At 63.0% G+C, this 107,714-nt stretch carries 106 protein-coding genes (1 of these 106 only partly in view); 52 read left to right on the forward strand and 54 right to left on the reverse strand.

Annotation, left to right across the window (positions count from 1 at the left end; translation table 11 throughout):
- Nucleotides 1-1,151: the 3' portion of a succinic semialdehyde dehydrogenase gene (locus QM609_RS04945; RefSeq protein ID WP_042920647.1), read on the forward strand. 403 nt of this gene lie to the left of the window's left edge; only the last 1,151 of its 1,554 coding nucleotides appear in the window; the start codon falls outside the window, past its left edge; it ends in the stop codon at nt 1,149-1,151.
- Nucleotides 1,152-1,154: 3 nt separating this feature from the next.
- Nucleotides 1,155-1,598: an SRPBCC family protein gene (locus QM609_RS04950; protein WP_030536658.1), complete on the forward strand. Its 444-nt coding sequence runs from the start codon at nt 1,155-1,157 to the stop codon at nt 1,596-1,598.
- A 61-nt stretch (nt 1,599-1,659) separates the two neighbouring features.
- Here QM609_RS04950 and QM609_RS04955 read toward each other — a convergent pair whose 3' ends face one another.
- The gene (locus QM609_RS04955) at nt 1,660-2,616 is read right to left on the reverse strand and encodes a proline dehydrogenase family protein (RefSeq protein WP_050656384.1); all 957 of its coding nucleotides are present in this window, start codon (nt 2,614-2,616) and stop codon (nt 1,660-1,662) included.
- Nucleotides 2,617-2,731: 115 nt separating this feature from the next.
- On the opposite strand from QM609_RS04955, the gene QM609_RS04960 reads away from it, so the two are divergent.
- Nucleotides 2,732-3,136, forward strand: coding sequence for a hypothetical protein (locus tag QM609_RS04960; protein ID WP_228232358.1), 405 nt, complete (start codon nt 2,732-2,734; stop codon nt 3,134-3,136).
- A gap of 9 nt (nt 3,137-3,145) precedes the next feature.
- Here the strand turns inward: QM609_RS04960 and QM609_RS04965 are convergent, their stop codons facing one another.
- From QM609_RS04965 to QM609_RS04980, 4 genes are all read right to left on the reverse strand, one after another.
- Nucleotides 3,146-3,961, reverse strand: coding sequence for a siderophore-interacting protein (locus QM609_RS04965; RefSeq protein WP_007735878.1), 816 nt, complete (start codon nt 3,959-3,961; stop codon nt 3,146-3,148).
- 144 nt (nt 3,962-4,105) lie between these two features.
- Entirely contained in the window at nt 4,106-5,344 is a 1,239-nt protein-coding gene (locus QM609_RS04970; protein WP_076948834.1) for an HNH endonuclease signature motif containing protein, read from the reverse strand.
- A 92-nt stretch (nt 5,345-5,436) separates the two neighbouring features.
- Entirely contained in the window at nt 5,437-6,054 is a 618-nt protein-coding gene (locus QM609_RS04975; protein WP_003943536.1) for a response regulator, read from the reverse strand.
- On the reverse strand, nt 6,051-7,253 hold the full coding sequence (locus QM609_RS04980; protein WP_003943587.1) for a sensor histidine kinase: 1,203 nt from the start codon (nt 7,251-7,253) through the stop codon (nt 6,051-6,053). Before QM609_RS04980 ends, QM609_RS04975 begins: the two co-directional genes overlap by 4 nt.
- A gap of 114 nt (nt 7,254-7,367) precedes the next feature.
- Here QM609_RS04980 and QM609_RS04985 point away from each other — a divergent pair, with 114 nt between their 5' ends.
- From QM609_RS04985 to QM609_RS04995, 3 genes are all read left to right on the forward strand, one after another.
- Nucleotides 7,368-8,414 (forward strand): ABC transporter permease, encoded by a 1,047-nt coding sequence (locus QM609_RS04985; RefSeq protein WP_039973533.1) that lies wholly within the window; start codon nt 7,368-7,370, stop codon nt 8,412-8,414.
- Nucleotides 8,411-9,151, forward strand: coding sequence for an ABC transporter ATP-binding protein (locus QM609_RS04990; protein ID WP_003943539.1), 741 nt, complete (start codon nt 8,411-8,413; stop codon nt 9,149-9,151). The genes QM609_RS04985 and QM609_RS04990 overlap by 4 nt, the downstream gene beginning before the upstream one ends.
- A gap of 111 nt (nt 9,152-9,262) precedes the next feature.
- On the forward strand, nt 9,263-9,703 hold the full coding sequence (locus tag QM609_RS04995; RefSeq protein WP_003943598.1) for a PAS domain S-box protein: 441 nt from the start codon (nt 9,263-9,265) through the stop codon (nt 9,701-9,703).
- A 6-nt stretch (nt 9,704-9,709) separates the two neighbouring features.
- Here the strand turns inward: QM609_RS04995 and QM609_RS05000 are convergent, their stop codons facing one another.
- A complete protein-coding gene (locus tag QM609_RS05000) occupies nt 9,710-10,336 on the reverse strand; it encodes a TetR/AcrR family transcriptional regulator (RefSeq protein ID WP_003943606.1) in 627 nt (208 codons plus the stop codon).
- A 51-nt stretch (nt 10,337-10,387) separates the two neighbouring features.
- Here QM609_RS05000 and QM609_RS05005 point away from each other — a divergent pair, with 51 nt between their 5' ends.
- A complete protein-coding gene (locus QM609_RS05005) occupies nt 10,388-11,359 on the forward strand; it encodes a saccharopine dehydrogenase family protein (protein WP_037130941.1) in 972 nt (323 codons plus the stop codon).
- Here the strand turns inward: QM609_RS05005 and QM609_RS05010 are convergent.
- The 5 genes from QM609_RS05010 to QM609_RS05030 form a co-directional block, all read right to left on the reverse strand.
- Complete coding sequence (locus tag QM609_RS05010) at nt 11,306-12,598, reverse strand: YcaO-like family protein (RefSeq protein WP_030535883.1); 1,293 nt, start codon at nt 12,596-12,598, stop codon at nt 11,306-11,308. The two genes, QM609_RS05005 and QM609_RS05010, sit on opposite strands and share 54 nt — an antisense overlap.
- Nucleotides 12,595-13,935 (reverse strand): YcaO-like family protein, encoded by a 1,341-nt coding sequence (locus QM609_RS05015; protein ID WP_050657050.1) that lies wholly within the window; start codon nt 13,933-13,935, stop codon nt 12,595-12,597. Before QM609_RS05015 ends, QM609_RS05010 begins: the two co-directional genes overlap by 4 nt.
- Nucleotides 13,928-15,358: a CocE/NonD family hydrolase gene (locus QM609_RS05020; RefSeq protein ID WP_050657051.1), complete on the reverse strand. Its 1,431-nt coding sequence runs from the start codon at nt 15,356-15,358 to the stop codon at nt 13,928-13,930. The genes QM609_RS05015 and QM609_RS05020 overlap by 8 nt, the downstream gene beginning before the upstream one ends.
- Nucleotides 15,355-16,167: a hypothetical protein gene (locus QM609_RS05025; protein ID WP_047272718.1), complete on the reverse strand. Its 813-nt coding sequence runs from the start codon at nt 16,165-16,167 to the stop codon at nt 15,355-15,357. The genes QM609_RS05020 and QM609_RS05025 overlap by 4 nt, the downstream gene beginning before the upstream one ends.
- Nucleotides 16,168-16,261: 94 nt before the next feature.
- Nucleotides 16,262-16,450 (reverse strand): streptamidine-related RiPP repeat protein, encoded by a 189-nt coding sequence (locus tag QM609_RS05030; protein WP_047272767.1) that lies wholly within the window; start codon nt 16,448-16,450, stop codon nt 16,262-16,264.
- 92 nt (nt 16,451-16,542) lie between these two features.
- On the opposite strand from QM609_RS05030, the gene QM609_RS05035 reads away from it, so the two are divergent.
- The 5 genes from QM609_RS05035 to QM609_RS05055 all read left to right on the forward strand — a co-directional run bounded on the left by QM609_RS05035 (nt 16,543) and on the right by QM609_RS05055 (nt 21,402).
- Nucleotides 16,543-17,802: an MFS transporter gene (locus tag QM609_RS05035; RefSeq protein ID WP_042920631.1), complete on the forward strand. Its 1,260-nt coding sequence runs from the start codon at nt 16,543-16,545 to the stop codon at nt 17,800-17,802.
- A gap of 84 nt (nt 17,803-17,886) precedes the next feature.
- Entirely contained in the window at nt 17,887-18,954 is a 1,068-nt protein-coding gene (locus tag QM609_RS05040) for a FecCD family ABC transporter permease (RefSeq protein WP_042920630.1), read from the forward strand.
- On the forward strand, nt 18,951-19,745 hold the full coding sequence (locus QM609_RS05045) for an ABC transporter ATP-binding protein (RefSeq protein ID WP_042920629.1): 795 nt from the start codon (nt 18,951-18,953) through the stop codon (nt 19,743-19,745). Before QM609_RS05040 ends, QM609_RS05045 begins: the two co-directional genes overlap by 4 nt.
- Nucleotides 19,742-20,722, forward strand: coding sequence for an ABC transporter substrate-binding protein (locus QM609_RS05050; RefSeq protein WP_050657052.1), 981 nt, complete (start codon nt 19,742-19,744; stop codon nt 20,720-20,722). The genes QM609_RS05045 and QM609_RS05050 overlap by 4 nt, the downstream gene beginning before the upstream one ends.
- The gene (locus QM609_RS05055) at nt 20,719-21,402 is read left to right on the forward strand and encodes a SagB family peptide dehydrogenase (protein ID WP_042920627.1); all 684 of its coding nucleotides are present in this window, start codon (nt 20,719-20,721) and stop codon (nt 21,400-21,402) included. Before QM609_RS05050 ends, QM609_RS05055 begins: the two co-directional genes overlap by 4 nt.
- Nucleotide 21,403: 1 nt before the next feature.
- Here the strand turns inward: QM609_RS05055 and QM609_RS05060 are convergent, their stop codons facing one another.
- The 4 genes from QM609_RS05060 to QM609_RS05075 all read right to left on the reverse strand — a co-directional run bounded on the left by QM609_RS05060 (nt 21,404) and on the right by QM609_RS05075 (nt 25,103).
- On the reverse strand, nt 21,404-21,688 hold the full coding sequence (locus QM609_RS05060; protein WP_007735909.1) for an SHOCT domain-containing protein: 285 nt from the start codon (nt 21,686-21,688) through the stop codon (nt 21,404-21,406).
- Nucleotides 21,685-22,137 carry a DUF6325 family protein gene (locus QM609_RS05065; protein ID WP_007735911.1) on the reverse strand — a complete coding sequence of 151 codons (453 nt, stop codon included), beginning with the start codon at nt 22,135-22,137 and terminating at the stop codon, nt 21,685-21,687. Before QM609_RS05065 ends, QM609_RS05060 begins: the two co-directional genes overlap by 4 nt.
- Nucleotides 22,138-22,140: 3 nt before the next feature.
- Nucleotides 22,141-23,787 carry an MFS transporter gene (locus QM609_RS05070; protein WP_050657053.1) on the reverse strand — a complete coding sequence of 549 codons (1,647 nt, stop codon included), beginning with the start codon at nt 23,785-23,787 and terminating at the stop codon, nt 22,141-22,143.
- 68 nt (nt 23,788-23,855) lie between these two features.
- The gene (locus QM609_RS05075) at nt 23,856-25,103 is read right to left on the reverse strand and encodes a hypothetical protein (protein ID WP_042453265.1); all 1,248 of its coding nucleotides are present in this window, start codon (nt 25,101-25,103) and stop codon (nt 23,856-23,858) included.
- A gap of 18 nt (nt 25,104-25,121) precedes the next feature.
- Between QM609_RS05075 and QM609_RS05080 the strand changes: the two genes are divergently transcribed.
- Entirely contained in the window at nt 25,122-25,709 is a 588-nt protein-coding gene (locus QM609_RS05080; protein WP_003944177.1) for a DinB family protein, read from the forward strand.
- A gap of 1 nt (nt 25,710) precedes the next feature.
- Here QM609_RS05080 and QM609_RS05085 read toward each other — a convergent pair whose 3' ends face one another.
- Complete coding sequence (locus QM609_RS05085) at nt 25,711-27,273, reverse strand: YfcC family protein (RefSeq protein ID WP_050657054.1); 1,563 nt, start codon at nt 27,271-27,273, stop codon at nt 25,711-25,713.
- Nucleotides 27,270-28,646: a M20/M25/M40 family metallo-hydrolase gene (locus tag QM609_RS05090; protein WP_076948835.1), complete on the reverse strand. Its 1,377-nt coding sequence runs from the start codon at nt 28,644-28,646 to the stop codon at nt 27,270-27,272. Before QM609_RS05090 ends, QM609_RS05085 begins: the two co-directional genes overlap by 4 nt.
- A 150-nt stretch (nt 28,647-28,796) precedes the next feature.
- Between QM609_RS05090 and QM609_RS05095 the strand changes: the two genes are divergently transcribed.
- From QM609_RS05095 to QM609_RS05110, 4 genes are read left to right on the forward strand one after another with little or no spacing between them, the layout of a single operon-like run.
- Entirely contained in the window at nt 28,797-29,426 is a 630-nt protein-coding gene (locus tag QM609_RS05095) for a TetR/AcrR family transcriptional regulator (RefSeq protein WP_050657055.1), read from the forward strand.
- A 25-nt stretch (nt 29,427-29,451) separates the two neighbouring features.
- Nucleotides 29,452-31,149, forward strand: a complete 1,698-nt coding sequence (locus QM609_RS05100; RefSeq protein ID WP_050657056.1) for an AMP-binding protein — start codon at nt 29,452-29,454, stop codon at nt 31,147-31,149.
- Nucleotides 31,146-34,343 carry a carboxyl transferase domain-containing protein gene (locus tag QM609_RS05105; RefSeq protein ID WP_076948836.1) on the forward strand — a complete coding sequence of 1,066 codons (3,198 nt, stop codon included), beginning with the start codon at nt 31,146-31,148 and terminating at the stop codon, nt 34,341-34,343. Before QM609_RS05100 ends, QM609_RS05105 begins: the two co-directional genes overlap by 4 nt.
- 56 nt (nt 34,344-34,399) lie before the next feature.
- Nucleotides 34,400-35,770 carry a sulfatase family protein gene (locus tag QM609_RS05110; RefSeq protein ID WP_003944134.1) on the forward strand — a complete coding sequence of 457 codons (1,371 nt, stop codon included), beginning with the start codon at nt 34,400-34,402 and terminating at the stop codon, nt 35,768-35,770.
- Here the strand turns inward: QM609_RS05110 and cysC are convergent.
- From cysC to QM609_RS05150, 8 genes are all read right to left on the reverse strand, one after another.
- On the reverse strand, nt 35,767-37,647 hold the full coding sequence (cysC, locus tag QM609_RS05115) for an adenylyl-sulfate kinase (protein WP_283337090.1): 1,881 nt from the start codon (nt 37,645-37,647) through the stop codon (nt 35,767-35,769). The genes QM609_RS05110 and cysC overlap by 4 nt on opposite strands.
- On the reverse strand, nt 37,647-38,561 hold the full coding sequence (gene cysD / locus QM609_RS05120) for a sulfate adenylyltransferase subunit CysD (RefSeq protein WP_042920624.1): 915 nt from the start codon (nt 38,559-38,561) through the stop codon (nt 37,647-37,649). Before cysD ends, cysC begins: the two co-directional genes overlap by 1 nt.
- Nucleotides 38,558-39,367 carry a trehalose 2-sulfotransferase gene (gene stf0 / locus QM609_RS05125; RefSeq protein ID WP_007735934.1) on the reverse strand — a complete coding sequence of 270 codons (810 nt, stop codon included), beginning with the start codon at nt 39,365-39,367 and terminating at the stop codon, nt 38,558-38,560. The genes cysD and stf0 overlap by 4 nt, the downstream gene beginning before the upstream one ends.
- A 122-nt stretch (nt 39,368-39,489) precedes the next feature.
- Nucleotides 39,490-40,431, reverse strand: a complete 942-nt coding sequence (locus QM609_RS05130; RefSeq protein ID WP_003944164.1) for a CopD family protein — start codon at nt 40,429-40,431, stop codon at nt 39,490-39,492.
- Nucleotides 40,432-40,435: 4 nt separating this feature from the next.
- A complete protein-coding gene (locus tag QM609_RS05135) occupies nt 40,436-40,954 on the reverse strand; it encodes a copper resistance CopC family protein (RefSeq protein ID WP_003944137.1) in 519 nt (172 codons plus the stop codon).
- Nucleotides 40,954-41,622 (reverse strand): YcnI family copper-binding membrane protein, encoded by a 669-nt coding sequence (locus QM609_RS05140; RefSeq protein WP_050655955.1) that lies wholly within the window; start codon nt 41,620-41,622, stop codon nt 40,954-40,956. Before QM609_RS05140 ends, QM609_RS05135 begins: the two co-directional genes overlap by 1 nt.
- A 49-nt stretch (nt 41,623-41,671) precedes the next feature.
- Nucleotides 41,672-42,187, reverse strand: a complete 516-nt coding sequence (locus QM609_RS05145; protein ID WP_003944165.1) for a hypothetical protein — start codon at nt 42,185-42,187, stop codon at nt 41,672-41,674.
- Between the two features lie 14 nt (nt 42,188-42,201).
- Nucleotides 42,202-42,855, reverse strand: a complete 654-nt coding sequence (locus tag QM609_RS05150) for a DUF6474 family protein (RefSeq protein WP_003944178.1) — start codon at nt 42,853-42,855, stop codon at nt 42,202-42,204.
- 124 nt (nt 42,856-42,979) lie between these two features.
- Between QM609_RS05150 and QM609_RS05155 the strand changes: the two genes are divergently transcribed.
- Both QM609_RS05155 and QM609_RS05160 read left to right on the forward strand, forming a co-directional pair.
- Nucleotides 42,980-44,536 (forward strand): TM0106 family RecB-like putative nuclease, encoded by a 1,557-nt coding sequence (locus tag QM609_RS05155; protein WP_050655971.1) that lies wholly within the window; start codon nt 42,980-42,982, stop codon nt 44,534-44,536.
- Between the two features lie 703 nt (nt 44,537-45,239).
- Nucleotides 45,240-47,003 carry a putative bifunctional diguanylate cyclase/phosphodiesterase gene (locus tag QM609_RS05160; protein ID WP_283337092.1) on the forward strand — a complete coding sequence of 588 codons (1,764 nt, stop codon included), beginning with the start codon at nt 45,240-45,242 and terminating at the stop codon, nt 47,001-47,003.
- A gap of 55 nt (nt 47,004-47,058) precedes the next feature.
- Here the strand turns inward: QM609_RS05160 and QM609_RS05165 are convergent, their stop codons facing one another.
- Nucleotides 47,059-47,826, reverse strand: a complete 768-nt coding sequence (locus tag QM609_RS05165; protein ID WP_003944195.1) for an SDR family NAD(P)-dependent oxidoreductase — start codon at nt 47,824-47,826, stop codon at nt 47,059-47,061.
- Nucleotides 47,827-47,984: 158 nt separating this feature from the next.
- Here QM609_RS05165 and QM609_RS05170 point away from each other — a divergent pair, with 158 nt between their 5' ends.
- Genes QM609_RS05170 through QM609_RS05185 form a run of 4 tightly spaced genes read left to right on the forward strand, consistent with a single transcriptional unit; the run spans nt 47,985 to nt 51,815 of the window.
- Nucleotides 47,985-48,575: a hypothetical protein gene (locus QM609_RS05170; RefSeq protein WP_050655957.1), complete on the forward strand. Its 591-nt coding sequence runs from the start codon at nt 47,985-47,987 to the stop codon at nt 48,573-48,575.
- Nucleotides 48,568-49,218, forward strand: coding sequence for a DUF6308 family protein (locus QM609_RS05175; protein ID WP_003944144.1), 651 nt, complete (start codon nt 48,568-48,570; stop codon nt 49,216-49,218). Before QM609_RS05170 ends, QM609_RS05175 begins: the two co-directional genes overlap by 8 nt.
- 35 nt (nt 49,219-49,253) lie before the next feature.
- Nucleotides 49,254-50,711 carry an HNH endonuclease signature motif containing protein gene (locus QM609_RS05180; RefSeq protein WP_050655958.1) on the forward strand — a complete coding sequence of 486 codons (1,458 nt, stop codon included), beginning with the start codon at nt 49,254-49,256 and terminating at the stop codon, nt 50,709-50,711.
- Nucleotides 50,712-50,714: 3 nt separating this feature from the next.
- A complete protein-coding gene (locus tag QM609_RS05185) occupies nt 50,715-51,815 on the forward strand; it encodes an FAD-dependent monooxygenase (protein ID WP_050655959.1) in 1,101 nt (366 codons plus the stop codon).
- Here the strand turns inward: QM609_RS05185 and QM609_RS05190 are convergent.
- On the reverse strand, nt 51,778-52,236 hold the full coding sequence (locus QM609_RS05190; RefSeq protein WP_257216395.1) for a GNAT family N-acetyltransferase: 459 nt from the start codon (nt 52,234-52,236) through the stop codon (nt 51,778-51,780). The two genes, QM609_RS05185 and QM609_RS05190, sit on opposite strands and share 38 nt — an antisense overlap.
- 104 nt (nt 52,237-52,340) lie before the next feature.
- Entirely contained in the window at nt 52,341-53,024 is a 684-nt protein-coding gene (locus QM609_RS05195) for a TetR/AcrR family transcriptional regulator (protein WP_007735953.1), read from the reverse strand.
- A gap of 102 nt (nt 53,025-53,126) precedes the next feature.
- Between QM609_RS05195 and QM609_RS05200 the strand changes: the two genes are divergently transcribed.
- Genes QM609_RS05200 through QM609_RS05220 form a run of 5 tightly spaced genes read left to right on the forward strand, consistent with a single transcriptional unit; the run spans nt 53,127 to nt 58,785 of the window.
- Nucleotides 53,127-54,317: a lipid-transfer protein gene (locus QM609_RS05200; protein ID WP_007735955.1), complete on the forward strand. Its 1,191-nt coding sequence runs from the start codon at nt 53,127-53,129 to the stop codon at nt 54,315-54,317.
- A 42-nt stretch (nt 54,318-54,359) separates the two neighbouring features.
- The gene (locus tag QM609_RS05205) at nt 54,360-54,791 is read left to right on the forward strand and encodes a type II toxin-antitoxin system Rv0910 family toxin (RefSeq protein WP_030535858.1); all 432 of its coding nucleotides are present in this window, start codon (nt 54,360-54,362) and stop codon (nt 54,789-54,791) included.
- Nucleotides 54,792-54,798: 7 nt separating this feature from the next.
- Complete coding sequence (locus QM609_RS05210; RefSeq protein WP_050655961.1) at nt 54,799-55,674, forward strand: MaoC/PaaZ C-terminal domain-containing protein; 876 nt, start codon at nt 54,799-54,801, stop codon at nt 55,672-55,674.
- Nucleotides 55,675-55,715: 41 nt separating this feature from the next.
- Nucleotides 55,716-56,582: an SDR family oxidoreductase gene (locus QM609_RS05215; RefSeq protein WP_050655962.1), complete on the forward strand. Its 867-nt coding sequence runs from the start codon at nt 55,716-55,718 to the stop codon at nt 56,580-56,582.
- Nucleotides 56,583-56,586: 4 nt separating this feature from the next.
- Nucleotides 56,587-58,785 (forward strand): acyl-CoA dehydrogenase family protein, encoded by a 2,199-nt coding sequence (locus tag QM609_RS05220; protein WP_042453232.1) that lies wholly within the window; start codon nt 56,587-56,589, stop codon nt 58,783-58,785.
- A 19-nt stretch (nt 58,786-58,804) separates the two neighbouring features.
- Here QM609_RS05220 and QM609_RS05225 read toward each other — a convergent pair whose 3' ends face one another.
- The 4 genes from QM609_RS05225 to QM609_RS05240 all read right to left on the reverse strand — a co-directional run bounded on the left by QM609_RS05225 (nt 58,805) and on the right by QM609_RS05240 (nt 61,980).
- Nucleotides 58,805-60,217: an amidase gene (locus QM609_RS05225; protein WP_050655963.1), complete on the reverse strand. Its 1,413-nt coding sequence runs from the start codon at nt 60,215-60,217 to the stop codon at nt 58,805-58,807.
- Nucleotides 60,218-60,307: 90 nt separating this feature from the next.
- On the reverse strand, nt 60,308-60,466 hold the full coding sequence (locus QM609_RS05230; protein WP_003944172.1) for a hypothetical protein: 159 nt from the start codon (nt 60,464-60,466) through the stop codon (nt 60,308-60,310).
- Nucleotides 60,467-60,610: 144 nt separating this feature from the next.
- Nucleotides 60,611-61,261, reverse strand: a complete 651-nt coding sequence (locus tag QM609_RS05235; protein WP_003944185.1) for a sterol desaturase family protein — start codon at nt 61,259-61,261, stop codon at nt 60,611-60,613.
- Nucleotides 61,258-61,980: a FadR/GntR family transcriptional regulator gene (locus QM609_RS05240; RefSeq protein WP_050655964.1), complete on the reverse strand. Its 723-nt coding sequence runs from the start codon at nt 61,978-61,980 to the stop codon at nt 61,258-61,260. The genes QM609_RS05235 and QM609_RS05240 overlap by 4 nt, the downstream gene beginning before the upstream one ends.
- A 166-nt stretch (nt 61,981-62,146) precedes the next feature.
- Between QM609_RS05240 and QM609_RS05245 the strand changes: the two genes are divergently transcribed.
- Nucleotides 62,147-63,169 carry an ABC transporter substrate-binding protein gene (locus tag QM609_RS05245; RefSeq protein WP_050655965.1) on the forward strand — a complete coding sequence of 341 codons (1,023 nt, stop codon included), beginning with the start codon at nt 62,147-62,149 and terminating at the stop codon, nt 63,167-63,169.
- Complete coding sequence (locus tag QM609_RS05250; protein ID WP_050655966.1) at nt 63,166-64,179, forward strand: ABC transporter substrate-binding protein; 1,014 nt, start codon at nt 63,166-63,168, stop codon at nt 64,177-64,179. Before QM609_RS05245 ends, QM609_RS05250 begins: the two co-directional genes overlap by 4 nt.
- A 12-nt stretch (nt 64,180-64,191) precedes the next feature.
- Here QM609_RS05250 and QM609_RS05255 read toward each other — a convergent pair whose 3' ends face one another.
- The 3 genes from QM609_RS05255 to QM609_RS05265 are packed head-to-tail and all read right to left on the reverse strand — an operon-like array spanning nt 64,192 to nt 68,161.
- Nucleotides 64,192-65,643 (reverse strand): amidase, encoded by a 1,452-nt coding sequence (locus QM609_RS05255; RefSeq protein WP_050655967.1) that lies wholly within the window; start codon nt 65,641-65,643, stop codon nt 64,192-64,194.
- A 33-nt stretch (nt 65,644-65,676) separates the two neighbouring features.
- Nucleotides 65,677-66,939, reverse strand: coding sequence for an amidohydrolase (locus tag QM609_RS05260; RefSeq protein WP_042920611.1), 1,263 nt, complete (start codon nt 66,937-66,939; stop codon nt 65,677-65,679).
- A 13-nt stretch (nt 66,940-66,952) separates the two neighbouring features.
- Complete coding sequence (locus QM609_RS05265) at nt 66,953-68,161, reverse strand: MFS transporter (RefSeq protein WP_042920610.1); 1,209 nt, start codon at nt 68,159-68,161, stop codon at nt 66,953-66,955.
- A 99-nt stretch (nt 68,162-68,260) separates the two neighbouring features.
- Here QM609_RS05265 and QM609_RS05270 point away from each other — a divergent pair, with 99 nt between their 5' ends.
- On the forward strand, nt 68,261-69,295 hold the full coding sequence (locus QM609_RS05270) for an Lrp/AsnC family transcriptional regulator (protein WP_047272740.1): 1,035 nt from the start codon (nt 68,261-68,263) through the stop codon (nt 69,293-69,295).
- A gap of 3 nt (nt 69,296-69,298) precedes the next feature.
- Here the strand turns inward: QM609_RS05270 and QM609_RS05275 are convergent, their stop codons facing one another.
- Both QM609_RS05275 and QM609_RS05280 read right to left on the reverse strand, forming a co-directional pair.
- Nucleotides 69,299-70,012, reverse strand: a complete 714-nt coding sequence (locus tag QM609_RS05275; RefSeq protein ID WP_007735982.1) for a TMEM165/GDT1 family protein — start codon at nt 70,010-70,012, stop codon at nt 69,299-69,301.
- Between the two features lie 294 nt (nt 70,013-70,306).
- On the reverse strand, nt 70,307-70,834 hold the full coding sequence (locus QM609_RS05280; RefSeq protein WP_003944138.1) for a hypothetical protein: 528 nt from the start codon (nt 70,832-70,834) through the stop codon (nt 70,307-70,309).
- 165 nt (nt 70,835-70,999) lie between these two features.
- Between QM609_RS05280 and QM609_RS05285 the strand changes: the two genes are divergently transcribed.
- The 4 genes from QM609_RS05285 to QM609_RS05300 all read left to right on the forward strand — a co-directional run bounded on the left by QM609_RS05285 (nt 71,000) and on the right by QM609_RS05300 (nt 75,624).
- Entirely contained in the window at nt 71,000-72,349 is a 1,350-nt protein-coding gene (locus QM609_RS05285) for a DUF1254 domain-containing protein (RefSeq protein WP_003944160.1), read from the forward strand.
- Between the two features lie 156 nt (nt 72,350-72,505).
- Nucleotides 72,506-73,078, forward strand: coding sequence for an HdeD family acid-resistance protein (locus QM609_RS05290; protein WP_003944155.1), 573 nt, complete (start codon nt 72,506-72,508; stop codon nt 73,076-73,078).
- A gap of 4 nt (nt 73,079-73,082) precedes the next feature.
- The gene (locus QM609_RS05295; RefSeq protein WP_007735985.1) at nt 73,083-74,231 is read left to right on the forward strand and encodes an AI-2E family transporter; all 1,149 of its coding nucleotides are present in this window, start codon (nt 73,083-73,085) and stop codon (nt 74,229-74,231) included.
- 43 nt (nt 74,232-74,274) lie between these two features.
- Entirely contained in the window at nt 74,275-75,624 is a 1,350-nt protein-coding gene (locus QM609_RS05300) for a YhgE/Pip domain-containing protein (protein WP_050655968.1), read from the forward strand.
- On the opposite strand, the gene QM609_RS05305 is transcribed toward QM609_RS05300, so the two are convergent.
- Nucleotides 75,621-76,244 carry a superoxide dismutase gene (locus QM609_RS05305; protein WP_003944189.1) on the reverse strand — a complete coding sequence of 208 codons (624 nt, stop codon included), beginning with the start codon at nt 76,242-76,244 and terminating at the stop codon, nt 75,621-75,623. The genes QM609_RS05300 and QM609_RS05305 overlap by 4 nt on opposite strands.
- A gap of 260 nt (nt 76,245-76,504) precedes the next feature.
- Here QM609_RS05305 and QM609_RS05310 point away from each other — a divergent pair, with 260 nt between their 5' ends.
- From QM609_RS05310 to QM609_RS05320, 3 genes are all read left to right on the forward strand, one after another.
- Entirely contained in the window at nt 76,505-77,683 is a 1,179-nt protein-coding gene (locus QM609_RS05310) for an acyltransferase family protein (protein WP_047272742.1), read from the forward strand.
- The gene (msrA, locus tag QM609_RS05315; protein ID WP_020905733.1) at nt 77,622-78,335 is read left to right on the forward strand and encodes a peptide-methionine (S)-S-oxide reductase MsrA; all 714 of its coding nucleotides are present in this window, start codon (nt 77,622-77,624) and stop codon (nt 78,333-78,335) included. The genes QM609_RS05310 and msrA overlap by 62 nt, the downstream gene beginning before the upstream one ends.
- 111 nt (nt 78,336-78,446) lie before the next feature.
- Complete coding sequence (locus tag QM609_RS05320; RefSeq protein WP_223304488.1) at nt 78,447-79,043, forward strand: Rv1733c family protein; 597 nt, start codon at nt 78,447-78,449, stop codon at nt 79,041-79,043.
- Nucleotides 79,044-79,058: 15 nt separating this feature from the next.
- Here the strand turns inward: QM609_RS05320 and QM609_RS05325 are convergent, their stop codons facing one another.
- Nucleotides 79,059-79,988: an LLM class F420-dependent oxidoreductase gene (locus tag QM609_RS05325; RefSeq protein WP_003944174.1), complete on the reverse strand. Its 930-nt coding sequence runs from the start codon at nt 79,986-79,988 to the stop codon at nt 79,059-79,061.
- Nucleotides 79,989-80,009: 21 nt separating this feature from the next.
- The gene (locus tag QM609_RS05330) at nt 80,010-81,785 is read right to left on the reverse strand and encodes a hypothetical protein (RefSeq protein ID WP_007735991.1); all 1,776 of its coding nucleotides are present in this window, start codon (nt 81,783-81,785) and stop codon (nt 80,010-80,012) included.
- A 415-nt stretch (nt 81,786-82,200) separates the two neighbouring features.
- Here QM609_RS05330 and QM609_RS05335 point away from each other — a divergent pair, with 415 nt between their 5' ends.
- From QM609_RS05335 to QM609_RS05350, 4 genes are read left to right on the forward strand one after another with little or no spacing between them, the layout of a single operon-like run.
- The gene (locus QM609_RS05335) at nt 82,201-83,178 is read left to right on the forward strand and encodes a DUF4328 domain-containing protein (protein WP_007735993.1); all 978 of its coding nucleotides are present in this window, start codon (nt 82,201-82,203) and stop codon (nt 83,176-83,178) included.
- Entirely contained in the window at nt 83,175-83,939 is a 765-nt protein-coding gene (locus tag QM609_RS05340) for a glycerophosphodiester phosphodiesterase (RefSeq protein ID WP_003944175.1), read from the forward strand. Before QM609_RS05335 ends, QM609_RS05340 begins: the two co-directional genes overlap by 4 nt.
- Nucleotides 83,940-83,950: 11 nt before the next feature.
- Entirely contained in the window at nt 83,951-84,865 is a 915-nt protein-coding gene (locus tag QM609_RS05345) for a DUF5926 family protein (RefSeq protein ID WP_003944127.1), read from the forward strand.
- A gap of 53 nt (nt 84,866-84,918) precedes the next feature.
- Nucleotides 84,919-85,737, forward strand: coding sequence for an alpha/beta fold hydrolase (locus QM609_RS05350; RefSeq protein ID WP_283337101.1), 819 nt, complete (start codon nt 84,919-84,921; stop codon nt 85,735-85,737).
- On the opposite strand, the gene QM609_RS05355 is transcribed toward QM609_RS05350, so the two are convergent.
- Together QM609_RS05355 and QM609_RS05360 are read right to left on the reverse strand one after the other, a co-directional pair.
- On the reverse strand, nt 85,734-86,279 hold the full coding sequence (locus QM609_RS05355) for a ferritin (RefSeq protein ID WP_030535839.1): 546 nt from the start codon (nt 86,277-86,279) through the stop codon (nt 85,734-85,736). The two genes, QM609_RS05350 and QM609_RS05355, sit on opposite strands and share 4 nt — an antisense overlap.
- Nucleotides 86,280-86,433: 154 nt before the next feature.
- The gene (locus tag QM609_RS05360; RefSeq protein WP_007735998.1) at nt 86,434-87,360 is read right to left on the reverse strand and encodes a cation diffusion facilitator family transporter; all 927 of its coding nucleotides are present in this window, start codon (nt 87,358-87,360) and stop codon (nt 86,434-86,436) included.
- Nucleotides 87,361-87,539: 179 nt separating this feature from the next.
- Here QM609_RS05360 and QM609_RS05365 point away from each other — a divergent pair, with 179 nt between their 5' ends.
- The 3 genes from QM609_RS05365 to QM609_RS05375 are packed head-to-tail and all read left to right on the forward strand — an operon-like array spanning nt 87,540 to nt 89,501.
- Nucleotides 87,540-88,169, forward strand: coding sequence for a M23 family metallopeptidase (locus QM609_RS05365; protein WP_042453198.1), 630 nt, complete (start codon nt 87,540-87,542; stop codon nt 88,167-88,169).
- A gap of 28 nt (nt 88,170-88,197) precedes the next feature.
- Nucleotides 88,198-88,557, forward strand: a complete 360-nt coding sequence (locus tag QM609_RS05370; protein ID WP_003944179.1) for a BlaI/MecI/CopY family transcriptional regulator — start codon at nt 88,198-88,200, stop codon at nt 88,555-88,557.
- Complete coding sequence (locus QM609_RS05375) at nt 88,554-89,501, forward strand: M56 family metallopeptidase (protein ID WP_003944128.1); 948 nt, start codon at nt 88,554-88,556, stop codon at nt 89,499-89,501. The genes QM609_RS05370 and QM609_RS05375 overlap by 4 nt, the downstream gene beginning before the upstream one ends.
- Here QM609_RS05375 and QM609_RS05380 read toward each other — a convergent pair whose 3' ends face one another.
- Nucleotides 89,502-90,146, reverse strand: coding sequence for a DsbA family protein (locus tag QM609_RS05380; protein ID WP_050655970.1), 645 nt, complete (start codon nt 90,144-90,146; stop codon nt 89,502-89,504).
- 126 nt (nt 90,147-90,272) lie between these two features.
- On the opposite strand from QM609_RS05380, the gene QM609_RS05385 reads away from it, so the two are divergent.
- Nucleotides 90,273-91,214 carry a cytochrome c oxidase assembly protein gene (locus tag QM609_RS05385; RefSeq protein WP_042920585.1) on the forward strand — a complete coding sequence of 314 codons (942 nt, stop codon included), beginning with the start codon at nt 90,273-90,275 and terminating at the stop codon, nt 91,212-91,214.
- Between the two features lie 11 nt (nt 91,215-91,225).
- Here QM609_RS05385 and QM609_RS05390 read toward each other — a convergent pair whose 3' ends face one another.
- From QM609_RS05390 to QM609_RS05410, 5 genes are all read right to left on the reverse strand, one after another.
- Nucleotides 91,226-91,771 (reverse strand): ferritin, encoded by a 546-nt coding sequence (locus tag QM609_RS05390; RefSeq protein WP_050657084.1) that lies wholly within the window; start codon nt 91,769-91,771, stop codon nt 91,226-91,228.
- A gap of 37 nt (nt 91,772-91,808) precedes the next feature.
- Nucleotides 91,809-92,279 (reverse strand): hypothetical protein, encoded by a 471-nt coding sequence (locus QM609_RS05395; protein WP_042453189.1) that lies wholly within the window; start codon nt 92,277-92,279, stop codon nt 91,809-91,811.
- A 99-nt stretch (nt 92,280-92,378) separates the two neighbouring features.
- Nucleotides 92,379-93,614 carry an LCP family protein gene (locus QM609_RS05400; protein ID WP_179090795.1) on the reverse strand — a complete coding sequence of 412 codons (1,236 nt, stop codon included), beginning with the start codon at nt 93,612-93,614 and terminating at the stop codon, nt 92,379-92,381.
- 160 nt (nt 93,615-93,774) lie between these two features.
- Complete coding sequence (locus QM609_RS05405) at nt 93,775-94,596, reverse strand: CPBP family intramembrane glutamic endopeptidase (RefSeq protein ID WP_003945405.1); 822 nt, start codon at nt 94,594-94,596, stop codon at nt 93,775-93,777.
- Nucleotides 94,597-94,606: 10 nt separating this feature from the next.
- The gene (locus tag QM609_RS05410) at nt 94,607-95,386 is read right to left on the reverse strand and encodes a DUF2470 domain-containing protein (protein ID WP_003945406.1); all 780 of its coding nucleotides are present in this window, start codon (nt 95,384-95,386) and stop codon (nt 94,607-94,609) included.
- Nucleotides 95,387-95,525: 139 nt separating this feature from the next.
- On the opposite strand from QM609_RS05410, the gene QM609_RS05415 reads away from it, so the two are divergent.
- The 3 genes from QM609_RS05415 to QM609_RS05425 are packed head-to-tail and all read left to right on the forward strand — an operon-like array spanning nt 95,526 to nt 97,775.
- Nucleotides 95,526-96,164 carry a hypothetical protein gene (locus tag QM609_RS05415; protein ID WP_007736015.1) on the forward strand — a complete coding sequence of 213 codons (639 nt, stop codon included), beginning with the start codon at nt 95,526-95,528 and terminating at the stop codon, nt 96,162-96,164.
- A 31-nt stretch (nt 96,165-96,195) separates the two neighbouring features.
- Nucleotides 96,196-97,110: a prephenate dehydratase gene (pheA, locus tag QM609_RS05420; RefSeq protein WP_003945402.1), complete on the forward strand. Its 915-nt coding sequence runs from the start codon at nt 96,196-96,198 to the stop codon at nt 97,108-97,110.
- Nucleotides 97,107-97,775, forward strand: coding sequence for a histidine phosphatase family protein (locus tag QM609_RS05425; RefSeq protein ID WP_042453186.1), 669 nt, complete (start codon nt 97,107-97,109; stop codon nt 97,773-97,775). Before pheA ends, QM609_RS05425 begins: the two co-directional genes overlap by 4 nt.
- A 9-nt stretch (nt 97,776-97,784) precedes the next feature.
- Here the strand turns inward: QM609_RS05425 and QM609_RS05430 are convergent, their stop codons facing one another.
- The 6 genes from QM609_RS05430 to QM609_RS05455 all read right to left on the reverse strand — a co-directional run bounded on the left by QM609_RS05430 (nt 97,785) and on the right by QM609_RS05455 (nt 103,955).
- A complete protein-coding gene (locus QM609_RS05430; RefSeq protein WP_050657019.1) occupies nt 97,785-99,887 on the reverse strand; it encodes an acyltransferase family protein in 2,103 nt (700 codons plus the stop codon).
- A 40-nt stretch (nt 99,888-99,927) separates the two neighbouring features.
- Nucleotides 99,928-100,746 carry an ESX secretion-associated protein EspG gene (locus QM609_RS05435; RefSeq protein WP_050657020.1) on the reverse strand — a complete coding sequence of 273 codons (819 nt, stop codon included), beginning with the start codon at nt 100,744-100,746 and terminating at the stop codon, nt 99,928-99,930.
- On the reverse strand, nt 100,746-101,999 hold the full coding sequence (locus QM609_RS05440) for a PPE domain-containing protein (RefSeq protein ID WP_050657021.1): 1,254 nt from the start codon (nt 101,997-101,999) through the stop codon (nt 100,746-100,748). The genes QM609_RS05435 and QM609_RS05440 overlap by 1 nt, the downstream gene beginning before the upstream one ends.
- A gap of 60 nt (nt 102,000-102,059) precedes the next feature.
- The gene (locus QM609_RS05445) at nt 102,060-102,359 is read right to left on the reverse strand and encodes a PE family protein (RefSeq protein WP_003945399.1); all 300 of its coding nucleotides are present in this window, start codon (nt 102,357-102,359) and stop codon (nt 102,060-102,062) included.
- Nucleotides 102,360-102,494: 135 nt separating this feature from the next.
- Nucleotides 102,495-102,845 carry a metallopeptidase family protein gene (locus QM609_RS05450; RefSeq protein WP_007736028.1) on the reverse strand — a complete coding sequence of 117 codons (351 nt, stop codon included), beginning with the start codon at nt 102,843-102,845 and terminating at the stop codon, nt 102,495-102,497.
- Nucleotides 102,846-102,848: 3 nt separating this feature from the next.
- Nucleotides 102,849-103,955 (reverse strand): septum formation family protein, encoded by a 1,107-nt coding sequence (locus tag QM609_RS05455; protein ID WP_082239248.1) that lies wholly within the window; start codon nt 103,953-103,955, stop codon nt 102,849-102,851.
- Between the two features lie 70 nt (nt 103,956-104,025).
- On the opposite strand from QM609_RS05455, the gene QM609_RS05460 reads away from it, so the two are divergent.
- From QM609_RS05460 to QM609_RS05470, 3 genes are all read left to right on the forward strand, one after another.
- Complete coding sequence (locus QM609_RS05460) at nt 104,026-104,421, forward strand: ankyrin repeat domain-containing protein (RefSeq protein WP_003945404.1); 396 nt, start codon at nt 104,026-104,028, stop codon at nt 104,419-104,421.
- 65 nt (nt 104,422-104,486) lie between these two features.
- On the forward strand, nt 104,487-105,740 hold the full coding sequence (gene serS / locus QM609_RS05465; RefSeq protein WP_007736032.1) for a serine--tRNA ligase: 1,254 nt from the start codon (nt 104,487-104,489) through the stop codon (nt 105,738-105,740).
- A 657-nt stretch (nt 105,741-106,397) separates the two neighbouring features.
- The coding region (locus tag QM609_RS05470) for an Ig-like domain-containing protein (protein WP_283337107.1) at nt 106,398-107,714 on the forward strand (1,317 nt) is incomplete at its 3' end.

Consider the following 107,714-nt stretch of genomic DNA (forward strand, 5'->3'; position numbering starts at 1 on the left):
TCCCGGGCCTGACGAAGACCGTCGTCCGCTACCAGCCCAAGGGTGTCGTCGGCGTCATCTCGCCGTGGAACTACCCGATGACGCTGGCCGTGTCCGACGCCATCGCCGCGCTGCTCGCCGGTAACGCCGTTGTCCTCAAGCCGGACAGCCAGACACCGTACTGCGCGCTCGCCTGCGTCGAACTGCTCTACAAGGCGGGTCTGCCTCGCGACCTCTTCGCCGTGGTTCCCGGGCCGGGCTCCGTCGTCGGCACCGCCCTGGTCGAGAACACCGATTACCTCATGTTCACCGGTTCCACCGCGACCGGTCAGCTCCTCGCCGAGCAGGCCGGCCGTCGACTGATCGGCTTCTCCGCCGAACTCGGTGGCAAGAACCCGATGATCGTTGCCGCCGGCGCAGACCTGCGCGAGGTCACCGACGCCGCTGTGCGTGCGTGCTTCTCCAACTCCGGTCAGCTGTGCATCTCCATCGAGCGCATCTACGTCGAAGAGTCCATCGCACCCGAGTTCATCCGCATGTTCGGTGACCGCGTCAAGAAGATGAACCTCGCCGCCGGATACGAATTCGGAATCGAGATGGGCAGCCTCGTCTCCGAGGCGCAGGTCAAGGCAATCTCCGCTCATGTCGATGACGCAGTGGTCAAGGGCGCCACCGTCATTGCCGGTGGCAAGGCTCGGCCGGACATCGGACCGCTGTTCTACGAGCCCACCCTGCTCACCGGGGTTCCCGAAGACGCCGAGTGCTACCGCGACGAGACCTTCGGGCCGCTCGTCTCGATTTACCCCGTCAAGGACGTCGAAGAGGCCATCGCTGCGGCCAACGACACCGAGTACGGCCTCAACGCCAGTGTGTGGGCGGGAAGCAAGGCTGCCGGTGAAGCCATCGCAGCGCGCATCCACGCCGGCACCGTCAACGTCGACGAGGGTTACGCACCGACCTGGGGCAGCACCGCAGCACCGATGGGCGGTATGGGTGTCTCGGGCGTCGGTCGTCGTCACGGCGCCGAGGGGCTGATCAAGTACACCGAACCGCAGACCGTTGCCACCACTCGCGTCATGAATCTCGGTGGACCGCGCGGACTTCCGGCCAAGGTGTGGGCAAAGCTCATGCCTCACGCCATCAAGATCATGTCCTGGGTTCCGGGCCGGTAACGGGTGGAAACCGCCAGCGCGTACATCGAGGCAACGCCAGTATCGGTGTGGAAGGTTGTCAGCGACATCGAAGGTATGGGTCGCTTCAGTCCTGAAAATACCGGTGGAACATGGACTTCCGGAACTCCGGGCACTGTGGGTGCAAAGTTCAAGGGCACCAACAAGCATGGTCTGATTCGGTGGAGCACGCACTGCACGGTGGTCGACGTGGTCGACTGCCGGAGGTTCTCCTTCGAATCGGACGAGCCGAAAGCGCGGTGGACCTATGTGCTCGAGCCTTCGGGAACGGGCACCGTGCTTACCGAGACTCGTGAGATCTATGCGACGCCAGCGCTTTACGTGCGCATGATGTCGGGTAGCGGCCTACTCGGTCGGGGTCGAGATCAGCTGATGCAGACCGGAATGGAAACCACCCTGGCGCGCATCAAGGCGTTTCTGGAGAGCTAGAAACTGACACAAGTGGGGCTGCACTCGATTCGAGTGCGGCCCCACTTCTGTTGTTGGAGATCTAGTTTGCAGTGCTGATGAGCGCAGCGTCGATGAGCGCGGTGTAGACACGCTCCGGTTCTTCGGCGATGCGATTGAGTACGTACAGCCACCACTGTGTTCCGAAGATGACGTATTCGCGTGTGGTGAAGCCCGCTCCTCGGAGTGCGTCCAGTTGCTCGGTGCCGAGGCCGAGCAGCATCTCGAACTCGACGTGCTCGCCTCTGAGCTTCGAATCATGTTCGGCGCGTAGTGCTTCGAGGATGTCGCGGTCATGTGTCGCGATGGAGACCTGGTGACCCGAGTCGACGATTCGGGCTGCGTAGTCGAGATACGCGCTGCGCAGTTCGGCACTACCGCGTGGGTAGGCGACGGACTCGGCTTCGAGGAAGGCGCCCTTCACGAGACGGATGCGGCCGGGTCGGTCCAGCAGAGCGGCGAGATCCTTTGCCGTGCGGTGCAGTCGGGCCTGAACGGTGATCCCCACGTGAGTGAAGCGCTCGGCCAGTCGCGCGTGCATGTCGAGGACCAGGTCGGTGCGATCGGACGCTTCGGCGGAGATGATCAGCTCGGCACCGGCGCGTTCCGTGGCCTCGGCCAGGCGCACGACATTGCGAAAGCACTGCTCCGGATTGATCACCAAGCCGATGTGCGAGAGGTCGAACGACACGGTGCTCTCGACACCCGACGTGCCGATTCGTTCCGCGAGTTCCACGAAAACATCGGTTTCGGCGTTCGCGAGCTCGGGATCCCGGACGCTTTCCCCGGTGTATTCGATGCTCGCCTTGTGTCCTCGCGCGAAGATCGAGGGGAGGCGGTCGAAAGCGTCGTCGATGGTTTCGCCGCCGATGTAGCGAGCGGCGACTTTCCGTGCGAGTGCTGCAGTCGCAGCGTTCGCCATGGTGCGTTCTTTCAGGGATTCGTCGAGTGCGAGGCGGCGTAGGACGTCTGCGGCCTGGGCTTGTAGATCCGTGTTCACGGCTTCAGCGTATCCGGACGAGGGTGCGGGAATTATTCTCCAGACCCTTGCGTTCGATCTATTGTCGATATATCGTCGATACGTCAAACAAACACAGACAGTCCAGGAGGACAACATGTACGCCCCACACAACAACCCAGAAATGCAAGAACGTCGCGAGCATGGCCGCCGAGGCCCGCATCGTGGACACGGTTTCCGTCGAGGATTCGAGGGCGAGCGACCCGAGGGTCGCTTCGAAGACCGAGCAGAAGGACGCCCCGAAGGCCGGCGCGGTCGACTTGACCAGCGCGGACACGGTCGGCCTCACTTCGGTGAAGCCGGCGCAGCGCTCCGTCCCGCGATGGGCCTACTCCGAGGTGCCGCTGTCGCGGTAGCCGCAGGTGGGACCGCCGAGCAGGTAGCCAAGGCCGAGGCAATTCTCGCCGAGGCACGCCGAGCACTGTTCGAGATGCTGGCGGAAAAGCCGGCTGACGCGCAGCAGGCTCACGCAGAATCTACCGCCACGCTGCCGGCAGAGTGATCACGGCGCTCAGGCGCCGACGGTGACTTCCTCGCTGTTCATGCCGGAAACGTGGCCGTCGGCGCCCTCTCGCCAGTACCCGACAACATTGTGCTTGTCGCGAGCAATTCCTCGAACTTCCCTCAGATGCTTACGAATGCGACGGCTTGTTGCGCTTTCGCACGCCACCCACGCGTAGATGTCGGCCGATTCGGATTCGGGAAACTCGACCTTCTCCACAGCTTCGAACAGCGCGCTCGGCGCCTTTCCGAGGCCACTCCCCACGAGCCACGTGTACGTGACGTCGCCGCGAGTGACAAATTCCTGTCGATCCTCTTCGGTTTCGACCTCGATGATCGCCTGTGCGACATCGCCTTCACGAAGTTCTTCGACAATCCTGCCCAGTCCGGGGAGACCCGTGGCGTCTGCGACCAGCAGCTGCCAGCGAGGACCCGCCGGTGCTTGGTAGTGGGACCGCGAACTGTCCGACCAGAAGACGCCTAGTAGGTGACCTGGTTCGGCCCGCAGGGCCCAATCCGCTGCAATACCGCCAGGGTGCACGACGAAGTCGATGTCCAGACGTCGGCCGCCGTCGTGCACCTTGCGCACGGTGTAGTGCCGCCACGGTGGCTCGGTTCCGAGATCGGCCTTGCCGTAGTCGGGATTGTTGAAGTAGTCGTATTCTGCTTCTGTTTCACCGGGTTTCGGGAACGCGAGGTCGATGCGCTCGTCGCCTTGTCCGCCGGTCGGCCAGTGCCAGTCGCCTTCTGCCTCGATGCTGATTCGCCGCATGTGCGGGGTCAGGGACGTGACGGTGACAACGCGGGCGGGTTCGCAGAAAGACATGCCTCGACCCTATGGGTCCGGCGTGTCGAAGTGGAGACAGATGCTGTCGCAAGACGGACATCGAGCGCAGCCGAAAAGGCCAGCGTATGCCCCGGGGCATGATTCTTCCCCGGTGCACACGCTGGCCTTTTCAGTTATGTCGGTTCACGCCGCTGTCGGTGGGCTGTTCCCGCCGATCGGCTGTTGATACGGATCAACCGACATCGGTGGATAGAACACCGATTTCCGATCCGGGCCGATCTCCACCCGCCACTCCGTGTGGTGCAGCGTCCGGTGGTGATGACCGCACAACAAGATCAGGTTGTCGAGATCTGTTGGGCCACCATCGTTCCAGTGAACAATATGATGGGCATCGCACCACCCCGACGGAGTTCCGCACCCGGGAAACGCACACCCGCCATCACGAACCGCCAACGCTCGCCGCTGCGGCACCGTCGCCGTTCTCGCTTCCTTACCGCAGTCGAGCGGAACACCATTCTCATCCAACAAAATTCGCGTGACCGTGCAATCGCAGGCCAACATCCGGGCAGTGTCGATACTGATCGGGCCCACCCAATCCGTCCACGCGAAACCCAGTTCCTGAGTCGACGGCAACATATCCTTCATTGCTTTGAGGTCGGTCATGTCTTTCGCCGACGCAGTCACCGTGATGTGCGGTTTCACCCCGCCCTCGATCGGACCCAACCCCGCCCGCTCATACCGCCGCAGTAGTTCGCAAAACCCGTCCGCCCGCCGCAGCGCCGGCGTACGGGTGTCCTTCACACCGTCCTTCTCCGGTATCGGCGCAGACAGACTCGACAACAACGTGATCAGACGGGCCCCGTTCACAGCATCCAGATCACCCTTCACCGACACGCGCCCGTACAGGCCTTTCGAGGCGTAGAACTCGTTACGCTCCGAATCCTCGCCGACCGGGACGCCGTCCTCGCGCTTGCCGTACTGCTTCTCGATCCGCCGGATCGCCGCCCGCACCGCATCGCAATCCGCAATGTTCTGCGACGCCAAACCCAACAGGATCCCGCGAGCCTTGTCCACATCCGCCGGCGTCATGTTCTTGGGCGGATGCTGACAAAACGACGCCACCTGACGGGCTTTCAACGCATCCACGTCACCACGATGAAACGCATCCGCCACAACAGGTTCGAGCATCAACAACCGCGCCAACCCGACCAGCAGACTGCACTCACCGATCTCCAGATTCGTCGAACCATGCAACCACTGCGCGATCGCCCGAAAACCCTTCCCACCGAGAACCTCCCGGGAAAACATCTCCACGATCAGCAACACCATCCGCGACTGCAACTCGTGCCGGACACGCACCAGATCCAGAACCTCACCCTTGAGGTCCTCGCCATCCAGTTGCCACGCATCCCGACTGTCCATGCTCAAAGTTTAATCGAACAAAGTTTCGAACACAAGAGAATCGCAGGCGAAAATAGCTGCTGTTCAGCTACTTTCGACAATTCGGGCAAATGTCAGATCGAACCCAGCTCCCGCGCACGAGCTACCGCCGACGTCCGCGACTTCACTCCCAACTTGCCGAAGATGTGAACCAGGTGCGACTTGACCGTGGTCTCACTCAGGAACAGTTCTTTGCCGATCTCTCGGTTGGAGCGACCCGCCGCCACCAACTTCAGAACTTCGATTTCCCTTGGGCTGAGGCTGGTTTCGGGTTTGCGTACCCGAGTCATGAGCTTCGACGCGATGGCGGGGGAGAGAACGCTGTCCCCGCTCGCAGCGGCGCGGACGGCTGACAGCAACTCGACCGGTGGTGTGTCCTTGAGTAAGTACCCGCTGGCCCCGGCCTCGACAGCGCTCAAGATGTCTGCATCCGTGTCGTAGTTGGTCACGACGAGTACGTGCGGCGGATTCGGCAGCGCGCACACCGCGCGGGTGGCGTCGACGCCCGTCTTCCCGGGGCCGAATCGCAGGTCCATGAGCACGAGGTCGACCGGCGTGGTGGCGCAGAAGGCTATGGCTTCCTCGGCGGTGCCCGCTTCGCCGACTACCTCGATGTCGGCTTCGCTTTCGAGCAGCGCTCGTAACCCGGCGCGCACGATCGCGTGATCGTCGGCGAGCAGCAGGCGGATCACGGTTCGCCGACTTCGAGAGGAAACGTCACCGCGACGGCCGTGTGTCCCGGCTCGGACTCGATGGAGAAAGTCCCGCCCTGCAGTTCGACGCGCCGGCGAATTGCATTGAGGCCGAAAGATTCCGCCGGGCCACGTTCGAGAACTGCCACGTCGAAGCCGCGACCGTTGTCGACCACGTCGAGGCTGACGGTGTCATCGGAATAGGTCAGTGTCACAGCCATTCTGGTTGCATCGGCATGGCGGAGAACATTGGACACCGCGCCCTGAGCGATGCGTACCAATGTTGCTTCGAGGGGCATCGGCAGCCGCACTGCCTCGCCTTCGACCACGGAGCGCGCTTCCAGTTCAGGACTGCTCGCGCGTTCGCAGATTCGACGAAGCGCGTCGGCGAGCGACTGACCGTCCAAGGCCGCGGGCGTCAATTCGGCTATGAGTTGGCGGGTTTCGGCAAGACTGTCCGCGGCAGTTTCCCGTGCGAGGCTGATCTGACGGATGGCCGGGCTGTCCGGATCGGCGCGTTCGGCAGCGTGAAGGAGCATCTGGATGCTCGAAAGTCCCTGGGCCACGGTGTCGTGAATCTCGGCGGCGAGTCTTTCACGTTCCGCGAATTTTCCGGCATCGCGAGACGTCGACGCCAATTCTTCACGGGTGTTCATCAACTCGTCGATGAGACGACCGCGCTCGGCTGCCTCGCGGTACAGCGCTTGATATCCGAGGCCGATTGCAACCGCTACGGCAGCGCCGATGATCGGGCCGACGGCGCCGGCAATCGTCCATCCACGATGCAGGCCGGTGCCGACCACGGCGACAGCCGTTGCCGCGGTGACGGCGAGAAGACTCCAGGGGCGTCGCAGAATATGGAGATAGAGGAAGAAGAGTCCGAACGCGAGGTAGGCGGCGTCGGCGGATACCGCCATCGTCGCGATCCAGACGAGGGTCAGCACGGCCAGCCACCAGCGGGCAGCGTTGCCGCGCAGCCTTTTGGCGACCCCGAAAAGATAGACGGCAACAAAGATCACGGCCAACGCGATGATTGTTGCGGTCAGGTCGGATTCGTCGATCAGCGCTCGAAGAAACACCACACCGGCCAGCGCCATGACAAGGACATGCAGGCCCAGTTGTAGGCCGGCGAAGACAGGCGTGAGCGGAGATCGGTGCATCTCGCCCAGCTTAGCGAGGTTCGGGCCTGGTTCATCCATCAAAAGTTGTAAACCGGGATGGTTCTTTCGAGCGCTGGAATGTCGATCCGAGGTGCGATGGAAAGAGTCTGCATCCGCGAGAGCGTAGAGGCAAGCACAGGAAAGGAATTCACAGTGTTTGTCGCAATGAGGGACTTACGGGCAGCGCGAGGTCGTTTCGCGCTGATCTCCGTCGTGGTTCTGTTGGTTGCACTTCTGGTCAGTTTTCTCAGCGGGTTGACTGCAGGACTTCGCCATCAGAACGTGTCGGCCATCGAGGCCATGAATGCCGACACGGTGGTGTTCGCCGACACCGGAGCCGGGGCGTCGTTCGACGAGTCGGCGCTCACGCAGGACCAGGTCAACGCTTGGACCTCCACGTCGAAGGACGTCGATCCCATCGGAATCGGTCGCGGGAAAGCGGGATTGGCCGACGGAAATCAGAAGTCGGTGGCCCTGTTCGGCGCTGATGGCGGTTTCGGTGACGTGACGCCGTCGGCGTCAGGCACGGTGGTGTTGAGCGAAGGTGCCGCCCGCGATCTGGGGGCGGGCGCCGGCGATCAGGTGAGTGTCGGTACGCAGCAGTTCACCGTCAGCGCCGTTCGCGGTGACGACTGGTACAGCCATTCGCCCGTCGTCTGGATGACGCTCGACGACTGGCAGGCGGCCAATCCACGCGGCGGAGTTGCGACAGTACTGGCTGTCACCGGAGCCTCCGACGCTTCCGCAACGGACAAGGCGGCTGCGACGACGTCGACGACGGTCAGCGGTTCGCTCGACGCGATCGGTTCGTACAAGTCGGAGAACGGGTCGTTGACGTTGATGACGCTCATGTTGTTCGCGATCTCAGCCCTGGTGATCGGTGCGTTCTTCACGGTGTGGACGATCCAGCGAACTCCGGACATCGCGACGCTGAAAGCGCTCGGTGCGACTACCGGTTCGCTGGTGCGCGACGCACTGGGTCAGGCGCTCATCGTTCTGATTGCCGGTGTCACCGTCGGAATCGGGCTGACGGCCGTGGCCGGATCGCTGATCGGTGACGCCATGCCGTTTGTCCTGGACGCATCCACCACCGTCGTACCTGCCGTGGCATTGATCGGGCTCGGTCTGCTCGGCGCGGCCTTTGCACTTCGATTCCTCTCGACCACCGATCCACTCACAGCATTGGGGAGCGCACGATGACCATGACAACCGGCACCACAGTTCTCGACATCCAGAACGTCGATCTGACGTTTCCCGATGGGCAATCGCGGGTGACGGCGCTGGACGACGTGTCTCTGCGACTGCACCGCGGCGAGATCGCCGCGATCACCGGGCCCTCGGGTTCGGGCAAGTCCAGCCTGTTGGCGGTGGCGTCGACGCTGATCCGTCCGGATTCCGGGCACGTCTATCTCCGGACGCCGGAAGGCAGCACCGACATCGCTGCGCTGAGTCGGCGGGCGGCGTCGGAGCTGCGACGCTCGTCGATCGGCATCGTCTTCCAACAGTCGAACCTCGTGTCTTCGCTGACTGCACTGGAGCAGCTCGAGGTGATGGCGCATCTGGGGCAGTCCGTGTTCACGTCACGGGCCCGTCGCAAGGCCGTGAAATCAAAAGCGATGGATTTGCTGGACGCTGTCGGGCTCGCGGATCAGAGCGGAAAACGGCCGTCCCAGCTGTCGGGCGGGCAGCGACAGCGCGTCAATCTCGCGCGAGCATTGATGAACGATCCGCAGCTTCTCGTGGTCGACGAGCCCACGAGTGCGCTCGATCAGGAGCGCGGTGCCGCTGTCATGGATCTGATCATCGGCGTGGTGCGGGAACGCGAGGCGGCAACCCTTCTCGTGACACACGACCGAAGTCACCTGTCTCGGATGGATACTGTCTATCGTGTTGTTGACGGTTCCTTGGCGGAGGATCAGGAGGCGCTCGCGGCGTGACTCAGGCGGGCACGATTCGGGCATTCGTCACTGCATCCGGGCGGGAAGTCAACCCGCGATTTGCTGGGCAGTTAGACTGTTGTCGACTCGGGCAACTTGAGAGGACGTGTTATGGAACGCCGCCGCAATGTTGCGCAGCCGCCACAATCGCCGATTGCGGATCTGGAGCAGATGCCTGCCCTGATTCTCCTCGACCGGCTTCCGGTGCCGGTCATGGCCGTTCACCGCGACGGCAGCATCGTTTTTGCCAATCCGTCCTTCGCTGACATGCTGGGATATCCCAAGAAGGCCGTCTCGGCGTTGCGTTTGCAGGACATCCTCTACGACAAGGATGCCGACGACGTCAGTGCAGAGCAGGCCCATCGTGAACTGAGTTCCGAGCCGGGCTCGGTCAAGGAGTTCGTGCACTCCGACTCCACGTTGGTGCGCGCGACGGTCAGCCAGTCTCTGCTCCGACGGGACGACGACACGATCACCCTTGCCGTCCTCCACGATCTGACGGAGCGCCTGTGGAACAACCCACGGCACATCGACGACAAGCCCACCAAGTAATCCCAGCTACTTCCGGGATTTGACGGTTCGGTCCAGGCCGAGGGTGGCGGCAAGGGTGTTGACCACCCATTCTTCGTACTGTTGGCCGGTCCAACCCGCGCCGACCACGAGGTCTGTGTAGGTCTCGGGACTGAGCAGCGTGAGTGCGACGTTCACGGCTGTTTCGAGGTCGACGGTTGGCGCTTTTTCGACGATGCCGACCATCAGATGTTCCTGCACCGTGCGTCTCTGAGTGCGGTTGATTTGCCACAGACGGGCGGCGTCCTCGTCGGCGGAAGCGGCGGCCCGCAGTGCCAGCAGGATGTCTGCGGTGCGTTCCAGAATGAGCCGTCCGTGGTGAACCTGAATCCGGAGTTGCCCGAGTGGATGTGGGGCGCCGAGTGCTGCCGCCACCCACGGACGGTCGAGAGTTGCCGTCTTTTCCTCGTCGCCCGCAACGGCCACGTCGAGCAGTGCTGACAGCACGCTCGGCTTGTTGCCGAACACGAAATAGACACTCTGCACCGACACGCCCGCCGCCGCGGCAAGCTGCTTGATCGTGGCGGCCGCGTAGCCGGGATCGACAAAAACCTCACGCGCTGCCTCGATGATCTTGCGCCGCGCCGACGTGTCTTCCCGAAGAACCTCAGTCATGATTAGAGTCTAACTCTAGAGTCGAACTCTAGCGACTCGGGAGGCGAAGTAATGACGAAGGTTCTTGTACTCGGTGGCTACGGTGCCGTCGGGATTCCCCTGATGAAACAACTCGCGAAGGTCCCCGAAATCTCCGCGTACTCCGCCGGCCGTGACCCTGCCCGCGCGGACGTCGTCGTTGATCTTAAAGAACCAGGCGCGTATTCGACTGTGGTTCGAGACTTCGATGTCGTGGTGAATGCGTCGGGTTTCGAGGATGTTCGCCTGGCCGACGAAGCGGTACGCGGTGGGGCGGCATTCGTCGACATCACGGCGACCTCGAGCTACTGCGAAGAATTGGAAGCGGTCGACGGACCCGTTCTCATGGGCGTCGGGTTGGCGCCGGGATTGACCAGTGTCCTTGCAACCGAGGCGCATCGACTCGGCGACGGACCCGTGGACATCCTGATCGGCCTCGGCGGTGGAGAACTACACGGGCCGGCCGCAACGGCGTGGACGTACGGGATGTTGGGCACGAGGTTTCCTGATCCCGACGGACGATCGGTCCGCAACTACACCGGGATGAAGACGTTTCGAATACCGGCCGATGCGACCGGCTACCGCACCGGTCCTGCTGTGCGGGCCGACTTTTCGGACCAGCATGCGTTGACGCGAGACCTCGGTGTTCCGGTTAGGACGTACCTGCGATTGGACACGTCCACCGCGACGCTCGGACTTGCGGCCATGACGTGGGCACCCGCTCTACAGAAGGTCGTGCCGAAGAAGCTGTGGGGCTCGGATCGTTGGGTAGCGATGGCCCGAGCGGATACCGGCCCGGCGCTGTGGGTTTCGGGGCGTAGCCAGTCGGTCGCGACGGCAGCTATCGCCGCGCGCGCCGTGCAGGTGATTCGGGATGCCGCGATCTCGAAGCCGACGTGGTTCCACGCGGTGGAAACCACCGAGTCGTTGCAAGCGGCGGTTCCCGAACTGTCAGTGCGGCAATGGGATGGTGCGAGCCGATCGTCCGGCAAGACTGTCCACTAGTCGGGGCGAGCCGAGAAACGGCAATCCGGCGGCCGCATTGGTGAGACAACCGGGTACGACGACGCGGACGACGTGCAGGCCGGCGTGGAGAACATCAGTTGTGGTGAGATCGACCCATGCCGGCCGGAAACCGGCTGCCGTCAGAGCGCTTTCGGTGCCGGCGGCTGATGTCAGAGAGTCGAGTCCCACCTCGCCGACGACGGCACCGACCAGCTCACTCTCGAATCGTGCTTGGATCTCCGGGTCCAGGTGAAGTTGCAAGTGGCATCCGTAGTCCATCACGTCGGCAAAATCCGATCGGTAGGCGCCTGCATAGCTTCGGTCAGCTCGCCAAGGCGCAAGCGGACTGGTCGGGGAGGCCGCGGCTCGACCGATGCCGCTCTGCGGGTTGTCGTAGTCGGCGGAAAGCAGCTGCAGCTGAAGCGCTTCGCCGAGTGACTTGAACGCAGCGGTCTGGGCGTCTTCGTGGCAAGCGGTACCCATGGTCGAGTATCCGGTCAGTCGGTCGCAAACCAGGGCGCCCAGGACGGGGATCTCAAAATCACTCTCGAATGAAATCCACCTGGTCGAGAGGCTGTCGTGATTGCCCAGTCGAAGAAGCGCCTCGGGCATGCCGGTGACGACCCGAACACCACGCCGCCCGGTCCAGGACAGCGTCATCGCGTCTCGTTCGACTATCTCGCGCAAGGCATTGTCGATTGCGAACTTCACCGAGGGTCCGGCGGCGAGACCCGCCTGAGCTACCGGAGAGATCGCCGGACCCGTCCGGGCGACGAAATGAGGATACGAACCCCAGACGAGTTCGGCCGGTACCCAGATATCCGAACCCGTGATCAGGTCGGCTCCGCGAGTCCAGTCCATCTCCAGATCGTCGGTTGGTTCGACGAACGGGAACTGTGGCCGCGCGTACTGGGCGGCGTCGAAACGCGCGAGTTGTGACAGGTCGATGCTTGCTCCGATCAAGGCATCGGCCGACCCGCGGACGATCGGTTTGGCGACGATGTTGCCGCAATATCGTTCCACCGCTTCGCCTATCGCAGCTGCGGTAGGCCGTGCACGGTTGCCCAGATCGAAGCAATATCCGGCGCCGGCCGAGTCACTGGACCAGGGTGAAAAGCGTGCTGAATCACTGACATACGAGTGAATCAGCTTGAACTCGGGCGGAAAGTGCTGGGGAACAACGGCGTCGACCAGCTCTCGAATGATCCCAGTTCGGCGGTCGACGAGCGAAGATGTCATGCGAGGGGGACCGGCAGATGCAGATGGGTGGTCGATGCGCTGGTCAATCTGCTACCTCCAAGAAGGGGAAAGGCTGCCGGGGCGTTGTTGTACAGGCCCGGAGTCAGGACGCGGACGACGTGCAACCCGGCAATCGAGATGTCGCCGGTGGTGAGATCGACGGAAATCGGCTGGTGTCCCCGTGACGTCAGAAACGCTACGAGAGAAGCCAGATCCAACGGCGCTTCGTCGGGAATCTTTGATACCGAAAGTGTTTCGGTGTAGTCGAAGAGATGTTCCTCTGCGGCCAGAGCCATCGTGGGATCAAGATAAAGTTGGGCGACGGTCGGCAGATCGACGATGTCTTTCCATTGCGGATCGAACTCGTCCCGGTAACGACGGTCGGCCCGAAAGGGTTTGTACAGGTGCGCCGGCAGCGTTCCGTCCGCCACGCTGCGCCAGGTCGGCCCGTCGGGGTCGGCGAGGTCGATCGTGATGGCAAGTACCGCGTACGCCTCGACCAGTGCCTTCGAGACTGCCGCCTCCACCGTCGGTCGACAAGCTGTGCCCAGCGCGACCAGTCCACGTCGGTCATCGCGGATCCACGCTGCGGCGACGGGAATGCCGAAGGGGGAGGGAAGCAGCAGCACTCGAACGCTCCGGGTCTGGCTCTCCAGATCCCCGAGTTGGCGGTGCGCAGGCAACCGCTCCCAGTCGGAAAGCTCGATCGCCGGCTGTGACCGGTCCCCGCACCACCACAGCGCGGTGGCATCGCGTTCGAGAAGTTCCAGCAGAGCTGACATCTCGGCCTCGTCGCGTGAGCGTCCCGCTGCGATTCCGGCGTACTGCAACGACGCGATCGGTGGCTCGCAGCGACGGGTGCCTGTGTAGTACCCGAGATAAGTCAGGGCCGCAGGCACGTAGGTGGGCGCTTTCTCGTCCATGGTGTGACCCAATGCCCAGCGAATGTTCAGATCAGAGGCGAAGGGAACAAAGGGGAATCCGGGAAGGCGGTACTGATCCTCGCTGTACAACGCAAATTTCGCCGGATCGACGACCCGTGAGCCGGCCAGTTCCAGCGCTGATGCACTGCTGCGGACCAGATCTTCGGGGACCACGTTGCCGCAATATCTTTCGACGGCCTCACCGGTTGCCGCCCCGCGGGCCGCTGCATCGTTGCGTATCGAAGCCCCGAATCCGTAAGGGTCCGCGCGAAACAGTGAACCGCTGCCGCCGAAGTTTCTGGTGTCGGCCACCCTCGCGGCCCAACCGACCCAGCCCGTCGGCATGTCCGAGCGAATGTGTGGTTCCAGTGAGGTCAGCACGCCGCTCCGGGCGTCGACCAGCAAGTCATCCACCGTCAGTTCCTCCGCGTATCGGCAGGGTCAACGACCCGGAAAATGATTGGTGCAGTGCGGTACTGCGTGTTCCTCGATAGCGATCACCGTCTCCGAGATTGCGTGCGAGTCGTGGGAAGTCCGAGCCGGCGATCCGCAGCGTCAAGACATCACCCGCGCGCACAGTGTGCAACACGGGATCGAGATCGATGGTCAACGTGCCGGAGCAAAGGCTGACGCCGGCCCCACGAGCGATCGACCTGGTGACTCCGGCGCTATCGACGACGCTCAGCTCGACGATCCAGTCAGCTTCGCCCTCGGGCGAATGCACTGTCAACTCCACCGAAGGCATTCCCGACAGCACACACTCGACCTCCATGTCGAAAGTCCAGACAACACCGTCGTTTCGGCCCTCGTCTGCGTGGTGCGTGAAGTTGAAAGGCGCCGTCCTCGGGTCTGGTTCGAGACGAACGCGATTCGCACCCGTGACAAACGGTTCGGTCGACCATTCGCCGACACCCCGGTCGAATACCCGATTGATGGTCAGGGGCCGCGCAGCGAATACCGATTCCATCCACTCGACCTGAAGGCGGCCGAAACTTGTCTCGCCGACCCTTCCAGGGCGGAGGTCGTGCGCCCAGGGGCCCACGATCAAACTCTGCGGCCCGCGCCCCACGGACGTGAAGTGCCGCAGTGTCTCCCGAATCATCGCATCGTCCCAACCGCCGATGTGCAGCCCGGCGATGTCGAGTTCGGAGAGTTCGTCCGCGGACACCAGATCATCGCCACCGAAGTCTTCGCGTTTACGAGCGCGAAGGATCGGCGTCAACCAGCCCGGTGAATCGGAGGTCAGACCAACCTCCTCGATCATCGACTGCACCGGGAGATGTTCCAGCAAAGACGAATCCGAGCGCATCAGGGCAGGGATGAAACCCTCACGAGAGGAAGACGAATCTCCGTGCTCGCCCCACCACGCCAGATGCTCGGCGAGGAGAAGTATCCCCGAGGGATCACGTTTGACGCGGTCGCTTCCGATGGTCGGCACCTTGGAGACGACGCCGTCTACACGAAATGACCGATCGGCGCTGTTGGTCTCGGTAGCAAATGCCCAGGCGGTTCCGGCCGCATACGAAGCCCCGCTTGCGATGACGCACTCCGGTGTCCACGGCTGATCCTGCAGCCACTCGGCCAGGGCGGCGCTGTCCTCGCGCTCGTGGACGTAGGGTTCCCAAGATCCGGTGGAATCGTGCCGTCCACGTACGTCCTGACAGATGAAGGCAATTCCTCGCAATCGCCATTCGATCCCCTCCGCCAGATGCCATCCACGCCCGTACGGGGTGCGGATCACGATCAGTCCCCGCGGTGAAGAATCCGGTGGGAGAAGCACATCCGTAGCCAACGAAGAACCGTCTGCTGCCGGGATCTTCACGCCGAGTGAGATCACCGGAGCGTCGGCGCGGGTTCGAGAACGCCGCCGGGCAGTGGTAGCACGGGATGGCGAGTCATCATGAGGGTTCGCGGATTCATCCGGATCTGGTGGTGAAGGTGTGATGGCGGTGCGCCATGTACACCAGCCACGACGTCCGAACATGCAAGCGCACTGGCCATTGCGGCTGCGGTGGGTTCAAGTTCGAGCGGGCGAGGTTCGCTGCCGGCGAGGTGATTCCACAGTGCCTGCAGATGATCCGGGACGCGCGACGCGGCAAGCCGTCGACCGCAGACGTCCCGGTAGCTTGCGCTGCCGATACCGTCGAAGAAGGGTCCGATGCAGATCTCACCCAGCTCCGCGTGGACGCGTTGCCACGGTGTTTGGTTTCGGCGGCACCAGGTATCGAGTTCCGACCACTCGTCGTGAGGAGGAGCACCGGCAACCGACAGTACGAGGTCCGAAGACGCAACGTCGTCTTCGATTGGCGCAGTAGTGGATACGACCTCGAGATGCGGAAGAGCCTTGGAGAGCAGGGCGATGCAAGCATCGGCAACGGGCCCGATCCCGTCCATCAGCACACGCTGTGGGCGCGGAATCTCTGGCACTTGACCTGGAACAGCCAGCACGCCGCGAGAGACGAGGGCGTCGGCGATCTCGATAGCTCCCGGGCCGAGCACCGAACCAGAGCGCCTGAGAAAGTTGTCGAGTTCCGCGAGGTCTTCGGCCGGCGCGCCGATCGTGACCGCGTTCTCGTCCGGTGTCAGGTAATGCCAAACACCGTCCGTGGTCGGATACAGCTGGTGTCCGTCGGCGAGGGCGTACACGGATCTCCTTGTCGGTGCCCGCACCCGACGAGTCGGATGCGGGCGGGGTCATCGGCAGATCAGACTGTCGAAACAGTCTGGATCAGGGGAGGTTTCAGCTCTGGAAGCTGAACGGGTTGTCGACGAGGGCGTTGGTGCCCACACCCTGCAGGGCGTGTGCGGACGTTGCCTCGGCAACCGGCTCGAAGGTGAACGGGTTGTCGACGAGAGCGTTGGTGCCGACGCCCTGGAGTGCATTGGCCGGAGCCGAGTTGGAGATGCTGTCGAACGAAATGTTGCTCATTGTCATCCCTTCCGTAATGGAAACCATTTCCATTACGATGCCACCGTACGAAAGATCGCCACGGAGAGCAACAGGTACAAGAGAGTGCATACATGAGCGAGACCCCGACGACGGGATCCGTCGAAGCGCAACCACATGTCTTTCGGGACAGATCGTTTCGATTGTTCTTCACGGCTCGTACGATTGCCGTAGCCGGTGCGGCGGTCACCGGAGTGGCCATGCCGATCCTGGTGTTCGACATCAGCCGGTCTCCGTTTCTCACCTCGCTCGCGGCTGCGGGGACGGTTCTGCCGTATCTCGTGTTCGGCTTGTTCGCCGGCGCCGTGGCAGACCGAGTCAACCGGCGGACGGTCATCCTGTGTGCGCAGGCCGTAGCTGCACTTGCTTTGGCGAGTATTCCGGCGGCGCAGGCACTCGGCGTATTGACGGCGTGGCATGCCGTCGGCGTATCGATGTGCATCGGAACGTGTTTCGTGTGGTTCGACGCCGCTGCTTTCGGAGCGCTGCCTGCTCTGGTCGGTCGGCAGAGGATACCGGCGGCCAACAGCGCGCTGTGGACGTCCAGCACGCTGATCGATGTTGTCTTTCCGGCGATAGCCGGCGTGCTTGTGGCCTCGATCGGCCCGGCCTACGCATTGGGTGCTGATGCACTGGCTTACGTACTGGCCGGGCTGGCCATGGCCTCGATCGGAGCCTCGTTTTCGATTACTCCTGCGGCGCCGAAGAAGTCGGGAACCGGAATTGCGCGTGACATACGCGAGGGCCTCAGCTTCCTCTGGCGGTCGCCGCTTCTGCGAGCCTTGACCGGCGTCGGCTTCGTCAATTCCCTGACGCAGGGTGCGGTTACGGCGCTCCTGGTGGTGTACGCATCCGAGAGGCTTGGGATTTCGACGTCGAGTCCGATGATCGGCGCCGTGTGGACGGCCGTCTCCGTGGGTGGAGTGGTCGGGGCGCTCGTGCTTCCACGCCTACCGGCGCAGTGGCCGGTCGGGGCGATCACTGTCGGGGCGCTGACCATCGCCCCGGTGGTGCTGTTCGTCGTTGCGACAACCGGCAACACCGGCGCCGCGATCACGGCGCTCGTCGTCTACTCCGGCTGTGCGACCGTCACCATCCTCAATGGCATCGGTGCACGTCAGCGCCTGACTCCGGATCGTCTGCAGGGGCGCGTGAACACCACGGCGAGGATGGTCGCCTGGGGTGGTTCGCCGGTCGGCGCCTTGATTGCCGGGGCAATCGCAGGACGCTGGGACATCGGCACCGCCTACCTCGTTGCGTGCATCTTTGCGCTGGTCGGGGCGCTCTTCGCGTGGGCGAGCGCGCTGCGGACCGACCCTTATCCGCACAAATGAGCATGTGACTATTAATGAAAACGACTGTCGTTATGGTTAGATCCACCTGTTCATGACTGCGAACCCCACCGACTCAGGAGTGCGATGACGCTGACCAGCGAGGCAGCACCACGAGTGCCGTCGCGTCCACATCCCGTCGGCGAGCGCGGGTACGTCCCGTTTCTGTTGGCCACGGCGGTTGTGCTTGTCGCGGTCTCCACCGTCGCGGTGTGGTCGGGTGCCGCGTCGGTGTCCTTTGCCGACGTGTTCGCGGTGTTGTACGCACACGTCGGCGGTCCGCCGGTCGACCCGTTGCTCGATCGGATCGTGTGGGGATTGCGGGTACCGCGCATTCTGATTGCGGCATTGGCGGGCGCCGGGCTGTCGCTGGCCGGCGCCGTGCTGCAAGCGTTGGTGCGCAACCCGATTGCCGATCCGTACATTCTGGGCGTGGGTTCCGGAGCATCCTTCGGTGCAGTACTGATCATGACGACCGGCATCGGCACCGGCCTGTCGATCGGTGTTCCGGTGGCAGCCTTCCTGGGGGCCATGGTTTCCCTGATCGCGGTTCTCGTACTGGGTCGGCGAGAGGGAATGCTCGTCCCGCTGCGCATGGTCCTGGCCGGAGTTGCCATCGGCTATCTGCTCTCGGCTGCAACAAGTTTTGTGCAGTTGCGCGCCGATCCGAGTCAGCTTTCGGGAGTGCTCTTCTGGTTGCTGGGCTCGGTGAGCGGGGCCAGTTGGTCGGATCTCGGTGTGCCCGCCGCGGTGATCACCGTCTGCGCGGCAATTCTGTTGACACAATCGCGCCAACTCAACGCGTTGGCCATGGGAGACGAGAGCGCGCAATCGGTCGGCGTGGACGTGCGCCGTACCAGGTTGCTACTACTGGTGATCGCGTCGTTGCTGACCGCGGTTGTCGTATCCGTCGCCGGGGGAATCGGTTTCGTGGGGCTGCTCGTGCCGCACGCCGTACGACTTCTGGTCGGTTCCGATCACGGCAAGCTGCTCCCCGCGACCGCGTTGGTTGGTGCCACCTTCCTGGTGATCGTCGATCTTGCGGCTCGGATGTTGGATGCGCCCAACGAATTACCACTCGGGATCATCACCGCCGGATTGGGTGCACCGTTCTTCCTCTGGTTGCTTCGACGGGACGGCGGTGCGCAGTCATGAGATTGTCGGCCAGCGGAATTCACGTCGTTCGGGGCGGACGCCTCGTGGTTTCGGGTGTAGACCTCGAAGCGCCCGAGGGAAGCGTGGTCGGACTCGTCGGACCGAACGGCAGTGGAAAGTCCTCCCTCCTGCGCGCGTTGTATCGCTCGATGAAGCCTCGAAGCGGAATCGTGAAGGTGGACGAGGTGAATGTTTGGGACGATCTCTCGCCTCGATCGGCGGCACGCATCATCGGTGTTGTGGGGCAGGAGCATTCATCCGATTTCTCGTTCAGTGTCCGCGAGGTGGTTGCAACGGGTCGGACGCCGCATCACAGCGCGTTCTCTCGACTCGGTGAGATCGACCGAGACATCGTCAGCGCAGCACTGGTGCGAACCGGCATGCAGGGCTTTGGATCACGTCTCTTCGCCGAACTGTCCGGCGGAGAAAAGCAGCGTGTGATGTTGGCCCGGGCGATCGCTCAACAACCGTCGCTGCTGGTCCTGGACGAGCCCACCAACCACCTCGACATCCGTGCTCAACTCGAATTGATGGAATTGGTCGCCGAACTCGGTACCACGACGATTGTCGCGATCCATGAACTCGCCTTGGCCGCAGCGTATTGCGACTACGTCTGTCTGCTCTCCGGCGGGGTAGTTGTCGCGACAGGACCAACGGCCGAGGTCCTCACCGAGGACCTGCTGTCCGAAGTATTCGGGGTTCAGGTGCATCTCGGCACTCATCCGTTGACCGGGCGCCCCCTGCTTTCGTTCGCCCCTCCGCTCCTACACACGAAAGAAGCAGTGTCTTGAAATCCTCGATACGTACTGCCGCGCTGTTGTGCTCGGCCGTTACCGCCACCGCAGTACTGACCGCATGCGGAAACTCCACGGCGGATTCGGCGGCGTCGTCGTCCGAGAAGATCACCGTCACCAATTGTGATCGCGAGGTCACGGTGCCCAAGACGGCGGAGCGGATTGTCTCGCTGTATCCGTCGATGACGGAACTTCTCATTCAGCTCGGCGCCGCCGACCGCATTGTCGGACAATCGAATACCGACCTCTCTCCTCCCAGCCCCGAACTCGCTGATCAGTTCGCGGCCGTGCCGGTGCTGAGCGCCGGAGTTCCCGCGAAAGAAGCATTGCTCGACGCCCGTCCGGATCTGATCGTCTCCGACGGGGAATACTGGTTCGACGGTGACCGATTGCAGACCATGGACGAATTGCGTGACCTCGGCATCCCGATCTTCGTGAACAGCGGCTACTGCCACAAGGCCGTCACCGAGGGGCGGATCGACGACGTCTGGTCCGACCTTGACGGTCTCGGCGCCTTGACCGGAACTAGTGACGCGGCAGCAACCCTCCTGGCCGACGGCAAGAAGTCCCTCGCAGCAACCGAGGCATCTGTCGCCGGGCAGGAGCCGGTTCCCACTGTGATGGTTCAGGTTTCGGAGGGACAGTCCTATGCTCTGGCCAGGGGCCTCTACAGCAGTGTGCTCGAGGCCGCCGGGGGAAGCAATCTTTTCGAGAACGACCTTCCTGACGGAAAGTACTTCGGCCAGGTAGCCACGGAATCGGTGCTCGCGAAGTCGCCGAAGGCTGTCCTCGTCGTCTACTCCACCGAGTCGGCTCGGGAATCCACCCTGGATGCCGCGCGGACGGCATTTGCCGGAACCCCCGCCGCGGCGTCGAATGCGATCTTTGCCGTTCCGGAGGCGTGGTTCGCCGGCGAGTTGGTCTCGATCGACGGGGCCGGCGAGGTGTCTCGCCTGCTGCACCCGGGTTCGTGACCGCACTCGAGCGAATCGAGGCCGTCGTATCGCTGCATGCAGTGTTGGACCGGACGGTGAGTCCGTCGGAGCTACCGTTCGACGAGCACGCACTGCCGCCGGTGACGTGTGAATCCGTGGAACTGCCGGCCGCGACGCCACTGCCGGCCTGCGGGTTCGCGGACGTCTTGCAGGCACGACGGAGCCGCTACGACCCCGCACAGACGGTACTCCGAGCAGGCGAGCTGTCAAACGTGTTGCACCACAGCCTTGTCAGCAGCCCGACGGCGGGCGGGATGCGCGAACTGACGCTGTCGTTTGTTCTCAGCCGACCCGGAGACGAGCTCGGAGCCGGGGTATACCGATATGCCCGAGGCCGTGCCGAAGCTGTCCGGCCAGGCGACGTGCGAGAGCACCTTCGAGCGAGCCTGCTCCAACCCGAGTTCGTCGACGTGTTCCCGGTTCTTCTGTTTGTGGTCGCCGACGTCGAAGCGCCACTTGAGAAGTACGCGATGCGGCACTACCGCACGATGCACGTGGATGCCGGTGTGCTGGTTCAGAATCTGTACCTCGTGACCGAGGCGATGGGACTTGCGGGCTGCGCCATCGCAGGATTCACGGATGCGCGAGTGGCATCTCTGTTGAATCTCGCGACGACGCAGCTTCCCGTCATGGCTTTTGCACTCGGGAGGCGCAGCTAGGTCAGGCGAGAATACGTGCCTTCTGGGTCTCGAACTCGGCCTCGGTCAATACTCCCGCATTCTTGAGTTCGCCCAGCTTGGTGAGCTGTTCGAGCTTCAAGTCCATCGATGCTGCCGGAGCTGCCTGCGGTGGCAGGGGTGGTAGATCGGGAATCGGCGGCACCGGCTGGGCCTGCGCTGCGCGAGCCTGATCTTCGGCGGCCCAACGGGTCCGCTGACGGCGCTGAACATTGCCGTGAATGGAGCTTGCGACGGCTACCCGGCCGGCTCGCCTCAAGAAACTCATGCGTCCTTCTCCGTATTGCCTGGTGCGGTGTTGTCGAGTGCGGTGGCAAGTTCGTCCAAGCTCAGGTGACCTTCGGTGACAATCTTTGCGCCGCTGCGTGTCCACGCGTCGATCACCGGCAGTATGGCCAGTTCCTCGTAAACGAGCACGGCGGCAACACTACCGGTGGCCAACTCGTCACCAACGGCGGCGATGTCGCCGGCGTCGAGCAGTCCGGAGGCTGCGCCGTCGAACTGCGCCAGATCGAAATCTGCGAGTTCGAAGGTCGATGCCGGTACGACGGCCACTGATCCATCGGCGGCTTTGGTGACGAACTCGAGGTCGAGGATGCGGATCACGCCGGAGTCGACGAGAGTGAGCAGCTGCTCGAATCCTGCGGAGGTCGGTGCACCGCCGGGAAACTCGACGGCAACGTATTCGATCGGACCGAATTGGTCTTGGTTGGACATCGGTTACTTCTTGCCCTTCGTGGGTTGCGGTTCTTCCAGAGCAGGTACTTCGTCGGGCATGCGGCCGGCCGGAATGATGGCGAGCAGGGAGAGTCCGGCGAGGACGAGTAGCGAGGTTCGCAGGGCGCGCAAGCGCGCTTCGGTGTTGATCCGGATGGCTTCGTCGATCTGTGCTTGTGTCGCCGAGGTGTTTTCGAGCGTCACGACGAGTTGATCGTTGGGGACGAAGTTGACCTGGTCGAGATTGATCCCGGACTCGACCTTGAGTGATGCCGGGATGGTGGGGTTGTCGATCAGCTGCGAGCTGACGAGGGAACCAAGGATTCCGACGGCGAAGACGCTGGCCACCGCGATGCCGACGCTGCCGGACATGTTGTGTACCAGTCCCCGCCAGGCACCGACGTCGCCGGCCAGTTCCTTGGGAGCTGCGGTGAGGAGGGTGTTGAACACCAGCGCAACGATGGCGCCCTGCCCGAGGCCGAGGGTGATCAGTCCGATGACGACAAAGATCTGATGCCAGTCGCCACGAATGGTGAAGGCCAACAAGATGAGTCCAGCGGCAACGACGACGAACCCGGCTCGTGCGATCAGACGCGGGGAGTACGTCTTGTACAGACGCGCGACGACGGTGCTCGCGATGAAGATCGAAAGTGTGTACGGGATGATCGAGAACGACGTCTGCAAGCTGCTGCGGCCCTGGATGATCTGCATGTACAGCGGAATGAGGAAGTTGGCCGCGGTTCCCACGAACATCATCGTCGCCATGCAAATCGTGGTGGCGCGCTCGGCGCCGGTCTTGAGGACGTCGAGGTTGAAGAGCTGAGGCTTGTTCTGCGCCTTGCGGCTTCGCGTCCACTGGAAGAATCCCTGCGCGCAGATGGTGCCGAGGACGATCAGGATGGCCGCGGGTGAAACACCGATGACCGAGAACGGCGCAGCGTCGGTGGCCAGGATGACGCCCCACGAGTTCAGGCCGCTGAAACCGAAGCTGAGCAGGATGACGGCAACGGCAGCAATGGCGGCGCCGGCCCAGTCGATGGTGATGTCCTTCTGCGGGGGAACAGGTTTGACCCGGAAGCTCAGGATCAGGTTGACCACCGCGAGAGCCACGACGAGGGCGAACGAGTATCGCCACCCGATCGTCGTCGCGAAGGAACCGGCGATGAGCAGCGCCAGCACACCGGCCGCCGGGATTGCTGCTGCCAGGTAACCGATGGCCTTTGCCTGCTGATCGCCACTGAAGTTCGTGGCGATGAAGACCGTCAACGCAGGAGCGATGAGGGCGATCACGGCGCCGGATGCAGCTTGGGCCACGAACAGCATTGCCGGGCTCTGACTCAGGGCGACCGCGGCCATTGCGAGGCCGTGAATCGCGACGGCAATCTGGAAGACCAGACGCGTTCCGTAACGGGCGCCGATCTTGGCCCCCAACAGAATGAAGGCAGCCATGGCGAAGGTGCCCGCGGTGATCGCGGTGCCGACACTTGTTGCGGGCGTGTCGAGATCGGTGGTGATGCCGGCCATCGAGACGGTCAGGGCGTTGACGGCGAACGACGCCTGAATCTGGGTGAGGACCACCACGATGAGTGGTAGCCAGGAGGCGGTGCTCACGGCGGCCGTTGTGGCGGCCGCGCCAGGCTTTACGGACATGATGGGTCACGCCTTCCTCGACACTGCGTGTACTCGCGACGTGCCCGGATCAGCCACGCACGGCTACATTAGCCGGAATTGTGCTGAATGGTCGCCTGCAAGTGGTTGGTTTCTTCGCGGTAGACCACCATCTCCCGGTGCAAGGCGCGACGGAAGCGCGGTTGCTCGGCCAGGAGTACGGCCAGCACGGTCAGCAACAGCCACGTCGCGGCCGCGCTCGCGAGGAGCAGCAGGACCGGAATCCACGGACCGCCCATCTGCTCGAGCAGCGTCGTCTTTGCCCAGACGCGCCAGTAGAGCATCAGATTGACGATCAGTCCGACACCGTACGAGATGACGAAGGACAGCAGGAACTGCTTCCACGTGCCGTCGTGGCGCCGCGCCGTCATCGGTTCTGCCCGCAGCGGCAAGCTCACCGACATCACGTTCGCGACCCCCAACCAGAGCAGGATCATGGTCAGCACCTGGCCGCACGCCTTCACCAGGTCAGCACTGCTTCCGGAGCGCCACGCGAGGACGGCGCTGAGCAGGAACCCGGCGCTGCCGACGAGGAGCAGCATCACCGCGTTTTTCGCGACGAGCACGTGCCAGAGCCTCGTTCCACCGGACAACGCAGCGCGCACGCGGCCGGCGTCGAAGCTGAGCGCATTGGTGCACACGACGCTTCCGACCACACCCGAGAGTGCATACAGCGCAAGGTAAGGCAGTCGATCTTCCTTGGCGTCCCACTGGAAGAGGCGAATGAATGCCAGGTACGCCAAGCCCATTCCGAGGCTCAGCCCCAGCCGAAAAGCGATCGACCGAGGCTTACCACTCACCACGTGCCGTGCTTCCTCACGGATCCGTGAGCCGAGATCCTGCACGTGCCGGACGACGGGGTTGCCCGAGTTCAGCGGGACGTAACCACGGATCGCGGCGGCGACGGTATCGGTGTCACCGGCATCGAGCGCGGCGACGCGTGCTTCGAGAACCGCAAGGTGGGCGGCGCGCAAGGCTATCCGTGCGGTGGTCACCGCGGCGACGGCGTCGGCCTCGGCCTGCGCGGCGGTGCCGATGCCGGCGTCAGCGGGCAGTGGCGGCTGCAACGTCGTGATCAGTTCGAGTTGGCGCGCCATGTGCGGCGACGGTGACAACCCGCTGTACGACGGTCGGCTCAGCGCTGATCGTTCGTCGTCGAGCGAATCACGGACGGCCGCGGCAGCCTTGCGGACGGCTGCCGGGTTGTGCCAGCGCACCGACCGGGCGTCACGCTCGGCGGCGACGGCCCGGGAGGCAACCTCGGTCAGATCCTCGACCGCTGTCAATGTCTGCTCCACTCGGTTTAGGTTGGTTTCATGACCACCAACTCGGAAAAGGAAGATCTCCAGCGGTACCTGCAGGCAGCACGTGATGCGCTCGTCTGGAAGCTCGACGGGCTGTCGGAGTATGACATTCGGCGCCCGATGACCCGGACAGGGACCAACTTGTTGGGTCTGGTCAAACACATGATCGGCGTCGAGCTCGGGTATTTCGGTCCGACGTTCGGCCGTCGGGTTCCCGATCTCCCCGCGTGGTTGCGTTCGGAGGAACTCAACGTCGACATGTGGGCCCGCGCCGACGAGTCCACTGCCGACATCGTCGAAACCTATCGCCGCACCTGGGCTTTCGCCGACGCCACGATCGAGGAGCACGATCTGGACGCCCCCGGCTTCGTGAAGCACTGGCCGGAGGATCGTCGCGACGTCACACTGCACCGGATACTCGTTCACGTTGTCACCGAGATCCATCGGCACGCCGGCCACGCGGACATCGTGCGGGAGCTGATCGACGGCGCCGCTGGGATGAAGGCGGGCGACAACAATCTGGCTCCCGGCGATGAGGCGTGGTGGGCCGAGTACACCGACCGTCTGGAGACGGCGGCACGCGAGGCCCACCACGCTTGAACTACTCGAATACCGCTGCCGCGCCGATCACCACGACAACGATCACGAAGTTGATCAGTAGCAGTGGCCAGACGAAGCGCAGGAACTTGTCGTAGCCGACCTTCGCCATGGCCAACCCGCCGACAACGACGACGTTGGTCGGGGCAACCATCAGCATCAGGCCGTGGCCCATCTGGAAGGCGGTGATGACGAGTGCTCGGCTGACTCCGGCAAAGTCGCCCAGCGGCGCGAGCAGCGGCATCGCCAGGGTGGCGTGACCGGAACTGGACGGGATCAGGAACGCCAGCGGGATGTTGACGAGCATCACCAGGATCGCGAAGACCCCCGCCGAAGCGCCGCTGACCAATTGCTCCATCGCGTTGAGGATGGTGTCGAGGGTTTCGGTGTTGGTCATGATCACCGAGACGCCGCGAGCGAGCAGGATGACGATCGCCGGTCCGACCATGTCGCCGGCTCCACGCGTGATCAGGGAGACGATCTTCTTCTCACCCATCTTCGCGACTATGCCGACGAGAACGGCGGCGAGGATGAACAGCATCGCCAATTGCGGGAACCACCAGTTCAACTCGAACCAGTAGGGCTCGGTTGCCGTGACGTGGTACGCGTCGTACTCGGCCGGACCGGTAGTGGCGCCGAAGATGCTCGACCACGGGATGACGGAGAAGATCATCAGTCCGAAGGTGAGTCCGGTGATGAGCAGTACCAGCTTCTGAGTTCCGGTGAGCTTGCCGTCGATGTCCACCGGCTCGGCCGGCTCTTCGTCTTCGTCGTCCGCGATGTCGAAACCGACAAGCGACTTGGACGGATCCTTCTTCACCTTTGCGGCGTAGCGGAGAACGAATACCACTGCCACAGCGGTCAATACGATCCACAGGATCACGCGCAGCACGATGCCGTCACCGATGGAGACGCCTGCCTCACCGGAGGCGACGCCGATCGAGAACGGATTGACGGTCGACGCCATGTTTCCGACCAGAGCGCCGAGGATGATCATGGTGGCCGCGACCATGCGGTCGTAACCCAGTGCCGTCATCAGCGGGATGAGCAGGGCGTAGAAGCCGAACGTCTCGACCGAGAAGCCCATCGTCGAACCGAGCAGCGAGAACAGCACCATGATGACGGTGATGAGCAACCAGCCCTTGTCGCTGAGCTTGGTAGCGAGTTGGGAGACAGCGGTTTCGAGACTGCGGGTGGCAAAGCTGACCGAGATGAACGCACCGAGCGCCATGATGAAGAGGACTACGCCGACCGAACCGAAGAGCCGTCCGATGTTGTCGGTGTCGACGAACCCGGTGATCGAATCCTGGACGCCGTAGAGGCCGTTGACGGGGGAGAGGATCAGTTGCTGGATTCGTTCCCAGAACGACAGCGGAGACGTGACGGTTTCGAAGCTGCCGGGAACGGGTGAGCCGTCCACGTCGACGCCGAAGCGTCCGGCCGGAATGAACAGTGCCGCAATCCATACCAGGACGGTGACGATCGCGAGCATCGTGACCGCGCCGGGGAACTCGAACTTCTTCTTGGCCGGAGTAGGTGCGGACCCCGTGTCGGTTTCGGTGCTCATTTCTTCCCCTCGAAGGTGTCGGCGTACTCCTGGAAGAACAGTGCTTTGGCGACGACGGCCTTCTCGAGCTCGTCGAGCAGGACGCGTTCGTTGGGGCCGTGGATGTTCGCGTAACCGTCAGTGGCGCCGAACAACAGCTTCTCGGCGGTGGGCACTGCTGTATCCAAGGCCATCACGAGGGGGATCGAGCCGCCGCCTGCCATCAGCCCGGCCGGCTCACCCCACGACTGCGATAGTGCAGACAATGCCGCGTCGAAGGCCGGTCCACCTTCGGCTGCCGCAAACCCGTCGCCGGTTTCTCCCGCGGTGACAGTCAGTTGCAAACCGAAGGGGCGCAGGGCTTCCAGGTGCCGGACCAGAGCAGCCTGCGCCTCGGTGGCAGGTTGGCGCGGGTGTACGCGCAGATTGATCACGGCGCGGGCAGTGCTTGCGACGGCGTTGACCGCACCGTCCACAGGGGGAGCGTCGATGCCCGTCACGGTGATGGCCGGGCCCGACCAGATGCGTTCGCCGATGCCGCCGGTTCCGAGCAGCGGAAGCCCGTCTTGGATCTCGGCGAGGGTGCGGAACTCGTCCTCGGTGTATGAACTGCCGGTCCACGGTTCGCGCAGGAGGCCGTCGATCGCCACGTCACCGTTGTCGTCGTGCAGCGACGCCAGTGCGCGGATGAGCGCGAGGCGGGCGTCCGGTGCGGCGCCGCCGTAGAGGCCGTTGTGCTTGTCGGCTCCGAGAGTGGTGAGTTCGACGATCACCTGGGCCGATCCGCGCAGTGCGACGGTCAGGGTCGGTGATCCGGGCCGAACGCTCCCGACGTCGGCGATGACCATTGCGTCGGCCGCAAACAATTCGGGGGCTTCCGGCGGATAGTTGTCGAAGGGGCTGCCGAATTCTTCCTGGCCTTCGATGACGAGCTTGACCGTCACTGGCGGCTTTCCGTCGAAGACGCGAAGCGCGCCGATCATGCCGATGACGTTTGCCTTCGAATCTGCCGTACCGCGGCCGTAGATCGCGCCGTCACGCTTGCTCGGTTCGAAAGGCGGTGAATCCCAGAGTTCGACGTCGTCGGCGGGAACGACGTCGTAATGCGAATACATCAATACGGTCGGGGCTCCCTCTGGACCGGGAACTGTTGCAATGATGACCGGCGCAGTTTTACCTGTTATTTCGAGTTTCTCTATCTTCGTGACTCCGGACTTCTCCAATAGAGAAACGATCAGGTCGTGAGCCTCGAACAGGGGCTCGCTGGGGAAACCTTCTGTTGCTATCGACGGAATACGAACAAGTTCGACGAGTTCCGACTCCAGTGCCGGCATCAAAGCTGCAACTGTTTCCTTGATTGTGGAATAGGAGGGCGAGGCGGATTCTTCCGGCACGGAATTGACTCCTTCTGGGAAAGGCGAAAAACATTAGAGGCAGAGTCTTACACCCGATATGCGGGGTGTGAAAGGGTGACCCGAACAAAAAGCCGAAGTGGGGCGTCGGGCCCGCGATTCTTGACATTGACGTCAACGTCAACACACACTGTGACGGTGACCACCAGCGAAACGCAGGAGCGAGCGCGGACAGCCCGCAAACTCGGCGACGGTCCACGCCGTGCCGGACTGCTCGACACCGCTGCCCTCTGCTTCGGCGAACTCGGATACGACGCCGTGACGGTCGAGACGATCACGACCAGGGCTGATGTGTCCCGGGCGACCTTCTACGCGTACTTTTCGTCGAAGGACGAGGTCTTCCGCGCCGTCGCCGAAATGATGTGCCGACGCTTCCTCGACGCTCAGCACATGGAGGGCCCGGAGGATCTACGCGAAGTTCTCCGAACGACCACGTCGGCGTTCATCACGGCCGTGTACACCTACGGTGACCTGCTCGCGGTGATCGAGCATCGGGCGCGGGTGGATTCCGAGGTCGAGCGCAGTTGGTCTGCGGTTCGCGAAAAGCTCGTGAGCCGCTACGTCCGCTTTGTCGAACGGATTCGACAGGTTCACGACGTAGATCCCTGCGTTTCGCCTCCGGTGCTCGTTCAGATGATCTCGGATGCACAGATGGCCGGTGGAGCACGACTGAGTAAGGCGAGTGTCGAAGAGCAGAACCAGTTCATTGCAGATATGACGACGATGTCCGAGCGGTTGATCGGGTTCGAAGAGTCGAAATAGAGTTCTTTTACGAATGGAGTGATCGGTGGCAGAACAAGACGTGCTCGAAGCGGCTCTGGCGGAGATCTCTGCGCTGCAACAAGCGCATTGGCCCGCCGGCATTCCCCGCGCCGTCGAGTATCCGCTCGAAGGTGGGGGACTTGTCGATTACTTGCGGCATTGGGCGATCGAGCGGCCGGATACTCCTGCCATCGTCTTCTACGGCCGGGTCATCACGTATTCCGAATACGACGAGCTTTCGGATCGTTTTGCCGGATGGCTGCTGTCACTCGGAGTCGAACGCGGCGATCGCGTCGGCGTTCACCTGGTCAATTGCCCTCAGTTCCATATCGCGATGCTCGGCATTCTCAAGGTCGGTGCGGTTCACGTGCCGATCAATCCACTCTTCCGTGAACATGAATTGATTCACGAACTCAACGATGCCGGCGTCAAGGTCCTACTGACGCAGAACACCTTCTCGAAGTTGGTGAAGAAGGTTCGCTCACAGACTCCACTCGAACACGTCGCGAAGACTGCAGTGTCGGACATGCTGACGGCGATCCCGACCGTCGAACTGCCCTTCGAGGTCGACGATCCGCGCCTGAGCGACTGGCAGTCGATCATCACCAGTGAGCGGGCGACTCCTGTCGCCACCGAACTCGATTCCCTCGCCGCCCTGAACTACACGGGCGGAACGACGGGAATGCCCAAGGGCTGTGAGCACACTCAGCGCCACATGGTTTACACCGCGGCCACCGCGACGCTTGCGGGCGGTGACCAGGTGGGTGCCAATCCGCCGGTGTCCCTGGTGTTTCTGCCGATCTTCTGGATCGCAGGTGAGGACTTCGGCATCCTGGTTCCGCTCGTCAACGGCGGAACCGTGGTCCTGCTGAATCGTTGGGATGCGGAGACCACGCTCGACGCTGTCGAGGCTTACGGCGTGACCTCGCTGGTCGGAACTGTCGACAATTACGTCGAACTGATGGACACGCCAGGATTCGCGGAGCGAAATCTCTCGACACTCCAGAACGTCATGGCAGTTTCGTTCGTTCTCAAACTCGATCCGGCCACGCGCCAGCGGTGGCGCGAGGCTACAGGCGGCGTTCTGCGCGAAGCGAGCTACGGCATGACCGAAACCCACACCGCGGACACGATCACCCTCGGCTTCCAGGACGGCGACTACGACCTGAAAAGCGAGCCGGTGTTCTGCGGAATTCCGGTGCCCGGCACCGACGTTCTGATCGTCGATCACGACGGCAGGCCGGTTCCCGTCGGCGAGCACGGGCAGATCATCGTGCGCAGCCCATCCATCCTTTCCGCGTACTACCGCAACGAGGCGGCCACCGCCGACGCCATCCGTGACGGCTGGCTGCAGACCAGTGACGTCGGAAAGTTCAGTGAGCGTGGCGGTTTGCACTATTTGGCGCGGAACAAGGAAATGATCAAGACCAACGGCATGAGTGTCTTTCCCTCCGAGGTGGAAGCGCTGCTCATGCTGCACCCGGCGATCGAAAAGGCTGCGGTGGTGCCGAAACCGGACCCGGACAAGGGGCAGGTGGCTTTTGCGTTTGTCCAACTGGTCGAGGGTTCCGACACTGCGGCCGACGAGATCGTCTCGTGGGCGAAGGAGAACATGGCCACGTACAAGGTGCCCGAAGTGGAAGTGCTCGAGGCGCTTCCGATGACAGCGACAGGAAAGGTGCGCAAGGGCGATCTGTTCGAGCGCACTCAGGGGGACAAGTGAGACTGCTGATTGCGAACCGCGGCGAAATTGCGCTGCGGATCATTCGAACTGCCCGTGAACTCGGGATCGAGACGGTGTCGGTGTACGCCGAGGACGACGCGTCCAGTCCGCACGTCGCGGCGGCCACGGAGTCGGTGCCGCTCGGAGCGTCGGGCGCATCCGCGTACCTGGATCAGAGCGCACTGCTGAAGATCGCGGCCGAAACGGGCGCCACGCACGTGCACCCGGGCTACGGATTCCTCAGTGAGAATGCCGAATTCGCGCAGGCGTGCACAGAGGCGGGCATCGTCTTCGTCGGCCCGGACGCCCAGGTTCTCCGGACTTTCGGCGACAAGGCCAGCGCCCGCACCGCGGCTGTCGACTCAGGAGTGCCGGTCCTGCCGTCGACATCGGCGAACGCCGACCTCGACGAGGTGCGTGAATTCTTCGAGCGCAACTCCCGCGGCATCATGATCAAGGCGCTCAGCGGCGGCGGTGGCCGCGGCATGCGCGCGGTGCGTGACCCGAAAGCACTCGACGACGCGTACCGTGTGTGTGCGGCCGAAGCCCAGTCGGGATTCGGCAGTTCGGCACTGTTCGCCGAGGTACTCAGTGAGCACGCTCGGCACATCGAAGTGCAGATCGTGGCGGCACCGGGGCAAGGTGGAACCCACGCGCTCGCTCTGGGTGACCGCGATTGCAGCGTCCAACGTCGCCATCAGAAGTTGATCGAGGTTGCGCCCGCGCAGGGGCTGTCGGGGGCCCTGCGCGATCGTCTTCACGCTGCGGCGGCGAGGCTGTGCGCCGAGGTCGGCTACCGCGGCATCGCGACGGTCGAGTTCCTCGTCGAGGAACGCGGCTTCGTCTTCCTCGAGGTCAATCCCCGAATTCAGGTGGAGCACACGGTGACCGAGGAGGTCACCGGAGTCGACCTCGTCTCCGTGCAGCTCGCGATCGCGGACGGAGTTCCGTTCGAGAACTTGGACTTGCCAACAGGGATCATCGCTGTCGAGAAGGGCTCGGAGACAGTCGGATCCGTGGCAAACGCTTCGGGAATCGCGATCCAGACCCGCGTCAACATGGAAACCATGACGCCGGACGGCAATGCGTTGCCCTCGTCGGGCACGCTCGACAACTTCACTCCTCCGGGCGGGCCCGGCGTGCGAGTGGACACCTTCGGTACGGTCGGACTCTCGCCGAGTGCGCGTTACGATTCGCTCTTGGCAAAGGTGATCACCCACACGCGTCGATCGGATTTCCCTGCCGCGGTGCGCAAGTCGATTGCTGCTCTGAATGAGTTCACCATCGACGGCGTGGCGACCAACCTCGAATTCCTGCAGGCAATACTGTCGGACAAGGACTTCCGCGACGGCCTGGTCGACGTCGACTGGTTGGGTTCTCGATTGGCGGACCTCGTTCCCGAAGCGGACCCACAAACACCCTCCGCGAGTGTTGACATCGCGCCGGACGAGGACGTGGTCCGTGCACAGATGGCGGGAATCGTCGTCGAACTTGCCGCAGTCGGTGACGGCGTCCATGCGGGTGGCCAGGTTGCCGTCCTCGAGGCGATGAAGATGCAGCATGTTCTCTCGGCGCCCGGTGATCTCGAAGTGGTCCGGGTCCTGTCGTCACCGGGGAGGTCGGTGGGTGCGGGCGAACCGTTGCTCGTCGTCCGTAGTGCAAGCGCGGGATCGAAGCTCGCCGAGGTCGACGAGGTGGACCTCGACGACGTGCGTCCCGATCTCGCGGAGATCATCGCTCGCCACGAGGTGACCCTGGACCCGGCCCGGCCCGCAGCCGTGGCGAAGCGTCACAAGCTGGGACGCCGGACTGCTCGCGAGAACGTCTACGACCTGGTCGACGACGACAGCCTGGTCGAGTACGGCGCTCTCGCGTTGGCAGCGCAGCGGAGTCGGCGAAGCGAGGAAGACCTGATCGCCAACACTCCTGCCGACGGGTTGATCGGCGGAGTGGCGACCATCAGCGGCGGCGAGAGCGTCGTGATCTCGTACGACTACTCGGTGCTCGCCGGTACCCAGGGCATGCGCAATCACGCCAAGACCGACCGCCTGCTCGAGATCGCCGATCGCAAGCGAGTTCCGGTGGTGCTGTTCGCGGAAGGTGGCGGCGGTCGCCCCGGTGACACCGACGCCGGCGCCGGGGCGGGCCTCGAGCTGGGAACCTTCCGCGCCATGGCGGCGCTGAGCGGGCGGGTGCCCATGGTCGCCGTCGTGTCCGGGCGCTGTTTCGCAGGCAACGCGGCCCTGGCCGGCGCGTGCGACGTCCTGATCGCGACACCGGACGCCAACATCGGGATGGGTGGTCCTGCCATGGTCGAGGGCGGCGGGCTCGGAAACTTTCGCCCCGAGGACATCGGCCCCATCGACGTGCAGCGCCGCAACGGCGTCGTACACCTGGTCGCTGACGACGACGCTCATGCGGTGGCGCTGGCCAAGCAGTACCTCGGCTACTTCCAGGGTGCGAGCGGAGAGTGGACCGCTCCGGATCCGCGGCTCTCGCGGTATGTGGTGCCGGAGAATCGCCTGCGCTCGTACGACGTTCGTGGAGCGATCGACGCAATCGCGGACGTCGACAGCGTCCTGGAACTGCGTCGAGACTACGGACGCGGTGTAGTAACCGCACTCGTTCGTGTCGAAGGAGTTCCGTACGGTGTGCTGGCGAACAGCAGCGAGCATCTCGGCGGCGCGATCGACGCGGAAGCCTCGGACAAGGCTTCGGATTTCCTGGAACTGCTCGAAGCGCACCGCATCCCTCTGGTGACGCTTTGCGACACACCGGGATTCATGGTGGGCCCGGATTCGGAGGAGGAGGCGACGGTTCGAAGGTTCGGCAGGTTCTTCGTTGCCGGTGCTCGCCTCACCGTGCCGTTCGGAACGATCATCCTGCGCAAGGGTTACGGGTTGGGCGCCATGGCAATGGCCGGTGGTTCCTTCCACGCCCCCGAGTTCACGGTCGCGTGGCCGACGGGCGAGATCGGGCCGATGGGTCTGGAAGGTGCTGTGCGTCTCGGTTTCCGCAAGGAACTCGAGTCCGTCGAAGATCCGGTGGCTCGGGAAACGCTGTTCGGTCAGTTCGTGGAACTGGCCTACGCACAGGGCAAGGCGCTGATGGCGGCGACCACGTTCGAACTGGACGACGTCATCGATCCGGCCGATACCCGCGGATGGATCAGACAACTCTGCAGAAACAGTTGAGATCCTGCTGATTCGAGCTGTTGCCGCACGTGGGCGGGGCAACTAGCCTTGCCCACGTGTCGGCTGCGCGAGATAACGTCCTGATCATTCATTGGCACGACCTGGGGCGGCACCTCGCGAGTTACGGTGTCGCCGGGGTCAACAGCCCCCATCTCGACCGGCTGGCGGCAGAAGGCATCCGGTTCACCGACGCACACGCGACGGCGCCGCTGTGCTCGCCTTCGCGCGGATCGCTCTTCTCGGGCAGGTATCCACACAACAACGGTCTGATCGGGTTGGCGCACCACGGCTGGGAGTACCACGCTGAGGTGCAGACGCTCCCGCAGATCCTCTCCGACAACGGTTGGTACACCTCGCTCTTCGGCATGCAGCACGAGACTGCGTATCCGAAGCGACTGGGCTATCACGAGTACGACGTCACCAACTCGTTCTGCGACTACGTGGTTCCGCGTGCCCAGAACTGGCTACGACGCTTCCCGCCCGAGCCGTTCCTGCTCACCACGGGATTCTTCGAAACGCATCGCCCGTACCCCGCCGATCGCTATACCCCGGCGGACACCGCAGCCCTGGAGGTCCCCGGATACCTTCCGGACGTGCCACAGGTGCGCGAGGATCTGGCCGAATTCCACGGCAGCGTAGAGGTGGCCGACGCCGCGGTGGGGGAACTGCTCGCGACCCTCGAGGAAGAGGGGCTCGACGAGAACACCTGGGTCTTCTTCCTCACTGATCACGGCGCGGCGTTCCCGCGTGCCAAGTCGACGCTCTACGCCCCGGGTACCGGTATTGCCTTGATCGCTCGGCCTCCCGCGCGGTATCGCAGTGGCGGAAAGGAATACGAGACACTGTTCAGCGGTGTGGACCTTGTTCCGACCATTCTCGATCTGCTCGGAATCGACGTCCCCACCGAGGTGGAAGGGCGCTCGCACGCCGATGCCCTCGTCGACCGCGGAACCGAACCGTCCGAACCCGTTCGTACCTCCTTGTTCACGGAGAAGACCTTTCACGACAGCTTCGATCCCATTCGTGCGGTGCGCACCAAGGACTACAGCTACATCGAGAACTACGCCGTCCGCCCCGCTCTGGATCTACCGCTCGACATCGAGGACAGTCTTTCCGGAAAAGCGCTCGGCACCGAGCATCTTGCGGTACGCGCACCCCGGGAGCTGTACGACCTCCGTGCCGACCCGGACGAGAAGATCAATCTGATCGATCGACCGGAAGTCTCGGCAATACAGGCGGAATTGTCCTCGCAGCTTCACACGTGGCGCGCCGAAACCGACGATCGTCTCCCGGACGAGGCATTGGGAAGCGCGATGGCGGTGCACCGCATGGCGGCGTACCTCGAGAAGATCGGTGTCCGACCCAACGTGCGGTCCGCCTACAGTGCGGACCGCGGTTACCTCGAGTCGGACACCGAAAACCCCTAGGGCCTTGCGGCTTCGCGCTCTTCCAACAATGCGATGACCCGCTCGACCAGCTCGTTGATGTCAGCGCCGGTTGTGTCGAATGCCAGGTCCGGCTCCTCCGGCGTCTCGTAAGGCGCGTCGATTCCGGTGAGCCCCTTCAGTTCACCCGCCCGCGCACGAGCGTACAGGCCCTTGGGATCTCGACGTTCGCATTCTTCGACGGGAGTGGTGACGGCAACTTCGAGGAAAGTGAGCCCGGCAGCTTCGTTGAGAGCGCGCGCAATTGCTCGATCCGAACGCAGCGGCGAAACCATCGACGCGATCGCCACGACGCCGGCGTCGGCGAACAGTCGAGTGAGATGCCCGACGCGTCGGATGTTCTCGGCTCGGTCTCCCGGCGAGAACCCGAGATCGTCGGAGATACCGTGGCGGACGTTGTCACCGTCCAGCAGATACGCGGTGCGTCCCGCGTCGACGAGCGCACGTTCGACAGCCACAGCGACGGTGGATTTTCCGGAGGCAGGCAGGCCGGTCAACCAGATCGTCGCGCCCCTCTGGGTGGTAGACGCCCATCGCCGTTGACGTTCGAGTGAGGACGGATGCCACTTGATGTCGTTGCGGGTCTGCTCGCCGGGAACGACGACGCGTGGTTCGAGAATGGTGCCGGCGCCGACGGTGTCGTTGCTCTGCTCGTCGATCAGGATGAAGGCGCCAGAGTCCCGATTGTGGTCGTAGGTGTCGGCGACCACCACGGAACTGGTTCGGAGCGTGACCGTTCCGATGTCGTTGAGTCCCAATTCGACTGGGCTGTCCTGCTCGTCGAGCGTTTCAGGATCGAGACGGGTGTGCAGTTCTTGGACGGTCGCTCGCACGGTCCGGGACGTGTGTTTGAGCGCTATCCGATCGCCCGCGCGCAACGGTGTGTTGGACAACCAGCAGATGGTGGCTTCGAGTTCTCGGGCCAGAACCGGCAAATGAGCCTGCGCACCGCCACTGACCAGAACGTCGCCACGTCCGACGTCGATGTCGTCGGCCAGTTCCACCGAAACCGACAGTGGTGCAACGGCAGTACTGCGGTTGTCGTCGAGAGTGTCCAGACTGATCACGGTGCTCTTCGATCCGGACGGCAGGACCACTACCTCGTCTCCGACGCTCAGTGTGCCTGCCGAGATCCGGCCGGTGTACCGGCGACGATTCTGCGGATCGGGGCGCGAAAACCATTGCACGGGAAGCCGAAGCTCCTCGATGTGCGTCGCGGGCGCATGGAGTTCGACGCCTTCGAGGTACTCGAGGAGCGTCGGCCCCTCGTACCACGCGGTGTTCTCGGACCGCGTCACGACATTGTCGCCGGCTTTCGCGGAGACCGGTATGGCGAGTACGTCCTCGCGTCCGACTTGCCGTGCCAAGGCCCGCAATTCTTCCTGCACCTGAGCGAATCTCGCTTCGTCGAAGTCCACCAGATCGATCTTGTTCACCACGGCTACAAGGTTCGGAACACCGAGCAGTGCGGCGATTCTGGCGTGCCGACGGGTCTGACGCAGCACGCCGGTCCTCGCGTCGACCAGCAGGACCGCTACGTGAGCATTGGATGCTCCGGTGAACATGTTGCGCGTGTAGCGTTCGTGCCCCGGGGTGTCGGCGAGTACGTAACTTCTGGTCGGAGTGGAGAAGAATCGGTACGCGACGTCGATCGTGATGCCCTGTTCACGCTCGGCACGTAGTCCGTCGGAGAGTGCAGCCAGGTCGGCGACACCGTGCTCGTCGGTCACGGAATCGAGGTGATCGGTTGGCAGACTGTCGGTGTCATGCAACAGTCGGCCGATCAGCGTGCTCTTGCCGTCGTCGACGCTACCCGCCGTGGCCAGTCGCAGGAGTTGGCGAGTGATGGTGGTCGTCATCAGAAGTAGCCCTCACGCTTTCGGTCTTCCATCGCGGCGACCGACGTTCGGTCGTCTGCGCGAGTCTCGCCTCGTTCGGAAACCGTCGCGGCCGAGATTTCGGTGACGACGTCGTCGATAGTGGTGGCGTGCGATCGAACGGCGCCGGTGATGGTCAGATCGCCGACGGTTCGATATCGCACCCACTCGGTCGTTGCCGCGGCGTTCTCGGCGTCGGTGCTGAATTCGGAAGCAGCGAGGAGCATTCCGTCGCGCTCGAATACCCTCCGCTGGTGCGCGAAATAGATGGACGGCAGTTCCAGTTCCTCCTGGGCTATGTAGCGCCAGATGTCGAGCTCGGTCCAGTTGCTCAGCGGGAAGACACGAACGGACTCGCCGCGTCTGATCCGACCGTTGTAGAGCGACCACGGTTCGGCCCGTTGCGCTCGCGGGTCCCACTGGCCGAACTCGTCACGGAAGCTGAGGACTCTTTCCTTGGCGCGCGCACGTTCCTCGTCCCGGCGGGCGCCACCGAACGCGGCGTCGAACCTTCCAGCTTCGAGAGCGTCGAGCAGGGTTCTGGTCTGCAGGCGGTTTCGCGATCCGCCGGTCTCGGTCGACTCCTGCACTCTGCCCTGGTCGATCGAATCCTGAACGGAAGCAACCAGAAGTGTGTGCCCGCCCTCCTTGATTCGACGGTCGCGAAATTCGATGACCTCCTCGAAATTGTGACCGGTGTCGACGTGCAAGACCGGGAAAGGGAGTGGGGAGGGCCGGAACGCCTTCTCGGCCAGACGAAGCAGGACTATCGAGTCCTTGCCGGCCGAGAAGAGCAGTACCGGTCTCTCGAGTTCTGCCACCACTTCTCGAATGATGTGAACCGCTTCGGATTCGAGAACTCGGAGTTCGTCGACGACATCGGTGACGGTGCTCATGTGACGGGATATCCGTTCTGTTCGGCGTCGATGCGATAACGCTGCACCCATTCGCGGGATCGTCCGTCGCTCTGACGACGCAGCGGCGGTGGCGGGGCCAGTTGTCCGTCGAGGCCGAGGGAGATGAGGGTTTTTGCGACCACGGACTGCGGGTCTTCGGTGAGATCGCGGAACCCGACTTCGATGGGAGAGATGTCCTCTTCCTCGAACCAGCGCTTCCATTGGCGTTCCTGCTCACCGAGAATCGTCACCAGGTGCGCGATTCCGACTGCGTTGTACTGCGCACCGTCCGAGAGATTCGGTGGAGTCGCGTCGTCGCGCCAAACCTGTGTCTGCACGGCGCGCCACATCGACACAGCTTGAGCGACGACATCTTCTCGATAGACGTGGATGAACTGCAGGTCGTGATCGAGGGTGTCGTGGAGTGCGGAACGTAGGTCCGTCCCACTGCGCCAGGGCAATCCGGCCGCGCGATCGAGTAGGAGCGGCGTCTGGTTCCACATCAGCTTGCCACCCCAGACTCCGTTGGGGGTTCGGCCGAGTTCGAGAAGTTGTGTGCGCCACTGTTCGGAGGTGCGAGTGTCCGGCGTGCCCGGGTGGAACGGGGCGAGCAGACCCAGGACGGACTCGTCCGTGACGTCTTCGAACCACTGCCTCGGTTGCGGCGATCGCGAGGTCTCGGGGAGGTACTGGAAGAACTCTTCCGGCTCACCCGCGACCCCGGTTGCTCGCAGGGATTCGACCAGCAAAGTACTGCCGCTGCGCTGCGAAGCGCAGACGAGAAACGAGCGTTGGGCCTCCGTCATGCGAGCAACGCTAAGGGGGGCCGGAAACCGCCGCAAGCTGGGAAAATAAACTCACGTAGAGGTTAAATCTCGACGTGAAACGTTAAATGTGCGGGTCACGAAATGTCGCGCTGAGGCACGTCTTACGCAGTTGTCGCAAGGGCCGCGGCAAGCCCGAATGCGATGGCCATGAAGACAACTTCACCGATGGCGCGACGCAGAGATCCGTCCGAACTCATGCGGTGTGCAGCGCTCGCGACCACCCATGTCCGGCGCCACCACCATCCCAGGGCGACGAGCAGTCCGATCGCCACGATCTTGGCGAGGATCACCCGACCGTATGCGGTGTCGTAGAAGGCGGAGAGTGAGTCGAGTCGCACGACGGCGTTGACGATACCGGTGACGACCAGCGCGAGGACGCATCGCCAGGCGAGAGCGGAGTACTTGGGCAACCAGATCGCCCAGGCACCGCGCGACGGTACGGCAAGCGCGAGTGCGGCGAGCACGCCGAACCACAAGGCCGCAGCGAGGACGTGAACGGCGTCGAGGATCGATCCGAAGCTCTGCTGCGCCATGTGCCCGGTGATCGGGCGGGCAGCGAGCGCCAACGCGGAGACGACCAATGCCGGTGCGACGGGCACCGTCTCGGGATTGGTGAATCCGTAGATGCCGTAACAGACGACGGCAAACGCGCACGCGATGATCGCGACGCCGACGCGGCCGACGTTGACCTCGGAGACGAATGCGCCGAAGTGCCCGATGGTCAGCGAGGTGACCGGGGCGCCGTCGGCCGCTGCGGCATTGAGCACGAGGAGCGTGATCTCGGCGACGAGCCACACTGCTGCCACCGCGGTGAGCTGAGTCCACATGACGGCGGGGGTTGTTGCCGGGCGGCGTTCACTGCGGCCCATCCAGGCGAGCGTCGCGATGCCGAGGGTCAACGAACCACATCCGATCGCGAGAACGCGGACCGTGCTCGACGATTCGGGTCCCGACGGGCTGGCGAGGCCCCAGGCGATCAGGACTCCCAGCAGAGCTGTGGGTACGGCAAACAGCAACCACCACCTGTTTGCCGTACCCGTCACGCGATCAGCTCGACTTCGGCTTACGGAGCACGAAGAACAGCGCACCGCCGAACACGACGACGCCGGCGACGATGAAGATCCACACCGGCATGCTGCCGGACTCCGACTCACCCGTACTCGACGCGGCGGCAGCGCCGGGAGTGCCCGACCCCGCCTCGGTGAGGGTGAACGTCAGGGTTCCGTTGACGGGGTGACCGTCAGCGGAGGTGACGCGGTACGCGATGGTGTAGACGCCGGTCGGCCCGAGATCGCCGAGGTCTGCACTGACAGTGGGTCCTTCGACGGACGGATCGCTCTTGGTCCAGAGGTTGCCGTCGGGACCGGTGACGGTCAGCGCCGCGAACTGCGCCTGCAGAGCCTCGTTGAACGTGACCGAAACCGTGTCAGGCGCAACCTGAATGGACGCACCGTTTTCCGGGTTGGAGCCGACCACCGCGGAGTGTGCACTGGCCGTGCCCATTCCGAGCATCGTGGCCAGCATCGCGAGCATGCCGACGGCGATGACCTTGATCCGGGTACTCATCAGCGCTTGCTCCTGACCAGTGCGCCGAGGCCGAGTGCAGCGCCCAACGCGCCGAGCACCAGGCCGACTCCGCCGAGCCAGCGCGCGGTGTTGTCCGAGTCAGAGGCTTCGGATGCGGCGGACGTCTCGGCAGTGTTATCGGCAGAGGGGGCTCCGTGGGCATCGCCGGTGGACGCGGCGAGAGTCAGCGTCGGGGCGGGCTTGTCCGGCTCGCTGCCGTCGGCAAGCTCTTCCTGATCCCAGTTGACGACGTTGCCGTCGCTGTACGTCTGGACGGCCTTGAACTCGACCTCGTCCTGCTCCGGCAGCGGGCCGGCAGAAAGGACGAACTGCTGGAACTGGCCGGGGGCGATTCCGACGCCGGGGTCGGCGGTCCACGTCACGGACTTGGCGACCAACGAGGTGGGGTCCTTCTCCACGACGGCGGTCCAGCCGGGCATCGGTTCGGTGCGTGCCGACTTGAGGTCGGGGAGCGCCACCGTCAGCTTGGTGGTCGAAGCGGTGTCGGATTCGGTGGGCACGCGGAACGTGAGAACGGAGTATCCGCCCTGCGCAGCTCCTGGTGCGACGACGCTGACGTGTGCTGAAGCAATTCCGGCGGCCAGCAGCACGGCGCTGCCGGTAGCGACGGTCGTGACAACCGCGCGCGAAATCAGGGTGTTCTTCATGTCGGGAAGTGTCCTCTTGGTCTGGTGAAGGGGGGCATTCTACGAATCTTCAGACCAGGGCAGGAGGACCGCGCCGCGAGATGCTGGCGCGAAGTAGAGCGTCGACAGGTCCGTGATGGATTCCGGTCGAGACGGTGTGGCCGCGGGAAGTGACAGCGGCGGGAGCCAGAGACGCCAGGACGACGTGGAGAGCGTGGGTGACAACGCGGTAGAGGCGCTCGGCGGCCAGGACCGCCACCGCACAAGCGACGGTGGCACCGGCGTGAGCACCGAGCATCACCAACCCCGGAGCGGGCGAATGAGCGTGCTCGGAGAGCGTCATGGTGGTGTGCGCGGCCAACTGACCCAGACCCAGAGCAACGATCAAGGCAGCGGGCCCCCGTGAGAGGGCGGGAAGGGTGGCCGTCACGGCGCCGACGGTTGCGCAGACGGCGAGCAACAGGGTCAGCGACGACGACTGTGGCAGCTCGCCTCCGCCGATCCCGTGCGCGGCGACAGCGAGAGCAGCCGAAGCGGAACCGACAGCTGTCCCCCGGAGGGTCGCGGTCTGCTCGGCTGCTCTCACTGGCGTTCTCAGGTCTAGCGCACGCCGAGACGTGCGAGCAGATCTGCTTCGACGCCGTCGAGTTCGGAAGAAATCGCCTGGTGAGCTGCTTTACGGCGAGCCTGCGGCATCTGCTCGGCAGCGCGAACTGCCGTGCTGAGGTCGCCGAGGCGCTCACGGATGGCGGCGGCGAAACGCTGCGTCTCCGCGTCGTCGGGCTTGCGGCTGAGGATCTCGGTGACCGAGCTCTCGGCGCCGGCGATACGAGCGCTCAACTTCGCGCCGTGACCGGTGTAGTCACCGAGCTGGTCGACGGCGATGCCCATCTTCTGTGCACGCGTGGTGTCGAGCTGGGCGCGCACCGCCGTGGCTGCGCGGTAAGCGATCGGCAGGAGAACGGGGGCAAGCAGACGTGCCACTCCCAGGTACTTACGCACCTTGGCGACGGTCAGGCCCTGATTCGCAGCGGCCTTCTCCTGCGCCTTCAGTGTCGCGATCTGCGCCTTTTCGATCTTGTGCTGTGACTCGATCTCGGCTTTCTCCAGCTTCTTGAGCGACTTGGTCTCGACCTTGTCGCGCTTACGCTGGCTCTTGGCGTTGAGCTTCGCCTCGACCTCAGCCTTGTGCTTGAGAGCCTTTGCCTCCGCCTTGCGGGTGGCACGAGACTTTCGCTTCTTGAACAACCCCATCGAAAAGGACCCCGTTTCCAGGTGTTTGTGTGTTGCCAGGTACCTGCGCTTCGGCTTCAGCCTAGGGGAGCACATAATCTTCGTCATCGTGTGTTCCGTTAACAACCCCGCGCCCCAGCTCCCGATCATCGATTCGGGGGCGTTGACCCGATGCCGTCATCGGGTGCGTCTGGACGGGTTGTTTCCCGGGAAATCGGCTTCGGAACCCGTCGACACCGGCGTCAAGCAGCGCCAGGACGCCGCGATCGCGAAGCGCGCGGAGATCGCCGAACTCGTGATCGGCGCTGCTCCCGAGCGTTGGGTGAAGATCAACCCCGATCAATCGGCGTCGGCTCAGGCTCGCGACACCTTGGCTGCCTGTGAGGCCGGCGCGGACCGGATCTGGGGCGCGGTCTTGCCGGTCGAGCGCGACACCGGACGCAAGGGTCGCTGCGAAATACTCATCCGTGACGACGAGGGCGGCGGGTACATCCCCGTCATTGTCGTCAATCACAAGGTGACCGATCCCGGCCAGGGCGCGATCACCTCGGGGCTCTTCGAATGGGAGCCCGCGGTCGATCCCAAACGCAAGGTCCGCAGTCAGGTCCGCGATCAGATGCGCGTCGCGCAGGTCTATCGGATGCTCGAGCGTCGTGGGCTGGCGAGCCCGTCGCTCACGGCCGGGGCGATCGGATACAACGGAGACTGCATCCTCGTTCACGACCTCAGTGCCGTTCTCGACGATTACGACGAGCGTTTCGCCGACCGTATCGCTGTGGCCCGCGGTGAGGTGCTGACGTCTCCGTCACAGGTGAGCGAGTGCAAGTCGTGCCCGTGGTGGACCGAATGCAAGCAGGAATTGGTTCGCAACCGCGACGTCAGCCTCGTCGCTGTCGGATCGCGGGCCGAGCTTCTGCGCGACGTCGGCTGCAACACGATCGATCAGCTGGCCGCCTGGGACGGCGAGCCGCTCGAGGATTGGCCGCACGGAAATTTCGACGACGCAGTAGTGATCGCCAAGGCGTGGTTGGCAGATGCTCCGTTGGTGCGGCGGTTCGAGAAGATCTCGGTGACTCGGGCGGACATCGAGATCGACGTCGACATGGAGAGCTATCAGGAGCACGGCGCCTACCTGTGGGGGACGTTGCTCAATGTCGGTGGCTTCTCGATGTATCGAGGATTTGCGACGTGGGATCCGTTGCCGACGCGTGACGAGGCGCGGTCGTTCGCAGAGTTCTGGGGCTGGCTGATGGCGGAGCGTGCCGCGGCCGCTGCTTCGGGTAAAACCTTTGCCGCATACTGTTATTCGCGTTCAGCCGAGGACAAGTGGTTGTTGGACTCGGCGCGCAGGTTTGCCGGTGAACCCGGGATTCCGAGTAAGGACGAGATCCGCGAGTTCATCGACAGTCCGCAGTGGGTCGACATTTATCAAGCAGTGAGTGATCAGTTCATCTGCCCGAACGGCAAGGGGCTCAAGAAGATTGCGCCCGTCGCCGGCTTCAACTGGCGTGACGCCGAGGCCGGGGGTGAAGCGTCGATGGCGTGGTACCGCGAGGCGGTCGGCTACGACGGTGAGCCGGACGAGACGCAGCGGACACGCATCCTGCAGTACAACGAGGACGACGTCATTGCCACCAAGGTCCTCCGTGAGTGGATGACGGACCGCGCGGAGAAGGAAATTCCGCTGGCTTCCGAGTTGTAGCGCTGATCCGTTCTGTCGCGATTGTCTGAAACATCCTATTTAACAGTATGTTTCAACTCGTAGTTTCTCGTCATCGTGTGTCCGGAACCCGCATCCGCGCTACCTTCATCTGGTCGGCTCCACGATGGAGGGTGTTGCATGCTGAGCAGGCTGACTTCGAGTGCGAGCGACGCCGAACTGTCTGACGTCGAGCGGCGCGACCTCTTCGCACGCCAGATACTGCAGGTGACGACGGTCGCGCCGCTGGCCAACATGGTCAATGTACTCAGCGTGTGCGCTTTGCTTGTGTATGTCGTACCCCCCGGTCACAACGAGTTTCGGGTGATCTGGGGTTCTGCGGCCTTCTTGGTCGTCCTCAATTCGGTGCGCGTCTGGATACCGCGAGTCGTCCTGAAGGGCCGGTACACGCCCAAACATACGACGAAGTACGACTACTGGGCGCTCATGCTCGAGGTGATCCTGCTCGGGCTTCTGCTTGTCGTTCTCGCCGCCGCGATGCTTCCCGTGACGGACAACTCGCGAAAGCTTGTGCTTCTAGCGACATTCGCCGGAGTCATGGGCGCCGGCGCCGTAGCATTGTCGACGGTTCGGTCGATAGCGGTAGCGTGGATTCTGGTGCACAGCATCGGATTGCTCGTCGTTATCTCTGCCCAAGAGAACCACGGAATACGCTGTCCTCTCGTTCCAGTTGGTCGTGTACTCGGTGACACTGATTATCGGCGTCGTGTACCTCTGGGCGTCGTTCCGAAGTCGTTGTCTTGCCGAGTTCGAGGCTGCTGCCGAGCGCCAGACGGTCAGTTTGCTTCTCGACGATTTCGAGGGTGGGTCACGCGACTGGCTGTGGGAAGTCGACACCACCGGGACGTTGTCGCACACCTCCGCTCGGCTGTCGCAGATCTCGGGAGTTCCCGTCTCCGACCTGCGAACCCTGTCGCTGCGCGGATTGTTGGATCGGCTCGACGTGGGTTCGACGAAGAGTGGCCGAGCCGCGGTCCAGGTCATCGGAGATCACCTCGACCGCCTCATGCCGTTTCGAGAGGTCGTCATTCCCGTTCGTGTCGACGGCGTCGACCGATGGTGGTCTCTGTCGGGTCATCCCAGGCTATCCGAGGCCACGGAGTTCGTGGGTTGGCGAGGCGTGGGCTCGGACATCACCGAGAAGTACAACTACGAGCGGCGAATTCTGTGGCTTGCTGCAACCGACGGACTGACCGGGCTCCCGAATCGCCGGACGTTCGGCTCGGAGCTGTCCGACGCGCTCGGCACCGTCCGAACCGGCGAGGAAGTCCTTGTCGGAATCCTCGACCTGGACAATTTCAAGTCGGTGAACGACACGTTAGGGCACCCTGTCGGTGACAAATTGTTGATTTCCGTTGCTGCACGGCTCAATCGGGTGGTCGACGGCGCCATGTGCGCGCGAATCGGTGGTGACGAATTCGGCGTCGTCTTGCGGGGAACAGGGGACGGCGGAGAGGTGTTCGCTCGCTATCTGGATGCATTGCGTGAGCCGTTTTACGTGCGGGGGAATCGCATCGAGGTTCGTGCATCGATCGGCTATGCCGGCGCACCCGCAGATTCCGAAGACGCGGACACGCTTGTCATGTCCGCCGACCTGGCGCTGTATGCGGCAAAATCCGCCGGCAAGAACCGGGTAGGAAGATACTCACCGGTGCTGCGGGCGCGGGCCAGGGAGCGAGCATCGGCCCTGCAAGAACTTGGGCTTGCGATCGAGTCTCGGCAGTTCGAGTTGTACTACCAACCGCAGGTTCGTGCGGACACCGGCCGCGTCGAGGGTTTCGAGGCACTGCTTCGCTGGAATCACCCGGTGCGGGGCGTGCTTGCACCGCACATTTTCATCGATGTCGCGGAGGAGACCGGCTTGATAGTCCCTCTGGGGCTTCAGGTACTGAACATGGCGTGCGCCGAAGCCGCGACGTGGCCCGACGACACTTACGTGACGGTGAACGTCTCTCCGGTGCAACTGATGTCGTCCGGGTTCGGATCGGCCGTGAACGATGCGCTGGAGGCAAGCGGTCTGTCCGGCAAACGGCTTCAGCTGGAAATCACAGAGACGGGAGCAGTGGAGGAGCTTGCCGTCGCCGAGTTGGATCGCCTGCGTGCCACCGGAATTGCGATTGCCCTGGACGACTTCGGAACCGGCTATTCGTCTTTCGAGAGTTTGAAGAAACTGCCGTTGGACATCCTCAAGATCGACCGGTCGTTCATCACCGAACTGAGCGAGGGTGATTCGGCAGTTGTCACTTCGGTGGTCGAGGTGGCGAAGGCGCTCGGTATGCAGTCATTGGCGGAAGGCGTGGAGACGGCCGACCAGCTGAGGCTCTTGCTTACCGCCGGTTGCGAATTGGTTCAGGGTTACTACATCAGCCGACCGATGCCGGCGAAGGAAGTGGCCGAGTACCTCAGCGCAACTGCCCACTCCAACGGTGGGTATTTTCATTCGTTCTGACAACTGTGCGCCTTTATTAACCGTGGGCGGTTAATAAAGGCGCACAGCAGGGAGGTTAGCGCGGCGCCATGCGCAGTGCGCCGTCCATGCGGATGGTCTCGCCGTTGAGGTAGTCGTGCTCGACGATCATCTGCGCGAGCTGCGCGTACTCGGACGGCTGGCCCAGGCGCGACGGGAACGGAACGCCGGCCTCGAGGCCCTTGCGGTACTCGTCGGTGACGCCTGCGAGCATCGGGGTGTCGATGATGCCGGGAGCGATCGTGTTGACGCGGATGCCGAACTGCGCAAGGTCACGGGCAGCCGGAACCGTCATGCCGTGCACGCCGCCCTTGGAGGCGGAGTACGCGATCTGGCCGATCTGGCCTTCGAAGGCAGCAACGGAAGCGGTGTTGATGACAACGCCGCGCTGGCCCGACTCGTCGACGGCCTCGGTCTTGGCGATGGCGTCGGCGGCCAGGCGCATGACGTTGAAGGTGCCGAGCAGGTTGACGGTGATGACCGTGCGGAACAGCTCGAGGTCGTGCGGACCCTTCTTGGACAGGATGCGTCCGGCCCAGCCGACACCGGCACAGTTGACGACGATGCGCAGCGGGGAGCCCGACTCGACGATCTGGTTGATCGCTGCTTCGACCTCTTCGCCGCTGGTCACGTCGGTGGGGATGAGGGTGACGCCGGCGGGGACGTTGTCGCCTGCGCGCTCGATCGACGCGGGCAGATCCAGGCCGAAGACGGTAGCGCCGGCGTCGGCGAGGCGCTTGGCTGTTGCGGCGCCGAGGCCTGATGCCGCTCCGGTGACCAGTGCTGCGGTTCCCTTGATTTCCACTTCGTGTGCTCCTCGAGTTAGCGATCGGTAAGGCGGTGGTACGTGTCGAGAACCATAACGCGAGGGTGTATGTGAGGGCGAACGCGCGAGACCCGCGTAGGGCTGGGTACCTTGGACGCGAGGTCTGAGAGCAAAGCACCGGACGAGAGGGGACCTGCGTGAGCAAGGCGCCTGTGCGTCCCGCCGCTTCTGTCGAGAATTTCGAGCGGTTGCAGCGCGACCCTCTCTTCGAAGATCTTGCCGAACTGATTGCCGAGGTTCTCTCCTACGCGTTCGACGCTCCGGCCGCCGTCGAGATCGAACAGTGGACGATCAGTTGCCTGCCGTCGACCAACCGATCGGCGGAGCGCCATCGCTTGTTCACGCTCAATATCGGTCCGATGGAGATTCTGAGCGTCGAGTGCCATCTGGTCGGCGGTAAGGCGATCGAGCACGTCATGTCCGTGTACGTATCCAGTTCGGCACTGGAATCGCGAACCGGATGCAGCATCGAAGAACTCGACGCCAAGCACGATCTGGTCGCCATCAGACGCACCGAGTTGGCGTCCGCCGACGGCGACGGGACCGTGATCGACTGCAGTCTCGAGGACTCGGATGCGTTGGAACAGTTTGCTCAACTGCCCGTCGACATGACGACGGTTCGTCCGCTCGCGGAGCATCTTGTTGCCAAGGGCAAGGGCCCATTTCGGCAGTATCACAACGCCGGGTTCGCCAAATATGTACTGGAAAGGTCGCTCGACCATGCTTGATCAGTTGCCCATCCGACTCCCGCGTGTGCTGCGAGACGGGGACGATGACGGCGCGGTCGACGTGCTGCAGGAATATTTCACGAGGCCGCTCCGAAAGACCGGTTATCTCCGAACCGGTGCGTTGTGGGATTCCTGGGATCCCAGTGGCAATCGCGATCGTGATGCGAACATCTTCACCGCGGAAGATCTTGTTGCGGTGACGCTTCTGTCGGTTCAGGTTCCGGCGCAAGGAGCCTTCTTCCTGCTCGGGGAGAACAATGCCGAACTGAACCGACTCCTGGCGGACGTGGGCCCGGATCGCGATCTGTCGAACGAACCCGATCCCTTCACTCCGGAATCCCCGGTGTGGCGGTTGGAGACGGCGCTTCGAGAGATTCACGGTGTCGGGCGAACCATGGCGTCCAAACTGATCGCGCGCAAGCGTCCGCGACTCTTCCCGATCTACGACGACGTCATCGGGCGGGAGTTGGGAACGAAGTCGGCCCACCTGGAACCTGTTCGCGTAGCCATGCGGGAAGACGAGTTGCAGAGTCGACTCCTCGATCTACGTGCACGAGCAGGTCTCGACGAATCCGTTCCGGTCATCAGGGTGTTGGACGTGCTGGCGTGGATGCAGGGTAAGGGATACAAACCGGCACTCTAGCTTTCTTGTCGGTGGGTGGGTTTATTGTCGAATGTATGTTCGATAAGGGATTGACGAGCGGTGTGGGGACATCCGTCGATGACGGCCGTCCTGTCGTCGACCCACTCGTGTTGCCGGACATGCTCTTTGCGACGGCGCAGAGCGAGAACATGCTAGCCGCGCAAAAGGTGCTCGGTGCATCCATGTTGTCGGAGTCGCGATTCAACGCCGAACTCGACGTGTCCGGTGATGTCGACAAGGCGTGGCGGATCGCATGCAACGAGATCGCGGTCATGCTCACGTGCTCGCGTCGTACTGCCGAAGTCCACATCGAGATCGGTGATGCCCTACGGGAGTTCCTTCCGCTCACCAAGGCCGCCTTCGCTGCCGGCGAGTTGGACTATGCGCGTGTGCGCAAGATTGTCGACGGACTCACCGGGGCCGATCCGGAGGCGATCGCAGCACTCGAGCGCCGGGTACTTGCCTCGGCGCACCGTCTTCCGCCCGGGCAACTGGAGCGCGACATCGAGCGCCAGCTCTTTGCCTACGATCCGGACGCTGCCGCCGAACGTCGCCGGAAGATGCTGGAACACCGCGATGTTCGCACGCGTGCAGACCGTCACGGACTCGCCCAGTTGCAGGCAACACTCAGTGCGACCGAGGCCGTCGAAGCGCTTGGCCTGATCAACGAGGCCGCCGGAAGCGTCTGCAACCACGATCCACGAAATGTCTCGACCCGTAGGGCCGACGCACTGGTAGCTCTCCTGCACGGCGAACAGGGGCTGACTTGCCAGTGTGGCAGCGAAACGTGCGAGGCAGTATCCCCAGCAGCTCGATCGACTGCATCCTCACGTCGGAAGCCGTTGTTGCACATCGTGTGTGATCTGGCGACGCTCCTCGGATTGACGTCAGATCCCGCGAGCATCGACGGATACGGGCCGATCGATCCTGATTTTGCTCGCGAGCTCTCCGCTGATTCCACCTGGCAGGCCTTGTTCGTCGATTTCCGCGCCCAGGTCGCGGGGAATCGACCGCGTCGGCAGCATGCTCCCACTGTCCTGCCGCTTGTCACCCGACGTGATCGCCCAAGTCGCGAACCGAACGGCTGCGGGGATCGGATTCGGGCAATGCAACGGTTGGTCGCGCGATCCCCGGACATCGTTCGAAGATCGGATGGGCACGGCGCCCAGCACGATCCACCTCCCGGCGCGCTGATCTATGCTCCGGGAGCGGCTCTGGCCGCATTGGTGCGGGCCGTCGACGGTCACTGCCGGTTCCCTGGTTGTTCGGTGCCCGCGAACAGGTGCCAACTCGACCACATCACCGAGTTCGATCCTTCCGATCCGAGACGTGGTGGGTGGACCATTGCGAGCAACCTCCAATGCCTGTGTCGTCATCACCATCAGGTGAAGACATACAGGTTGTGGACGCCGGTGATGCTGGAGGACCGTGCCATTCACTGGACCGATAAAACCAGCGGGTTGACGGCTGTCACGGTTCCGGAGAGGATCTGACCTGTGCCGGAAGGACAGTGCGCGGGAATCGTCGGCGGGGGAATTGGCGGGCTGACGGCTGCCATCGCGCTCCGCAAAGCAGGCTGGGATGTCACCGTGTACGAGCGTTCGTCCGAGTTCACGGAGGTAGGCGCCGCCGTCGTGTTGTTTCCCAACGCTCTGGCAGCGTTGGACGAAATCGGTGTAGGCGAACAGGTCAGGGCGAATTCCCTTCCGTACAGCTCGGGCGCGATCAGGAATCTGCGCGGGCAAAATCTGGTGACGCGCAAAATTGGTGACCTCGCCGGCGGTCGCGATCTGGTGACAATCCACCGCGCCGATCTGATCGACGTGTTGGTTCGCGCAATCTCCGCCGAGTGTCTACGCACCGGAACCAGGGTGACGGGTGTGGGCTGCGGAGATCACGGCCGCGCCGAGATAGTCACCGACGGTGATACCGCTCGATACGACCTTGTCGTTGCCGCGGACGGTGTGCACAGTGTTGTGCGACAGCAGATCTGGCCCGGCGAGGGAACCGTGGTACATACCGGAGTGTCAGCTTGGCGCTGGATCGTCGATGGTCCACCGCCGGATTTTGTCGGACAGGTATGGGGGATTCGAGGGGAGTTCGGGATTCTCCCGTTGGCGGGCAACCGCACCTACGCTTTCGCGGGTGCGCAACGCGGCGAGAGTTTTGCGCATTTTGCGGACTGGCCCGAACCTGTGTCGCAGCTCGTCGCGAACGCTGACCCGGCCCGCATCATCGAGAACGAACTGCTCGAGATTCGGACCCCGAAGTTGTTGACACGCGGCAAAGTTGCGTTGATTGGCGACGCCGCTCATGCCATGCGCCCTCACCTCGGGCTAGGTGCGGCTTTGGCGATCGAGGACGCCGTTACTCTTGCTGCCTATGCGGACGATCTCGCCGGCTACACAAAGGCTCGACGTCATAGAGTTCGAACTGTTCAATGGATTTCGCGACAGATGTCGACCGTCGTGATGCCGGACAATCGATCGTTAGCGGCGGTGCGTGACGTCGTTGTGCGGTTGACTCCCGACATCCTTGCCTTGTCGGTATTCGGTGTGATCAACCGTTGGCGGCCGAAGCCGATCGAGAGGCACTGACTTCGAAGATGGTCTCCAGACCGTCTTCTTCGTCCCACTGCTCACCGACTTCGTTGAAACGGTACTGGCTGATCAGATTTCGTGATGCGATGTTGTCCGGACTGATGGTCGCTCGAACGGTGTGTACTTCGGATTCGCGACTCGCGACGTCGAGAAGTATCTCGAGGGCGGCCCGTGCGTATCCCTGGCGCCGGAACGCCGGGTCGATGCGATATCCGACCTCCACTGTCCCGCGCGCATCGGGGCGACCGTGGAATCCGGCCAACCCCACCGGCGTCGAGGTGCGGGCATCGACTGCGATGCGGGTGATCCACGCGCTGTCGAGGGGATTCTCTGCTATCTGCTTGCTACGGTAGCGCCACAAGCCCTGGCATTCTTCGCCGAGGAGATACGGGGTCAGGAGGTCGGGTGCGAGTTCCATTGCAAGATTAGCGTTGTCTTCACCAAGTGCGTGGAGGGCGAGTGATGGAACCTGGACCAGTTGAAGTCCACGTCCGCCGAGTGTCCAGGGTAGTTCGGTGACTGTCACAGGTCGGCGATCGGAGTCGACAGCGTTATGTCGACACCGATGCTCCGGAGATTGCCGTCGAGGACTTGCCAGATGGAGCGTTCGAGGAATTCGGCCAATTCCGCACTGGTCACATCGGAACCCGGCTGGCTGAGCCAACGGTTGACGCTGACGTCGACCAATCCGATGACGCCGAAAGCCAAGGGCTCAGCCATCTTCGACGGTTTGCCACGGCTGGTGAGGATCGTGCCCAACAAATTTCCCAATTGGACGGCGATGGCCGTCTTGGTTCCGGTTACCACTTTCGAACCGGTGGCCCGCGTACTCGGCGAGCCCTTGCCTAAAAAGTGGTGCAGTCGTGGATATTTCACAATCCACTGGAGGTAGGTCTCGACGGCCCGTGAGATGGCCTCGCCGACGGTGCCTTGTGGCGTGAGGGTGGGGGTCAGGTCGGTCATCATCATCTCGAGGATGCGGACTCGCAGCTGCTCGTCGAGGTCGGCTCGATCCTTGAAGATCCGGTAGACAACAGAGCGGGGGACGTCGGCGCGCTCGGCGATCTGCTGGACGCCGACGTCGGCGCCACCTTCGTTGACTGCATCGAGTGCTGCGTCGAGGATCCGCGCTTTGCGCTGCTCCTTGTGATCGTTCCAGCGAGTGCTGCGCCCGTCGGGCTGCGCCGACTCGGCTGTTTTTGTCATAAATCGAACGATACTCACCCCGCCATTGACTGGACAAGATGTCTCACATACTTTGGTGGGACAGCGTGTCACACACAGATACCGTTCTCTTCAGGAGTGGCAATGAGTAACAGGGTTTTTGTCGTCGGCGTCGGCATGACGAAGTTCGAGAAGCCGGGAGCCCGCGAGTGGGACTACCCGGATATGGCACGCGAGTCGGGTACCAAGGCGCTCGAAGATGCGGGTATCGACTACACCGAGGTCGAGCAGGCATACGTCGGCTACGTCTACGGCGAGTCCACCGCAGGTCAGCGCGCTGTCTACGAGCTCGGTCTGACAGGTATCCCCATCGTCAACGTGAACAACAACTGTTCGACGGGATCGACCGCGCTCTACCTCGCCACGCAGGCGGTCAAGAGTGGTCAGGCCGACTGCGCACTCGCGCTGGGCTTCGAGAAGATGCAGTCCGGGTCCCTCGGATCCACCTACGACGACCGTGAACAGCCCCTCATGCGGCACCTCCTCGCTCTCGCCGAGCTGCAGGAGTTCGCGATGCCGCCGGCTCCGTACATGTTCGGCGCCGCGGGCGTCGAGCACATGGAACGCTTCGGAACCACTGCCGAGCAGTTCGCGAAGATCGCCGTCAAGAACCACAAGCACTCACTGAACAACCCGTACGCGCAGTTCCAGGACGAGTACACCCTCGAGCAGATCCTCGAAGCACGCCAGATCCACGGGCCGCTCACCAAGCTCCAGTGCTCGCCCACCTCGGACGGATCCGGCGCGGCGATCATCGCCAGCGAAGCATTCGTCGAAAAGCACGGGCTCGCTGCTCAGGCGATCGAGATCGTCGGACAGGCCATGGTCACCGACATGAACAGCACTTTCGAGGACAAGAGCGCCATCAGCCTCGTCGGCGCAGACATGACCCGCAAGGCCGCCGAGAAGGTATACGCCCAGGCCGGGATCACCGCCGACGACGTCGACGTCATCGAACTCCACGACTGCTTCTCCACCAACGAGTTGCTGACCTACGAGGCACTTGGACTGTGCGCCGAAGGTGACGGCGGCAAGCTCGTCGACGCCGACGACACCACCTACGGCGGACGCTGGGTGGTCAACCCGTCCGGCGGCCTCATCTCGAAGGGCCACCCCCTCGGAGCAACAGGCCTCGCGCAGTGCGCCGAACTCACCTGGCAGCTCCGCGGAACCGCGGACAAGCGTCAGGTCGACGGCGCGAAGGTCGCCCTCCAGCACAACATCGGACTCGGCGGTGCAGTTGTCGTGACCGCATACAAGCCCTACGCACGCTGAATCACACCCTCAACCCGCCAGCTACCCACTAGGAGTTTCATCATGGCTTCCGTTTCCGTCTCCGCCGTACTGCCCGCATCCCCCGAGAAGACCTGGGATGCGCTCTCCGATCTGTCTCGCTGGGAAGAGTGGCTCACCATTCACCAGGGCTGGAAGAGTGAACTCCCCACCGAGGTCGCGTTGGGCGCCAAGTTCACCGAGGTCGTCTCCGTGATGGGTATGGCCAACAAGATCGAGTGGACCGTCGAAGAGGTCGAGGTTCCGAAGATGGTCAAGATTGCCGGTACCGGAATGGCCGGCGTCACCGTCGAATTCATCCTCTCGGTCGAGGCCGACGGTGCGGGTTCGAAGGCAACCGTCGACGCCAGCTTCAAGGGCACCATGATCGTCGGGCCGATCGGCAAGGCAGTTGCCAAGAACGCCAAGGCTGATCTCGAGGCCTCGCTGGCCAAGTTCGCCGAGCTGGTCGGGTAACGGCTCGATGACGACACCGAAGACCAACGCGGTCGAATTCGATACGTCCGGGCTGGACGTATGGACCGATCCGGAGCACTTCGAGGTGACAGCCGAGCGCATCGCCGAATATGCCGCTGCCACAAACGACCCCATCGAGCGACACCTGAAAGGCGAGATCGCTCCGCCGGTCTTCGCGGTGGTACCCGTCTTCATGTCGATGGCACCCGCTGCGCTGTCGGTGGCGCCGGTCGAACTGCTGATGAAGCTCGTTCACGGTGAGCAGGACTTCCTGTTCCACCGTCCGATCTACCCTGGCGACCATCTGGTCGCTCGCGCCAAGCCCATCGGATTCGAGGGCCGGGACAACGGGTCCACCGTCGTCATCTACGTCGAAACCAAAACCGACAAGGGTGAATTGGTCAACGAGCAATGGATGACAGCGTTCTTCCGCAAGGTCGACGCGGGCCCCGGACTGGGCGAGAAGGCTCCCGAACACCGATTCGACGACGCTCTTCGCGCTGGTAGTCCCGCAGCGGTGGTGAACCAGCATATCGACGAGGACCAGACGTTCCGGTACTCACCGGCTTCCGGCGATCCGATGCCGATCCACCTTGACGAGGAGATCGCTCGGATGTCCGGGCTCCCCGGAATCATCAACCACGGACTGTGCACGATGGCGTTCACGTCGTGGGGAGCCCTGACCGAACTGGCAGGCGGCGAGACCGAGCGGTTGCGCCGTCTCGCAGTGCGATTCGCGAAACCCGTACTCCCGACCCAGGACATCGAGACGGTGTTCTACAAGTCGAGTTCGGCAGACGGAGCCACGTCGTACTCGTACGAAACCAGCGCGGTCGGTGACCTGGTCATCAAGGACGGCCTCGCGGTCATCGCCGACAAATGAGTCTTCATGTCCGACAACTGAACTGATGGGAATTTGAACTGATGGGAAGTCTCGACGGTCGCGTAGCGATCATCACCGGAGCAGGACGCGGCATCGGCCGTGAGCATGCGCTGCTCTTCGCTCGTGAGGGTGCGAGCGTCGTGGTCAACGACCTCGGCGGCGCAAACGACGGTTCCGGTGCAGATACCGGCCCCGCGCAGCAGGTAGTCGACGAGATCGTTGCCGCAGGCGGCAAGGCCGTTGCCAACACCGACAACATCGCCACCTGGGACGGTGCCGAGGGCCTCGTCAAGCAGGCCGTCAGTGAGTTCGGCCGACTCGACGTCCTGGTCAACAACGCCGGCATTCTTCGTGACGCCTTCATCGCGGGTATGGACGAGAGCCAGTGGGACGCAGTCATTGCCGTGCACCTCAAAGGACACGCAGCGACACTGCACCACGCTGCCGCATACTGGAAGGACCAGAGCAAGGCAGGCGAGACCGTCAACGCTTCGGTCATCAACACTGCTTCGGCTTCGGGTACCTTCATGCCCAATGCGGGCCAGGGCAACTACGGTGCCGCCAAGGCGGGCATCGCAGCCCTGACGTTGGTGGCCGCTGACGAGCTCGATCGATACGGCGTGCGCGTCAACGCAATTGCGCCGATCGCGCGTACTCGACTGACGCTGGCGACACCCGGTATGGGTGCGCTCTTCGCGGCCGAGGTCCCCGAGGGTGAGTTCGACGCGTTTGCGCCGTCCAACATCTCGCCGCTCGTGGCCTATCTCGCGGCGGCGGACTGCAAGCTCACCGGCAAGGTGTATGCCGTTCAGGGTGGGGCCATCACGGAACTCGCCGGCTGGCACGGTGTGAACACCATCGAGAGCGAGGGTCCCTGGACCACCGCTGACCTCGCAGAACGACTGTAATCGCATGGCACGCAACGCATACGAACTCGGCCTCGGGCTGAGTGAGGAGCACACCGCGCTTGCAGATTCGGTGCGCTCCTTCGCCGAGCGCACCATCACCACCGAGCAGGTGCGCGCGGCCGTGGAGTCGCGGACCGAGGACAAGTTCCCCCAGTTCTGGACGGCACTCGTCGGGCAGGACCTTCTCGGGCTCGCGGTTCCGGAAGAGCAAGGTGGTCACGGCGCCGGCCTGCTGACCTTGGCGGTGGCACTGGAAGCATTGGGCCGCACAGTCTCTCCCGGCCCGTTCGTTCCGACGGTATTGGCAAGTGCCGTTCTCGGTGTCGCCGATTCCAAGGCGGGACCCGAGTTCCTGCCCGGTCTGATCGACGGAAGTCGTACGGCAGCAGTCGCCTTGGGTGCACCGTTGGCGGCCGAGTCGTCGGACGGTGGGTACAAGATCACGGGCGCACTCGACGGTGTGCTCGGTGGTGAGCACGCCGACGTACTGCTGGTTCCGATCCAGTTGCCCGAGGGCGTTCGCTACGCGGTGCTCGAGAGCAGCGCAGTCGCGATCACCGTTCAGGACAGCATCGACGTGCTGCGCGGTAGTGCGCGGATCGAAGCTGACAATGTTCAGATCAGCGCCGAACGGATACTCGACGGTCTCACCGAGGCGCGGGTACGGTCCATTGCCGCAGTCGTTCTCGGCGCCGAAGACGTCGGTGTCATGTCCTGGTGCGTCTCCACTGCATCGGAGTACGCCAAGACACGCGTGCAGTTCGGGCGACCCATCGGCCAGTTCCAGGGCGTCAAGCACAAGTGTGCGCAGATGGGCATTGCGCTCGAGCAGGCACGCGCCGTTGTGTGGGATGCGGCAAGCGCATTGGACAAGGGCGACGACACGGCAGATTTTGCCGCCGACATCGCCGCAGTCATCGTGCCGGACGCCGCAGTGCAGGTAGCGCAGGACTGCGTGCAGGTTCACGGCGGCATCGGATTCACGTGGGAGCACGACGCACACCTGTACTACCGCCGCGCGCTCTCGATCCGCGGCATTCTCGGCACCCGCGAGGATCGAGCCAATCGTGTTGCGCAGCAAGCACTTGACGGTGTCAGCCGGGCTTCGGTTCTCGAACTGCCGCCGGAGGCAGAGGAGATCCGCGGCGGCATCGCGGCCGAGCTTGCCAAGTTGGTCGAGCTCGACGAGGACGACCAGCTGATCGCGCTCGGCGACGGCGGCTGGGTTCAGCCGCACCTGCCGAAGCCGTACGGGCGCAGCGCCGCTCCGCTCGAGCAGATCGTCATCTCCCAGGAGATCAAGGCTGCCGGTATCTCGATGCCGCAGCTCTTGATGGGCACCTGGGCCGTGCAGGCCGTCGTAGCGCATGGTTCGGACAAGCAGAAGCAGGAATTGGCAGTACCGACCCTGCAGGGTGAGCTGGTGTGGTGCCAGCTCTTCAGTGAGCCCGGTGCTGGTTCCGACCTCGCATCACTGTCGACGAAGGCCGAAAAGGTTGACGGCGGTTGGAAGATCACCGGTCAGAAGATCTGGACCACGGTTGCTCAGTTCTCCGACTGGGCGATGCTGATCGCCCGTACGGACGCCGGCAAGCCGAAGCATCAGGGCATCACCTACTTCGTGCTCGATATGTCGACACCGGGCATCACCGTCCGCCCGCTGCGTGAGATGACGGGCTCGGCGTTGTTCAACGAGGTGTTCCTCGACGACGTGTTCATCCCCGACGAGAACGTGGTCGGCGAGGTCAACGACGGCTGGAACGTCGCCCGGACGACGCTGGCCGGCGAGCGCGTCGCGCTCAGCCAGAAGATGGAGGCGTACGCCTCGGACTCCGATCTGCTGAAGTTCGCGAAGTCGGCAGACCTGAGCCCGATCGGACGCTACCGTGTCGGCGAGCTGGTTGCGGAGAGTCAGGCGATCGATCTCATCGGTTCCCGCGTTGTGCTCAAGCAACTTTCGGGGATCGACGTGAGTACGACGTCGAGCGTCGGCAAGCTGTTGGCGATGAAGATCAGCCAGTCGATTGCCGAGTTCGTCGTCGCCGAACTGGGTGCTGCCGGAGCGGTCAGCATCCCAGGTCAGCCAAGCGACAAGGCGATGGAGCAACTCATTTCGGGCCGTGCCACCACCATCTACGGTGGCACCACCGAGGTGCAGCTCAACGTGATCGGAGAGCGCATGCTCGGATTACCGCGAGACTGAGGGTATTTACCGGCGAGGCTCAGTCCTGGATTCTTCTCCAGGGCTGAGCCTCTTCCAGTTCGAAGGCCAATTCGAGGAGTGTGCGCTCGTCGCCGAGATCGGCGGAGAAATGCGAAGCCAACGGCAAACCGTTGCTGGTCTGATGCATCGGTAGCGAAATCGCGGGACCACCGGAAATGTTGTTGAGCGGTGTGAACGACGTGTACGCGATCAGCTTGTCGAAAAGCTCCTCGAAAGGCTGAGCGGGAGAGAGGTATCCAAGCTCGGGGGTGGTGTGCCCCAGAGCCGGCGAGAGCACGACGTCGTACTTCAAGAACATGGCGCTGTACTGCTGCTGGAGCCGTCGCAGACGGTAGAGCACGCGCGGCGTCTTCACCAGGTTCTTCCGGTACAGCGTGTAGAGGCCCTTGGTGAGATTGTCGGTGCCGGACTTGTCGAAGTCGGGTCCGAGCATTTGTTTGCCACCGGTGGAGATGGCAAACGACAGAAAGCCCCAGTAAATGCTGAAGTCGTCGATGAATTCGGGGCCGACGGGCAGTGCCGCGTCCTCGACATGATGGCCAAGGCTTGCAAGGAGTTCGGCCGTAGCTTCGACGGACTTGCGCGTCTCGTCGTCCGTCTTGGTGACGGTGACGGAATCGGCGATCACGCCGACGCGCAGGCGGGTTGAGCTGGGTCCTTCGATCAAGCGAACCGGTGCGAGTCGCGGATTGCGGTAGTAGTTCTCAGCCGCAGACATCCATCGTGCAGTGTCGCGAACAGTGCGAGTAACGGCGCCCTGGGCGATCAACCGGATCGGCATCGACTTGTCGGCCGGATCGGCGATGGTGCGTCCGCGAGTGGGTTTGAGTCCGACGAGTCCGCAGGCAGCGGCGGGAATGCGAATCGATCCACCGCCGTCGTTGGCGTGCGCGATCGGGAGTACGCCGGCAGCAACAAGCGCGGCTGCCCCTCCCGAGGAAGCGCCCGACGAGTACGCCGGATTCCACGGGTTGTGCACGGGTTCTTCCGTCATGTATTCGGTGGACGCACTGAATCCGAACTCGGGCAGTCGGGTCTTGCCGATCGAAATGGCCCCGGTGGAGAGGAACTGCTTCGCAAAATCGCTGTCGGCTTTGGCGGGGATCGCGGTGAAGGCGGTACTGCCCTGCTGGGTGGGAAGGCCGGCGCTGTCGGTGTTGTCCTTGATCGCGGTGGGGACACCGGCAAAGACGCCCTTGGCGGGCCGGTTGCTCCTGGCGAGGGCACGATCGAAATCAGTGCAGGCCAGACCGTTCAATTGCCCCTGCACTGCCTCGGCGCGGGCGATTGATGCCTCCATGACTTCCCGTGCGGTCACCTCGCCTGATTCGATCCGGGCGGCGACGCCGGTGGCGTCGAGGTCGCCCAGGGCGTCGTCGGTGAAAGCGTGGATGGGGGTGTTCGCGGTCATGGGGATCCTTGTCAGGCGGAGGCACTCAGGTCGTCCGTCCAGCATATTGGACGGACGACCCCTGAGTGGCGCTATCTGTGGATTGCGGTATCAGCTACCGAAGATCGTCACTGCCTGCTCGGCCGCCTGCGGCGCCTGCTGGAACACTCCCTGGGGGATGAACTGCTGCGGAATGAACTGCTGGGGGCCCAACTGCTGGAAGTTCGTGACCATCGGGTGGATGACGTTGTTGAATACATCGTTGAACATGTGTTGTGTCCTTCGGTTACAGCGTTTTTCGAACTTCTGACTCCATCGACACTAAGCACAGTTCTGGTGAGTTTCAACGAAAATCACTGATACACAGTCAAGTTCAAGTTCATTGCCAGCTGGGGGCCAGGAATCGGTCTTCCTTCACAGCTTGGACGCTGCGCCGTGCAGGTTCTTGGCTGTCGGGGAGGTCTCGACGGATTTGGGATCGGGGTACGTGCCCAGTACGCGATCGGCAGTTCCCGCGGTGGTGACGGTGAACCAGTAGTGCTCGTTCTTGAAGTGGTGGTTGCGGTGATTGCGCCAAACCGACCGGTAGAGAGCAGTTTTCGGCTTGTAGTCACTGTGGATGAGGAAATGTGTCCACTCGTAACCGAGACCGAGCACGGAAATGAAGGTCAGGAACGTCAGACCGAGTTCGACGCGGGGAAATGCCAGGAGGGCGACGGCTGTCAGAACGGGAATCACGATCAGGAGCGTCTGCCACGGGATGAAGATGAGTGAGACGGTTCGCGGCGCAAAGTGGTGTTCCCGATGGCTGCGCGCCAGCCGTGAATCGAGTGTGACGCCGGCAATGGTTCGCGGCTTCCAATGGAGAACGAAGACGTGAATGATCCACTCCACGAAGGGGAATGCGGCAAGCATCACGAGCGGAACGAGGGCGTCGGTGATCTGCCAGTTGCCCACTGCGATGCGCGCCGCCGCGGCGGCCAGCAGCATGGTGCCGATCATCCACGGCGTCGGTGACTTGCGGAACGTCCGTGCGGCATCGGCGAGAGTGAGAGGCTTGCTCATGGTTTCAGTCCTTCCAGGAAGGTGAGAGCGTCGCCGATTGACGTCGTGCCAGTGTGAAGGAGCTGTGCGGCTGACGTCTCGGCAGTTGGCTCGTCGTGTGAAGTGATGGCGGAGGCCAGTTTTCGATACAGGTCGGTCTGGCCGACTTCGGCGACCATGACGGATGCAAGTGCAGTCATAGCCGGCTCGTATGCGGCCCGAAGGCTGTTGAAGATCAAACGGAAGGCAATGGAATCTGCGCTGTCGACGACGACGTCCCAGAACGCCAGAGCGCGGTCTTGCAACTCCACTGGATCTTCGGTGGCGCCTAGTTGATCAACGGCCGTGTCGAGTTCTCGGGCGGATTCCGCGGAGATGCGACGGGCGGCCAGCACAGCGATCTGCGGTCCCATCAACTCGCGAGTTTCCAGGACGCTGCGCACCACGCTCAGGTCGGGGACGCCGTCGCGCACCAGCAGCTGGGGGAGAAGTTCGGGTCCGGCCTGGCGTCGAAAATCGCGCACCGACGTGGACTCGCCCTGGCGGACCTCGACGAGTCCGGCTTGGGCGAGCTTCTGAATTGCCTCGCGGACTGCGGGCCGCGAGACGCCGAATGCCTCGGCGAGCTTGCGCTCGCTGGGTAGTGCCTCACCCGCAGCCAGCTCTCCGGCCAGCACTTTCACCGAAATCTGGTCAAAGACTGCGCCGGAGGCCGAGGTACGTGCAACGGGTTGAAACATGTACCGACCGTAACGCGCTTATCGGTAAGAGGTCAAGTGGTAATACCAGTTCAACGATTGGCGGCTTGGCGCGAAAGAGATACGTCTTGGCCAAGAGGCTTCACCGTAACGGCGCAGGTGAGAGTAATTTTAGGTAGCCCTAATTCGGATAACCGTCAGGAAACCCATGACATCACTCCTGTTACCGACTCCAGATACCGATGCAGAGTTCGCTCGCATCACCGCTGCCCTGACTCGACGCGGCTTTCTCGGCGGAAGTGCCGCCGCGCTGTCCACACTTGCTCTCGTCGGATGCAGTAGTGGGGAGGGCGGTGACGGTGCGGACGGCGCAACTCGTACTGTGCAGACGCACTACGGATCCGTGGATGTTCCCGTCGATCCGCAGCGCATCGTCGCCGTCTCATACAACACCCCGTGGCAGTTGCAAGCCGTCGGCGCCCGACCCGTCGCGACGCTCGACTACAGCGCGTACATCGACCAGTTCACCCCGACACAGCAGAAGTTCATCGACGGCTTGTCCACGGTGGGGGTTTTCCTCGAGGTCAACCGCGAAGCCGTCGTGGCTGCCGCGCCTGATCTCATCGTCGGCGATGCGTACGAGATCGACGAGGACATGTTCCGCGAGCTCTCGAAAATTGCTCCGACAGCGGTGTATTCGGGTACGAACCGATCGGATTGGCGCGCTGTCGCCGAGGGTGTCGCAGACGCGGTCAACAAGGGTTCGGCATTGACGTCGAATCGCGAGAAGTATCAGGCGATGCAAGAGCGAATCCGCACCGAATACGCCGCGCAGCTTGGCGAGAATCGGTGGGCCCAGGTTGCTATCGGTGGTTCGGAAGGGCTCTTCTCCATCCTGTATCCAACCGGAGTGACCGGCGCGATGCTCGCCGACCTGAACGTGACCCGCGGCGAATTCATCCCGGACCTGCGCCCAGCCACCGGCTTCGAAGCCTTCCCGCTCGAACAACTCGAAATGCTGCGGGACGTCACCGTCGTCATCTACCCGAAGCAGCCGAACGGAACTGATTCTGCAGGAATGAAATCCGTCTTCGCCAGCCCGCTGTGGAGCCGCATTCCGGCAGCAGCTTCGGGCCGGGTATTCGGAATCAGCACTCAGGTCACCGACTACGGCACTGCAATCAACTGGCTCAACGAACTCGAAACCGGCGCCTTGGAGGCACTTTCATGACATCACTTCTATTGCCCACCGCTGACACCGATGCCGAATTCGCTCGCATCACCGCAGCACTTACCCGACGCGGTTTCCTCGGAGTCGGTGCCTTGGCGGGGATCGGATTGCTCACGGCCTGTGGAACCAGCTCCGGTGAATCGGTCGAGGGTTCGATGCGCACCATCAACACGGCTCTGGGGCAGGTGGAAGTGCCCACCAACCCGCAACGGGTGGTCAGCGCCGATTACTACACGGGCCCCGCGATGTTCGACGCCGGGTTCACACCGGTCGGATTGCCGGTCGACTACGAGAACGCCGGCGGCGTCCCGGAACCCTATGCGTCCGCTCTGCGGTCTCTCCCGAAGGTGGGACGCTGGTACGAGCCCAACGCCGAGGCGATAGCGGCTTTGTCTCCCGACCTGATCGTGATGACCAACCTGCTGTCGGAGAACAACCCGGATCTTTACGAGCAGATCCGGTCGATCGCACCGACCGCGGTTTTTGCCGAAGACGGGCAGTACGCATGGAAGGAGCGCGCCTTCGGAGTCGCGGACGCGCTGAACCAGAGCGCGAAGGTTCAAGAGTTGGCAGATCGGTACGAGGCGCGGATCGCCAAGTTCCGCAGCGACAACGCTGATGTGCTGAGCAAGGTTAAGGTCGTCTACACCACGTACTTCGAGGAGAGTGGTTTCTCGCTGTACTCGCCGACCAAGTATCAGACGACGGTCATCAGCGAGGCCGGGTTCCAGTTCAACGACCGCTCACTCGCAATTCCCGCCGGCAGCAACGAGTGGTTCCCGAAGGAGCAGTTGGAGCTACTCGACGAGGCCGACGTCATCATCACCAACAGTGGCAAGGGCCCCATCAACGAGAAGTTGGCGAACGACACCATCTTCCAGCGTCTGCGCGCCGTCAAGAATGATCAGGTGTACTCGTTCGACTACGAGGGCGTCGCGTCCTTCGGTTGGGCCCTGACATTCCTCGAGCAGTTCCAGCCGATCGCTGAGGAGATCAGGGCCAAGCTCTGATCTCCTCAGCGATCACGAGGAAGCCGGCGCCACCACATTCAGCTTCGGTTGATGCTGGTCGGTGTATGCCCACGGGCGGATCTTCTCCAGTGCTTTGCCGATCCGGAACACGGTCGGTTCGTCGTACGTATGGCCGACGATCTGGACGCCCGTGGGAACGCCGTTGTGTGCGTGTCCACTGGGCACCGCTAGTACGGGACACCGATTGGCGACGTTGAACGGCAATGTGAGAAGTGCTTCGGCGGTGGTGTTCACGTGCTGACCCGCCACAGTGAGGCCGTCGAGCAAAGACTCGCCTGCCGGGAAGGCGATGGTGCCCGAAGTCGGGCAGATCAGCGCATCGAAGGGAGCCATCGCCTCGGCGAGCTCTCGTTGCATTTGGGTTTCTTTGCGAAGGCCGTCCAGAAATGACATTTCCGCAGCGCCCTTCGACGTGATCGCGACGTTGTCGAGCGTGTAATCGGCGAGAAGATCGCCGTGGGCGCGAGCAACTTCCGCGACGGATGCCCCCATGATCGTTCCGAAATGGACTTTCACCGCTGCTGCCATCGAGTCGCGAGTCCACGGCAGTTCGATCTCCTCGACGATCGCGCCGGCATCGACCAACGACTGTGCGAGAGCCCGGGTGTTCGCCTCGATGTCAGGCTCGATGGGGAAGTCACCGAGCCGCAGGCACAGGGCAATTCGCATTCCCTCGACCGACGGGTAATCGCGGGGCAGTGTGATCGCCGGCCTCAGGGAAGAATGGTCACGCGGGTCCGGCCCGATCAGAACGTTGGCCAAGAGAATTGCGTCGTCAACAGTTCGGGCCATCGGACCGTCGCCACGGTAGGAATCCATGGACAGCGGGGCGACCCCGGCGATACGCCCGTACGATGCCTTGAGGCCGACGGTGCCGGTAAAGCCTGCCGGGCCTCGTGTCGACCCGCCGATGTCGGATGCTGTTGCCAGAGTGGTAGTTCCGGCGGCGAGTGCGGCGCCCGCACCTCCGGATGAACCTCCGGGGCTGTAATCGAGGTTCCAGGGATTGCGGGTCACGCCCCACAAAGGAGAGTGTGTGAACGCCGCGACGCAGAATTCCGGTGTCGTCGTGCGTGCGTGAATCAGGCCGCCTGCTGCCAGAACTCGGTCGATCACGGGTGCGTTCTCGCGGGCGATGTTGCCGCGTCCCGCCAGAGAGCCTTCGGTCAGCGACTTTCCGGCAATGGAGTGTTTTTCCTTGGCAGCTACCGGAATTCCCTCCAGCGGCCGCGGGTCGGGTCCTTGGCCGCGATACCGGCTCTCGGCATCCCGGGCGCCTGCGAGTGCCTCGTCGAACATCTCTTCGGTGAAGGCATTGATGTGAGGTTCGAGCTTCTGGGTTCGGTCGATGATTGCCTTTAGCAGTTCGACCGGAGACAATTCCCGCGCGCGAAAGTGAGCAATGGCTTCGGTGGCGCTGAGGTAGTGCAGTTCGTCTGACATGACGTTATCTCCCTGGGACAGTATGTGTGGGAATCACGCGCTCCGCGCAAGGGCTCCCAGCGCGGCCGCGGTCATGGCTGTAACACCTTCGGGTAGGGCCGCGGCGGGATCTGGGGCGAAGCGCGGTGAATGATTGGACGGCGTGCCGGGTGGTATCCGTCCCTCAGCGAGCGCGGCAAGGGCGGTTCCGTCGAAACTTTGAAGTGCCGTTCCGCCGAAATGCCAGAATACGGAGGGGCATTGGGCGGCGGTGCCGAAGATGCCGAAGTCCTCGCTACCCGAAAGTGGTTGTGACAGAGTATGCATTCCCAAGCCGGCCTGTCGCAGGTCGGACATCACCGTGGACGTGGCGTCCGGAGTGTTGACCGTGGCCGGAAAGCCGTTGTACGCATGAACGTCCGGCGCGTCGGTGGCGCCTGCCCCGTCAGCTTCTGCGCGAGCGATCCTGCCCACCGATTCGAGCATGTGATCTCGCGACGACGCACTGAAAGTTCGCAGGCTGAGTAGCAGTTCGGCGTCGTCGGCAATGATGTTCGCAGCTGTGCCGGCGTGCAAGGCTCCCACCGTGAGCACAGGTGCTGTCGGGGTTGCCGCTTCATGAGCGACCAGACTTTGAATGCGCAGCGCGAAGGACGCTGCCATCAACAAAGGGTCGATGCATGCGTACGGTGATGACGCGTGTCCACCACGGCCGTGAAAGACCACTCGTATCGTGTCGGATGCTGCCATCAAGATGTCGGGTTTGCTGACCAACATCCCCGCCGGAGTCGGGCCCACGTGCTGTCCCAGGCAGAGGTCCGGTCGTGGGAAGCGGTCGAAGATTCCGTCGTCGACCATCGCACGAGCGCCGGAGCCGGTCTCCTCGGCAGGCTGGAAGACCGCGACAACAGTCCCGGTGATCGATGTCGGATCCGCGGAAAGTGCTGCGCACGTGGCAAGTAGCGCGGTTACGTGGACATCGTGGCCACACGCATGCATGACTCCATCAGTTCTGGAGGCGTAGGACAGCCCGGTGTCTTCTGCCACCGGCAACGCGTCCATGTCGGCGCGTAGCAGGATCACCGGACCGCTGCTCCCTTCGAGAACACCGACGACACCCGTACCGCCGACCCCGACCGTGACGTCCCAGCCACCGATTCGCCGAAGTTCCTCGGCAACAATTGCGGCGGTGCGAGTTTCGTCGCCGGACAACTCGGGGTGTGCGTGTAGGTCCCGGTAGAGCTCGAACCAGTGCGGCTCGACGGTTCGCAACCGCGACGGGTCTCCGAACTCGAGATTCGAAAGCAGTTGATTCATGGTTGATCTTCTTTCAGTTGGCGGTTTTCAGTTGCACCAGGTTCAGCATCTTTTCCCGGGTTTGTGGTGCTGCCATGACCGCGACGATCGCCACGACAGGCCCGAGCGCGAGAGATACGAACGCCGCTGACCAGGAGAGGTGGTCCACGATGAATCCGAATACCAACGGCGCGACTATTCCGGCGACCATGCCGCCGAAAATGATCATCGACGAGGCTGCTCCGACCACCGACGAAGGCAGGCTACGAAGCGGAAGTGCAAAACACGGCATGAAAGCGAAAGAGGCAGCGGCAGATCCGAGGGTGACGAGAACGACGAACAAGGCCGTGTTGGAGACGAAAGGAATCGAAACGAGCATCACGATGCACGCGAGCATGGACGGCACCACGACGACACGACTGTTGCCAGCCAGCCGATCGGAGATTCGCCCGCCGATGACGGTGGTCACGGCGGCCACCACGGTAGCCGGAATCAGAAGGAGGCTTGCGCTCGAGAGGGCGATTCCACGTTCGTCATGGAGGTACGACGGAACCCACGACGACATCCCCCAGATCACGAAGTCGTATCCGAAGAACATCAAGGCGAAGAGCCACATCGCGCGGGAGCGAAGTACGGTGCGCATGTTGTCCCAGGAAGAATCCGGACCGTGGTCGATCTCCGCCGGAAGTGCCGGCGGGAGCCACAACTTGATGCTGACGAGCGAGAGTACGCCGAGCGCCGCGACGGCCAGAAACATCCCACGCCAGCCGATCAACGGGAGAAGAGCTGCCGCAACAACGATGGCGAGAAGCGTACCGACGGCGTTGGAACTGTTCATCCATCCTGTGGCAGTGGCACGTTGCTCCGGGATGCTCCGCTCGGCAACGAGCTTTACTGCAGCGGCCGGAAACACGCCCTGCGCGAGACCGAAGAGAAAGCGAACAACCAGAAGCGTCCCGAACGACCAGGCAAGGGCAGTGAGGCCGGTGAAGACACTCCACGCCACCAACCCGATCAGAGCCATCCGGACTGCGCCGTATCGATCGGCGAGCAGTCCACCAGGCAGTTGGGCCAGCGTGTATGCAATGAAGAACGTGGAGATGATCAATCCACGCTGGGAGTAGTCGAGATCGAACTCCTCACCGAGCAAGGGGAGAGCGAGGTTGATCGCCAGCCGATCTATGTAGTCGATCGCGTACGCGACGAACAGCAACGCGACCGTGACTTTGGTGGAGCGAAGCACTGGGCCTCCAAGTGGTGAACCTGTGAAGTGATTCACACATCTTTGGCAAACAGGCAGGGATCACCGACCAGAATGCAGTAATCCGGCAATACTGGGCCGATGAAGCCGGAATCCGACGCATTTGTCATCGCGGAATCTGATCTGGAGATCATCAATGCACTTCAGCTCAACCCCCGCGCGTCGTGGACGCAGTTGTCGTCAGTGCTCGACATGGATTCGACGACGATCGCCCGCCGGTGGCGTCGCCTCGTTTCGAACGGTCATTCGTGGGTCAACGCGGTCGCAATCGGTCGAACCCACATATTCGGCTATCTCCTGATCAGGACCACACAGGATTCCGTTGCCGACGTGGGGGAGCTGTTACGTCAACTCTCCTGTGCCTATCTGTTGGCCAGGACGGAAGGCGAGTACGAATATTTCGTCGGAGTCGTGGCCGCCGACCACAAGAGTTTGGACGCTTTGGTGTGTGAGCACCTTGCCGCCGATCCTGGAATTCTGTCGATCAGAAGCCGGGTCGGGGTGAAGGTGTACCGGGACGGGTTCAGCTGGGAGCCGGGCGCTCTGGGGCAAGCGGGTCGGGCTCAGCTGGCAACGGCATCGACAAAGGGCGCTGCGGTGCCGGCAGATCCGACAGAGTTCCGCGAGTCCGACGGTGCCCTGTTGGAGGCGCTCGGCCGTGACGGACGTGCCAGCTATGCGCGTCTCGCCGCGATTTGTGGAACGAACGAGACTGCGATTCGACGGCGCTTGGCCCAACTGACTGCGTCGCAACAGTTGATTTTCCGCTGCGATGTCTCGCAACAGGCCGTCGGTTCACCGTTCGAAGTGATCTTCGACGTCGCTGTGGACGGTTCCACCGACGAACTCGGCAATCTTGTGTCGAGTTGGCCGGAGATCAGATTGTTGGTAGCGACCACCGGAACAGCGAACATGTTGATCAGCGTGTGGCTGAGCAGCCTCGCGCAGAGTCTTGTCGTCGAGGATCGACTCCGCCGAATCGGTAGTGTGCGGATCCTCGATCGACGTGTCTCGCTGTACCCGATGAAGCGGTTCGGGCAGCTACTCGGACCGAGCGGAGTGGCGGAAGGTCATGTCCCGGTCGCAATTTGGGGCGCCGGCGACGTTATTCGTTGAGCGTCAGTCGATCGGCGTCCGATTGTCGTCGACGAGGTGCGTAGCGGAGTCGGTCGCACGGGAGCGCTTCCAGATCATCCGAGCCAGTGCACCCAGCACGGACACGGCCAGGACAACGCCACCGCCGATGATGCCAGCCGACGAGTCCGGGAAGATGCCCTCGAGCAGCAGCCAGATACCGAAGACGAAGAACAGCACCGCGGCGCCGATCTTGATGAATCCGTCCGGAAGGTGCTTGCCCAGCACCGAGCCGACGATGATGGCGAGAGCGTCGGCCGCCACCATGCCTACCGTCGACCCGATCCAGACGCCGATCCAGTCGTTGTCGGTGGCAAGGGTGATGGTGGCGAGCATGGTCTTGTCGCCGAGTTCTGCCAGGAAGAAGGCCGAGGCGACGGCGATGAAGGCGGATCGCGTGACGCGACCGGCCTTGTTCTGCTCGTCGTCGGTGAGATCGTCACCGCGCAAGGTCCAGAGGCCGAAGATCAGGAAAGCGATACCGCCGACGATGGAAATCGCCGCGGTGGGGAGGGCGACGCCCAGGTAGTGGCCGACGGCGACCGAGACGAGGTGAACAAGGGTGGTGGCGACGGTGATTCCGCCGAGGACGACCCACCAGCGATAGCGCAAGGCAAACGTCATTGCCATCAGTTGCGACTTGTCACCGAGTTCTGCGACGAAAATGACGCCGAAACTCAAAAGTATTGCGGCAAGCAAGATTTACTCCTCCGGTCGGTGTAGGTCGGAGGAAAAATGCGAGCCTCCGGCCTGGGCAGGCGCAGTGGGTGCGCTTGTCCGGCCGAAGGTCTCGCCCACCGAGGCCACAAGACCTTCGGTTCGCCAGGCCGGGTGCTTCGCGATCCGCACCAGGGGGAGCGCGTCGAACCAGTATGTCGACACGGGCGATTGGGGGCTACTCCCCTTCGTTGCTGCCCACGTTAGCGCGCCTGAAACGAATTGGCAAAGCGCACAGCAAGTTTGGGAGTCCGAACTTATCGCTTACCGGGGCCGTCACGAGGCGAGGAGCATGGCCAAAACAGCGGTGTCGGGATCGCTGATCGGATCGATGCCGACACGACTGATCATGGAGACGACTGTGCCGTCCGGCTCAGCCTCGACCCACGCCGCACGATGCTCCAAACCCAGATAGGGAAGGCCTGGCAGCAGTACACACCCCGACGCGCTGCCCTCGCATTCCGGCAGGCTGGGCGTGGTTTCCGACGGTGGGTGCAGCATGATCAGCGCCGGTGGCTGATGGTCGGAGAAACGGCCGGGTGTCAAGGCGAAATCGCCGAGTACCGGACCTTCGGCAACCACCAGACCGACGGTGCCCGGCTGCGGATCTTCGGGAACGTCTTCACGGACCCCGAAGACCGTCGTGGTCGGCAACAAACCTGGCATCGAGGCCACGCGGACAGCCAATGCGAGAAGCTGCGCCCACTCCTGGGTGGTGTCCGGCCAACGACCGGAAATGACGAACCCCTGCAAAGACCCAGCGGCTTGGAACGGAGAAATGCCTATTGCTTCGTTTCTGTTCATTTCTGTTCCTCCCTCGGTGCTGGGGCAAATCTCGGGCAGACGCGCATGCGTCGGTCCGGCACACCTCGTTGGGTAATCGAAATATGCACCCATTCGGTACTGGCACACAAGACAGGGAGAGTGCCAGCCAGGTTTGCGCTGGTGAGGGCGGTGGTATGCGCAGACATGACTCTGTCGAAGAACCGTTCTCGGCTGGAAGACCTGGCAACGCAGGCGTGGATCTTCGGATATCCCCTGTTGATTGCTGCGGTATCGCGGGATGTCATGACGGCGGTGCCTTCGCCGGTGGCGATGAAAGCCCCGCTCAACCAGTTCGCCTACGCGCGTACGACGCCGGATGCGACCTTCACCGATGTCGTCTCACCCAACGCGGACACTCTCTACTCGTCGGGGTGGCTGGACGTCTCGACGGAACCGCAGGTGCTCTCACTGCCGGACTTCGGCACGCGGTACTGGCTGGTCCCCATCCTCGACGCGTGGAGCGACGTGTTCACGGTTCCGGGATCTCGGACAGTCGGGCGGACCGGGGGACCGTACCTGGTGGCCGGGCCGAATTGGAAAGGCAACGTGCCCAAGGGTTTGACGCTGCTGCGGTCTCCGACGGCGATGAACTGGATAGTCGCCCGCTACGCGACGTCGGGGGGAACAGACCTGGCAGAAGTGCACAGCCTGCAGGACCGGACGCGACTCACTCCTCTGTCGGAGTGGACGGGTGACCCGCAGGACTACACGCCTGGTGAAATGCCGGTGAACCCTGCCGTCGACACGCGGACGCCGCCGGTGGACCAGGTGGCCGCCATGGACGGCGAGGCATTCTTCACCAGACTCGACGCACTTCTCGACGACAATCCTCCGCGTCCGGAGGACACCGAGATGATGAAACAACTGTCCGACATAGGAATCGGCTCCTCCTTGCCCTGGAGGTCGCGTCCGCAGGAGGTACGTGATGCCCTCGATAGAGCTGCGCGAACCGGTATGGACGTGCTGAGCGAGATCGCCGAAGAGGCCGAGGGCAGTCCGAAGAACGGCTGGACGATGCACCGCGGCTTGGGGCACTACGGAACCCATTACGCTCAGCGGGCTCTGATCGTCTGGCTCGGTTTCGGGGCCAATCTCGATGCTGATGCCGTGTACCCGCATGCCACGACGGACGTCGACGGGAAGCCGCTGACCGGGGCGAAGAAGTACGTCCTGCACTTCGAGAAGGACGAGCTGCCACCGGTCGAGGGCTTCTGGTCGCTCACGATGATGAACGAGCGGCAGTTCTTCGTGGACAACCCGATCGACCGATACGCGATTGGCGATCGAAGCGATCTGGTGTTTGCCGACGACGGTTCCCTCGACATCTATCTTCAGCACGAATCCCCTGGTGGTGAGAAGGAGCGGAACTGGCTGCCGGCTCCGTCCGGCGACTTCAACGTCTTTCTGCGCCTGTACTGGCCGAAGGCGGCAGTGCTGTCGGGATCGTGGACTGCGCCCGGTATTCGAGAAGCAAGTATTCGAGAAGCAGGCTGAAAGTCCCCTCGCTTCGTACCCGAAGAGCACAACTCGGTATCAGCCGCGCGTTTCGATGGGCGGAAAGGTCACAAGAGTCATACGATCTGTCGGTACTGCCCTGTTTGAAGAGCTGTTGAATCGGTCAGAGACACCCGCTTGTTTCGGAGGCTACTGATGGTCACGCAGAATCCGTTCGTGCAGTACGGCAAAGAGATCTGGTGGATGATCCTGATCCGCGGAATCTTCGGCGTGATCTTCGGAATAATCGCGCTCGTGTGGCCGGGAATTACCGTGGTGGCCTTGGTTTTCCTGTTCGGTATCTACTCCATCGCCGACGGTTTGATCACGATAGTTCGCGCCATCCGGGACCGCGAGCATCTGAGCTCGTGGGGTTGGTGGGTGTTCACGGGCGTCGTCTCGGTCGGAGCCGGCATCGTCGCGCTGGTCTGGCCGGGCATCACTGCGCTGGTGCTGCTGTACATAATTGCCTTCTACGCCATCATGTTCGGAATCTTCGGAATTGTCGGCGCCTTCAAGATGAAGGCGCTGCCCGGATCCAGTTGGGGATGGTTGCTCGCCGCATCGGTGCTTGCTGTCATCTTCGGCATCATTCTTCTCATCGCGCCCGGCGAAGGCATCATCAGCCTCATCTGGTTGTTGGGTTGGTACGCAATCCTGTTCGGCCTCTTCATGATCGTGGGAGCATTCCAGATCAGGAGCCGGGCAAAGGAAGCCGGTGTTCTCTAAGCCGGTGTTCTCTAAGAAGGGAAAGCCGGCCGTCGAGGCTCCCACTCCGATCCCCACGCTGTCCGGTAGTGAGAACTGGTCGATCCCGCGCGGTTTGATCGTCCTGCTCGGTATTGCCGCCACCGTGGTCGCCGTCGGCGGAATGAAGGTGTTCGGCGGCATCCTCGGACCGGTATTCCTGGCCCTGGTGCTGACGATTGCCGTTCAGCCCATTCAGGATTGGTCACAGCGCCGAGGGTGGCCCAAGTGGGTCGGGATGTTGGGCTCACTGGTCACCGTGTACCTGATTCTGCTCGGGTTGGCGGCGTCGTTGATCGTGTCGACGGCTCAGTTGGCGACGATCCTGCCGCAGTACTCCGAGGAGATGACCAACCTCCTCAACGAGGGCCGCGACAAGTTGGCCGACTTCGGAGTGAGCACCGAACAGATCCAAAGCACGCTCAGCAGTGTCGATCTCACGAAGGTTGTGGGCGTCCTCGAAAGCGGACTGGAGGGCCTGCTCGGCATCCTGTCGGATCTGGTGTTCATTCTCGCGTTGTTGCTGTTCATGGCCTTCGACGGCATGAGCATCCGCTCGCGGTTGCATGTGTTGTCCGAGCAACGTCCCGAAATCTCCTACGCGCTCTCCACCTTTGCCGCCGGAACTCGCAAATACCTGGTGGTCTCGACGGTCTTCGGTCTCATCGTGGCGGTACTCGACGGTGGCGCGCTGTGGCTCATGGGCATTCAGCTGCCCGTCCTGTGGGCGTTGCTGTCCTTCATCACCAACTACATCCCCAACATCGGGTTCGTCATCGGCGTGATTCCACCGGCGCTCCTGGGACTGTTGCAGGGCGGGCCGTGGCTGATGCTGTGGGTGATCGTCGTCTACTCCGTCATCAACTTCGTGATCCAGTCCATCATCCAACCCAAGTTCGTCGGCGACGCCGTCGGACTGTCGGTGACGATGACGTTCCTCTCACTTGTCTTCTGGTCGTGGGTTCTCGGGGCGCTCGGAGCGCTGTTGGCGATCCCGCTCTCGTTGTTGGTGAAGGCCGTCCTGCTCGATATCGACCCAGCCACGCGCTGGGCCGACATCCTGATCAGTGGCCCTCGGGACATGCCGAAGGAGGAACCAGAGGAGTCTGAGAAGCCGACCACGCCCGCAGGCTAGGGCTCTCAGTGTTTCTACAAGTTGTTGCTTTATCGTCTCGCCCATGAGCGCCGAGAACACCACAGAAAACTCCCATCGCCGGCCGTTACGACTCGGTCGACGGCTGGCAGTCGGTGGTGTGGCCGCGATCGTCGCGGCTGCGGTGGCGGGGATCGGGTTCGTGATCTTCGCGGGCGGTGCCGACACCTCGAACACCGTCGCGATCGTGAACGCCGACGCGGGAACCACGCTCGACGGCAAGGAACTTCGGGCCGGCGACACGCTGGTGGACACGTTGGGCAAGAACGAAGACTTCGACTTCCAGGTGGTCGACAACCCCGGCGGGAACTACTTCGCGACGTTGACCGTGCCGGAGGACTTCAGCGAAACCGTCGCGTCGATGTTCGGCATGGATCCACGGCAGGCGAGCGTCGACCTCGAGGTGAAGGGCTCGGATTCGGAGAAGTCGGCCGAGTTGACTCGGGCCGTATCGGCGCAGGTCGGCGCGGACGGCATCAAGGGCCTGCTGGCTCAGACGTCGGCCGCCAGACGCTCGATCGATCAAAACCTCACCACCGCACAGATTCTGGTCGCCGGAACCAACGAGGCCGGAAAGTCCATCGATCAGGTGAAAGCAGGCGCAGGCACTCTGCTGCCGTACCTCGAGACCGCACGGTCCGGGGCGTTGGAGCTGATGAGCGTCGCGGATCAGGTGTCCGGTGTTGTCGATCAGGCGTCGGGGTCGGCGGAAGAGCTGGCCACGCGCGCGGACTCACTGGGCCTGACGCTTGGGGAGGCGTCGACCTCGACCGCGGAACTGAAGACACGAATCGACGCGCTGCAGACTGCGCTGAACGGCCTTCCGATCCCGCCTGACGTGACAGCGCAACTGGCCGGTGTGAGTTCGGATCTCGGTGCGCTGAATGCGCAACTGGGCACCGTTCCGGCGCTGTTGGGTGGCTCGGTCGGGCCCGATACGGAGCTCGGTGATCTAGTCCGCACCGCTGTCGGGCAGCTGCAAGGCGCGAGCGATCAACTGAGCAGTGCTGCCGGACAATTGAACGACGGCCTCATTCCCATCGCTGATCAGGCGCCGCAGATGCTCGGTGACGTGACCGATCAGATCACCCAGGGATTCACGACGCTGCAAGGAATCGCCAAGTCACTGGTCACGGGCCTCGACGGCGCAAAATCCGGTATTCCCGCGATGACCACCCCGCAGCAGGTTCAGCTGACCTCGGTGCTGTCGGATCCGGTGGCCGTGAATCAGACCACCGCGAGCAGCGGTGACTCCGGAACTCGCACACTGGCATTGGTCTTCGGAGCCACGACGGTCCTGCTCGGTGGTGCTCTGCTGACACGAACGGCGGCGCCCCTGGTGAGGCGCCGCCGTTCGAAAGAAGAGCGTGACTAGACGATCAGACCTGCGGTCTGGGTACGTGCACGGTCGAAGCGAGCCGAAACGTCGTTCCAGTTGACGATGTTCCAGAATGCCTTGACGTAGTCGCCCTTGACGTTCTGGTAGTCGAGGTAGAAAGCGTGCTCCCACATGTCGAGGAGCAGCAGCGGCGTGAGGCCGATGGAGATGTTGCCCTGCTGATCGTAGAGCTGGACGATGATCAGACGCTGTCCGATCGAGTCCCACGCGAGGATGGACCAGCCGGAGCCCTGGATGGCGTTGGCGTTCGCGGAGAAGTGAGCGCGGAAGAGATCGAACGAACCGAAGTTGTCGTCGATCGCTGCGGCGAGTTCACCTTCGGGCTTGTCGCCACCGTCAGCGCTGAGGTTGTTCCAGAAAACGGTGTGGTTGGTGTGGCCACCGAGGTGGAACGCCAGGTTCTTCTCGAGCAGGTTGGCCTGCGCTGCGATGGTGTCGTTCTCACGAGCCTCGGCCAGCTTCTCGAGTGCAGCGTTGGCACCGGCGACGTAAGCCGCGTGGTGCTTGTCGTGATGCAGCTCCATGATCTTGCCCGAGATGTGCGGCTCGAGGGCTGCGTAGTCGTAGGGGAGTTCCGGCAGCGTGTAAACAGACACGAGGGTCCCTTCTTTGCGGGCTGGTGAGCCCTGGTGCTTTAGAGTGCGTCGATCACCGGTCACGGCGTGACGTCACTCGCGTATGTGCAAATCATTCTTCGGGTTTCCACCCAATAACATTCGTACACCGTCCGCAACAGTCCGGCTCAGGTAGTAATCACCAAAGAATAAAATTTGGGAAACCGAACTTGCCCCGATCTAAGGGTAAGCTAATATGCGCAAATTCGTCGTAAAGGTGAACGGAACCTTAAACTTGCGCGATGCCCGCACCAGTTTTCCTCCCGGAATCACCAGAGGCGGCCGCGCCTCGGGTGAATCTTCCGGGCGCTGACCTGCTGCGAGCCCTGGCGGTTGCCGCCGTGATCTACTCCCACATCTCTTTCTACGTCATCGACGATCTCGGCTCGGGTTGGTGGGTGATCGACGTCGTCTACGGCGTTTTGATCGAGCCTGCCGAACTCAACCAGCACCTCTCTTTTGTCGGCGTCGCAGTATTCATGATGCTTACCGGTGCTCTGGTGACGCGATCCGCGATTCGCGACGGCCCCGGAAAGTTCTTGACCAACCGATTCAGTCGACTGCTGCCCGCATTCTGGGTGGCGACCGCGATTGCCATTCTTCTGGTCCGCCTCGGAATCAACGGAATGTTCAGCGGTCAGGAAGGTATTTCCGATACCGAAGCGTTGATGAGCTTTTTTCTCGGCGGATTCTTTCTCAAGCCCGAGGTGGCAGTTCTGGGAGTGACCTGGACACTCACCGTCCAATTCCTCTTTTATCTCGCATGCGTAGCGGCTCGCCCGATACTGCGGCTGCGACCGATCGTCATGCCGCTCGCCGGTGGTGCGCTGTGCTCGCTGGTGTTGCTCTACAACGTCTACGCGCCGCTGCCGTACACCGTGCCGATGCTGTCCAAGATCGCCGCGACGCTGCCGGCCGTCTTCCTCGGCCAGATCATGTACCTCGCGTGGGCGAAGCTCGCTCCCGGCCGCTGGCTGATCGCGGCCGTCCTCGTCCAGATGCACGTCATCATCGTGGCGACCCAGTTCCGCGTCTACTGGGCCGGTGAGCACTATCTGTGGACCATTTCGGTAGTCGCCGCAGCGGTAGTTCTCATCGGCCGCTACGACGGCGTCCCGACGCGCTGGCCGGTCGTGAAGTGGCTCTCGACGCGTAGTTACGTCATCTATCTCGTGCACACCCTGATCCTGTACCGCGTCGTCGAGAACACTGTTTTGTACGTCGGACCGACGCTGGCGTTTGCGCTCTTCCTTCTGGCCACGGCCGCGGTAGCAGAAATCGGCTACCGGTGGGTGGAGCTGCCCGGCGCCCGCGCGATCACGGCGTGGCGAAACAGTCGCTCGCGCGTAGCATCGAAGCATGAGCTGGTACGACGACATTCTGGGACGAGCGTCCGCAAAATCCACGCTGATCGCGCCTGAGGACGCACTCCCGGGCCGAGAGCAGAAAATGCCGGTTCCGACCGCGCACTACGTCAACGGGCATCCGTTGACGCCGCCGTTTCCGGCCGAACTGCAGACCGTCGTCGTAGGGATGGGTTGTTTCTGGGGCGCCGAGAAGGAGTTCTGGCAGCTTCCCGGCGTGTACACGACCGCTGCGGGTTATGCGGGCGGCTTCACGCCCAACCCGACGTACGAAGAGACGTGCTCCGGACGTACGGGTCACACCGAAGTCGTGCTGGTGGTCTTCGATCCCGCAGTGATCTCCTACGAGCAGATCCTGGCGCACTTCTGGGAGAACCACGATCCGACGCAGGGGATGCGTCAGGGTAACGACCAGGGCTCGCAGTACCGTTCGGCGATCTTCACGACGTCCGCGGAGCAGGAAGAAATCGCTCATGCGTCGGCCGTCGCTTTCGGTGAACGGCTTGCCGAAGCCGGATATGGAGCGATCACCACCGAAATCGGCCCGCTGCGCGACTTCTTCTACGCGGAGGATTACCACCAGCAGTATCTGGCGAAGAATCCCGGCGGTTACTGCCCGGTGCATGCCACGGGCGTCAGTTGCCCGGTCGGATTGCTCCGTCAGGATCAGGTTCCGGCGCAGACGGACATCCTTCCGCCGAGCGAATAACTGGACAGGTGTTGGAGGACACATGTGATTCAGCTCGTTAACACTTGCAACTAGATCGAAACAAAGGGAATCTCGATGTAAGAGTGTGTCGTCGAGAGAACTGAGCTCACAATGTCAGGTAGTACGCGAGGAACTGCGTCGCTGCTCCGACGCACAATTCATGTAGGCCACGATCCGATGGTTCGCCGCAGTGATCGGATCGAAGGGTTCATGTCCTTCGGTCTGATCATTTTCGCGATTCTTCTGCTGCCTCTCGCGGTATGGGCAGGGGCTGCGACTGCTTCGAGCCAGAACGCACTGATCGCCAAACAATCCGCCGAATTACACAGTATTTCGGCGACGACGACAGCAGATTCGACGCAGACCACCGCCTCGACAGCCGATTACATTGCGCCGACCACCGAAATGGCCAGCGCGCAGTGGAACTGGAACGGCCAGGTTCACACGGGTGATGTCACTGTCGACTCGGCGACGCCCGCCGGCACCGAGGTCCCCATCTACGTCAATGATCAGGGCGACAAGACCGTAGCTCCGATCACTCAGAGTGCTGCCGACGTCGCAGCCGTGGTGACCGGGGTTTTCACCTGGTTCAGCGTGATGTCGCTGCTGGTCATCGCTTTCATGCTGGTGCGCGTCTTTCTCGACCGTTCCCGCTCGGCCCAGTGGGACCGAGACCTACGCGCGTTCCTCGACGCGAACGCGCTGTAGATCCCGGCCCATTCCTTACTGCAGTTGGGGCATGACCTCGCTTGCGACGAGTTCGAGATGATCCAGATCGGCGAGATCGAGAGTCTGCAGATACACGCGCTGTGAACCGGCGTCGGCGAAAGTGCCGATCTTGTCGACCAGCTCCGAAGGTGTTCCGGCCAGACCGTTCTCACGTAGCTCGTCGACGTCGCGTCCGATAGCCTCGGCGCGCTTCTTGATCTCCGCCTCGTCGCGGCCGCAGCACAGGACGAGAGCGTTGGAGTACACCAATTCGTTCGGATCGCGCTCGTGCTCGACGCAAGCCTGACGAACCCGCGCAAAGATGTCCTTCGTTTCCTCGAGGGACTTGAACGGGATGTTGAACTCGTTTGCGAACCGAGCGGCGAGCGCTGGAGTCTTCTTCTTGCCTGTGCCACCGATCAGGATCGGCGGACCGTCGACCTGGTGCGGTTTGGGAAGCGCGGGAGAGTTCTTGATCTGCACGTGCTTACCGTCGTAGTCGAACGTGTCGCCGACCGTCGTACGCCACAGACCGGTCACGACGTCGAGAGTTTCCTCGAGCAGTTCGAAGCGATCCTTGAGCGCCGGGAACGGGATGCCGTACGCCTGGTGCTCTTCCTCGTACCAGCCGGCACCGATGCCGAGGTCTACGCGGCCACCACTCATCTGATCGACCTGTGCGACCGAGATGGCCAGCGGTCCGGCGTGACGGAACGTAGCCGACGTCACCAGAGTGCCGAGGCGGATGGTGGATGTTTCGCGGGCGATTCCGGCGAGCGTGATCCACGCGTCGGTGGGCCCGGGAAGGCCGTCGGAATTCATGGCGAGATAGTGGTCCGAGCGGAAAAATGCGCCGTAGCCGAGTTTTTCGGCGGTCTGGGCAACAGTCAGTAGTTGTTCGTAGGTAGCGCCCTGCTGGGGTTCGGTGAATATACGCAGCTCCATGAGTTCTACTCTGCCACTATTTCACTTGGTCGGGACGACGGCACCGACTTGTCCGGCGCCGAAACACAGGGTCGGTCCCGGCGCTGTCGGCGTGATCTTCACGCTGTTTCCGTGGCCGACCAGGCGCACGAACACCGAGTGCAAACCTTGGGTGACGGGTACGGATACTGCGTCGCCGGACTCCAACGCAACATCGATCGTTCCGTCGGCGCTGGCGAGGTAATTGAGCTGAACCGTCCATTCCCAGCCGGCCAGGGGGCCGTCGAGGGGGAGCTCGGTCGGGCCTTCGGCACGGGTGCCGCAGTTCGGCGCCGTTCCTTCGGGAATCCTTCTCGTCCAGGTCACTTCGGCATCGACGATCTGACCGCTGTCGTCGATGGCGCGCAGAATCGGAGTGCTGGAAGAGAATTCGGGGCGATCAGGCAGCGGCGCGAGAACGTTGCTTGCCAAATTGTTCGGAAAGGCGACGGGAAGGAGCACTTCGATCGCGACGGGTTGCTCGAGCAGTGGAGCATCCTGATTCTGTGACAACGACATTCGCGCGTTCGCGAGGTAGTCGCGGGTCGGGTTCTCGCGCCAGATGTCGACGAACGTGACGGTCGAGACGAGCGAACTGATCACGAAGAGCACTGACAGGCCGGCGGCGACTGCGACGGGCAAACGGGCCGGACGTCGCCGAGGCGCAGCGAGAATAAGAGCGGCGGCGAGGGCGAACACCGTCGCCGAATCCGTGAAGTAACGCAAGGTCTGCGCCAACTCGTAAGTGGTGTCGGTGTCGGATCGGGTAGCGGTCATCGCCACCACGGAGGCCAGGAAGTACAGCGCCGCGGCAGCCCAGATCCAGGCAGCGCCGCGTCGGGCACGCACTGTCATCACGGCCGTCGTCAGCAGCGCGGCCCAGGATGCGACCACCAAGAGCGTCGGCGGATCGGCCCAGGCGGGGCTGGGGATCCACCGCTCCCAGCGCCAGGGGCCGCCGAGAAGAGTGGGAAGCATCCCCAAAGACGTTCCGTGATGCAGCAGTTCGGTGGACATCGAACGGCCGTATCCGGTGATCGGAGATTCGACAGTTGTCAGATACACCGGAATCCAGATCGCGAGCACGGCGGCGCAGGCCGTCCACAGGAGTCGGCACTTCGTGATCGCACTTCGTATCGGCGTTCCTTCACCTTGTGTGCGCAAGTACAGCACCAGAAAAGCGAGTGCCACGAACGGAACGAGCACTGCTTTCTCGAAGAACAGCAAGGAGATGACAAAAACCGCGGTGCCCGAGAACACGTAGCGCACCTGCCCGGTGCGGTACAGCTTGATCGCGTCGCCGCATGCCCAGGCCAGCGCGATCTGGAGCGGCAATGCATTGAGCGCGGCTGCCCACCACGAGAACGCCGGAAGTGTCAGCGGGACGAACAGATACAGGAGCAGCGGAATCAACAGTGCCGGTCGCCGGCCGAGGACCAACCGAAGAGTGCGCAGAAGCGCCAACGACGCGGCGGCCTGACCGATGACGAGCAGCGTTGCCGACAGCGCCCAGTTGTACGGCGCGATACGGGCGATCAACCCGGTGAAGAAGAAGGCCGCGGGCATGAAGTGACCGTCGTGGTCGTAGAGCAGGAGTTCGCTCGAGAAGAGTGGGAAGCGTCCTCCGCGGCCCATCAGGATGAGGTCGTCCCAGTAGAAGTAATTGCTCGCGGCAACCCAGACGCGAATGACGAGCTGACATCCGATCAACACGAACGCGAGCTGCGTGACCCGTCTCGGGGTGAACGTCAGAGTTGGCTCGGGCTGTGGAGAAGTCATCGACGGTCATGCTTCCAGGTGTGTCAAAAACCGACTTCTCATAAAAAGGGGATACCGGTCTTTTCTGTCTTTTCGGGAGCAATTTCTGAATGGATTGTGAACTTTGCCGGGATAAATGACGTCGACGCCCGAAAGTTCACTGACCTGCGGTGTCAAATTCATCCTCGAGCCTGTGCATCGTTCGCTAACACCTGTCAGCAAATTCTCAGGGTCTTGCCCGTGACCTGTGGATAAAGCCCGATTCATTCATCCAGAACTGTGGATGAACCTGTGGAAACTGTGGATAACTCGAGTTTTTAAGTGGCGGAGGTCACATTATTCGAACAATGCAGGTGAACGCGGTGGAGGTTCGATCACAAATCGGGAGTGAATCCATTTGCTGCCGTTACCGATACGGCGTGACAGAATCGAAGTTGTGAGTGTCGTTCAGGTCTGCGCCCGGTGCGCCGCACGCTGGCCTGTCGTCGGCGGCCCGACGCAGTGGTGCCCGCGCTGCAGCGGCGTCCTGCTGATCCCCACCCGCACCGAGATCTACCAACCGCCCAACCGCCGTGGCTTCCGCTGGATCGCGCGCTCCCCGTCCGACCCCCGCGGCGTGGGGGACGCACCAGTGCGTCGTAGCTTCTCCACTCCGCGCTACGACGCTGTCCCGCAGTGGGGACTCCAGGACGTCGTCGATACCTCACCGGTGCCGCCCTCGCGAGCGGACCGGATGGCCGACCGAGTCGGGCCGTTGCTGACGCTCGCAACGATCCTCTACGGACTGGCGGTGTTCGCCGAACTGGGCAGATACGCGATCCTGGTCCGCAACCGCACCAGGCTGATCCCGCAGCCGCTGCTCACGGTCTCCGACGCCGCCGTGTACTTCACTCAGTTGGGTGGACTGCTGATCTCGGTCTTCGCGGCAATCGCCGCTGTGTGCTGGCTGCTTCGTCGGCGTCGTGAACACTTCGCAGGTGCCCGGGAATCCGATCCACGCACAGCGTCGGAAGTTGTCGTCGGCTGCGCTGTGCCGATCCTCAACCTGGTGATGCCGGCCGTTTATCTCTTCGAGTTGGTCCGCCGCGATCCGCGCGGAACCCTGCTGGTCAAGATCTGGTGGGGCTTCTGGGGATTCAGCGCTCTGCTGCTGGTGGTCAACGCGTACTGGCGATCACGCCCGGGGATTCAGGCAATGGCCGACGGGGTTCTGCTGAACGCTTTCATCGCACTGATCGCTGCCGTCACCGCGGCGTTGACACTCGTCGTGATCCGCCGGATCGAGCGCAAGAGCTGGCGCGGTGAACCGGAATCGGAAACCCGGTGGGTGCCAGTTCCGCGCTCGGTGCTGGAAGAAAAGACGGTGCTGGACGAGAAGACGGTGCTGGACGAGAAGGAGACCGCTGCCCTGTGAGCCCAGATCGTCGAGGTCCACTCGTCGTTGCGCACCGAGGTGCGTCGGCTGCGCGGCCGGAGCACACCCTCGCCGCCTACGAACTGGCCCTCGAGGAGGGTGCGGACGGGCTCGAATGCGACGTCCGGCTCACCCGCGACGGACACCTGGTCTGCGTTCACGACCGCAAGGTCGACCGCACCTCCAGCGGGACGGGGATCGTCAGCGAGATGACGCTCGATTCGCTGAACGCTCTGGACTACGGGTCGACGAGCGAACCGGCCGAACTGCTGACTCTCTCCGATCTCATCACCCTCGCTCTGGATTTTGCGCGCCCGGTGAAGCTGTTCATCGAGACCAAGCACCCCGTGAGGTTCGGCGGATTGGTCGAAGCCAAACTCCTGGCGGAACTGCACCGCTTCGGGATCGCGTCACCGCCGTCGGCCGATCATTCGCGCGCTGTCGTCATGTCTTTCTCGGCGAGTGCGGTGTGGCGAGTGCGTCGTTCGGCACCGCTGCTGCCGACGGTCCTGCTCGGTGACGCGTCGCGGTACCTCGGCGGCGGTGCGTCGACGGCTGTGGGCGCTACGGCGATCGGGCCGTCGATCAAGGCGCTGCGCGAACATCCCGATCTGGTCGATCGGGCCGCTGCTGCGGGTCGCGCGACGTACTGCTGGACCGTCGACGACAAGGCGGATGTGGACCTGTGTCGTGAGCTCGGGGTCAGTTGGGTTGCCACCAACCATCCCGGGCGCACGAAGCAATGGCTGGGCAGCGTGTAGATTTTGCCCTCGTGGCCAAGAAGAGCAAAAGAAACAGTGGACCGAAGCAGGGCAGCGCACGCGCAGAGAAGCTGGCGGCACGCCAAGCAGAGCGTGAAGCCGCTGCCGGCGTAGTCAGCCGCCCGTTCGAGGGCCTTGCCGCCGAGTGCGATCTGGTTGCGCTGCGCGAATTCGTTCCGTCCGCCACGGCTCCGTTGCCGGTCATCGGCTCCGACCGTCCCGTCACGTTGGCAACGGTCCTCCCCGGCGCTGTTGCCGCACTCGTCCGCGACGAGGGCGAGACGGCCACAGGATTTGTCGGTGTCCAGGTTCAGGCGCACTCGGCCGACCTCGGCGCAGACCTCGCCGCTTCGGTGAACTGGATCAAGGACGCGGCCCCCGGCGACGCGCTTTCTGCCGCGAACCCCGATTCCGAGACCCCCGCAGTCACCGCTGTCGTCGATCCCTCGGCCCTGCTCGACATCACCGTGCACCAGAACTTCAACTGGTGGATCCCCGAGGGCGTCGAAACCGATCCCGAGGTTGCCGCCACCGTGCAGCACGCCAACTCGGCGATCATGCCCTCTGCACGCCTCGAAGGCGACGGCCTCGTTGCCGCGTGGTGGGTCGACGCCGGCGAGAAGGCGCACCTGCGTTGGGTTCGTCCCGAGAGCGAAGACGACCTGATGCTCGCGCTGGCGCGCGTGCACGCGACCGGTGGACTGCATCTGGGTGAGGGCTCGCGCTACGCAGGCTCGTTCCGCACCCACGGCCTGTTGGTTCCCGTCTTCGACCTCGACCGCGAAAAGCATGCAAACGAGTGGGTAGCGGCAACCGTCGAGCTCGGTGAGCGTCTTGCCGAGGCTCTGGCCGTCGATGCTCCGCTGACCTCGGCCGAGCTTCGCTCGCGCGACGGACTTCGTGGTCGTCAGGTCACGCTGCGCTGATTTTTTCGCCCGAACTATAGGCGTTACGCGAAGTTACGGTTAATGTTGGTGACATGACCTTGTCGCATGACATCTCCGGTAGTGGTCCCACGCTTGTGCTCGTCCATGGCATCGTCCATCGACGGCGGGCGTGGGATTCGCTTTTGGACCAGCTGACGCCGTACCGCCGCGTCGTCACCGTCGACCTGCCGGGTCACGGAGAGTCGCTGCTGCCCGAACTCGGTCCGGACGTCATGGGACAGCTGATCGACGATGTCAGTGAGTTCGTCAAGGAAGTGACGCCGGCGGGGGAGCGTGCCCACGTCGCGGGAAACTCCCTCGGCGGCTGGATTGCCCTCTCGCTGGCAGCGCGCGGAGATGTCGCGTCGGCGACAGCTCTTTCGCCGGCCGGGTTCTTTGTCAATCACCTCGATCAGGTGCGAGCGATCAACACGTTCCGTGCACTGCGCGGCACGGCCAAGCTCATGGGTGACGGATTGCCACGCGCATTGCGGTACAAGCTGATTCGCTATCCGGCGCTCGCCGCGTTCTTCGCTCATCCGAGTCATGTCGGTTATGCAGCGGCGTTGGCCGACTGCCGTTCGCTCGTGTCGAACGAACTCGTCGATCTCGGTCTCGAGATGGACTTCGTGCTGCCGCCCATCGTGGATCCCACTGTGCCGGTGACGGTTGCGTGGGGTCGACGCGATCTCATCCTGCCCGTGTATCAGGCGCAGCGCGTGAAAAAGCCGTTCCCGCAGGCAAAGTTGATGGTTCTGCCCGGCCTTGGGCACGTACCGATGACAGATGCCCCCGAGCTGATCAGTTCGATCCTGCTGGCAGGAAGCGAACCGTTCGGCTCGAGGGCAAAATCCGTGAGTGCTGCAGGCTAGATGGTTCCGCCGGCTGCGCTCGGTGCACCGGTGGTGTCACCGACGGTGCTCATCTCGCGGGACACGAAGTCTTCGAGGTCGAACAGGTTGGCGCCTGCGCGGTCCGCGATGGTGAGAAGTGTTGTCATGCTTGCAACTTCCTCGACCTGCTCCTTGAGGAACCACTGCATGAACTGCTCGCCGAGGTAGTCGCCTTCTTCGCGGGCAGTGCTCGCGAGCTGGACGATCTGCTCGGTGACCGTCTTCTCCTGCGTCAGCGCGAGAGCGATGGGCTCGCGGGCATCCTTGAAGTCGGCCTTCGCGGCGTCGACGCCGGTGAGTTCGACATTGATGTCGCGATCGAGGAAATACTGAACGATCATCATGGCGTGGTTACGCTCTTCCACAGCCTGCTTGTAGAAGTGCTTTGCCAGCTGTGGCAGATCCGCATTGTCGAAGTAAACCGCTGTCGCGATGTACTGATGCGAAGCGTTGAACTCGTTGCGAATCTGGTCTCGGAGTAGTGCGTGGAATTTGGTCATGTGAGTCTCCCCAGAAGTCATGAATTCCAAAATAGTGCAGGTCAGAGGCCCTGTCATCCCAGTATGACCTTATTGTGGTAAGCGTTCCCAAACTAAAGAAGACCTAATTTTTCTTCGAATTCGGTGAGGTTATCGAGCCCGGTGAATTCGAATGTTTCATTTAGGAATGTCCATTTCACCAGGCGAGTTCCGCGCATTTACCGTCGCTTCCCTGTAGTTCCACCTGTACGGTGGCGTGCCCCAGTTCGAATACCTCGGCAAGCAAGGTTCGGGTTGCTGCGAGCACGGTTGTGGGATCGGCGTCACTGACCGCGGTGACGTGAACGGAAGCAACTTCCATCCCCGAGGTGAGTGTCCAGACGTGCAGATCGTGCGCGTCGACGACTCCCGGCAGAGCGTTGATCTTCTCGATGATCGAGGTGACGTCGATGCGGTCGGGAGCCTGCTGGAGGAGGATGCGAACGGCGTGGCGGCCCAGGTTGAAGGCACGTGGCAAGACGAAGAGGCCGATCGCGACGCCGATGACGGGGTCGGCGTAGCGCCAACCGAACGCGAGCGTGACCAAGCCGCTGACCAGGACGCCGATGGACCCGACCATGTCCGCCATGACTTCGAGGTAGGCGCCGCGGATGTTGATGCTTTCCTTCGCGCCGCTGCGCAGCATGAGGAAGGCGATGACGTTCATCGCCAGACCGACGACGGCGACTGTCGCGACGGGAAGGCCGGGAACCTCGGGCGGATCCGTGAAGCGGCTGGCGGCCTCGTAAAGCACCCACCCGGCGACTGCGAAGAGCAGGATCGCATTGGCCAGTGCCGCAAACACTTCCGTGCGGTACATGCCGAAAGTACGGTCGGGGCGCCGGGCGGCACGCTGTGCGACGAGGATCGCGGCGAGCGCCATGAAGATGCCGAAGATGTCTGTGAACACGTGCGCCGAGTCCGAGAGCAGGGCCAGTGACGAGGTGAAGAGGCCGACCGTCACCTGCAGCACGAAGGTCACCAACCCGAGGCCGGCGGCGATCCACAGTTTGTTGACATGCTTGCCGCTGTTGCTGGTCGCAGCCTCGGCGGGGGAGATTCCGTGCCCGTGTCCGTGTGACATCGAAGGTCCTTTCGTCGACGCCAGCCTAGACACATATGCATATATGCGCAATAGTGCATGTCTTAAAAACTATGCAACATAGTTGTAAGGTGGCGGCGTAGACCTTCATTTGTCATCGACGCGAGGACCGAGAAGTGGGAAGACATCGAAAATCCGAGCCGATCAGACCCGGCGGGCGCATGGCCGCGGTTTCCGTGGCGACGGGTGCAATCCTCGCGTCCGGCACTTCCATCGGGCACGCGTCGCCGCCGCCGATTGCAGTCGAGGATGCATCTGCGGTGTCGGCGCCGGAGATCCTCGACCTTGTCCGGCCGACGGATCTTGCTGGAATAGCCGAACAACTCGGCAAGACGCGACAACTCGAATCCGAGCGAGCGGCGCTGGCGTTCGAGGCCGAAAAGCCACAGGTGATGGCCCCCGTCAGCGGGACGATGACGTCCAACTTCGGTCCACGGTGGGGAACCACCCACTACGGTCTCGACATCGCGAACGCGATCGGAACGCCCATCGTGTCGGCGACCGACGGTGTTGTGCTCGAATCCGGTCCCGCCGCGGGATTCGGGCTCTGGGTCCGCATCCAGCAGGACGACGGGACCGTCGGCGTCTACGGACACATCAACGAGGCGCTCGTGGTTGCGGGTCAGAAGGTGCGGGCGGGTGAGTTGATCGCGACCGTGGGCAATCGTGGACAATCGACAGGACCACACCTGCACTACGAGGTGTGGCAATCTGACGGACAGAAGACCGATCCGCTCGCGTACCTGAATTCCCGGGGCGTGTCGTTCGGGGAGAAGACCACGGGCGACTGAAGTTCTGTCACGACGCGATGGAGGAGCAATGCAGGGGCTTGGCGGACTCGAAGCCGAGGTCATGGATGTGCTCTGGCAGTCCGACGACGCGCTCTCGGTCAAGGATCTGGTCGAGACCCTGGGTGAGCGTCGACAACTTGCGTACACCACCATCCTGACCGTCGTGACGCATCTCTACGACAAGGGCTGGGTGAGTCGTGAGAAGAAGAGTCGCGCCTACTTCTATCGGCCGAGTCGCAGCCGTGAAGAGGCCACATCCAGAGCACTGCGCGAATTGTTGGACAGCAGTTCCGATTCCGCTGCCGTGCTGTTGCACTTCGCCAAGACCATGACAGATGCCGAGAACGAGGCCCTGCGCCGGGGTCTTTCCGGGGAAGGTGTGCAATGACATTGGCGTTGCCGATGTTTCTCGGTGCGATGCTCGTGGGATTCCTGGTTCCGAGAGTGTTGCGAGCCGTTTCCTCGGCGTTGTCACCGGCGGTGCTGCTCGCGGCGTGGCTCGGCAGCATGGCGTCGGCTTTGTATCTCGCTCTCTCCGCGGTCTTGGTTCTGGTGTGGCCGAGCCACGCGCCGGTCGAGGGGCTGGTCGACGGTATCGCTCGGTGTTTCAGCGCCTTCGCGCACGGCACGAGTTCATGGGTGGGTGAACTGATCACCGGCACAGCCGTTGCTGTGGTGGGTGTGATCGCCGTTCGGATCGTGCTGGCCGGCCGCAAGCAGGCACGTGAGCACGCGAGGGTCCGAGATTTCCATCGTGATGTTCTCTCGATCGTCGCGCGCCGCGACAACTCGGAGTCCGACGTGTTGTGGTTGGATCATCCGCTGCCTATGGCGTACAGCGTCGCCGGAAAGCCTGGATTTGTTGTTGCGACGCAAGGCTTGTCATCCGCTCTCAGTGGAGGCGAGCGTGATGCTGTCCTCGCGCACGAGCGTGCACACCTGAGCGGCGGTCATCACCGAATTGTCGGTGCGTGCGAAGTCTTGGCCGCTGTTCTTCCGCGAGTGCCGTTGTTCGCGGCGGCACCCGCTGCCGTCGGCGCGATCGTCGAACTGTCGGCGGACAGACACGCCGCTCGCGTCACCAGCCCGGCTGCGGTGCGTTCCGCCCTTGCCGTGGTGTCGAAATCGCCGCTTCCTCAGCCGGACTGGAGCTTGAGCGATCGCGGCAGCGCGACCGCGGTGCGATTGAGTTCCCTGGTCGACGGCGACGTGGCGTCGCCTCGGCGACTGACCTGCGCGGTGGCGGCCTGTGCGCCGGCCGCTGTCACGACGGCCGTTGCCGCAGCCGTGACGGTGGCCGTCTCCGCGGGGATCTGCGCTGTTCTGACCTGATCATTCTCCCAAGGCCGAATCGATCTGGGCTTTCAACTGCTCGTAGCTCGGCATCTGGTCCAGCTTCACGTCGTTGAGGAACAGCGTCGGAGTACCTTGGATGCCGAGGCGTCGGCCTTCTTCGAAGTCGCGCTCGACTCGCTCGCGGACGCCGCGGCTGCCGAGGTCGGATTCGAATCGGGCCATGTCAAGACCGAGATCTTGTGCGTAGGAACGGAACAGCGCCTCCTGTGATTCGGCGGATTCACCCCACTGCGACTGCGTCTCGTACATTCGCTTGTACATCTCGACGAATTTGCCCTGGCGAGATGCGGATTCGACGACCTGCGCCGCGAGAGTGCTGTTGGTGTGACTCGGAATCGGAAAGTATCTGATGCCGAACGTGATTCGATCCTCGTACTCCGCTCTGATCCGCTCCATCGTCGGGTACAGCGCGAGGCAGGCTTCGCATTCGAAGTCGAGGAACTCGACCAGGTTCACCTTGCCGTCGGCGGCCGAGGTCAATCGGTACGCGTCGTCGGTGAGGACGGCGGTGGATTGTGCTGCCCGATCGGCGTTCTCGTTGTCCGCCCGAATCGGATCGACGGTGATGAACGTGATCAGTGCTACCGCGAACACCGCGATCAGGGCGGCGGATATCTTCATGCTTCTGGACACTGCTGTGCACCTGTACCTTCCGTCGAATTCCTAAATACTATCCAACATAGTAGTTAGGTGTAGAGTCGACGGTACCCGCATGGAGACGAAGGAGGACCCGCCGGTGAAGCGTTCGTGAATGACACGCCGCCGCCGTCGATCGGGCAGATGCTGGAGTGGGATACCTCATCCCTCCCGCTTCTTCCTGCCCTGGGAGTTGTTCTTGCACTCTGGTATTGGACTGGCGCTCAGCGAGTTCGCGCGAGTGGGCGACCATGGCCGTGGCATCGGACAGCGTGTTTCCTCGGTGGGTGCCTGCTGCTGATCGCGGTAACCGGACTGAAGGTCGAGAGCTACGGCTACGAACTCTTCAGCGTCTGGATGTTCCAACACCTGACGCTCTCGATGGCGATCCCGCCGCTCTGGGTACTGGGCTCGCCGGGACTGCTGCTACTACGTTCGACGCCGCACCGAGGAATAGGAAAAGGCATTCTCGCGCTTGCCCTCTCGGCATTGCGCAGCCCGCCGGCGCGGTGGATGCTGCACCCCGGGTTCACGATCCCGGTATTTCTGTTCAGCTACTACGGGATCTACCTGTCGCCGATCTTCGACACCGTCTCGGCGTTACCGGCTGGACACGTCTTTCTCGAAATCTTCTTTCTCGCCAGCGGTCTGCTATTCATCATGCCGGTGCTCGCCACCGGCCCACTGCCGGTGCGACAGAGCTACCTCGGCCGGTGTTTCGACCTGTTCGTGGAGATGCCGCTGCACGTGTTCATCGGCGTCGTACTCATGATGGCGACAAAGCCGCTGCTGACCACGTTCGTGGATCCGCCTCCGGAGTGGGGCGTGGACGTGATGCAGGATCAGCAGCTGGCGGGCGCCCTCGCGTGGTCGTACGGAGAGCCCGTCGCGCTGGTGGTGGTCGTGATCTTCGCGATGCGCTGGAACCGCGACGACAAACGGATGAATGCCGACCTGGACCGCCGCGCCGAGATCGACGGCGACAGTGATCTTGAGGCGTACAACAATTTCCTCAGATCACTGAACGCCGCCGAGCGGCCTGAGACTCGGTAGGCCGGTGGCCCTCAGACGCCGCCGCCGGCGGGCGTCGGCGCCATTGCATCGGCAGCGGCCGGGGTGTTCATCTCGCGTGCGACAAATGTTTCGAGGTGGAACAGGTTGTCGCCGGCGCGGTCGACGATGGTGAGAAGTGTTGTCATGCTTGCCACTTCCTCGACCTGCTCCTTGAGGAACCACTGCATGAACTGCTCGCCCAGGTAGTCGCCGGTATCGCGCGCGGTGCGTGCCAGCTGCGTGATCTGCTCCGTGACCTTCTTCTCCTGCTCGAGTGCCAACTCGACCGGAGCCCGGACACTGTCGAACTTCGTCACGACGTCGTCGATGCCCGGAACGTCCACGTCGAGGTCGTTGTCGAGCAGGTACTGGATCATCATCATCGCGTGACCGCGTTCCTCGGTGGCCTGGCTGTAGAAGCGCGCGGCCATCTGCGGAAGATCGTGTGCATCGAAGTACACCGCTACCGCGATGTACTGCTGCGATGCAGTGAACTCGTTACGGATCTGCTGACGCAGCAGAGTGGTGAATTCGCTCGAGTTCTTCGCCTGTGTCATCCCAACAGGTTACTGGGTCGTCGCCGCTGAGAGGGAGCTACTTCTTGTCGAGCTGATCGATGACGAAGCCCACAGTTTCCGGTCGGTACCCGTAGACGAACGAGTCCTTTTCGCCGACGTACCAATCGCCGCACTGAAAAGAACTGCCCTTCTCGACCCCCGTCGGCCACCACTGTGCGGACAACGATGCGGGACGAGTTTCGACGGTGGGTCGTGCGATGCAGCTGTTGTGATCTATCTCCGCGATGTTCGCAGTCATTCGCAGGATGCGTTCGTTGCCGGTGGTGCGGATGACCTCGTCGATACCCGTTGCGCCGGCGGGAACCCAACTCGGCAGTGTGTCGATTCCGTTGGATGCTTGTGCAAAAGAGAAGGTTTCGGTTTTCTTGTACGCCTTGGAGTCGTCGAACTTCTCGAAGGTTCCGGAGCAGGACGTCACGAGTGCAGCAGCTCCGACGGCGGCGGCAACGACGGCGAGAGTGCGGAATCGGCGGTGTGTTGTGTTCATACCTTCACGGTATTTTTCGGCCGCCGATTCCGCGTCCTGCCGGAAAGCGATTTGTTCGCCGGGCTTGTCCTCCCGCGGTACTACCGGAACTCAGGGCGATTACCCCGTGGTGATCAGATCCTGTGGAATCTGCTGATCGTTGGCCAGGGCGTCGAAGAACTGCGAAGCGCGCGCCTTGTCCCACAACAACACGTTGCCCGAACCGTCCATGTCCTCGAAACCGGCGACCGGAACCGTCGTGGTGGTCATCCCGCCGCGAAGCGCCCAGGCGAGTGAGGCCAGATTCCAGATGTGATCGCCTTCGTCGACCTGTAGAGATTTGGCGGTATCGGAGGCGAGTGGCCACAACCGGAACGGATTGAGGAACGTGGTCGGACTCGTCGCCTTCGACAGCAACGCCGACATGAACTGGCGCTGGTTGTTCATGCGGTCGAGGTCGGCGAGCGCCGTCGCGCGAGTTCGCACGAACCCGAGTGCATCCGAACCCTTCAAGTCCTGGCATCCGGCGGGGAGGTTGATCCCGGCCAGCGGATCGTCGATCGGCTGTGCCAGGCACACGTTGACGCCACCGACGGCGTCGACGATGCCGGCGAACCCGCTGAATCCGATCTCGGCGTAGTGGTCGATGCGAAGCCCCGTTGCCTCTTCGACGGTCTGCACCAGCAATGGAGCGCCACCGAAGGCGAAGGCGGCGTTGATCTTGTCCGACCCGTAGCCGGGAATCGGAACGTACGAATCGCGAGGGATGCTGACCATGGTCGTCTTCCCACTTTTGGGGACGTGGACCAAGATGACCGTGTCAGTGCGCTTGGGACCGGTGTCGCCGCCCGTCGCAAGGGCTTGCTCCTGCTCGGGGGTGAGCCCCTCACGACTGTCGGAGCCGACGATCAGCCAGTTCGTGCCCGGAGTATCGGCGACGCGTCCCGCGTAGTCGGGCAGCGCGTCGATTCGATTGAGCGAACTGTCGACGTAGTAGATCGCGCCGGCCAGCGCGAGCAGCAAGACCAACAACGTGATGCCGATACGTCTACCCCAGCTACGACGCTTGCGGGGGCGTCGCTGCTTCGGAGGTTCGGGAGGGCGCGGCGGGGCGTTCGGCGGGGTTCGGCGCGGCGGTGCGGGCGCATACTTCGCCTGGCGCTGCGGATCCTGACGCGGCGGGCCCTGCCTGCGCGGGTCGTCCTGAAACGGTTGCGGGCGCTGGGTCGGCGCCCAGTCCTCACGCCTGGGCTGCTGCGGCGCTTGTGGTGGGACCTGTGACCAGGCCTGATTGGCCGGATTCTGCTGCTGCGGGCGTCCGTCGCGGCGAATGACCGTCGGCCCTTCCGGCGGCATCGGTGGACGCCGCTGCGGGGGTGGGCCCTGACGGGGTGGATTCTGGCGTGGAGGGTTCTGCCTCGGAGGCATCGGTCCACGCGGAGGTGGCCCTGGCGGCTGGCGCCGCGGAGGGCGCTGAGGATATTCGGAGTCGCCGGTCACCAGTTCACGGTACCGGTCACGGCAGCCAGGAGACGTGATCGCGCAGGAGGGCGTAACCGATGAACGCCACCATGTCGATGAGAGCGTGGGCGATGACCAGCGGCCAGAGTTTCCCGGTGCGCTGCCAGTACCGGCCGAACACGAGCCCCATGATCACGTTTCCGACGCCGCCACCGAACCCCTGATAGAGGTGGTAACTGCCGCGCAGGAGTGACGACGCGAGCAGTGATTTGTTCTCGCTCCAACCCAGCGTTCGGAGGCGAGTGATCAGGTAGGCGACGACCAGCACCTCTTCGGCACCGGAGTTCGCGATCGCGGACAGTACGAGGATCGGCACTCGCCACCAGTGATCGTCGAGCGCGCTGGCCTGGACGGTGAGGTTGATGCTCAGTGCCTGAGCCACGAGATAGAACAGCAGACCGGGGAGACCGATCACAGCGGCGAGGCCGAATCCCGGAGCGATGTCGCGCCCGAATCGAGGCTTGGGGGTCAGTCCCGCAGCACGTGGACCGATCCCCGAACGCCACAGTAGATAGAGTCCCAGCGCTGCCCACGCGAGAAGCTTTGCGACGCCCAGCAATTGGCGCGCCAGGTCGATCCAGTCGATGGCGGCCCGCGACGGGTTGAGTGCAACCGTCTGATCCGAGAGCGCAACCGGCGTCGCCAAGGATTCGGCGAGCGAGAGGATCCCGGACAATCCGCTGAGTCCGAAGGTGACCAGCAGAACGATGGTGATCTCGATCCAGACTCCGCGTCTGGCGGCCGGATCGAGGGCCGGGCCGGCCGGGACGGGAGTCGGCGGCCGTAACCAGGTGCGGACGGTTTCGCGGGCATTCACCCGCGCAACGCTAGCCGTTTGATGCGCCGCCCGATCGGAGGCCGTTGAGGAAAGGGCACCCGACCAGCATGCGGATGGCGCGGCTCAGCGCGGGAGCGTCGTCGACGGGGTTGGCGAACGGCATCCACACGTCGCGGTCACCGGTGTGATCCTCGACCCGCAGGCGAAGTCCGTAGCGGTCGATGCCGAGTGGGCGAACGCGTCCGGTGCGCATGTACGGGGGAAGCTTGCGCACGAGCAGGTCCACGAGGTCGCGGTGGTCTTCGTCGAGATGCTGCAGCCATGCGGTCTCCATTTCCCAGAAGGGATCGGGGCTGGCGTTCAGCAGTTCGTCCACGGCGACGGGTTCTGCCCCCGTTGAATCAGCGACTACAGCCGAGGCCAGGCTCAAGCGAAGGAGGACCGAGGTGTGGCCGATGTCGAGGAGCCCCGGGTGTGGATGTTCGGATGCGACGTCGTCGGCGAGAACGCGTGCCTCGTAGTCGGGCACGGCGTGCAACGAGCCGCGAAGCCACACGAGGGAGCGCACGGGCTCACGCAGCCGCAGTGGTGCGTGATCGGTGATCTCGAGGACGGCAGGCAGGCCGCCGCCGCCGGAGTTCCAGGCCAGGGCCGCAGCTGCGGAGGCATGTGGGACTGCAACGACGACGTCACCATTCGAACGCAGGTGATGCACCGACGTGACGGTGGGATCGCTGCCTTCGATGGCGAGAACTGCGTCTTGTGCGCGCACACAGGCGCTGCGGACGCGTTCGGCGGTGGACGGGCCGGTGCTGGTCTTCGTTGCCATGCTGCCCCCTTGGCGGGTGTTCTCTCGAACTCCATCGGATGATGAGGTAACCCTAACCTAAGGCGCTTCGGTGTGAATCGCAAGACTTTTGCGCAACTCGCGTGGAATCCGCCGCCTGCGCCGGGGTTACGGTTTGTCTGTGGCCATTCCTCTCTCACTCGGGCTGCCCGCCCCGAGAAACTCGCGCGGACTCCTCGAAGCACTCTTTCTCCCGGTTGTTCCGGCGTCGGTTCTGATCGGTGGCGAAGCAGCAGGCCGGGTTGTCGTCCGTCTCGATATCGATCCGGAAGAACTGCGTGCGGACACGGAAGCGTCGTACGAGGCCGTCCGTTTCGACGTCGACGTCACCACCGACCAGATCGACGACGCGATCGCGCTGCGCCTGCCCGCTCCGCTCGCTGTGTATGTCGACGGCGGCGAAGAGGATCTGACACCCGCCGAAGCGGCGCTGCGTCTGTGCGAAGGTGGCCGGATCCCCGGACTCGCCGCCGGTCTTACGCCCACCGAAGTGGCTGATTTCCTGGCGGTACTCGCGCACGAGTCCGTCGGTTTCGTAGCCCGCGCGGCCGACGGCGACGAGGTGATCGCCCTGCTGTGTGGCACCGTCGCTGCACTGCGCGGCGACGACGTGCGCGCCGCGATGGTCGATCCGAAGCCGGAAAAACTTGCCGCGCTGATCCCCGAAGCCGCGTCGGCCATGCGTGAGGTGCTGCTCACGATCGAGGTCGCGGATCTGCCTGCAGTGGAAACGGCTTTGCGTGCCGCGGGTTTGCAGTGACCGGCGTGGGTCGGTGCGTAATCTTTTAGGCGTGCCAAGAATCGCGTATTTCGGTCCGTCGGGAACCTTCACGGAGATAGCTCTCGCCCAGTTGGAGGCTGAGGGCGCGTTCGGCGAAACCGTCGAGCGAGTACCGGCCGGCAGTCCGCCGGCGACTCTCGACATGGTTCGCGACGGTTCCGTGGACGGAGCCGTGGTTCCCTTCGAGAACTCGGTGGAAGGCGGCGTAGCTCCGACGCTCGATTCACTCGCTCTCGGTTCGCCGCTGCAGATCGTCGCCGAAACCGATCTGGACGTGAGTTTCTCCATCCTGGTTCGGGCCGGGACCACCGCCGATCAGGTCCGAACGATCGGCGCGTACCCGCATGCGGGCGCGCAGGTCCGCGGATGGATCGCCGAGAACCTGCCCCAGGCCGAGGTGGTGTTGGCGTCGTCCAACGCCGGTGCGGCCCTGGATGTGCAGGCCGGAACCGTCGACGCCGGTGTGTCCACGGCTTTGGCCGGTCAGATGCTTGGACTCGACAGCCTGGCGGACAACGTCGCCGATGTAGGCGGCGCCCGCACACGTTTCGTGTTGGTCACCAAGCCGGCCCCGGTTCCGGCGCGGACCGGTGCCGATCGCACCGCGCTGGTGCTTCATCTCGACAACGCTCCCGGCTCCCTGGTGCGCGCACTCTCCGAATTCGCCGCTCGCGGTATCGACCTGACTCGGATCGAATCACGGCCGATGCGAACGGAATTGGGCACGTACCGGTTCTTCGTGGACTGCGTCGGACACGTCGAGGACTCGCTGGTGGCCGAGGCGATGCGTGCGCTGCATCGTAAATCCGGAGTCCGCTTCCTGGGGTCGTGGGCGACAGCGAATTCGACCGGGCCACAACCTCCTTCGGACGAAGAAGCGATTCGGTGGATCGACGAACTCAAGCATGGAGGGGGAGAACGATGACCGGAAGGCTCATCCTCGTTCGGCACGGTCAGACGGAGGCGAATGTCGCCAAACGTCTCGACACCGCCCTGCCAGGAGCAAAGCTCACGCCGGAAGGGTTGGCGCAGGCCGAGACGTTGGGCATCGGCCTGGCTTCGGCGCCTCCGCTGGCGCTCGTATCGTCCTTGGCTTTGCGTGCCCGGCAGACCGCAGGTTTCGTGGAGCAGGCCGCCGGTGTCTCTCTGGACGTGCGGGACGGATTGCACGAGGTGCAGGCCGGTGACCTCGAAGATCGTACCGACGAGGCCGCGCACCGACTGTTCATGGAGACGTTCCATCACTGGCACACCGGCAACCTCGGCGCTCGCATCCCCGGTGGTGAAACGGGATACGACGTCCTGGAACGGTACGTCCCCGTCGTCAATGCGTTGCGCGAAGAATTTCTCGAAGGCTCACGAGACGGCGGCGACATCGTCGTGGTCAGTCATGGTGCGGCGATCCGTCTTGTCGCAGCCCAGCTTGCCGGTGTCCCCGGTCTGTTCGCAGCCAACAACCACTTGGCCAACACCGAGACCGTCGAACTGTTGCCTTCGGTCGACGGCGGTTGGGAGTGCCTGCGCTGGGGAACCGTCAACCCGCCGTTCGAGCATCGACTCATCCCCGGTGCCGACGACGTGATGGGCTGACGGCCGGCGTCACCACCAACCGGTCTGGACGCTCAGTTGGCGCCCTAGTTCAGCGGACAGCGTTCTCACGTAGCTGGCTGTCAGGTGGTGGGAATCGTGATACACCAACACATTTCCCTCCACGACGCGGCACAGCTCCGGTCCGCACACGCCGTCGCTGAGGTCGAGTAGACGGACGTTGGTCAGATCGCCGATCGCCGACGGCGCCGGATTGACGTCGCTGAGCATTTCGGACCGTGGCATCGCGCAGTGATCGGGTGACGTGGTTGTCGCCAGGCAGTCGATCGCGCGGTAGGCGACGCCGTCGTGGTGCAGCCACGGGGTATCGCGGATGGCGAGTACGTCGATACCGTCGCGCCCCAGTTCCTCCCACACGTGTACGTAAGACTCGGGCGTCACGTCGCCAGGGCCGTCGGAACTCGGCCTGGTTGCCGTCGTGAACACGAAATCGGGTGAGGCGTCGGCCAACTCGGTCAGCACTCCACGCGACCAGTCGACGCAATCCGGATAGTCGTTGTCCGACAACGTCTGCATGGAGTCGATGGTGAGCGGGCAGCCCATCTTCAGATACGTGTCGACGCGGAACCCGTGACTCTTGCCGAGTTCGTCGAGTGCAGTGAGCCAGTGCTCGGAGTGCGAACCACCTGCGAGGGCGATGGTTCTGTCTGCATCGGCGTCGCCGTAGGTGCAGTGGACGACGTCCCGCTCGAGAAAATCGGCGATACAGCCGTCGAGCGTACTGGCCGGAAGGTCCAGTGGCGCATCGAAGATCGAGGGAACCATCGACGCCTTGGGTACTTCGGCACCGTCGGTGAGCGCGAGTGCGCCGGGATGGGTCGGGAGGTCGAGGGTGTCGACTGCCCGCTGGCCCGTCGTCTGGCTGCTCGCGTACGACTGCCAGGCGACCGAAGCGGCGAGGACCACGGCAGCGGTGACGACGCATGCCAGGACGGTGTACCGGCGCGAGCGGCCTCCACGTTCCACCGGAACCTCGATCAGGCGCCGGAGTGCAAGCGCCCCCGCGACGGAGAGGGCGATGATCAGTGCCCCGCCGAGCAGGCCGGCTTCGGGGCGTCCGGTGATGACGAGTGCAAACACCAGAATCGGCCAGTGAATCAGGTACAGCGCGAATGCGAACGAGCCGAGCCACGTCAGTGCCGGATGGGCAAGAGTCTTCGACGTCCAAGGCGTGTCGTCGCCGACTCCGGACAGGATCAGCGCAAGAGTGGCCAGCACCGGCACCAGCGCCCACGGGCCGGGGAACTGCTGGGCGCCGTCGAGCACTATGCCGCACAACAGGATCGACGAAAGCCCCGCCCAGCCGATCGTTGCTCTGACCGAGAACGGCAGGGATGCGATCTGCCGACTGCGTGTGCTGGTCATCAGAACGGCCAGCAGACCACCGAGGGCCAATTCCCACAACCTGGCGCCGGAGTCGTAGTACGCCCAGGCTTGGTGACGCGAAGATTTGGCGAGTGCGTAGAGAAAAGATCCTGCGGTCAGAACCAGAAGGGTGACCGCGAGTGACGGGCGGAAATAGTTGGGATTCACGCGTGAAGCGACATAAGCGATCACGGAGACCAGTGCGATGGCCAGGAGATAGAACTGACCTTGTACGGCCATCGACCACAGGTGCTGCAGGGGAGTGACCGAGCCGTCGGCGGCCAGGTAGTCGCTTGCGGTGCTGGCGAGCTGCCAGTTCTGGAAGAACCCGAGCACCGCGATCAGTTGATCGCCCAGATCGGCCCAGCGTGTGCGTGGCAGCAGCAACGCGGTCCCCAGTGCGGTCAAAATGCTGACCACCGCGATCAGGGGGAACAGCCGCAGAAACACCCGCCGCAGTGCCGGGACCGGGTTGAGTGAACCCCCGGCTTCGGCGCGTCGAACCAGTGAGCCGACGAAGAAGTATCCGGACAGAACCAGGAAGACGTCCACCCCGCCCGATACCCGTCCGAACCAGACGTGGAATACGACCACCAAACCGATGGCGAGGCCACGCAGTCCGTTCAGGTCTTGTCGGTGCGGTGTTGTTGCCCGTTCTTCGTTCGGCCGGTCGATCGTGGCGACCGAGCCTTGTTCGCCCGGTGACGACGGTTGACGCGAGAACTGCATGCTGAAGTAAGGCTCCGGGCGTTGAAGGGACGCCCCGAGGTTACCCGGAAGTCTCCGGCGCCGATTCCTCGAGTTCCGTTACCAGAGCGTTCACGGCTTGTCGGAGGCGATGGGGTGTTCCGGAACTGATGGACGTCCACTCGGTGCCGTCGGCAGCCCGAGTAGTCGAACCCACGAGCCGGCCGGCCAAGGTGTCGTACACAGTCACTGCGCCGGTCATGAGCGTCGTCGCTCCCAAACTGTGTGGTATTCCGACCAATTCGGCGAAGGCGGTGCATGAGACGATTGCGCTACCCAGTTGGCGCGCGTCGTCTTCGGGTATTCCGGCGTTGATCAAGGCCGAGGTTACGCTGCCTGCATCCGGGCCGGCGCCGAATGCCAGGCTGAGCATCTCGGTCGGTGCGTTGATCACGGCAATCGGCATTGCTTCGGCGCTGCCGAGCGCGGTGACAACGGGTGCAGCTGGTTCGGTTGTGACACTGCGTAATGCGAACGAAGAATCGGTTGAAGTTGCTTCGACACAAAGGAATTCGCCCTGCGCGACGCAGAGGCGTGAAATGCTTCCGCCGACATGCCGACGCAGCGCCAACTCCCACTTGGGGTGGGTCAGGACGCGCAGGCGGGCACTGAGGTCGTGATGGATCTCCCCACCGGGGAGGAGATCGCGCTCGGAGAGTGAATCTGCCGCGGACTGCATCGCCGTACGGTGAGCGCTCGCACTGCCGTGAACCGTCGCGCCACCGAGAACCACGGGAAGCCCATCGAGTCCGAGTCGCTCACGTACATAGTCGATTTCGTCCTGTGACAGGGCGACGACAGGTAAATTCCACCCCTCAGGTGAGGTGCCGAGATCCACCATCAATGCTCTGCAGTTTCGAGTGCGCCACCGATCACGGACGGGATGACTGTTCGGCCGTCGGCGAAGTGCTCGAAGTGCTTCAGGTAATCGGGTGTGTCGTGCTCGGTCTCGTCTTCAGATTGGGCCGCATGACGGCCGCCGGCGATCGGCGCAGATCCGCCTGCGGTTCGGGCCGGATCCACCTTGACGGTATCCGCGGTGCCCTGAACCGGCGAGGTCACGGGGTTCTGGCGTGTGGCGCTCTGGCCGGTGGAGGGATCAGGAAGAGCGTGCCGACCGGTGCTGCTGCTCGACGACGAGCCCGCGATTGCTCCGGCTCCTGTAGTCGCGGAAGCTGCGCTGACCTGTGCCGGTGCCCGGCTTGCCGACGGGGTGCCGAACAGTGATGGTGTGGAAGCGCCGAGTCTTGCGCCGCCGAGTCCCGCGCCGCCCAGTCCGGTGAGTCCTGCTCCTGCCGTCGCGAGAGCTGATGCGGCAGTGGTGGCGCCTGTGACTGCGGTGGTGGTGGCGCTGGCTGCGGTGGCAACTCCACCGGAGATGGCACCGGCCTGTGAGGCAGCGGCGGCAAATACCGGGTTGGAAACTACGGATGCGACAGCAGCGGTGGCGGCGCGCACGGGATCCGCGATTGCGTCAGCGAGCGTGGATGCCGCTTGCACGACGGACTGTCGTGCGGCGCTGCCTGGGCTTTCGGCCGAAGCGGATGCCCCAGCTGTGGGTTCCGCGATGGACGGTGGTGAGTCGAAGTTCTGCTGCACGGCCAGATGGGCCGTTGCGGCGTCGTACGTTTCCATTGTCACCGCCGCTCGAATTTTGAGAGCTTCTTCGGCAGCCTCGGCTGCAGCGGCTCCGCCTACCAGCGCCCCGCCGATGGAATACGCGGCGACCTTGGCCGCTTGAACTGCTGCAATCTCGGCCAGGGACGGCATGGCGAGGGTGGCAACCGTGTATGAACCGGACTGTACTTGGGCTTTACCTGCAGTTTCTCCCGCGAGCAACGCGGCAGCAGCAGCCCATTCCTGAAACGGCGCGAACTTGCTCAATGCGGCATCCGCTGCTTCTCCGGACCACCCGGTGCGAAGGTCCGCCATCACGCGAGAGATTGATGCAGCGGTGTCGGTCAGTCCGGACGACACGGTGGACCAGGCTCCGGCCGCCACGCCGAGAGGGACCGGCCCGGCTCCGGCGACCAGTGCTGCGGAGTTGGGTGCTGCGCCCCGTTGATACCAGATGACGCCGGTGATGCCGACCATTGTTCTTCCCCCCAGGAAGTGTGACTGTGTTGCCGAGTTACCGAGCTCGATTTCTGTCGATCAGATCGGTGCGGCTGCCAGGCTGGACTTGGTGAGCTGGTCTTCGAGCTCGTAGGCAGCTGCATTCTTGCGCAGAGCTGCCGCAGCCGCGGTGAGCTCCTCGATTGCCCGATCGGTGGACGAGGCAAGGCTGCCCGAGATGGTGTTGAAGTAATTTGCCGCGCTACCGGACACTTCTTCGGATCCCGCTGGGAGAACGCGTAGCGTCGGCTGCGCAGTAGAGACGATTCCGCGCAATCGCGTCGCCGCAGACTCGAGTTCCATTGCGGCGGCAACTAGGGCTTGAGGGTCGACGTGCATAGTGCCGAACTCCTTCCTGACCAGGGCGGATAAGTGGTCGGGAGGCCGTGCGCACAGCCGTCGATATCCCCCCCGCACATACTTTGATGCCTACCGCCCGCTTTTGGTTCCCCCCGAAATCGGACGACTTTGCCCTCAGCCCCAGCCGAGTTCGTGCAATCTGTCTTCTTCGATGCCGAAGTAGTGCGCGATCTCGTGGATGACGGTCACGGCAACCTCGTGAACAACCTCGTCCTCGGATGCGCAGATGTCGAGTATCGAATCGCGGAAAATAGTGACCGTGTCCGGCAGGTACCCACCGTAATGAGAATCCCGCTCGGTCAGAGCGACGCCCTGATACAAACCGAGCAGCCCCGGTTCTTCCTCGTCACGTGCTTCGACAAGCACCACGACATTGTCGATTGCCTTGGCAAGTTCGGGCGGAATCAGATCGAGCGCCTCGCCGACCAGTTCCTCGAACCGGTCGGGCGTCATAGTCACCGTCATGGCTTACGACGGCGGAGCTGCGCCGGGCAACGGCGTCGGCAACGACCGACCCTCCGGTGCAGCGGGTGGCGGGACCGGAGCGGCGCCGTTGATCAGGATGTCGCCCTTGGCGCTTCCGGTGATCGCGGCAAACCCGCCGGTTTCGACCTCTTTGCCGATCGAACAATTGACTCGGCGGCTGCCGGCCAACCAGCTTTCCAGTGAAATGTTGTCCCAGAACAGCGTCAGCGTCTTGTCGCGAAGTGCGTCTGCGGAACCCAGGTACTCGTTGGATGCCTGAGTACAGACGCCTTCGAGATAGCGGTCCTGATCTTCCACCGACGGCATCGCGCCGGGGAACTGAGTGCCGAGGTCGATCACCGAAATAACCTCGTATGCATGCGGTTTCGCACAGTCGACCGGATCGGTCGGGAGGTTCTGGTTGATGCCGATGCACGTGCCGACGTCCCACACGTTCGACTGGTCCTGATCCGCCACGCGGCCCGCGAACGGTTGAAGTTCGCCGGTCGTCGTCGAGAACTGCAAGCCGCAACGCAGTGCGCGCTCGCCCGAGGCCCAACCGGATTCGCTCGGGAACATCAGGCCGACGCTGAACTTGCCCTTGGGATCGAATTTCGAACCGAGGTAGGACATGACGATGGGTGTGCAGTGCTCGTCGCGGAGTTCGGCGAATCGAAGGGCGCCCGGGTACCGGGAACCGGGGCCGAACTCGGCGCCGGGGAACACCGACAGGTCGAGTGGACCGGCGACCTCGAAGCGATGCTCACTTCCGCACTGAACCTTCGACATGTCCGTGCGGTCCCCGCCCGACTCGGTCGCAGGCGTCCAGTTGAGGCAGTCTCCGGCCGCAGCCGCGGTGAAAGCGTCGTCGCGAGCAGAGCCCGTCGCTGCTGGACCGCCGCCACTGACACTGACCGAGGACGAGTCGTCCTTGTTCAATCCACCGGAAATCGCGATCGTTGCGATCGCGGCGACCACCGCACCCACCGCGACGGCGGCCAGGACCCGACGGGTGCGACTCGCGGAGACAGTTTTCTTCGCCGGCGCCCCCTGGGGATCTGCCGGATCTGGCGACTTCTCGATCTTGTCTTCGGACATCGATTCCATCATGCCTGTTGCCGTGGCGATATCGAACCTTCACTACAAAACTCACAATCGCGTCTGTGAGTATTTTGTAGTCATGAGCGAAAACACCCCACTCGATCCCGAGGCTGTCGAGCTGGCGGGCCGGCTCTTCGACATGGCACGAACCGGTGATGCAGCCGGGCTGGCGTCGTACGTCGATGCCGGAGTTCCCGTCAATCTGACCAACGAGAGTGGCGACACGCTCGTCATGTTGGCGGCGTACCACGGTCACGCTGACGCCGTCGTTGCCCTGATCGAGCGCGGCGCCGACGTCAACCGGCCCAACGACAAGAACCAGACGCCCCTTGCCGGGGCGGTCTTCAAGGGCGAGGATGCGGTGGTGAAAGCGCTGGTGAGCGGGGGAGCCGACCCGAAAGGTGGACACCCGACGGCGGTCGACGCGGCTCGGATGTTCGGACGCGAGGACTACCTGAGTCTGCTCGAATCGTGATCTCTCCCTCTCCGACGTGGACGTGACCGTCGGAGAGCTGCAGTGAGTGGGTAAAGTTCGAAGTCGTGATTGACCTCAAGTTTCTCCGTGAGAACCCCGAAATCGTCCGCGAGTCGCAGCGCACCCGTGGAGAAGATCCAGGACTGGTCGACGCTCTGCTCGAAGCCGACGCGTCCCGACGCGCTGCCGTTCTGACCGGAGACAACCTCCGTGCAGAGCAGAAGGCCTTCGGCAAGAAGGTCGGACAGGCATCTCCGGAGGAGCGTCCCGCACTGCTCGAAGGTTCCAAGGAACTGGCGGCAAAGGTCAAGGAAGCCGAGGCCGCGCAGCACGAGGCGCAGGCCGCGCTCGACGCCGCACACCGCGCGATTTCCAACGTCGTACAAGAAGGTGCGCCGGCGGGCGGCGAGGACGATTACATCGTTCTCGAACACGTCGGTGAGATTCCGAAGTTCGACTTCGAGCCGAAGGATCACCTCGAGCTGGGCGAGTCGCTCGGCCTGATCGACATGGAACGCGGCGCCAAGGTTTCGGGTTCGCGCTTCTACTTCATGACCGGCTACGGGGCCATGCTCCAGCTCGGACTGCTGCAGTTGGCTGCGCAGAAGGCGATCGCCAACGGATTCACGATGATGATTCCGCCGGTGCTCGTACGCCCGGAAATCATGGCCGGTACCGGCTTCCTCGGTGCTCACTCGGACGAGATCTACCACTTGCAGGATGACGACCTGTACCTCGTCGGAACTTCCGAGGTACCCATGGCCGGCTACCACTCGGGCGAGATCCTCGAACTGAACGAAGGCCCGAAGCGCTACGCCGGTTGGTCCTCGTGCTTCCGCCGCGAGGCCGGAAGCTACGGCAAGGACACCCGCGGCATCATCCGTGTCCATCAGTTCGACAAGGTCGAGATGTTCACGTACTGCCGTCCCGAGGACGCCGACGCCGAACACCAGCGTCTCCTAGGGTGGGAGCGAGACATGTTGGCAGCCATCGACGTTCCGTACCGCGTGATCGACGTCGCCGGCGGAGACCTCGGTTCTTCGGCTGCGCGTAAGTTCGACTGCGAGGCATGGGTCCCGACGCAGGGCACCTACCGCGAGCTGACATCGACGTCCAACTGCACGACGTTCCAGGCCCGCCGCCTCGGAGTTCGGTACCGCGACGAGAACGGCAAGCCGCAGACGGCCGCCACTCTCAACGGCACCTTGGCTACGACGCGCTGGATCGTGTCGATTCTCGAGAACCATCAGCAGGCCGACGGCTCGGTGCGAGTGCCCGAGGCATTGGTGCCGTTTGTCGGCACGGATGTGCTTCGCTGACACGCTGAACCAACACAATCAGGGCCGCGACGGACTCCGTCGCGGCCCTTTTCGTACTTTCGTACTGGTAGGTTTGGAACTTTTTCTGAACTGACGAAATATCAACTTTTTCCCGCCGATTGGCGCGGTGACCACCAAAAGCGTTGTCGATGGGCCGCTTTGGCGATAGTTTTGCGTTCAATCGAGTTTCCATACCCTCCTTTTCCATCCCGCGTCTGGTGATACGAGGGTGAGTCCGGGGTGAATTGGACAAGTGTCTTGCCAAAAGTAGTACACGTACTAGTTTTTTCGTTATGTTGTGACGGCGCGCACACGTTTTGTCCGAATCCACTGCTCATGTTTGCCCTTCCGAAGGAAGTGCCCATGCCCCAAATCTCTCAGTTGCGGCGATTCGCCGTGCCCATAACCGGAACCGCCATGGTCGCCGGAATGCTGCTGGTCGGGTCCCCAGCCTCAGCAGTTCAAAGCCAATTCAACTTCTCTACCTCATGCCAGGCGAAAGCACTCATCACTGTCGACAAAGTAACTACGAGTTTTGTCACCGTGGATGCCCCCACATCAGTTGCTCCGGGTGAAACCTTCACTATCCGAATGCAATCCAATGGACAGTCTTTTCCGAACTCGGATTCGGGCGCCACAACAACCAATTTGTCGCGCTTGAAGAACGATTTCGATGTCCCGGCAAATGCCACCTTCATCAGTGCGGCGATCGTGCCCGGAACCTCGTTCAACTTGGAGAACGTCGCTCCCAGTGTCATCCGCATCAACGAGGCTGGAAGCCCTGACGCGGCGGGTCCATATCTCCGAATCTCGGGTAACAACGAGGTGATCGGAAACAGTCCCAGTACCAGCACGAACAGTGAGGGTGGGATCCGCGCACCCAAGACGAAAAAGAACCTCGACGGGAGCACCAACACCAACGGTGACAGTTGGTTCAGGATGCCTGCAATCGATATTACGATGATCGCCGGCGCATCCGGTGTGATTCAGCCGAAGGTCAGAACTGCCGGTGACGCTGCTACATACGGCAACGACAAAAATTTCAATACACAGCTTGCGAAAGCGAGTCTCCTCGGCACGCAATGGGCTCCGACCAGATGCACGCCTCGAGATGCGAAGGGTAGCGCTCTCAACGCTGGTGCAGGTCCACTCGCGACGATCAGCATTGCTTCGGCTCCGGTGGATGTCGAGACCACGACGTCACTCTCGGTTCCGGCTACTGCCATCACAGGTACGGCGGTTGATCTGACGGCGACGGTTGCTCCGAACAATGCTGTCGGCACGGTGCAGTTCAAGTCGAACGGCACGGCGATCGGCTCACCGGTGACGGTGAGTGGCGGTGTTGCGACTCTGTCGCACGCGTTCGATGCTGCTGGTGCACAGAGTGTTACGGCTGACTTCACTGCTGGTGCAGGGTTTGTGAGTTCGTCGGCGCCTGCTCAGACGGTGACCGTTTCTGATCCGGCTCCGGTGGATGTGGAGACGACGACGTCGTTGTCGGTTCCGGCGACTGCCGTCACGGGTACGGCGGTTAATCTGACGGCGACGGTTGCTCCGAATACTGCTGTCGGTACGGTGCAGTTCAAGTCGAACGGCACGGCAATCGGCTCCCCGGTCACGGTGACTGGCGGTGTTGCGACTCTGTCGCACGCGTTCGATGCTGCTGGCGCTCAAAGCGTTACGGCTGACTTCACCGCTGGTGCAGGGTTCGTCAGCTCGTCGGCGCCTGCTCAGACGGTGACCGTTTCTGATCCGGCTCCGGTGGATGTCGAGACGACGACGTCGTTGTCGGTTCCGGCGACTGCCGTCACGGGTACCGCTGTTGATCTGAGCGCGACGGTTGCTCCGAACAACGCTGTCGGCACGGTGCAGTTCAAGTCGAACGGCACGGCAATCGGCTCCCCGGTCACGGTGACTGGCGGTGTTGCGACTCTGTCGCACGCGTTCGATGCTGCTGGCGCTCAAAGCGTTACG

This window comes from Rhodococcus sp. IEGM 1302 (assembly GCF_030056935.1).
In the GTDB taxonomy this organism is placed as follows: domain Bacteria; phylum Actinomycetota; class Actinomycetes; order Mycobacteriales; family Mycobacteriaceae; genus Rhodococcus_F; species Rhodococcus_F qingshengii.

What these genes read in the sequence shown, in the direction of transcription:
- QM609_RS04960 (WP_228232358.1), top strand. Translation starts at nt 2,732, where the DNA reads ATGTACGCCCCACACAACAACCCAGAAATGCAAGAACGTCGCGAGCAT.
- QM609_RS04965 (WP_007735878.1), bottom strand. Translation starts at nt 3,961, where the DNA reads ATGTCTTTCTGCGAACCCGCCCGCGTTGTCACCGTCACGTCCCTGACC.
- QM609_RS04970 (WP_076948834.1), bottom strand. Translation starts at nt 5,344, where the DNA reads ATGGACAGTCGGGATGCGTGGCAACTGGATGGCGAGGACCTCAAGGGT.
- QM609_RS04980 (WP_003943587.1), bottom strand. Translation starts at nt 7,253, where the DNA reads ATGGATGAACCAGGCCCGAACCTCGCTAAGCTGGGCGAGATGCACCGA.
- QM609_RS04990 (WP_003943539.1), top strand. Translation starts at nt 8,411, where the DNA reads ATGACCATGACAACCGGCACCACAGTTCTCGACATCCAGAACGTCGAT.
- QM609_RS04995 (WP_003943598.1), top strand. Translation starts at nt 9,263, where the DNA reads ATGGAACGCCGCCGCAATGTTGCGCAGCCGCCACAATCGCCGATTGCG.
- QM609_RS05000 (WP_003943606.1), bottom strand. Translation starts at nt 10,336, where the DNA reads ATGACTGAGGTTCTTCGGGAAGACACGTCGGCGCGGCGCAAGATCATC.
- QM609_RS05005 (WP_037130941.1), top strand. Translation starts at nt 10,388, where the DNA reads ATGACGAAGGTTCTTGTACTCGGTGGCTACGGTGCCGTCGGGATTCCC.
- QM609_RS05010 (WP_030535883.1), bottom strand. Translation starts at nt 12,598, where the DNA reads ATGACATCTTCGCTCGTCGACCGCCGAACTGGGATCATTCGAGAGCTG.
- QM609_RS05030 (WP_047272767.1), bottom strand. Translation starts at nt 16,450, where the DNA reads ATGAGCAACATTTCGTTCGACAGCATCTCCAACTCGGCTCCGGCCAAT.
- QM609_RS05035 (WP_042920631.1), top strand. Translation starts at nt 16,543, where the DNA reads ATGAGCGAGACCCCGACGACGGGATCCGTCGAAGCGCAACCACATGTC.
- QM609_RS05040 (WP_042920630.1), top strand. Translation starts at nt 17,887, where the DNA reads ATGACGCTGACCAGCGAGGCAGCACCACGAGTGCCGTCGCGTCCACAT.
- QM609_RS05045 (WP_042920629.1), top strand. Translation starts at nt 18,951, where the DNA reads ATGAGATTGTCGGCCAGCGGAATTCACGTCGTTCGGGGCGGACGCCTC.
- QM609_RS05060 (WP_007735909.1), bottom strand. Translation starts at nt 21,688, where the DNA reads ATGAGTTTCTTGAGGCGAGCCGGCCGGGTAGCCGTCGCAAGCTCCATT.
- QM609_RS05065 (WP_007735911.1), bottom strand. Translation starts at nt 22,137, where the DNA reads ATGTCCAACCAAGACCAATTCGGTCCGATCGAATACGTTGCCGTCGAG.
- QM609_RS05070 (WP_050657053.1), bottom strand. Translation starts at nt 23,787, where the DNA reads ATGTCCGTAAAGCCTGGCGCGGCCGCCACAACGGCCGCCGTGAGCACC.
- QM609_RS05080 (WP_003944177.1), top strand. Translation starts at nt 25,122, where the DNA reads ATGACCACCAACTCGGAAAAGGAAGATCTCCAGCGGTACCTGCAGGCA.
- QM609_RS05085 (WP_050657054.1), bottom strand. Translation starts at nt 27,273, where the DNA reads ATGAGCACCGAAACCGACACGGGGTCCGCACCTACTCCGGCCAAGAAG.
- cysC (WP_283337090.1), bottom strand. Translation starts at nt 37,647, where the DNA reads ATGACGACCACCATCACTCGCCAACTCCTGCGACTGGCCACGGCGGGT.
- cysD (WP_042920624.1), bottom strand. Translation starts at nt 38,561, where the DNA reads ATGAGCACCGTCACCGATGTCGTCGACGAACTCCGAGTTCTCGAATCC.
- stf0 (WP_007735934.1), bottom strand. Translation starts at nt 39,367, where the DNA reads ATGACGGAGGCCCAACGCTCGTTTCTCGTCTGCGCTTCGCAGCGCAGC.
- QM609_RS05135 (WP_003944137.1), bottom strand. Translation starts at nt 40,954, where the DNA reads ATGAGTACCCGGATCAAGGTCATCGCCGTCGGCATGCTCGCGATGCTG.
- QM609_RS05140 (WP_050655955.1), bottom strand. Translation starts at nt 41,622, where the DNA reads ATGAAGAACACCCTGATTTCGCGCGCGGTTGTCACGACCGTCGCTACC.
- QM609_RS05150 (WP_003944178.1), bottom strand. Translation starts at nt 42,855, where the DNA reads ATGGGGTTGTTCAAGAAGCGAAAGTCTCGTGCCACCCGCAAGGCGGAG.
- QM609_RS05175 (WP_003944144.1), top strand. Translation starts at nt 48,568, where the DNA reads ATGCTTGATCAGTTGCCCATCCGACTCCCGCGTGTGCTGCGAGACGGG.
- QM609_RS05180 (WP_050655958.1), top strand. Translation starts at nt 49,254, where the DNA reads ATGTTCGATAAGGGATTGACGAGCGGTGTGGGGACATCCGTCGATGAC.
- QM609_RS05190 (WP_257216395.1), bottom strand. Translation starts at nt 52,236, where the DNA reads ATGGAACTCGCACCCGACCTCCTGACCCCGTATCTCCTCGGCGAAGAA.
- QM609_RS05195 (WP_007735953.1), bottom strand. Translation starts at nt 53,024, where the DNA reads ATGACAAAAACAGCCGAGTCGGCGCAGCCCGACGGGCGCAGCACTCGC.
- QM609_RS05200 (WP_007735955.1), top strand. Translation starts at nt 53,127, where the DNA reads ATGAGTAACAGGGTTTTTGTCGTCGGCGTCGGCATGACGAAGTTCGAG.
- QM609_RS05205 (WP_030535858.1), top strand. Translation starts at nt 54,360, where the DNA reads ATGGCTTCCGTTTCCGTCTCCGCCGTACTGCCCGCATCCCCCGAGAAG.
- QM609_RS05210 (WP_050655961.1), top strand. Translation starts at nt 54,799, where the DNA reads ATGACGACACCGAAGACCAACGCGGTCGAATTCGATACGTCCGGGCTG.
- QM609_RS05215 (WP_050655962.1), top strand. Translation starts at nt 55,716, where the DNA reads ATGGGAAGTCTCGACGGTCGCGTAGCGATCATCACCGGAGCAGGACGC.
- QM609_RS05220 (WP_042453232.1), top strand. Translation starts at nt 56,587, where the DNA reads ATGGCACGCAACGCATACGAACTCGGCCTCGGGCTGAGTGAGGAGCAC.
- QM609_RS05225 (WP_050655963.1), bottom strand. Translation starts at nt 60,217, where the DNA reads ATGACCGCGAACACCCCCATCCACGCTTTCACCGACGACGCCCTGGGC.
- QM609_RS05230 (WP_003944172.1), bottom strand. Translation starts at nt 60,466, where the DNA reads ATGTTCAACGATGTATTCAACAACGTCATCCACCCGATGGTCACGAAC.
- QM609_RS05235 (WP_003944185.1), bottom strand. Translation starts at nt 61,261, where the DNA reads ATGAGCAAGCCTCTCACTCTCGCCGATGCCGCACGGACGTTCCGCAAG.
- QM609_RS05240 (WP_050655964.1), bottom strand. Translation starts at nt 61,980, where the DNA reads ATGTTTCAACCCGTTGCACGTACCTCGGCCTCCGGCGCAGTCTTTGAC.
- QM609_RS05245 (WP_050655965.1), top strand. Translation starts at nt 62,147, where the DNA reads ATGACATCACTCCTGTTACCGACTCCAGATACCGATGCAGAGTTCGCT.
- QM609_RS05250 (WP_050655966.1), top strand. Translation starts at nt 63,166, where the DNA reads ATGACATCACTTCTATTGCCCACCGCTGACACCGATGCCGAATTCGCT.
- QM609_RS05255 (WP_050655967.1), bottom strand. Translation starts at nt 65,643, where the DNA reads ATGTCAGACGAACTGCACTACCTCAGCGCCACCGAAGCCATTGCTCAC.
- QM609_RS05260 (WP_042920611.1), bottom strand. Translation starts at nt 66,939, where the DNA reads ATGAATCAACTGCTTTCGAATCTCGAGTTCGGAGACCCGTCGCGGTTG.
- QM609_RS05270 (WP_047272740.1), top strand. Translation starts at nt 68,261, where the DNA reads ATGAAGCCGGAATCCGACGCATTTGTCATCGCGGAATCTGATCTGGAG.
- QM609_RS05280 (WP_003944138.1), bottom strand. Translation starts at nt 70,834, where the DNA reads ATGAACAGAAACGAAGCAATAGGCATTTCTCCGTTCCAAGCCGCTGGG.
- QM609_RS05285 (WP_003944160.1), top strand. Translation starts at nt 71,000, where the DNA reads ATGACTCTGTCGAAGAACCGTTCTCGGCTGGAAGACCTGGCAACGCAG.
- QM609_RS05290 (WP_003944155.1), top strand. Translation starts at nt 72,506, where the DNA reads ATGGTCACGCAGAATCCGTTCGTGCAGTACGGCAAAGAGATCTGGTGG.
- QM609_RS05300 (WP_050655968.1), top strand. Translation starts at nt 74,275, where the DNA reads ATGAGCGCCGAGAACACCACAGAAAACTCCCATCGCCGGCCGTTACGA.
- QM609_RS05310 (WP_047272742.1), top strand. Translation starts at nt 76,505, where the DNA reads ATGCCCGCACCAGTTTTCCTCCCGGAATCACCAGAGGCGGCCGCGCCT.
- msrA (WP_020905733.1), top strand. Translation starts at nt 77,622, where the DNA reads ATGAGCTGGTACGACGACATTCTGGGACGAGCGTCCGCAAAATCCACG.
- QM609_RS05320 (WP_223304488.1), top strand. Translation starts at nt 78,447, where the DNA reads ATGTCAGGTAGTACGCGAGGAACTGCGTCGCTGCTCCGACGCACAATT.
- QM609_RS05325 (WP_003944174.1), bottom strand. Translation starts at nt 79,988, where the DNA reads ATGGAGCTGCGTATATTCACCGAACCCCAGCAGGGCGCTACCTACGAA.
- QM609_RS05330 (WP_007735991.1), bottom strand. Translation starts at nt 81,785, where the DNA reads ATGACTTCTCCACAGCCCGAGCCAACTCTGACGTTCACCCCGAGACGG.
- QM609_RS05350 (WP_283337101.1), top strand. Translation starts at nt 84,919, where the DNA reads ATGACCTTGTCGCATGACATCTCCGGTAGTGGTCCCACGCTTGTGCTC.
- QM609_RS05355 (WP_030535839.1), bottom strand. Translation starts at nt 86,279, where the DNA reads ATGACTTCTGGGGAGACTCACATGACCAAATTCCACGCACTACTCCGA.
- QM609_RS05360 (WP_007735998.1), bottom strand. Translation starts at nt 87,360, where the DNA reads ATGTCACACGGACACGGGCACGGAATCTCCCCCGCCGAGGCTGCGACC.
- QM609_RS05365 (WP_042453198.1), top strand. Translation starts at nt 87,540, where the DNA reads ATGGCCGCGGTTTCCGTGGCGACGGGTGCAATCCTCGCGTCCGGCACT.
- QM609_RS05370 (WP_003944179.1), top strand. Translation starts at nt 88,198, where the DNA reads ATGCAGGGGCTTGGCGGACTCGAAGCCGAGGTCATGGATGTGCTCTGG.
- QM609_RS05375 (WP_003944128.1), top strand. Translation starts at nt 88,554, where the DNA reads ATGACATTGGCGTTGCCGATGTTTCTCGGTGCGATGCTCGTGGGATTC.
- QM609_RS05380 (WP_050655970.1), bottom strand. Translation starts at nt 90,146, where the DNA reads ATGAAGATATCCGCCGCCCTGATCGCGGTGTTCGCGGTAGCACTGATC.
- QM609_RS05390 (WP_050657084.1), bottom strand. Translation starts at nt 91,771, where the DNA reads ATGACACAGGCGAAGAACTCGAGCGAATTCACCACTCTGCTGCGTCAG.
- QM609_RS05395 (WP_042453189.1), bottom strand. Translation starts at nt 92,279, where the DNA reads ATGAACACAACACACCGCCGATTCCGCACTCTCGCCGTCGTTGCCGCC.
- QM609_RS05400 (WP_179090795.1), bottom strand. Translation starts at nt 93,614, where the DNA reads ATGCCGCCGGAAGGGCCGACGGTCATTCGCCGCGACGGACGCCCGCAG.
- QM609_RS05410 (WP_003945406.1), bottom strand. Translation starts at nt 95,386, where the DNA reads ATGGCAACGAAGACCAGCACCGGCCCGTCCACCGCCGAACGCGTCCGC.
- QM609_RS05425 (WP_042453186.1), top strand. Translation starts at nt 97,107, where the DNA reads ATGACCGGAAGGCTCATCCTCGTTCGGCACGGTCAGACGGAGGCGAAT.
- QM609_RS05430 (WP_050657019.1), bottom strand. Translation starts at nt 99,887, where the DNA reads ATGCAGTTCTCGCGTCAACCGTCGTCACCGGGCGAACAAGGCTCGGTC.
- QM609_RS05435 (WP_050657020.1), bottom strand. Translation starts at nt 100,746, where the DNA reads ATGGTGGATCTCGGCACCTCACCTGAGGGGTGGAATTTACCTGTCGTC.
- QM609_RS05440 (WP_050657021.1), bottom strand. Translation starts at nt 101,999, where the DNA reads ATGGTCGGCATCACCGGCGTCATCTGGTATCAACGGGGCGCAGCACCC.
- QM609_RS05445 (WP_003945399.1), bottom strand. Translation starts at nt 102,359, where the DNA reads ATGCACGTCGACCCTCAAGCCCTAGTTGCCGCCGCAATGGAACTCGAG.
- QM609_RS05450 (WP_007736028.1), bottom strand. Translation starts at nt 102,845, where the DNA reads ATGACGGTGACTATGACGCCCGACCGGTTCGAGGAACTGGTCGGCGAG.
- QM609_RS05455 (WP_082239248.1), bottom strand. Translation starts at nt 103,955, where the DNA reads ATGATGGAATCGATGTCCGAAGACAAGATCGAGAAGTCGCCAGATCCG.
- QM609_RS05460 (WP_003945404.1), top strand. Translation starts at nt 104,026, where the DNA reads ATGAGCGAAAACACCCCACTCGATCCCGAGGCTGTCGAGCTGGCGGGC.